Here is a 115,343-nt window from a genome sequence, read left to right as displayed (position 1 = left end):
GCGCGACAAGGGCCTGTTGCTGTCGGACATCTGCGCGTCCGGTGACGGCAGGCTCCTCGTTCTGGAGCGGGGCTTCGACAAGAGCGTCGGCAATATCATCCGGGTCTATCTCGCCGACCCGCGCGAAGCGGACGACATCACCCACGTCGAGAACCTGTCCGGCCAGGACGACGTTTCCCTGATGAACAAGACCCTGCTGGTCGACATGGTCAACTGCCCGCCGCTCGGAGCCACGAACAAGCAGTCGCAGGCCAACCCCCTGCTCGGCAACATCGAGGGCATGACGATCACCGGGACCACCCCGGACGGTCGTTTGAAGGTCCTCATGGTCACTGACGACAACCAGAGCGACATGCAGACCACCCGACTGTACGGGTTGACCATACGGTTGCCCGAGCTCTGAGTCCCATGCGCCTGGTCCGGGAGCCGGCGTGCGGAGGCGGATGAGATGGCATCGGGCACGGGCCCGGCGCGGAATGGTGCTGCTTGCCGGCGCCCCGGTAGCCGCCCCCGACGAACTCGCCGTTCGGGGACAGGGCACGGCGTGACTCTCGCAGCCGCCACCCTTCATTCGCAAGCAGGGTCAGACACGGGAAAATCGCTGCCGCTCGATGAGGATCTGCCGCACAAGAGGTGCCGCCTCGCCGTGATCGACGGGCCGCACATGGACCCCGGCCATGAGGAGGCGTCCGCCGGGTGGCGTGGGTGCCCCACGGCGCCCGGCGGACGCGAGCGACGTCACTCCACGAAGTCGCCCGGGCCGACGACCCGCCACTGGCGGGTGTGCGGGTCCTCGATCGAGGTGTAGGGGGCCTGGAAGACCAGCACCTGCTCGGTGGAGCGCTTGATGGTCCACAGCTCAGGGGTCCTGCCGGAGCGGTCCCAGGCGATGGCCTGGCCCTCGACGTCGGGCAGCTTGACGGTCGCCACCCAGCGCAGGTCCGAGCCCTCGGACGGGACGTCCATCACGTAGGCCTCGTCGTAGTCGTGGCCGGTGATCCACAGCCGGCCGTCGGGGCCCCACGAACCTCCGGAGTTGCTCATCGGCCGGATCTTGTCCAGGAGTTCCTGCGGCAGCGTCCAGGCCTCCACGACCCGGAACCGGTCGTCGAGTTTGACGATCTGCGTGTTGTCGGTACCGCCGTACGGCTCCGTCGAGCCCGCCGGGGGCTTGTCGTAGTTGGCGAAGGCCGCCCACCACGCCCCGTCGTGCCGGTCCAGCCAGGTCAGCGAGCCGCGGTCGATGCCGAAGCCGAAGGTGTCGATGTGCTTCATCGTCCGGGTGTCGAACACCTCGACGGAGCTCTTCTCGGGCGTGGTGTTGTAGTTCGAGGTCGCCGCGTACAGCTTGTCGCCGACCACGGTGGCGCTGTCCATGTGGATGATCGGGCCGTCGGCGTCGCCGACGAACTGCAGGAGAGGTTTGCCGGTCGCCTTGTCGTGCTTGGTGATGGTCTGGTTGTTGACGGCGTAGAAGTACTTCCGGTCGACGGCCACACCCTGCCGCGCGTCGAAGGCGGCGAAGGTGTGCCGGAGTTCGGCCGTGTACTCCGTGGGGGCCGCCTTCGCGACCGCCGCCTTCGCGACCGCCGCCTTCGCGACCGCCGGGGTCGAGGCCTCGGCGGATCCGAGGCCCGTGGCCGCCATGAGTGCCGCCGCCGCAAGGCAGGCTGCCGCGGCTGAAGCGATCTTGGTCCGTACGCGCATGGTTCCCCTCGGTGTATCCGGTGACAGGGCAGGGTTCGACCCTGACGCGGCCGAAGATCGTCCACGCGAACTCCGGGGGAGCGGAGGGTGAAGGGCAGACCGCCGACCGCTGCGCGCCGCCCGGCTTCTCCGCGTCCGCGACCGCCCGCGCACGGGGGCCGCTGTCGGTGCCGGGTGGGAGACTTCCCGGCATGATCGAACCGAATCCCAAGGCGGACCTCCTCCGGTACCTGCAGGACGCGCGGGACACCCTGCTGTGGAAGATGGACGGGCTGTCGGAGTACGACGTCCGCCGCCCCCTCACGCCCACGGGGACGAACCTGCTGGGGCTGGTCAAGCACGCCGCCGGTGTGGAGCTGGGCTACCTGGGCGACACCTTCGGGCGGCCGTTCTTCGGTGCGGAGCGGCCCTCCTGGTACCGGGAGGACGCGGAGGCCAACGCGGACATGTGGGCCACGGCCGACGAGACGCGCGAGGAGATCACCGGACTGTACCGCCGGGCCTGGGAGCACGCGGACAGCACGATCGAGGCGCTGCCGCTCGACGCGGTCGGCCACGTCCCGTGGTGGCCGGAGGACCGCCGGGCGACGACCCTCAGCCACGTCCTGGTGCGCGTGATCGCGGACACCCAGCGGCACGCCGGCCACGCCGACATCCTCCGCGAGCTCATCGACGGCAGCGTCGGCTTCCTGCAGGGCAACGACAACATCCCCTCGGACGACCGGGCCTGGTGGGAGGAGTACCGCGGCCGGCTCGAGCGCGTGGCACGCGAGGCCGGCAACTGACGTGAGCGTACCGGCCGGTGTGCTCACTACCCTGGCGGGATGACGATGCACAAGATCGGCCCCGTGAGTGTCGACGCCATGATCGAGGACCTCAGGACGCTCGTCGAGGTCGAGTCCCCCTCGCGTGACGTCGACGCCCTGACGGTATCGGCCAAGGCCGTCGCCGGCGTCATCGAAAGGCGCCTCGGCGGCCAGGCCGTCTGCGTCGAGAGCCCCGGCGGGCCGCACGTCCGCTGGTCTTCCGGGGGCGACCCCAAGGTGCTGATCCTGGGACACCACGACACGGTGTTCCCGCTCGGCACCCTCGCACGGCGCCCGTTCACCGTCGCCGGCGGCCACGCCACCGGCCCCGGCGTCTTCGACATGCTGGGCGGTCTCGTGCAGGCCGTCCACGGTGTGGCGCTCCTGGAGGACCGGTCGGGCGTCGAGATCCTGGTGACCTGCGACGAGGAGGTCGGCTCCCCCCACTCCCGGGCCCTCATCGAGGAGCGGGCCCTCGCCTGCGGCGCCGTGCTCGTCTTCGAGGGCGCGGCCGAGGGCGGGGCGCTGAAGACGGGCCGCAAGGGCTGCGGCACGTTCGAGGTCACCGTCACCGGCCGCGCCTCGCACGCGGGACTGGAGCCCGAGGCCGGGGTCAACGCCCTCGTCGAGGCCGCGCACCAGGTGCTGGCCGTCGCGGCGCTCAGCCGGCCCGAGGCCGGTACGACCGTCACCCCGACCGTGGCGTCGGCGGGGACCGTCGACAACGTGGTGCCCGCGCAGGCGACCGTCGTCGCCGACGTACGGGTCGAGACGGCCGAGGAGAAGGAACGTGTCGAAGCCGGCTTCGCCGCTCTGACCCCGCACCTGGAGGGTGCCGCCATCTCGGTCCGCGGCGGCGTCCGGCGGCCCCCGATGCCGGAGTCGGCGTCCGCCGCGCTCTTCGCCCTGGCGCAGCGGTTGCTGCCCGGCATCGAGGGCAGGGCCGTCGGCGGCGGAAGCGACGGCAACCACACCGCCGCGCTGGGAGTGCCGACCCTCGACGGTCTCGGAGCGGTCGGGGGCGGGGCGCACGCCGACCACGAGTACGTGGTCGTCGACGCCATGGCCGAACGGGCGACCCTCGTCGCGGGCCTGGTGCACGCCATCCGGGACGCGTAGCCGCGGTGCACACCCCGTCGCCGCCGGTGTCACGGACACGGGAGCTGCCCGGTCATGCAGGTAGCTGACGACCGCCGTGCGCACCGGCGCACCGGGGCGGATCGACACCACTGCGGGAGGGAATCGCGATGCGGACGGTGGACCTCGGCGGCCAGGGACTACGCGTGCCGGTGCAGGGCCTGGGTGCGATGGGGATGAGCGTGGACTACGGGGCGGGGGACGAGCGGGAGTCCGTGATCACGCTCAACCGCGCGGTCGACCTGGGCGTCACGTTCATCGACACGGCCGAGTCCTACGGCCCCTTCGAGAACGAGAGGCTGATCGCCCGCGCCCTCGGACACCGCCGGGACGAGGTCGTCCTGTCGACGAAGTTCGGCCTCGACTTCGCCGACGACGGCACGCCCGGTCCCCTCGACGGCCGGCCGGAGCACGTCCGCCGGGCCGTGGAGCGCTCGCTGCGCCACCTGGGCACGGACGTGATCGACCTCTACTTCATGCACCGGGTCGATCCCGGGACGCCGGTCGAGGACACCATCGGCGCGATGGCGGAACTGGTCACCGCGGGCAAGGTCCGCTACATCGGGCTCTCCGAGGTCTCCTCGGAGACCATCCGCCGGGCCCATGCGGTCCACCCCCTCACCGCGGTCCAGTCGGAGATGTCGCTGTTCACCCAGGACCTGCTGGACAACGGCCGCAAGGCGACGATGGACGAACTGGGCATCGGCCTGGTCGCCTCCTCGCCCATGGGCCGCGGCTTCCTCAGCGGGGCCATCCGCAGCGTCGACGACCTGGCGCCGGACGACGCGCGGCGCGGGCTGCCCCGCTTCTCGCCGGAGAACATCGCCGCGAACCTCGTCCTGGTTGAGCGCGTACGGGAGATCGCCGACGCGCGCGGTGCGACACCGGGCCAGGTCGCGCTCGCCTGGGTCGACGCGCGGGGGGCCGTCGCCATCCCCGGTACGAAGCGGCGGAAGTACCTCGAGGAGAACGCCGCGGCGGCCGACCTCGTCCTGTCGCAGGACGAACGCGCCGCGCTCGCCGCCGCAGTCCCGGCCCGGGAGGTCAGCGGCGCGCGCTACACCGCGCGGGCGCTGGAGTCCACCGACCGCTGACCGGCCGAGCGCTGCGGCGGCGGCGGTCCCCGCGACCGGGGGACCGCCGCCGCGTCGGCTCCGAGCCCGGATCAGAGCGAGGCGAGCACCGCGAACGGGTCGGCCGCGCCGCCGTTGTCGACGGCGGCGATCCGCCGCCGCAGGGTGAACGCGGTGCCCGGCTCTATCGTCACCTCACGCTGGGTCATCGCCCAGATCCCGCAGGCGTACACGGTGAAGCCCGGCTCGTCGTAGAGCAGCCCGTACGTCTGACCGTCGGAGCCGGTCATGCCCACCCACGGGGCCGTCGGCTCGAAGTCGGCCGGGGCGGAGGCGGTCACGGTGCCGTGCCCGGCGACGCCGCTGCGCTGGCCGGCGCCGTCGTGGTCCAGCACGTCGCCCAGCCAGAAGGTGCGGGACTCCGTTCCCCGGTTGGTGAAGACGCTCTCGGCGGTCACCCAGGGCTCGCCGTCGCCGATCGCGAACGTCGTGACCACCTCGACGTCGGGGACCTGGGTGCTCGCCCCGGTGGCGCGCGCGGAGGCGACCGGGCCGCCCGCGGCGAGCACCTCCAGGGCGGTGGACCGCACGGTCAGCTGCTGCCAGGCGTTGCTCCCGCGCGGCCGCGCCGCCGAGGCGTACGGCAGGTTCATCCAGTCCAGCTGGTCCAGGTGGCCCACGGCCGCCAGGTCCAGCGGCTTGCCGAGGGTGACCCCGGACAGCTGCGGGTCCTGGGAGCCCGCGGAGACGGCCAGCGACAGCATGCCGTTGGACAGCGTGACGTCCGTGGCCGCCGCCTGCGACTGCGGCCCGGGCACCGGACGGCCGGTGCCGGCCCGTACGGCGGCACGCGTCAGAGCCACGTCGCCCCGGGTCTGCGCGCCCGCGCGCACGGTGGCCGTGGCGGTCGCCGGTTCGTAGCCGACACCGCCCACGGCGACCGCGTACTGTCCGGGCGGCGCGAAGGCCAGGTACTCGCCGGTGGTGTCGGTGGTGACGGCCGCGAAACGGGTGCCGTCCGCCGCCGTGACCGTCACCTGGACGTTGGCGAGCGGCTTGCCGGTGACCTTGTCGGTGATCCGGCCGACCAGTCCGTCGCCGGCGTCGATCCGCCGGGCCCCGGGGTGCCCGTCGCAGACCTCGAAGGCGGCGATGGTGAAGGCCGGGGAGGCCGCGTCGTCGCCCTTGAGGACGATGCGCAGGTCGGCGCGCCACCGGTCGCGGGTCACGTCGCACATCACGTACCCGCGGTAGGTGCCGTTGTAGAACTTCACGTGCGGGTTGGCGACGAGACCCGCCCGCACGTCGGCGTCCCAGCCGGCGCCCGAGGAGATCGACGTGCCGACGAACTCGGTGGCGACGACCGGCGCGTGCGGGTCGTCGAAGTCGGTCTTGAGGTCGTTGACCCAGTGGGTGTGCCAGTCGCCGCTGAGCACCACCGGGTTGGCGACGTCGCGGTCGGCGAGGAAGTCGAGGATACGGGCGCGGGCACCCGCGTACCCGTCCCACTGGTCGAGGTTGACGATCTTCCCCGGGCCGAGGTCGTAGTCGAAGGCGGCCATGATGGTCTGCTGGGCGATGACGTTCCACCGGGCCTTGGAGCGGTCCAGGTTGCCGAGCAGCCACTTCTCCTGCTCCGGGCCGGTCATCGTGCGCTCCGGGTTCCAGACCTCGGGGCCCGGTTCCTTGCGGCCGTCACCGTACGCCTGGTCGGTGCGGTACTGGCGGGTGTCGAGGACGCTGAACTCGGCGAGCTTCCCGAACCGCACCTGACGGTACATCAGCGCGTCCGGGCCGGTGGGCCGCTGCTCGGGCCGCAGCGGCAGGTGCTCGTAGTACGCCTGGTAGCCGTTGGCGCGGCGCTCCAGGAAGGGACGGCCGTCACCGGCGCCACCCGGCACGTCGGCCGCGTAGTTGTTCTGGACCTCGTGGTCGTCCCAGGTGGCGAAGAACGGGAACCGGGCGTGGGCCGCCCGCAGTTCGGGCGAGGTCTTGTACAGGGCGTGCAGGCGGCGGAACTCGGTGAGGCCGCCGTCGGTCGTCTCGTAGATGTAGTCGCCGAGGTGGAGGACGAAGTCGAGGTCCTGCTCCGCCAGGTCGCGGTAGGCGGGGTAGGCGCCGCCCGTCCACGACTGGCACGACACGAACGCGAACCGCAGCCGGTCGGCCTTCGCCCCGGGCGACGGCATGGTCCGGGTGCGGCCGGTGCGGCTTCGGACCTCGCCGTACTGGAAGCGGTACCAGTACCAGCGGTCGGGGGCGAGGTCGTCCACGACGACGTGCACGGTGTGCGCGGACTCGGGCAGCGCCGTCACGGCGCCGCTCGCGACGACCTTCCGGAAGGACTCGTCCTTCGCGACCTCCCACCGCACCTCGACGGGCGTCGCGGGCATGCCGCCGGTCTCCGCGTCGAGCGGGTCGGGCACCAGGCGGGTCCACAGCACGACGCTGTGGTGGTCCGGGTCACCGGAGGCGACGCCGAGGGAGAAGGGCGCGGGGTCCAGTTCCGCGGCGCGCGCGGAGAGCGCCTGGGTCAACTGGCCCGCGGCCAGGACCCCGAAGGTGCCCCCCGCGAGGGCGAGGAAACGGCGGCGGTCGAGGGTGCGCAGTGCAGGGCTGGTGGTCACGTCCCAAGATCGTGCAGCAGCCGTACGGCCGGACGGGTGTCGCTGCGGGGAAGGGACGGTGTCCAGTACGTGTCGGGCGCGTTCGGTGCCGGGCCGTCGGCGTCGTTTGACGGGCGGGGTGGTCGCGGGGAGCCTGGGAGAGCCGCCCGGCCGGCTTGCGTCGGTGCGCCCCCGCGCGGTGGCCGGCGACGGCGTTGCTACCGTGGCGGCGTGCCACTCCTGGGACCGGCTGACCCACTGCCCGACCGACCACGGCGGGTGCTCGTCGCCGGCACGTCCGGCGCGGGCAAGACGACGCTCGCCGCCCGTGTCGCCGCCGCGCTGCGGGTGCCGCACGTGGAGATCGACGCGCTCTTCCACGGCCCCGGCTGGACCAGGCGCCCCTCGTTCGAGGCCGACGTCCACCGCTTCAGCGCCGAGCCCGGCTGGGTGACCGAGTGGCAGTACGGCTCGGTGCGCGCCCACCTCGCCGCCCGCGCCGACGTGCTGCTCTGGCTGGACCTCCCCCGGCGCCGCGTCATGCGCCAGGTGATCCGGCGCACCCTGGTACGTCGCCTTCGCCGGCAGCGGCTGTGGAACGGCAACGTCGAGCCGCCCCTGTGGACGATCCTCACCGACCCCGAGCACATCGTCCGCTGGGCGTGGAACACCCACGGCGAGACGGCCGCGCGGGTGACGCGACTGCTGGACGACCGGCCGGAGTTGACCGTGGTGCGCATCCGGAGCCGGGTCGAGGCGGCCCGCTGGGCGGACGGGCCGCTGCGGGACTCCGTCGTCACGCGGCCGTAGGACTGTCACCGAGCCGTGGTCGGGGGGTCACGGTTCATCTCAACTCGTAGCCTGAGCACCCCAGTTGGCGCACCATGGCATGTGCACGCGGCAAGCGGCGGTCGCCGGTCGCCAAGACGGTGCGAAGAGTGCGAAGGGGTGGGTGGGAGTGGGCTTACGCAGACCGGTGCTGCTGGCGGCGGCAGGGGCGCTGCTGCTGGCGGGGTGCACGAGTGAGGGGACACCGGACGAGGGCGCCAAGTCGCCGTCGGGGGCGAGCCCGAACGGGCGGGGCAGCGCGAGTCCGGCCCCCTCGGCGTCGGCGGTGAACGACCCGTACACGCTGGCCGAGAGCGCGGCACCCAAGACCCGGGCGCAGGCGGCCGACTTCGTCCGGGGGCTGACCGTGCGGCCGGACTACTTCGGCTCCGGATACCGCAAGCGTGAGCCGTACGAGACCGGGCCGGCGACCTGGACGGTGCTGGGCGAGGACTGCGTGTGGCGGCGCGAACCGCTCGCGGGCAGCGTCCTGGCCAGCCTGACCCGCTCCTTCGTCCGGCCGGACACCGACGGCAACGACGGCAAGGGCGCGGTCTACGTGTCCCTGACGGTCACCGTGCACAGCTCGGTGGTCGGCGCGCGCCGGGACATGGCGGTGTCGCTGGAGGAACCCCTGCGCTGCCCCAAGCAGCAGCTGAACGCCACGGAGTGGGTGCAGGGCATGGCCTCGCGGGGCGACCCGTACGACGAGCAGCGGAACGCCACGTCCGACGACGACCTCATCGAGTTCGGCGAGTACGTGGTGGACGGCGACGGGGAACCCCGCCGCTTCGACTGGTTCAAGCACCGGCTCGGCCCGGTGACGGTGGCGGCGACCGTGCGGCACGCAGCCGGCGCCGATGAGGCCGAGAAGTCGAAGGTCACACAGGCCGCGCTGGCCGGGGTCACGTACGTCACCGCCGACATCGACCGGCTCGGCGCCGTGCAGGCGAAGGAGGCCGGCGTGTCCGGCGACGAAGCGGAGGGTGCGGGCGATGAGTGAGCCGATGCGTCCGACCGACCCGGCGTCCGTCGGGGGCTTCCGGCTGCTGCGACGGCTCGGCGCCGGCGGCATGGGCGTGGTGTACCTGGGGCGCTCCGAGGCGGGCGCGCTGGCCGCGGTGAAGGTGATCCGGGCGGAGAGCGCCACCGACGACGAGTTCCGCGCCCGGTTCGCGCGGGAGGCGCAGCTCGCGGCGCGCGTGGAGAGCCCCTGGGTGGTCCCCGTGCTCGGTGCCGACGCCGCGGCGCACGAGCCGTGGCTCGCCACCGCGTTTGTGCCCGGCCCCTCGCTCGGCGAGGCGGTGACCGAGCACGGCCCCCTGCCGCCGTCGGCGCTACGGGTCCTCGGGGCCCTGCTGGGCGAGGCCCTGGCCGCCGTGCACGAGGCCGGGCTGGTCCACCGCGACGTCAAGCCGGGCAACGTGCTGCTGGCCGTCAACGGCCCCCGGCTGATCGACTTCGGCATCGCACGCGCCGCGGACGACACCGCGCTCACGGCCTCGGGCCTGGTGATCGGCACCCCCGGATTCCTCTCGCCCGAACAGGCCCGCGGAGAGCAAGCCGGCCCCGCCGGTGATGTGTTCGCCCTGGGCTGCGTGCTCGCGTACGCCGCCACCGGCCGCCCGCCGTTCGGCACCGGCACCCCCGACGCCCTGCTCTACCGGACCGTCCACGACGAGCCCGACCTCGACGGGGTCACCGGCGAGCTGCGCGAGGTCCTCGACGCCTGCTTGGCCAAGGACCCGCAGGCCCGGCCCACCCCGCAGGAGCTGCGGCGGCGGCTCTCCGAGGACGGCCCCGGGGACGCCGCCCCGGAAGGCGCCGTCCCCGAGGGCGCCATCGCGTCGCCCCCGGCCTGGCTGCCGGACGCGGTGGCCCGCACGGTCGCCGCACGCTCCGCCGAGAGCCTCGCCCTGCCGGCCGTCGAACCCACCGTGGTGGACGAGCCCGGCGACACCCCGTCGGCGCCCCGGCAGCGGCTCACGTCCCGGCGGCGGCTGCTGGCCGTCGGAGGGGCGCTGCTGCTGGCGGGCGGCGGCTCGGGGGCGGCGCTGTGGGCGGCGGGACGCGACGACCCCGAACAGAAGACGGCCGCCGCCGCCGAGCCCTCGTACGTGCTCGGGGTACAGGTCACCCGCGGCGGGCCGGACGCTGCCCTGGCCACCACCTGCGAACGGGCCGCGCGGCTGGCCGTGGCCGAGCACAACGCGAACCCCAAGCGCGCGTTCTCCGTCCGCGTGCGCGTCCGCGACGACGGCGGGACCGTCGACCGGGCCGTCGCGGTCGCCCACGACTTCGCCGCCGACCGCGACGTGGTCGCCGTGCTCGGCCCGACCGGCGAGGTGACCCTGCGGGCCGCCTCGCGGGTCTACGCGGCCGCGAAGCTGACGCACGTCTCCAGCACCACCGGGCAGAACGACTACTACGTCTCGTCCCCGGACGTCACCTTCCAGACCGGCGCGCCCCACCAGGCAGAGGGCACCGCGATCGCGCTGAGCGCCTTCGTGACCGGCAAGCTGGGCCGTGCCGGGGTGGTCATCGACCGGTCCGGCGGGTCCGTCATGCACGACCAGGGCGGCGTGCTGGTGACCCAGTGGCGCGACACCCTCGGCGGGGAGGTCGTGCCACGCGTCGTCGCGGAGGGCTCGGGCGACGGCCCGGCCGCGGTCCGTGACCTGCTCTCCCGGGACCTCGACGACTTCGTCTACCTGGGCCCCCTGGAGGCGACCGTCGACGCGGCCCGGCAACTGGCCCGGGCGGGCTTCACCGGCCGGCGGTGGATGTCCCACCTGCTCTACGGCTCGGACTTGCCGCGCCTGGCGGGTGCCGCCGGCGAAGGCTGGTACGCCGTGACGCCCGCCGTCGACCCGGCGGCACTCGGGACCGAGGAGGCCGAGCGCTTCACCGCCGCCTGGCGGGACCGCTACGGGAGCACCCCGGAACCGTACGCCACCGAGGCGTACGACAGCGCCCGGATGCTGCTGCAGGAGTTTGCCCGCACCGTGCCCTCCGGAGGGGGGCGGCCCGCCCGGCCCGCGCTCGCCCAGCGGCTCGCCAAGGCGAGCTACCAGGGTGTCGCGCGCACGTACACCTTCAACGAGTACCACCAGTACGCCACCACGACGCAGAACATGGGCGGCGAGACGTACGTGCACCAGGTGCGCGACGGACGCTTCCAGCAGATCGGGCCGATCTTGCCGAAGCAGGAGAACCAGTAGGGCCATGGACCAGCTGCTGCCCGCCGACCCGGCGTGGATCGGCGGGCACCGACTCGTGGCGCGGCTCGGGGCCGGCGGAATGGGTGTCGTCTACCTGGCGCGCTCACCGCACGGCGCCTGGGTCGCGCTGAAGGTGATCCGCGCCGAATACGCGGAGGACCCCGGCTTCCTCGCCCGGTTCCGCCGCGAGACGGAGCTGGCGACCCGTCTGTCGAGCCGCTGGACGGTGCCCGTGCTCACGGCGGACGCGGACGCCCGCTCGCCCTGGCTGGCCACCGCCTACGTGCCCGGCCTGCCCCTCAACGAGGCCCTCGCCCAGCACGGGCCGTGGCCGCCCGCGCAGGTCCGCACCCTGGCGGCCGCGCTGGCCGCGGCCCTGGACGACGTGCACGGCGCCGGTCTGGTCCACCGCGACGTGAAACCGGCCAACGTGCTGCTCGCCGCCGACGGGCCGCGCCTGATCGACTTCGGCATCGCCCGGGCCGTCGGCGCGACCGCGCTCACCACGGACGGAACCGTCATCGGCTCACCCGGCTACCTGTCCCCGGAACAGGCCCGCGGCAGGGCCGTAGGACCCGCGAGCGACGTGTTCTCACTGGGCTGCGTGCTCGCCCACACGGCCACCGGCAGGGCCCCGTTCGGCACCGGGGGAGCCGCCGCGGTGCTCTTCAGGACCGTGCACGAGGAACCCGACCTGACCGGCCTGCCCGGCGAACTCGACGCATCCCTGCGGGCCTGCCTCGCCAAGGACGCCGGTGGACGCCCCACGGTGGCGGAACTGCGCGGCCTGTTCGGCGCGTTCGACCCGCGGTCGTGGCTGCCCGGCGGACTGCCGGCGATGGTCGCCGACCGCGCCGGTCGCGTCCTCGACCTGCCGGTGCCGGAACCGACGGAGCTGTCCGCCGCCGGCCCCGACCCGCATCCGCCGTCCGCCGCGTCCCCGGAGGCGGGGACCTCCCGGCGGCGGCTGCTCACCGCCTCCGCCGCGCTCGGCGTCGGCGCGATCGGCGGCGGCACCGCCTGGTGGCAGTGGGGCCGGTCCCGCGGGGCGGGCGGGACCGGCAAGCGCACGCTGCCGACCCGGGTCATCGGCGTCCTCGGCGACCGCTCGGCCGCGGCCGTCCTGGCCCAGGAACGCGGAGCGGGCATCGCGGTCGCCGAGCACAACGCCCGTCCCGACCGGCCCTTCGACCTCGCGCTGCGCACCGCCGACGACCGGGGCACCGCGGCCGGTTCCGCCGCCGCTGCCGCCCGGCTCGCCGCCGACCCCGACGTGCACGCCGTCATCGCGGCGGGCACCAACCGGGCCGTGCCCGCGGCCGTACCGGTCTGCACCGAGGCCGGCGTCTGCCTGCTGGTGACCCGCGCCGACACCGAGGAGCTCAACGTCGTCCACACGACCACCGCCCTCGTGCTGCGCCCCACCCGCACCGCCGGACCCGGCGCCGTGGTGCGCTACCTCAACCGCGTCGTCCGGCCCTCGCGCACGGTCGTCGTCCACGACCTCGCCGACGAGGAGGAGGGCCTGCCCACCGTCCAGATCGTCACCGTCCACGGCAAGCTCGACGGCACCGTCGACGTCCTGGAAGTGGCCGCAGGCAAGGGCTTCACCGCCGCCGCTGACACCATCGCCGCCCGCCCCGACGACGCCGTCCTCTTCGCCGGTGTCACCCCCGCCCGCGCCGCCGCCTGCGCCAAGGCCCTGCGCGCCGCCGGTCACCGCGGCGTCCGGGTCGCCGACGAGAACGTGCTGTCCGCGTCCTTCCTCCGCGAAGCCGAGGGCTGGTGGATCGGCACGGCCTACGACGACGCCTCCGCGGACCCCCGGACCCGCGCGTTCGCCACCGCGTACCGCACCCGCCACCGCAGCGACCCGGGGCCCTGGGCCGCCGAGGCCTACGACGCCGTCCGCTTCGCCGCACACGGCCTCGCCGCCCGGACCGGCGACGACCGCGAGTCGCTGCGCGGGGAACTCCTGCGCGCCCCCTGGCAGGGCATCACCCGCCGCCTCAGCTACGAGAGCCAGTCCCAGTTCCTGGAGACCGGCCAGGACGGCGGATGGTTCCTCTACCACGTGGAGGACGGCCGGGCCCGCTTCGTCTGCCGCCACGACGACATCGGCAAGAACACGTGAGGGCCGGCGTCCGGCACCCCCGGCCGTCCTGGCCGTTCCCTTGTGCCGGGCCGTCAGCGCGCGGTGCCGTCACCCCGGATGCCGGGGCGGTAGCCGAGACAGCGGGAGGCCTCCTCGGCGGCCTCGACGACGCAGGGGGCGAGCCGGCCCACGTTGGCCGGGGTAAGCCGCTGCGTCGGCGCGCCGATGCCCAGGGCGGCCGCCAGCTCGCCGGTGCTGCCGAAGACCGGGGCACTGATGGACGCGGCACCGATGTCGCGTTCCTCGAATGAGGCGGAGAAGCCGTTGCGGCGGATCTCCTCCAACTGGTCGTCCAGGAGGTCGATGTCCACCACGGTGCGCGGGGTGTGCCGGGTGAGGCCGTGGCCGACCGCGTCCCGGCGGGCGGTGGGGTCGAAGGCCATGAAGACCTTCCCGGCCGAGCCCGCGTGCAGGGACATCACCATGCCCACCGCGAACATCCGCATCACCACGTGGTGGGCCTCGGCCAGCGACACCACGGTGCGGTGGGCGCCGTCGCGGACGTAGAGGCAGGCGGTCTCCCCGGTCCTGTCCCGCAGCCGCCGCAGGGCGGGCCGGGTCAGCCGCACCATGTCCAGGCCGAAGGTCCCCGGCGCCGCCCACTGCACGAAGTGCAGGCCGATGCGGTAGGTGTCCCCGTCACGGTCGAGGAAGCCCTCCCGCAGCAGGTTGTGCACCAGGCGCTGGCAGGTGCTCGCCGGCAGGCCGGTGGCCCGGGTGATCTCCTGGAGGTTGAGCTCGGGGCGCTCGATGGTGAAGCACTCCAGGATTTGGCGGATCTTCTGCAGGACCAGCAGCGGCGCGGTCCCCGCCTTCCCGCCCATGCGCATCACCGCGTCCTTCCGGTCCTGGCCAGGCCCTTCCCGTACGAGGACTCACCGTACGTCAGCCGGCTTTACCCGGGTGCGCAGCGGCACGGGCGCGGCCGGCAGCGCGGACAGCGCGGAGTCGAGCCGGTGCCCGAGCAGCACCCGCAACTCCTCGCGCAGCGCGGTGAGACGGCGGACGTCGACCCCGGTGGCGATGCCCGCGTGGTGGCAGAGGTTGACCAGGTCGTCCGTCCCCAGGTTCCCCGCGGCGCCGGGGGCGAACGGGCAGCCGCCGATGCCGCCGAGCGCCGCGTCGAAGCGCCGTACGCCCAGCCGCAGCGCCTCCCAGACGTTGGCGGACGCCATCCCGTACGTGTTGTGCAGGTGCAGGCCGAGGGGGAGTTCGGGCAGCGCGTCGCGGACGGCGGTGACGGTGCGCCGGATGTGCCAGGGGCTGGCCGCGCCGATGGTGTCGGCGAGATGCAGCACGCGGATGCCGAACCCGTCGAGCCGCCGGGCCAGTTCCACCACGGTGCGTGGGTCCGTCTCCCCGTCGAAGGGACAGAGGAAGGCGGTCGCGATGGTGGCCTCCAGCCGCACCCGGTAGGCCTGCAGCACCTCCACCGCGGGCAGCAGGCGTTCCAGCGCCTGCTCGCGCGGCACCCCGGCGTTGGCGCGGCTGTGGCCGTCGCTCGCCGAGACGGTGAGCCGTACGTCGCGCGCCCCGGCCGCGATCGCCCGGCGCGCGCCGCGCTCGTTGAACACCAGGGTGTGCAGCAGCGCGGACTCCCCGGGCCGCAGCCGGGCCACCAGCCGGTCGGTGCCGGCCATCTGCGGAACCTTCTCCGGGTTGACGAAGGAACCGATCTCCAGCGAGGGCAGCCCGGCCTCCAGCAGCCCGTAGGCCAGCCGCAGCTTGTCGACGAGGGGGAGCACGGCGGGCTCGTTCTGCAGCCCGTCGCGGAGCAGCACATCGGTGATCACCACCTGGTCGGGCGTGGCCGTCATCTCACACCACCCCCCGCGCGCGCAGTTCGGCGCGGCGGTCCGCCCCGATGCCCAGTTCGGCGAGGACGGCGTCGGTGTGCTCGCCCAGGTCCGGGCCGAGCCAGCGCGTGCCGCCGGGTGCCTCGGCCAGCTTCGGGACGACGCCGGGGAAGGCCACGTCCTGGTGCCATCCGGGGGCGATGGCCACGCGGTGCCGTTCGAGCATGCCGCGCGCCGCGAAGTGCGGGTCCTTGGCGATCTCGGCCGCGGTGTAGATCGGGCCGGACGGGATCTCGCCCTCCTCCAGCCGCTGCAGGACCTCCTCGTACGGCAGCCGACCGGTCCAGGCCGATATCGCGGCGTCCAGTTCGGCGGCGTGCCGCACGCGGCCCGCGTTGTCGGCCAGGCGCGGGTCGTCGGCCAGTTCGGGCCTGCCGATGACGACCGCCAGGCGCTTGAAGACCGCGTCGCCGTTGCCGCTGATCACCACGGACATGCCGTCCCGGCACTCGTACGTGTTGGACGGCGCGGCGCCGGGCAGGGCGCCGCCGGCACGTTCGCGTTCGACGCCGAAGGCGTCGTGGTCGGGGGTCAGGGACTCCATCAGGGAGTACACCGCCTCGTACAGGGCGACGTCCACGACCTCCCCGCGCCCGGTCGCGGCGCGGCGGTGGAGCGCGGCCAGGGCGCCGACGACGGCGTACAGACCGGCCACGGAGTCGGCGAGGCTGATGCCCACCCGGGTCGGGGGGCGGTCGGGGTCGCCGGTGAGGTGGCGCAGTCCGCCGACGGCCTCCGCCACGCCGCCGAAGCCGGGGCGGTCGCGGTAGGGCCCGGTCTGGCCGTACCCGGAGATGCGGACCAGGATCACCGACGGGTTGACCTCCCGCATGCGCTCGGGGCCGAGGTCCCAGCGTTCGAGCGTGCCCGGGCGGAAGTTCTCCAGCACCACGTCGGCGCGGGCGATCAGGGCCAGGGCCACCTCGCGGCCCTCCGGGCGCCGCAGGTCGAGCGTGACGGAGCGCTTGCTGCGGTTCATCGCGCGGAAGAGCAGGGAGGTGTCGCCCTCGTGCAGCCGCCAGCGGCGCAGCTCGTCCCCGACGCGCGGCCGTTCGACCTTGACGACGTCGGCGCCGAAGTCCGCCATGAGACGGCCGGCGGACGGGGCGGCGATGAAATTGCCCAGCTCCAGGACGCGCAGCCCCGTGAGAGGACCGGACGGCGCCTCGCTGTCCTGTTCGAAGGGTTCGGGCATCTGCCATCACCTCGCAGACCCATATCGTGATGTCCATTTCCATAATGTGGGTCAAGGGAGCTCGCGTCAATAAGTCCGATATGTACCTCTCAATGGGTGAGACGTGCTCTTTCCTGCACGGAATCGGGTGTCCGAAGCATGCAAGTGCATGTGCCGGACCGGGGGAGTACCCTCATGATGAGTCGCCGTCTCACTCAGAGCCGGTCATGGACGAGCCCGCTTCCGCACCACGATGGGGCGCCTGCCCGAACTCGCCTCCCCGGCGCCGTGTGTGCAAGGGAGCGCGGATGTCCGAAGTCCCGGTACTGGCCAACACCGCCGTCGCGATGGCCGGCATCGTCGTACTGATCGTCCGCTTCCGCGTGAACCCGGTGATCTCCCTGGTGGTGGGGTCGCTCTACCTGGGCCTCGCGACCGGTCTGGGGGTGGCCCGGACCATCAGGACCATCACCACCGGCTTCGGCGACATCATGGCGGAGGTCGGCCTGCTGATCGCCTTCGGCGTCCTCATGGGCGCGGTCCTTCAGGAGATGGGCGCCGTCGAGCAGCTCGTCGACCGCCTGCTCCGCGTCTTCGGCCCCCGGCGGCTCCCACACTCCATGGCCCTCACCATCGGCACCCTGCTGCAGGCCATCTACCTGGACGTACTCCTGGTCATCTGCGCACCGCTCGCCCGTACCGCCTCCCGCAAGATCGGCCCGCTCGGCTCGGCCCGCATGGGCGCCGCACTGGCGATCGGCCTCGAGAGCGGCATCGTCCTCATGGTGCCCGGCGTCGGAGCGCTGGCCCTGGCCGCGCTGCTCCACGTGCCCCTGGGCACGATGCTGCTGTGGGGCCTGGTGCTGATCGTCCCCACGGTCCTCGTCTCGGTGACGATCATGTCCTTCCTGTTCCGGCGCGGGCTGTGGAACAGCGCCACCGACGAAGACGCCGCCCTCGCCCCCGGAACGGCCGCCCCCGCGGCACCGCAACCGGAGCCGGGGCCGGAGACGGAGACGACTCGCAAGGCCGACGCGGCGCGGGTCCACCCCGTCCCGGCCGTCGCCGTGGTCGGCGGAGCCCCCGCGCCGGGACGTGCCCGGCCCGGGACCGGCCGCCCCCTGCGGCACCGCCCCGCGCCGGGGCTGCGGACCACGCCCGTGGGGGCTGCGCTCCCGGGCGGCGAGGGGAAGGGCCCGCGGCTGCTCGTACGGTTCGCCCCGCTGGTGACCGCCCTGTTGATGATCGGCGGCGGCGCGGTGGCCCAGGCCACCCACACCCGCAACCCGGTGCTGTCCTTCGTCTCCAGTCCCGTGGTGGCACTGCTCACCGGACTCGTCGGCACGCTGCTCGTCGCGCGGTTCACCGTGGGCCGCGAACGGGTGGAAGGCGCCCTGGTCCGCGGCTTCAAGGACAGCGGCCAGATCCTCATCCTGACCGCGGTGGGCGGCTCGCTCGCCGCCGTCGTGGGGGCGTCCGGTCTCGGCGGCATCCTGCGCGGCTCCTTCACCACCGGCGGGCACGTCGCACCGCTGCTGCTGGTCTGGGCCGTCGCCGCCGCACTCCACCTCGCCGTCGGCTCCGTCACCATCTCCGCGATCACCACGGCCGGCATCCTCGCCCCGATCGCCCCCGGCCTCGGTCTCGACCCGGTGTTGGTGGCGCTGGCCATAGGCGCGGGCTCGCTGTTCGCGGTGCACGTCACGAGCAACACCTTCTGGCTGCTGCAGTCCCTGATGGGCCAGACCACCCGCGGCACGCTCAAGAGCTGCACGCTCGGTGTCTCCGTGGCCTCGGTCGTCGCCCTCCTGCTGCTCCTGCCGTTGTCGATGTTCGTGTGAATCGTGCCGCGCCTCTCGTGGCCGGTCACGGAAGGGGCGTTCAGGGCGTCAGGCCTGCCAGGACGGTGCGGGCGGCGGCGCGGAACTCCTCGTCGTTGCGGATGATGTCGATCTGAACGCCGGATCCCACGATGCGGTGCTCCCCGTCGGCGAGCCGGCGTATCCGGTCGAGCTGGGCGGGCGTGAACGCGGTGGGGCCGAGGGCGGCCAGGGTCTTCAGCGCGGCGAGCGCGGAGTTGAGATACGCGCCCGGCTCGAGCGAGGGGAGGACACGGTCGACGAGTTCCGTGAGCGGGACGCCGGCCGGGCGGTCGCTGCCGGGGTACAGGGCCGCCAGCGCACTCACGGCGGCCGCGGCCGTGTCCGGGCGGTCGAGCATCGCCACCAAGCGTGGCTCGGCCGGCCGCGTGGCGGGCCCGACGAGGGCGGCGACCTCTGCTGCCCGCTCGGCGACCCGGTCGCCCCAGGGCTGCTCGGTCCAGCTCAGGCCCTCCAGGACGACGGGCAGCACGGCCTCCTGATCACCCGTCAGTTCCCAGGTCACGGTGGCCGCCGTCAGCGCCGCCTCGACCGAGGGGACCGTGGAACGGTTCTCCACCGGTTCGGCCAGCAGCGTCCGGAGACGGGGCAGCAGCGGACGCGCTTGTTCGCCGAGCGACGCGACGGCACCGACGCAATGGTCGCGTCTGCCGTTCGGCTCGTCGAGGGCCGGCTCCAGCACGGCGAGCAGGGCGGCGGCGTCGCCGGTCAAGGAGTGGAGCGCGGCGGCTGCCGCCTGACGGTCCGACGGGGATCCGGTCCCGGTGCGGGCACGCAGCGCGGCGATCACGTCCGGGTCGCGCCCGGCGTCGGCGACGGCGGCGAGCGCCCTGCTGACCGCGAACGGGTGATGCGGGAGGGCGTCGACCAGTTCGGGCAGTGCGGCGCGAGCCGACGGTCCCCAACCCACCAGGAGACCCGCGAGGTGGACCGGCTCGTTGACGGTGGCGAGGCCGCCCGCCACCGGTGACTGCCGTGGGCCGGACGTCGCGGCGCCGGCGGTCCGGGCCGCGAGCCGGGCCCGGACGGCGTCGAGCAGCGCCGAGGTGCACGGTAGCGGGGCCGGAGGCTTCAGCGTGGTGCGGCGGAAGGCCGCTTCGAGGGCCCGTGGCCGGTCCTCGAAGTGCCGGGCGAGGAGGTTCGCCGCCTCGGGGGCACCCAGCCACACCAGGGCGGCCAGGGCCCGGTCGGCGTGCTCGCCAGCCCCTTCGGCGTGCCGGACCAGCGGGGCCACGGCCTGGGGCGCGGGTACGGACCAGTCGCGTATCGCGTCGATGACGGCGCCCGCGGTGTCCGGGTGGTCGAGCAGCGGCAGCATCGCGGGCAGCAGCCGTGCCGGGGCGGTACGGGAACGCAGCGCGAGGCACTCCGCCGCCCAGGTCGCCTCCGCGGCGGACTCCTTGGGGTCGGCACCGGCGCGTACGGCCTCGACCGCGCGGTCGAGCGCCGAGACGGCGACGTCGATCGCCGCCTCGACGTCGCCCCGCCCGTGCAGTCCGATGACCAGGGACTCCAGCGCTTCCCGTTCCCACTGGCCGCCCACGGTGTGCGGCTCCAGCGGCGACAACTCCGCGACGGCGGCGGCCGCGTCGCCGCCCCACGGCTGACCGGTGTCCACGATCGCCAGCAGAGCCGCCACCCGCTCCTGAGGGGACTCCGTCGCCCGCAGCGCGGCCGCACACAGCTCCTGCGCCGCGCCCCGGTCGACGGCGGCACACGCGGTCAGCACGTCCGCCCGCACCGTCGGATCGGTCTCCGTCTCCCAACGCCGCCGCAATTCCACCCGCGCGTCCGGCCCGGCCTCCGGCCCGCACTGGGCGACCGCCCAGGCCGCGCACTGCCGCACCTCGGGGTCGGCGTCCGACAACAGGGGCAGCAGCAGCGGAAGTTGCGCGACGACCGCCGCACGCGCGGCGCCCGGCCGCTGCGGATCGTGCTCGTCCGTGCTCTCGGCGATGGCGCCCACCATGCCCAGCAGCTCCCCGCGGCGCACCCCCGCCACCGCGAGACGCGCCAGGAAAGGCACGGCCGCGACCGTCGCCCGGTACACCGTGCCCTGGTGCACGAGGCTGCCCCACAGCTCCTGCTCGGCCTCCTCCGCCGTCTCCTGATCCGGGGAGGTCAACGCCCGCAGCAGGGCGGGGACATCACCGGCGGGACCGTAGGCATGGTGCAGCTCCGCCCAGGCGACGCGGTCCAGTTCGGCGAACACGGTGTCGAGATCCATACGCGGATCGTGTCACGGGGGTACGACAACGCAGTGCCCGGGCGGGAGGTCATCGCCTCCCGTCCGGGCCCGCAGGTCCCCGGCCGTCTACGCGCGCGCCGCGGCGACGCTGCGCCCGCGCTCGGTCTCCGGGAAGCGGCCGAGCATGGCCCGCAGTTCGCCGCTGTCGACGTTGGCGCCGAAGGGCTCGGTGCCCGGTTCCAGGCGGACGCCCTCGGCGAGGGGGCCGGCCACGACGGGCTCAAAGCCGAGCGCGTCCACCAGGCCGGCGACCTCGGCGAGGTCGTCGGGGTCGTCGCCGGCGATGGCGATCGCCTTGCGGCCGGGCGTCTTGGCGGGCCGGGCCCCGTCCTCCAGGTCGTGGTAGCCCATGTGGTTGAACGCCTTCACCACCCGAGAATCCGGCAGGAACGCCTGGACGGTCTCGCTCGAGGACGTACGCGGATCGGTGAGGTCGTCGCGTATGCCGTCGACCTCCCACCAGTAGTTCATCGCGTCGATCACGAGCTTGCCGCGCAGCGCCTCGGCCGGGACGGTGCGGTACTTGCCCAGGGGGAGGGCGAGGACCGCGAGGTCGGCCCGGGCCGCGGCCTCGGCGGCGGTGACCGCGACCGCGCCCGGGGTGAGGACCTCCACCGTGAGCGCGATGGCGGCGGGGTCGCCCGAGCCCGCGATCAGCACGCGGTGGCCCGCGGCCAGGGCCAGCCGGGCCAGCACGGTCCCGACCTTGCCCGCGCCCAGGATGCCGATCGTGCGCACGCCCTCGGTGTTCATCTTGTGGTCTCCGTTCCTTCGGTTCCGTTCCGGCGTCCGCGTCGGCGTCGGTGTCGGTGTCGGCGTCAGTCCGCGAGGATGTCGCGGACCATGGGGATCACCTTCGTGCCGAAGAGCTCGACGGCACGCATGCGGGCGCCGACCGGCTGGGGGCCCACGGTGTAGATCAGGTCGAACCGGCCGACGCCGAGGTCGCCGACGGCCTGGGCGATCTTGCGGGCGACCGTGTCGGGCGACCCGATGTAGAGGGAGCCGTGCTCGATCTCCGCGTCGTACTCCTCGCGGCGGACGGGGGCCCAGCCGCGCAGCTTGCCGATGCGGTCGCGCATCACCTTGTAGCCCGGCCAGAACCCCTCCCGGGCCTCCTCGTCGGTGTCCGCGACGAAACCGGGGGAGTGCATCCCCACCGGGTGGGCGGTCGTCCCGAACTGGTCGGCGGCGCGGCGGTACAGGTCGATGTAGGGCGCGAAGCGCGTGGGGGAGCCGCCGATGATGGCGAGCATGAGCGGGAGGCCGTAGCGCGCGGTGCGGACGACGGACTGGGGCGAGCCGCCCACGCCGACCCAGGTCTTCAGCCGGCCGGACTCGGTCTTGGGGAAGACGTCGGCGTCCTTCAGCGGCGCCCGCGTGGTGCCGCTCCAGGTCACCGGCTTCTCGTCGAGGAGCTTCGCGAAGAGCTCGATCTTCTCCTCGAAGAGCACGTCGTAGTCGCTGAGGTCGTACCCGAACAGCGGGAAGGACTCGGTGAAGGAGCCGCGGCCCAGGATCACCTCGGCCCGCCCCCGCGAGAGGGCGTCGACGGTCGCGAAGCGCTGGAAGACCCGGACGGGGTCGTCGGAGCTGAGCACGGTCACGCCGGAGGCGAGCCTGATCCGCTCGGTGCGCGTGGCGATGCCGGCGAGCACGGTCTCGGGGGTCGACACGGAGTACTCGGGGCGGTGGTGCTCGCCGAGCGCGATGACGTCGACGCCGATCTGGTCCGCCAGGACGGCCTCGTCGAGTACCTGCCGGATCGCCGCGGCGTGGGAGACGGGGGCACCGGTGTCGTCCACCGGCACGTCGCCGAACGTGTCGAGGCCGAATTCGAGGTCAGACATCAGAGGGTTCCTTCGTGAGCAGTTCACGCACCATCGGGGCCACTTCCCGGCCCAGGAGCTCGATGGTGCGGGCGCGGGCCTGGCGGGGCAGGTGCATGATGTCGTACTTGAGGTCGAAGCGGTCCAGGTGGAGGTCGCGGGCGACCCGGGCGATCTTGCGGGCGACCGTCTCGGGGGAGCCGACGAACAGCGCGCCGTCGACGAGTTCCGCCCGGTAGCGCTCGTAGCTGGGCTTGTAGAAGCCACGCTCCTCGGAGATCGCGGCCACGACCGGCTCCCAGTACCGCCACCAGGTCTCGATCGCCTCCTCGTCGGTGTCGGCGACCAGGCCCAGGGAGTGCTGCCCGATGGGCTGGGCGGGGTGCCCGTACTGCTGGAGCGCCCGCTGGTAGAGGTCGACGTGACCGGCGAAGCGCTGCGGGCGGCCCCCGATGATCGCCAGCATCAGCGGCAGGCCGTACCGGGCGGCACGGATCGTGGAGTTGGGGCTGCCGCCCACGCCGATCCAGGTGGGGATGCCGCCCTTGCGCATGCGCGGGCGCAGGTGCTGGTCGGTCAGCGGGGACCGGACGGTGCCGGACCAGGTGACCGTCTCCTCCTGCTGCAGGCGCATGAACAGTTCGAGCTTCTCGTCGAAGAGCCGGTCGTAGTCGGCCATGTCGTGGCCGAACAGGGCGAAGGACTCGGTGACCGAGGCCCGGCCGAGGACGAGTTGGGCGCGGCCGTCCGACACCGCGTCCAGGGTGGAGAACGCGTGGTAGAGCCGCACGGGGTCGTTGGTGCTGAGCACGGTCACCGAGGTGCCGAGCTTGATTCGCTCGGTGGCGGTGGCCATCGCGGAGAGCAGGACGGGGGTGGCGGTGTCCATGTGCCCGGCCCGGTAGTGCTCGCCGACGCTGAAGACGTCGAGTCCCGCGGCGTCGGCGAGCGCGGCCTCCTCGACGAGCAGCCGGACGGTCTCGGCGTCGCCGAGCACGCGGCCGTCGTCCGTCGCGATCTCTCCGAACGAGTTCAGACCCAGTTCGAAGGCAGTGGGCGTCATGGTCCCCTCCTCCCGCCTCCGGAACGGTTCCACGTCCGGCGGCCAAGTGATTGACGCGTCAAGCATGCATCGATATGATTGACGTGTCAAATAGAGGGGCGGTCATGGGACGCGGACACGGGCCTCTGCCCACCACGGAAGAACTCGGGATCTGGCGTGACTTCATCGAGACGACGGAGCGGCTCCGCTCCCACCTGGCGTCGCGCCTGCAGGGCGACTCGGGGCTGTCCCCCGGGGACTACGGCGTCCTGCTCGCGCTGCGCGAGGCGGAGGGCCACCGCCTGCGCTCCTCCGAGCTCGCGGCGGCGATCGGCTGGGAACGCAGCCGCCTGTCGCACCACCTCGGACGCATGGAGCGGCGCGGGCTGATCCGGCGTGTGGAGTGCACCACCGACAACCGGGGCGCCGAGGTGCTCCTCACCGACGAGGGGGCCCAGGCCTTCCGGTGGGCCACGCTGCCGCACCTCGGCGCCGTCCGGGAGATGTTCGTCGACTCCCTCACGGCGGAGCAGATGGCCGCCGCGGGTGAGATCGCCCAGGCCCTGCGCGCCCGACTGGACGCCGCTTCCGGGCCTTCCTGAGGCCGCCGGGGCCGGTCGGGGGCCAGTCAGGGGCCGGTCAGGGCCGGGCGTAACGGTCGCTGATGACGCCGCGCAGACCCGCGGCATTCCGCAGGCCCTGCCCCCGCGCTGCCTCGTCCTCCCAGGCCGCCATGTCGGGGAGGGTGGGGATGCAGACGAGTTCGCCGAGGTCCAGGCCGACCAGTGCGGCGCGAACGAAGTCGTCGGCGTCGACGAACGACTCCTGCGGGAACAGGGCGGAGTCCACACCGGAGGCCTCGAAGAACTCGGTGCGCACGGGACCCGGCAGCACGACCTGCACGCGGATGCCGCTGCCCTCGACCTCGCGTTGCAGGGCCCGCGAGAAGTGCAGGTCGTAGGCCTTGCTGGCGGCGTAGGCGGTGCCACCGGGCGGGGCGTGGAACGCGCCGATCGATGACACGTTGATCAGCGTGCCCGAGCCGTGCCGGTCGAAGGCGAGCAGCGCCGCCCGGGACAGCCGGGTCAGCGCGAGCACGTTCACCGCGACGAGACGGTCCAGGTCCGCGGGCGCGGCCTCGCGCAGCGGTCCGAGGGCTCCGAGGCCGGCCGCGTTGACGACCACGGCGAGGCCGTCGTGGTCGAGGACGGCCCGCTCCACACGGGCGAGGCCGCCGGGGTCGGCCAGGTCGGCGGCGAGCACGGTCGCCTCGAGACCGGTCTCCCGCCGGACGGACTCGGCGAGCGCGGCCAGCCGGTCCGCGCGGCGGGCGACGAGGATCGGCGCATAGCCGCGCCGGGCCAGCTGCTCGGCGTAGCAACGCCCGATCCCCGAGGACGCGCCGGTGATCAGTGCGGCGTGGGTGGGGTCTGCCTGGTCGCGGGTCATGGGCACCTTCCGGGGGCGGACCGGACCCGTCCCGTCGCGCGGACCCGGTCCACCCATCGTCGCGGCCCGGGCCGCGCTCCGCCGCACGGGCGGCGGACGCGTCGCGGCCGCCCACGGGACCTCACGCCTCGGGCGACGACCGCCAGACCCAGTTGCGGCGCTCGTACGCCACCTGGAAGCCGAGCCGGAGCATGTTGTGCAGCGAGGAGTTGTGGGTGCCCGGTGCCTCGGCGCCGGTCTCGGCGACCAGCACACCGCAGCCGAGCTCCCGTGCCCTCCTGGCCCGTGCGGCGAGCAGGGCGGTCTGTCCGCCGCGCTTGCGGGCGTGCGGCAGCACCGCACCGGCGAACATCTGGGCCGCGTCACCGTGGACGTGCATCGTGCCCGTGCCGACGATCTCCCCGTCCAGCCAGGCCGCGAACGGATGCCACCCGGGCCGGCTCGCCGAGGCGGCGGTCATGTGCGCGTAGTGCTCCTCGGGCATGCCGAACGCACGGGTCACCACCGCACCCCACTCCTGGGCGTGCTCCGGCTCCAGCGGGGCCACCCGGATCCCGGCGGCGGGCGGTTCCAGCGCTTCGGCGCGCGCCACGGCCTCATCGACCGGGCAGACGAGCTTCACCCAGGACGATCCCGCGGTGATGCCCTCGCGGCCGCGGATGTCGTCCCAGTCCTCGGGCAGGAACGCGGGCGCGATCTGGAGGACGGCCTGCGCGGTCCCCTCCGAGCGGTAGAAGTCGCACACCTCGTGGATCACCTCCGCCGTGACCGGGGTGGTGACGCCGAACCCGAGGGCCTTGCTCCAGTAGTGGGTGGGGTCGTTGCGCATCGACAGCACGACACCGCCACCGATCCGCGCGGCGTTCATCCCGAGCGCGGCCCGTACGGACCCGGGCGCCTCCGTCTCGAACCGGTACATCGCCTCGGCCTCGGACCGCTCCGCGATCGTCGGGGGGACCACTGCGTTCATGGGAGGCCTGGCTCTCTCGTCTGGTGCACGTCGCTCGCGGGCCGGAACACGACCCCTGACGGGGAGGGGTCGCGCGGATCATATATCGACAAAATGACGCACGGGATTCCCGTCACGGCGCCCGTGCCACCGTGGTGCCCCTGCCGGACGAATTCCTCGACAGTCGCCAACACCACGAGGCGGCCGGCGTGCTCGCCCGGATCGGACCGCCGACCGCCCGTGCGCTGCCGCGCCTGCGGACCATGCTGGCCTCGAGGAGCTGACCCGCACGCGCCGCAGCGGCCGGTTCGCAAGCGTCGAGAACGACGAGGAGTTGCAGCGGACGTGCCGCGCCCTCCTCGCACGTCTCTCCCGAACCCCCGGGAACCGGCCTCAGTGCGGCGGGACGAGCGTCACCCCATGTGGTGCGCGTGTTCCCCGCCGGACGACGCCTTCGCGCCGTTCTTCCCGGACTTCGCCGCGCCCTCGGGGTGGTCCGGGTGGTGCGGTTCGTAGCCCGGGATCGTGCCGTCGGGCTTGGCGACCAGGAAAAGACCGGCCATCCCCATGTCGGAGTGGCTCTGGACGTGGCAGTGGTACATCCACGCGCCGGCGCCGACGTGTTCGCCCGCGATGATCTGGAAGCCGAAGGAGTCCGCCGGCCCGGTGATCTTGTTGTCGATCACCCGGCTGGGGTCGTCGGGTCCGGTCAGCAGTCCCGTCCTGTTGTCGGCCCAGCGGTGACCGTGCATGTGGAACGTGTGGTAATACTCGCCGTGCGTGATCATGACGATCTCGACACGATCGCCCACCGTCGCCTCGAAGTTCGGGGTGTCGGCGCCGGACCTGTTGTTGATCGTCATGTCGTTGAAGACGATCGTGAACTGCTTGTCCGGCAGGATGTCGCCCTTCCTGCGCACGACGACCGGCCCGTAGAGCCCCTTGCGGATCCCGCCGGTTCCGTGGTCGGTGCCCACGACGTGGTCGTGGTAGTGCCAGTAGCCCGCGCTGCCCGGCCGCCACGTGCCGTCCTTGCGCCGGCCCGGAGCGTGGGTGCGCCAGGTGTACGTCCGCGTGCCGCCCGGCTCGACGTGGCTGCGGGTCATCCGGGTGCCGTCGTTGGCGATGTCGTAGTCCATGCCGTGGACGTGGAGGCTGGCGTCCACGTCCGAGGCGTTCTCGAACTCGATGTGCAGGGTGTCGCCCTCGACCAGCTCGATCAGCGGGCCGGGCACGGTGGCCCTGCCCTTCTCCAGGCCGTACCCCATCTGGCCGTTCGGCAACGTCTCGGCGTAGAGCTTGAGGTGGCGCACCTGGCCGCCGGCCGGTGCGGTGGGCGGTGCGGGCTCCGCGGAGGAAGCCGTGGGGACGGAGGCCACCGCCAGCGAGGCCGTGCCGGTGGCGGCGACCACGCCACCGGCCAGCAGTCGCCGGTTGAAACTCCTTCTGTCCAAAGCCATACCGGTCTCTCCAGTGCCGTGAGGAGACGGTCGGGGCGCGAGGGTCCCCGGGGACGGCCACACGGTAGACCAGTGATCTCCGTTTATCCACACTCAGGACAAAGTTGGTGAGATTCCGTCCATAGCTATTGGCGGACCGTCAAAAGCCGTCTAGCTTCAGGCGCTGTTGCTGTGACCTACGAGGGTGGGTGAACGATGCAGAGCGCACCACATCACCGGTCGAGATCCCGGCGAGGCGCGGCCGCGGTCCTGGTGACCGGGACCTTGGCGGCATCCCTGCTGGGCGGTGCCACCGCCTCGGCCAGACCGTATCCGGAGCCGGCGCCGACAACGTTATCCTTGCCGTCCCCACCGGGCGGCAAAAACGTCAAGGTCCTGGTGTTCCACGCCTCGGCCACCGAGGAGTCCCCGACCGTCGACTCGGGCATCGAGGCGATCGAGGCGATCGGCCTGTCCGGGCCCGCGGCCCAGCGCTACAAGACCGTCGCCACGGACGACGCCTCGGTCTTCACCAACGCCAAGCGCCTGGGCACCTTCAACGCGGTCGTCTTCCTGACCGGGGGCGGCGACGTGCTCGACCCCGAGCAGGAGGCCGGCCTGGAGGCCTACATGGAGGCCGGCGGCGGCTTCCTCGGCATCCACGACGCGGCGCGAACCGAACCGTACTCCGACTGGTTCGCCGGCCTGATCGGCGCCCGGCCCGCGGCCACCAACCCGGCCGCCGTCCAGCGCGCCGTCGTCGAGATCCCCGACCGGATCAATCCGGCCACGAAGGACCTGCCGCTGGAGTGGAAGCGGCCCGACAAGTGGCTCAACTGGGCGGGCAACCCGACCGGCAAGGTGCACACCGTCGCCAAGGTCAGGGAGAGCAGCTACAAGCCGGGAACCGGCGCCAACGGCGTCGACCACCCCGTCTCCTGGTGCCGTGACTACGACGGCGGCCGGTCCTTCTACACCGGGATGGGCGGTACGGCGGAGTCGTTCGCCGAGACCGACTTCCGCGACCACCTGCGCGGCGCCCTGCAGTGGACCACCCGGCTCTCACGCGCCGACTGCAAGGCGACGATCGACGCCAACTACAGCGCGGTGAAGGTCACCCAGCCCAACCAGCCCGGACAGCAGGACCAGATCGGCGAACCGCACGGCATGGTCGTCGCCCCCGACGGACGGGTGCTGTACATCGGCCGCGGCGGCGGCGCCAACGGCGCCCCGGTGGTGACCGACTGGAACAGCCCCGACATGGGCAAGGGCCTCGGCCAGGTCCACGTCTACGACCCGGCGACGAAGAAGGTGACCCTCGCGGGCGCCCTGACCGTCTTCGGCAACAAGGGCGGCGGCGACGAACTCACCAAGGTCGAGGAAGGGCTGCTCGGCATCGAGCTCGACCCCGCCTTCGAGACCAACGGCTGGGTGTACCTCCACTACACCCCGCACTCCGGCCTCGACCGCGACAAGCACGTCGCGGAGCGGCGCGTCTCCCGCTTCACGCTGGACCTCGCCACCGACAAGCTGGACCTCGCCTCCGAGAAGGTCCTGCTCAAGTGGCCCGTCCAGGTACACAGCTGCTGCCACGCCGGCGGCGGGATGGCCTGGGACTCCAAGGGCAACCTGTACATCGCCACCGGCGACAACAACTCGTCCGGGTTCAGCGACGGTTACTCCGGCAACAACCCGCAGCCCAACTTCAAGGGCCTGTCCTTCGCCGACGCCCGCCGCACCGCCGGCAACACCAACAACCTCAACGGCAAGATCCTGCGCATCCACCCGGAGCCGGACGGCACCTACACCCTGCCCGAGGGCAACCTCTTCACCGGCGAGGAGCAGGACGAGGGCGGCGGCAAGACCCGCGGCGAGATCTACGTCATGGGCGTGCGCAACCCGGCGCGGATCTCCGTCGACAAGAAGACCGACGTCCTCTACGCGGGCTGGGTCGGCCCCGACGCGGGCGCCCCGAGCACGACCTGGGGACCGGCGAAGTACGACACGTTCGCCGCGATCACCAAGGCGGGCAACCACGGCTGGCCGTTCTGCATGGGCAACAAGCAGCCCTACCGGGACCGCAACCTGCCGGACCCGGGCAAGCCGCTGGGCTGGTACGACTGCGACGCCCCCAAGAACGAGTCGCCGAACAACGACGGCCTGGTGAACCTCCCGCCCGTCACCGGCAACACCATCTGGTACTCCCCGCAGGGCGGCGCCCCCGACTTCCCCCGGGACGCGAATGGGGTCCCCAGCTACAAGAACGAGGAGGCCACCTACCTCCTGCCGTGGCTCAAGGGCGGCGGCCAGGCCACCATGGACGGCCCGGTCTACCGCTACGACGCCACGACCGCGGGCGCCGGCGCGTGGCCGCAGTACTGGGACGGCAAGTGGTTCGTCGGTGACTTCTACGACGCGGACAACCCGCGCCACGCGGTGCTGACCGACCCCAAGACCGTCGGCAAGGGCGGGCTGCCCGTCACCGCCGAGTCGCTGAAGAAGATCATCCCGGTCGGCCAGGGCGGCATCCGCAACCTCATGGACTGGAAGTTCGCCCCGGACGGCTCGCTCTACGTCCTCGACTACGGGCGCGGCTTCTTCACCTCCGACTCCCAGTCCGCGCTGTGGCGCGTGACGTACAAGGGCGGCGAGGCGACCCCCGCCGCCGCGGACCTGGCCAGGAAGGCGGCACAGTGAGACACCGACCTCTACGCCCGCTGGCGGCCCTGCTGGGCGCGCTGCTGATGGTGCTGGGGCTCACCTCCACCGTCGCGTACGGGCGCACCGACGACCGTGCGGCGGCCGGCGGGACCACGGCCGCCGCCCAGGTGCTCACCTGGACGGCGAGCTCGCGCACCGACCAGTACGCGAGCTTCCCGACCACGGCGGTGGCCGGGCCGACGACGCTCGTCTTCGAGAACAGCGCGGCGACCGGCAACGACATCGGCATGCCGCACACGCTCACCTTCGACGTGTCGGACCCCGAGTACAACCACGACGTCCCGGTCAACATCCTCGCCAACCCCAATGACGACACCGGCGGCCGGCACACCGTCGACGTCACCCTCACGCCCGGGCGCTACCGCTTCTTCTGCAGCATCCCCGGCCACGGCCAGATGCAGGGCATCCTCACGGTGACCGAGCCCGGCGGCGAGGACACCACCGCGCCCACCACGGCGGCCGAGGTCACGGGTCAGAAGAACGCCGACGGCGCGTACGTCGGCTCCGCCACGGTCACCGTCAGCGCGACCGACGACGGATCCGGTGTGAGGACGGTGGAGTACGCGCTCGGCCAGGACGGCCCCTGGCAGCCGTACACCGCGCCGCTGGTCGTCGACCAGGTCGGCGCCCACGCCGTCCGCTACCGCGCCACCGACCAGGCGGGCAACGTCGCGGCCGAGAAGTCCGTCGCCTTCGACGTGGTCGCGCCGCCGACCGACGACACCACCGCGCCGGAGACCTCGGCGACCGTGAGCGGCGAGAAGGACGCCGACGGCAACTACCTGACGATGGCCACGGTCACCGTCACCGCCTCCGACACCGGGTCGGGCGTCAACACGATCGAGTACGCGGTCGGGGCCGCCGGCGCCTGGCAGCCGTACACCGCGCCGGTGATGGTGCACCAGGTCGGCTCGCACACCGTCCGCTACCGCGCCGCCGACAAGGCGGGCAACGCGTCGGCCGAGAAGTCCGTCGCGTTCACCGTCGTGGCGCCGCCCACCCAGGACACCACCGCGCCGGAGACCTCGGCGACCGTGAGCGGCACCAAGAACTCGGGCGGCGCGTACATCACCAGCGCCAAGGTCACCGTCACCGCCACCGACGCGGGCTCCGGGGTGGACCGGATCGAGTACTCCCTCGACGGCGGCCCGTACCTCGTGTACTCCGCCCCCGTCATCGTCGACCGGATCGGCTCCCACACGCTCGCCTACCGCGCCACGGACAAGGCGGGCAACACGGCCACGGCGCGCGAGGTGACCTTCACCATCGCGCAGGGCGGCGGCGTCCCGGCGCCCAACTGCCCCGAGTACGACGAGCGGCTGACCGTCATCGTCGGCACCGTGGACTCGGGTGTGCCCAACCGGCTCACCCGCAGCCGCTGCACCATCAACGAGCTGATCGAGGACGAGAAGGACTGGTCCTCGCACGCCCTGTTCCTCAAGCACGTCGACGGCGTGCTCGACCGGCTGCTCGCCGACAACGTCATCGACCAGCGCGAGTTCAACAAGATCACCAAGGCCGCCAAGCAGTCGAAGATCGGCAAGCCCGGTCAGACGCAGGGCTACCGCGACCTGTTCGACGGCACCGAGGCCTCCCTGGCGAAGTGGGAGCAGGTCGGCGGCGGCCGCTTCACCCTCTCCGGCGACGGCGCCATCACCAGCAGCACGACCGTCCCCGGCATGGGCATGCTGTGGTTCCCGGAGCGGAAGTACGGCGACTTCTCGCTCAAGCTCCAGTTCCGCGACGACGCCCCGGGCACCGGCAACGCCAACGGCGGTGTCTTCATCCGCTTCCCGGACGTCCACGACCACCCCGAGGAGCCCCGCCCCGAGTGGGTCGCCATCAACTACGGGCACGAGATCCAGATCCTCGACCGCCCCGACGGCGACATGTACAAGACCGGCTCCGTTTACGGCTTCGACCGCGTGGGCCTCGGCGGCGCCGGCGTGACCCCGAAGGGCACCTGGAACGACTACGAGATCCGCGCCGAGGGCCAGCACTTCACGGTCCTGCGCAACGGCGTCGTCATCAACGAGTTCGACAACGTCGGCGGCCAGGTCTTCACCCCGCCCCGCGCCGGGGACCCGGGCACCGACGGCCGGCGCTACGCCACCGGCTACATCGGCCTCCAGGTCCACAGCACGACGGACGTGATCTCCTACCGGGACATCCGCATCAAGCAGCTGTGATCCGGCATCCCTGACCGCCGCTTACCGGGCCCTCCCCGCATCCGCGGGGAGGGCCCACCGCGTCACCCGGTACCCGGTCCCGGGACCGGTCCTCATCTGGGCACGACACCGCCCCGAGCGATAGAACCGTGCCATGCCGAGCTTCGAGGTCACACCGATAGGAACGGTCCGGAACGACCGGACTGACGTCCAGCACACGGACAACTGGGGTGCCGTCCGCAGCACGATCACCATCGACGAGCGCTTCGGCGAGGCGTGCCTGCAGGGTCTGGAGGGCTTCTCCCACGTGGAGGTCCTCTTCGTCTTCGACCGGTTCCCGGAGAGCGACGACCACCGCGAACCCCGCCCCTACCGCGGCCGCGCCGACCTCCCGCCCGTCGGTGTCTTCGCCGGCCGCGGCCCCCGCAGGCCGAACCGCATCGGGGTGACGTGCTGCGCCATCGAATCGGTCCACGGCCGCGAACTGACGGTGGTGGGCCTCGACGCGGTCTCGGGCACCCCGGTCATCGACCTGAAGCCGACGATGGTGGAGTTCCGTGCGGTGGACGTCAGGCAGCCGGAATGGGTCAGCGACCTGATGTCGGAGTACTTCCAGCCGTAGACGGCGCGACGAGGTCGTGGGCGAGGGTGTCCAGGACCCAGGCGAGTTCATGGCGGCTGAGCGGACCGGCCGGCAGGGCCCGTACGCCGTGGGCGGCGCCGAGGAGGGCGCCGGTGACGGCGGCGACGGACGCGCCGTCCGGCGCGGCGGCGGCGGCGAAGTGCAGTGCGTCGGCGATCTGGTGCCGGTGGGGGAAGGAAGCGGCGCAGTAGAGGGCGCCGCGCAGCGCTGAGGGAGCGGTCGCGTCCGGGGCGAGGGCGGCGAGCCGTCGCGGGTCGGCCGGGTTCTCGGTGGCCTGCCGGTATGCCGTGTGGAGGTGGCCGGGATCACCGGAGTCTCCGAGGGCGTCCAGGCCGGCTCGCAGGGCGATGTGGAGTTGCGACTGCTCGGCGAACAGGGGTTCCTGGGCCTCCGCGGTGCCGGTCAGGCAGTGGTGGAGCAGCACGGTCGCGTGGGCCGCCGCGGAGTGGGCGGCGATCTCGCGTGCCCAGGTGGCCGCTTGGGCCGGGCCGTGCGTGGCGCCGGTGACGGCGACGGGGAGGACGGCGGGGAGGACGGCGGCGAGGAAGTCCGGCTCCTTGACGCGCGGTGCGGCCAGTGCGGGGACGCGCGCGAGCCAGCCGTCGGGCTGGTGGCCGCCTGCCCCCTGGAGGGCGGCCCGTCGGCCGTGGGCGCGCTTCACCGCCGACGGGAGATGACCGGTGCCGTGCCGGGCTCCGGTCCGTGCGCGGATGATGCCCTCGACGGTGAAGCAGGCCAGTTGGGTGCCGACGCCGGCCCTCAGCGGGCCGCGGTCCGGCAGTGTGCCTTGGGCGGAGTCCAGCGTGTCGCCCAGGGCCAGGCCGAGCAGCAGCCCGCGCACACGGGACGGTGCGTACCCCGGCAGCGGCGGCCGCTCGCTGTCGTGCTCCGGCTGCTCCTCGGGGTCGGTGGTGTCGATGCCGGCGGCGGCGTCCTCCTCCGGGGAGGCGACGCGCGCCGCCTGTACGGCCGTCGCGGGGGCGTCCGTGTCGTATGCGGCGGCCGGGGCGGGTGCCGCGGTCAGTGCCCGTACGGCGTCGCGCAGTTCGGGGTGGGCCGGCATCGTGTACGACCCGCCGGGCGTGCCGCCGGCGAGATGGCTGTAGACCGCGGCGACGGCGGCGGTCCGGCTCTGCCCGGCCGACGAGTGGAGCAGGACCTTCTTGCCCGCGCGGCGCAGCCGCAGCACCTGCCGGGCGGCCTGGTCCAGCACAAAGGCGAGGTTGGCGTTGTCTCCCGGGCGGTCCCGCAGCCACACCCGTATGTGCTCCACGTCGGCGCCGGGCAGCACGGGCGCCGTTCCCGTGCGGCACAGCGACACCACGGCGTCGACCGGGACCGGCTCGGCGCCCTGGGCCAGGTCGCCCAGCACCACACCGGGGTCGTGCGGGTGGGCGACGGCGAGGCCGGTGGGGGAGTGGGACGGCAGCGGCATGCGCGGTGCCGAGGGCCAGCCGTCATCGTCGTCGGCCCCGTCCCGGGCGGTGAGGACCGTGAGCCGCACCAGGTCGGGCCCCCTCAGGCCGGGCCAGCCGTGGACGGCCCGCTGCCAGTCCAGGGGGATGCCGGAGCAGCCCCAGCGCGCGCCGAGCAGAGCGCCGGCGATCGGCGCGACGGTGTCGGTGTCGTGGCCGGCCCGTACCGCCGCCGCCAGCGCCGCCCGCAGGTGTCCCGCGGGGAAACGGCCCTTTCCGGGGTCGAGTTCGGGTACGGGGGTGCGGGTGATCGCCGACCAGGCCGCCTGGAGCGCCCGGACGACCCAGCCGTTGTCGGCGAAGTGCCCGGGCGGCGCGGCTTCCGCCTCGTCCAGCCGCTTTGCCCACGTGTCCCGCCGTACGGCCGGGAGGAGGTCGAGCCCGGCCCGCACACCGTCGAAGGTGCCGTGCAGCACGGCGGTGCGGATGCCGGAGCACCACAGGACGCAGGCGTCTGCGCACTCGGGGTCCGGGTGGGTGAGCGCGCTGACCGCGGTGGCGGCCTCGGCCATCGCGGCGGCGTCCCCGAGGTGCGCGAGCGCCACGATCCCGGTGCGCATCAGCGAGCCGTTCCCCGCGGTGAGCCGGTGCCCGGCGGCGTACCGGCGGGCGGCCTCCCGCAGCGCCTCCGCCGGGCTTCGGGGCAGCCGTTCGGCTGCGCCCAGCACGGAACGGGTCTGGGCTCCGACGTCGCTGGCCCCGCCGTCCAACCAGTGCCGGAAGCCCGCGGCGATCGCGTCCAGGGCCTCGGGGCTGCGCAGGTCCGCCCCGGTCGCCGCGACCTGGGCGACGCACACTTGCATCTGGGTGTCGTCGGAGTACTCCCCGGGCCGGTACGGCCCGAGACCGCCGCCGATCATGCCCGGCTGCTGGTCCTCGCGCAGGGTCGCCTTGAACTCGTACGGCACCCCCAGCGCGTCACCGACGGCCGCCCCGAGCAGCACCCCGGCCGCGCGGTCGATGCCCCGGGCGTCGAGGCGGGGGCTGGGTGTGCGGGTCATGGCGGGTCAGCCTGGCACGTCGGCCTCCGCGTCCTCAAGGCGACGCCGTGGGGGCGTGCAGGAGCGTCCGATCCGACGGGTCGTCAGCTAGCGTGGAAGCGTGATCAAGCAAGCCACCGGGGAGCGCCGCGCGCGGAGCGCGTACGTCGCGGCGTCGGGCGTGTTCGCGGTCGGCATGGCGGGCACCACGCTGCCGACACCGCTGTACGGGCTCTACCGGGAACAGATCGGCTTCTCCGAACTGGTCGTCACGGTGGTCTTCGCGGTCTACGCGATCGGAGTGATCGCCGCGTTGCTGGTCGCCGGGGACTTCTCGGACGTCCTCGGCCGGCGCCCGGTGCTGTTCGCCGCGCTGGGCCTGTCGCTGCTGAGCGCGGTGTGCTTCCTCTTCGAGAGCGGCCTGCCGCTGCTGTTCGCGGGGCGGCTGCTGTCGGGGTTCTCGGCCGGTCTGCTCAGCGGCGCCGCGACGGCCGCGGTGCTCGAACTGGCGCCCCCGGACCGGCGCGCACGCGCGGGACTCGCGGCCACCGCCGCCAACATGGGCGGCCTCGGCTGCGGGCCGCTGCTGTCGGGGGTCCTGGCGCAGTACGCGCCGTGGCCCCTCCGGCTGCCCTTCCTGGTGCACATCGTCCTGCTGCTGGCGGCCTACGCCGTCGCGCGTGCCCTGCCCGAGACGGTGGCGGTGCGCAGCCCGCGTCCCCCGCTGCGCCCTCAGGGCATGGTCGTCCCGCCACCGACGCGGGCGGCGTTCGTCCCCGCCGGGCTGGCGGCGTTCGCCGGTTTCTCCATGCTCGGCCTGTTCACGGCGGTGGCGCCGAGCTTCCTCGCCATGACGCTGGGGGAGCACAACCTGGCCGTCGACGGCCTGGTCGTCTTCTCCGTGTTCTGCGCGTCCACCGCCGGGCAGATGCTGATGGGCCGTCTGGGCGTACGGCGCGCGCTGCCGGCCGGATGCCTGGCGCTCACGGCCGGCATGGCCGTGGTCGCGGCCTCGCTGGTGGTGGAGTCCCTACCGGTACTGGTGGTGGGGGCCCTGGTCGGCGGCCTCGGGCAGGGGATGTCGTTCCGCGCGGGCCTGACCGGCGTGAGCGCGGTGGCCCCCGACGAGCACCGCGGCGCGACGATCTCGGCCTTCTTCGTCGCCGCCTACGTCGGCATCTCCGTACCGGTGGTCGGGGTCGGCGCGCTCAGCCTCGCGCTCGGACTGCGGGACGCGGGCGTGGTCTTCGCGCTGTACGTGATCGTGGTGTCCGCCGCCGTCGGCGTCTTCCTGCTGCGCCGGCCGCTGCGTACGCAGTGACGTGACGCAGGCCGCGCAGCGCGTGTGCGGCACCGGTACCCCGCCCCGCACCGGCACCTGACACCGCGCTTCGCCCCGAGCGCCGCTCCACGACACGGCGCCTCAACTGACATGCGCTGCCTCTCTGTTCGAGGCTGTCAAGATCTGTTCGAAATCTCAGGGATGTGATCGTATTCGCCCAGGAAAACGCAAGGAGGAACAGTGCTGTTCACCACGGCCCGAAGAACGGGCTTGGCGGCTCTGGGCACCGCCACCGCCGTACTCGTCACTCTCCTGAGCCCCGCGTCGGCGGGGGCGGCCGTGTCCGCCGCACCGCCGGAAGGGCCGCCGGCCCACGGCGGGGGTCAGGTGAAGACCGTGACCCTCATCACCGGGGACAAGGTCGTCGTCACCCCGGGGACCGGCGGCGGGCGGGACTCGCTGAGCGTCGAGCGCCGTCCCGGGGCCGCTGGTTCGGTGCGCATCGTCACCGAGGCGGGCGACACCTACGTCTACCCGGACGACGCGCTCGCGTACGTGGCAGCGGACCGCCTCGACAAGCGCCTCTTCAACGTCACCGGGCTGATCGCGCAGGGCTACGACGACGCGCACGCGCCGCGGCTGCCCCTGATCATCACCGGCGGGAACCACGCCGCCCTCCGCCGCGGCGGCACCGCCCTGCGCGGTGCGCAGTCCCGCCGCGACCTGCCCTCCGTCGGCGGCGCCGCCATCGCGGCCGACCGGTCGGAAGCGGCCGACGCCTGGGCCGCGCTCACCGCGGGCGGCACCGGCCCCTCCGGGCAGGACACCAGCGGGTCCCGCCGGGCCGGCGCGGCCCCGTCGTTCACCGGCGGCATCGACAAGATCTGGCTGGACGGCAGGACGAAGGCGACGCTCGCCGACACCACGGCCCAGATCGGCGCGCCGCAGGTCTGGGAGTCGGGGGACACCGGCTCCGGCGTCAAGGTCGCGGTGCTGGACACCGGCGCCGACACCGGGCACCCGGACCTGAAGGACCGGATCGTCAGCACCCGCAGTTTCGTTCCCGACCAGGACGTGCCGGACGGCAGCGGCCACGGGACCCACGTCGCCTCCACCGTCGCCGGCACCGGCGCGGCGTCGGACGGCAAGGAGAAGGGTGTGGCTCCCGGCGCCGACCTGGTGGTCGGCAAGGTGCTCGGCAACCGCGGCGAGGGACAGGAGTCCTGGGTCATCGGCGGCATGGAGTGGGCCGCGCGCACGGAGCACGCCAGGGTCGTCAACATGAGCCTGGGCAGCGCCGAGCCCAGCGACGGAACGGACCTGATGAGCCGGAGCCTGAACGCTCTGAGCGCCGAGACGGGCACGCTGTTCGTCGTCGCCGCCGGCAACAGCGGCCGGGGGTCCACGCCGTACACCATCGGTTCCCCGGCCGCCGCCGACGCCGCGCTGACGGTGGGCGCGGTCGGCCCCTCCGACGACCTCGCGTTCTTCTCCAGCGTCGGACCGCGCGTCGGCGACGAGGGCGTCAAGCCCGACCTGACGGCCCCGGGCGTGGACGTCCTGGCCGCCCGGTCGCAGTACGCGAGTGGGGGAGAGGGCCCCTACACCACGATGAGCGGGACCTCGATGGCCTCCCCGCACGTCGCGGGCGCCGCCGTCCTGCTGGCGCAGCGGCATCCCGACTGGCCGGGCAGCCGGTTGAAGGACGCCCTGATGAGCACCAGCAAGGCGACGCCGTACCTGACCGCGTACCAGGGCGGTTCGGGACGTGTCGACGTCGCGGCCGCGGTCCGTGCCCGGGTGACGGCGACCGGTTCGGTCTTCCGCTTCCTCCGGTGGCCGAACGGCGGCACCGGCCCCGTCACGCAGGAGATCACGTACACCAACTCCGGGGACGAGCCGCTGACGTTGCGCCTCGCGGTGGAGGCGGGCGCCCCCGACGACGGCGTGTTCTCCCTCTCCGCCGACCAGGTCACCGTGCCGGCCCACGGCAGCACCGCGGTGGAGGTCGGCGCCGACCCGTCCGGCCTCGCACGGGGCGACCACACCGCCCAGGTCGTCGCCCGCGACGCCACCGGTGCGGCGGTCGCCCACACGGTCGCCGGCGTCGGTCTCGAGCCGGAGCGGTACGACCTCTCGATCACCATGAAGGACCGCGCGGGCGAGCCGATGAGCGGCTGGATCCACCTCAAGGGCGCCCTCAGCAGGTCCACCACCGCCTACGAGATCCCCGCGAGCGGGGAGCTGACCCTGCGTCTGCCCGCCGACACCTACACGGTGGTGTCGTACGCGGACGTCGTGGGCACCCACGGCCCCAGTTCCCGGGGCATCGCCCTGCTGAGCGCCCCTGAGGTGGACCTGACCGCGGACCGGCAGGTCGTCCTGGACGCCTCCAAGGCGCACCAGGTGCGGGCCGTCACACCGAAGCCCACCACGCTGGTGAACACCCGGCTGGACTTCTTCCGCTCCTTCACCTCCACCGAACCCAGCCCCGGTGACTACGGCGCGGTCAGGGAGAACGTGATCGTCGGCCCGGGCTACGACAGCGTCTGGGCCCAGCCGACCGGCGCCAAGGTACGGCACGGCAGCTTCGTGTTCGCCACCCGCCTGCGGGCCCAGCAGACACCGCTCGACCTGTCCTACGACGGCGGCAGGATCGACGACGCGCTCGCCCAGGAGGGGAGCGCCGACCTGCCCGACGGCACGTCGACGCCGGACGCGGTGTTCGCCGGCGCCGGTTCACCGGAGGAGTTCGCCAAGGTGCGAGCCCGCGGCAGGGTCGCCGTGGTCCGCCACAGCGCCGAGGTCGAGCCCTCGGCGCAGGTGTCGGCCGCGAAGGCGGCGGGCGCGAGAGCGCTGCTCGTGGTCAACGACGGGGTGGGGCGGCTGGCCGCCTGGTACGGCTCGCCGGACTACACCACCGTCTCGGACGTGCCCGTGGTGTCGGTGACCAAGGACGAGGGCGAGGCACTGATCGCGAGGATCGCCTCGGCGCGCGAGCACCGGGTCGGACTCCGGGTGGCGGCCCATCCGTCCCCCTCGTACCTGTACGACCTGGTCAAATACCATGCGGGCGCCGTGCCCTCGGACGTGGCCTACCGCGCTGACCCGGACCGCCTGGCGCGCGTCGACGTCGACTTCGCCCAGCCGCAGGACAAGCAGGCCTTGGAGCGCAGGACGGACTACCCGGCGTACGAGTGGGCCACGGGGTACTCCTTCGGACTCGAGCCCATGGCTCCCGGACGGCGTACCGACTGGGTGACCGCGGGCGAGGACGCCACATGGCAGCAGACCGCGTCGGTCAGCGGCTGGGTGGGCGCGACGAACAGTCCCACGTCCTACCGGCCGGACAGCGTCCAGCAGGAGCGGTGGCTCGGACCGGTCCTGCGGCCGCGCATGTCCGACGGCGACTCCCAGGTGCGGGACGACACCTCCCTCTCGCTGGTCGTCCCGGGCTGGAGCGACTCGGGCGCCCCGCACACGGGCTCCGCGGGAACCGAGACGATGACCGCCCGCACCTCACTGCTCCAGGGCGGCACCACGCTGCTGACGACCGACAGCGCCTACGTCAACGCCTTCGACCTGCCGGCCGAGTCGTTGCCGTACCGCCTCGTCGTCGACACCGCGGGTGATCCGGCGCAGAGCCCGTACTCGTCGAAGACCCACACGCAGTGGGACTTCGTCTCGGGCAAGGCGCAGTCCGGGATCGTGCCGCTGGTCCAACTCGACTACGGCACGGAACTCGACGCCGCGGGCAGAGCACGCCGCACACAGGAGGTCTCCCTCATCCCCTCGGTGCTCGGCACGTCCGCGAAGGACGCGGTGTCCTCGGTCCGGCTCGAGGTCTCCTACGACGACGGAGCGTCCTGGCACCGCCAGGACCTGAAGCTCCGTCAGGGATCCTGGCGGGCCACCCTGCACGCCCCCTCCTCGGCCGCGTTCGTGTCGCTGCGCACCAGCGCCACGGCACGCGCCGAGGGATCGGTCGCGCAGACCGTCATCCGGGCCTTCGGCCTGAAGTGACGCCCGGGGGCCGGTGCCGCGCACACGCCGCGGCACCGGCCCCGCCGGGCCCCGCCGCGTGGGGGGCCGTCGCGGCCGTCGCGGCGCTGCTCGTCATCGGCCTCGGCCTCACCGGGAGCCACCACGGCGGCATCATCGGCGCGCTGCTGGCCGCCATGCTGTTGGGGCTGCCCCACGGTTGGGGAAGGGCCCTGTCCTGGAGCGACATACGCCTGCGCACCACGTGGATCGCCGCCGTCGTTACCCCCTCCGCCCTCGGCGCGTACGCCGTGACCCTTCCCGTGGTGCGCAGCAGGACCGGCGACCCCCGCAGGGGCGGCCGTCACCGCTGAGGTGCCCCACGAGGGAGGCATGACCTTTGACGGGCGATATCTGGATGTTTATTATCCAGATATGCGAACGGGTAAGGGCGTCGAGTGGGCGGTGCACACACTGCTCAACCTCGCGTGGCTCGGGGACGGCGAGCCGGTCCCGACCGCGCAGCTGGCCGCCGGTCACGATCTGTCGGCGTCCTACCTGAACAAGCAGCTCCAGCAGCTCGTCAGGGCGGGGCTGCTGGAATCCGTGCCGGGTGCTCGGGGCGGCTTCCGGCTGGCCCGCCCGCTGGAGGCGGTGTCGATGCTGGACGTGGTCCTCGCCGTAGAGGGGGACGACCCCCTGTTCCGCTGCGCCGAGATCCGCCGCTGCGGCACGATCGGCGAGCGGGTGCCGGCGGGCGGTTTCCGCCGCCCCTGCGCGGTGAACAGCGCCATGGGGCGGGCCGAGCTGGCCTGGCGGAAGGCGCTGGCCGAGCAGAGTCTCGCCGACGTGCGGGCGGAGGCCGAAGCGCACGCTCCCGCGGTGGGGTCGTACGTACGCGGAGGGCTCGGGCGCGACTGAGCCCGCTTCCCGTACCGGGCGCCCCTCGCTCCCGAGGAACTTCATTCAGGATGAAAAACATCTCGATTTTGCCGGATGTGGGGGCGAAGGAGGTCACGCCAGCATGAGTCTCACGCGTATGCCCAGGTCGCCCGAGGTGCTCGAGGCCGAGTGGGAGACGCACCGGCCCGCCGTCTTCGGGGTGGCGTACCGTCTGCTGGGAAGCGTGGCCGACGCCGAGGACATCACCCAGGACGTGTGGCTGCGGGCGGCCGGAGCGGATCTGCGCGGCATCGGCGATCTGCGGGCCTGGCTGGTCACGGTCGCCGCCCGACGGTCGTACGACGTCCTGAAGTCCGCGCGCGCCCGCCGGGAGACCTATGTGGGGCCGTGGCTGCCCGCGCCGTTGCTGACGGGTCCTGACGCGTCGGAGGCGGTGCTCGTCGACGAGTCCGTCGGGTCGGCGATGCTGCTCGTCATGGAGGAACTGAGCCCGCCGGAGCGTGTGGCCTTCATCCTCCACGACGTCTTCGGCCTCGAGTTCGGCCGGATCGCGGACGTGCTGGACGCCTCCGCACCGGCCGCCCGCCAGCTCGCCTCGCGGGCGCGGCGCAAGGTGGTCAAGGCCAGGCAGTCGACGCCGCAGGCGTCCCGGGCGGAGCGGGAACGGCTGCTCGCCGCGTTCCGCGCCGCGTACGAGGCCGGGGACATGGCCGGGCTGGTGCGGCTCCTCCACCCGGAGGCCGTGTACGTCACGGACGGCGGCGGCGAGGTCTTCACGGCACGCAAGCTGGTCCACGGCGGCACGCGCATCGCGAAGCTGATGGTGGGGGTGTGGCTCCGGTGGCGTCCGGACCGCGTCGACCTCGTCGAGGTCGGCGGCGAACCCGCGCTCCTGCACCGCCGCGCAGGCCGCGTCTTCTCCGTCGACACGGTGGAGATCGAGGACGGCCTGATCACCGCCTACCGCAGGGTCCTCAACCCGGCGAAGATCGCACACGTCTGACCCGTCCCACCGGACGGAACGCCGCCGTGCGTGACGGCGGACCTTCGACAAGGCTTACCCGGCAGACGACACCCGGAGGGACATCCATGACCGAGCAGCAGCGCGTCAACATCGGAAAGCAGCACCCGGATAACTACCAGGCGCTCCTCGCCCTGTCCACGGCGGTGGAGGGGAGCGCCGCCGCGGCAGGCCTCGACCCGCTCCTGGTCGAACTGCTGAAGATCCGCACGTCCCAGATCAACGGCTGTGCGTTCTGCCTGCGGATGCACACGCGCGACGCCCTGAAGAAGGGCGAGAACCCGGACCGGATCGCCGTGCTGCCCGCGTGGGAGGAAGCCGGCTACTTCTCCGGGACCGACCGCGCCGCCCTGCGCCTGACGGAGGCGATCACCCGCGTGCCGGAGGGGCACGCGAGCGACGCGGACTACGAAGCGGCCGCGGCCGTGCTCACCGCCGACCAGGTCTCGGCGGTCGCCTGGCTGGCGACGCTGATGAACGCGTTCAACCGCGTCGCGATCACCAGCCGCTACCGGGTCGCCGGCTGAGCCGCCGGCCGGCGTCCCGGGCGGGGCCGGCCGGTCCGGACGTACGGTTGAGCCATGAGCGCTACACCGGACGACGGTGCTGCTCAGGCGTACGCGAGCACCGCTGCCGACGCCGCCGGGCCGACGTGCCGGGCGGAACTGGACCGGCTGCTGGAGCTCGCCGCGCGGGACACCGGCGCCCACGCGGGCGCGCTGTTCCTGCTGAGCCCCGAGGGACGGTCGCTGCGGCTCGAAGCGACCATGGGGATGCCGGCGGAGTACCTCGCACCCTGGTTCGGGGTGGCCCTGTCCGCCCACGTCCCGGTGTCCGACGCGGCGCGCGAGAGGCGGCTGGTGTGGCTCAGCAAGCCCCAGGAACTCGCCCGTCGTTACCCCCGCACGGCGATCGCCCTGCCGTACCACTTCGCGGTGGCCGCGGCACCGGTCCTCGACGGCTCCGAGGCATGGGGGGCGCTCCTGCTGTTCTGGCCCTGCTGCGACGCCGCCGAGCTCGCCGGACCCAGCCACGAGCGGGTCGGCGCCGCCTGCCGGCGCCTGGGGCGGTTCCTGCGGGACGCCGCGGACGCCGGGCACCCGGTCACTCCCGCGGCGTCCCCGCGGACCCTGTCCCAGCCGCCCGCGCAGAAGTGGGAGCCGTCCGAGGCACAGGCCGCGGCACACTTCGCCGAACGCCTGCCGGGAGGCAGCTGCACCCTCGACCTCGAGGGCAGATTCACCTACCTGAACGCCACCGCGGCCCGTCTGCTGGGCGGGACCGTCCCCGGTCTCCTCGGCAGACGCCCCTGGCAGGCCCTGTCCTGGTCCACCGATCCCGCCTTCGAGGACCGCTTCCGGGCGGCCGTGGTCAGCCGGCAGCCGGAATCCTTCACGGCGACGGTCCCGCCGGACCGGCGGCTCGCCTTCGAGCTCTACCCCGACGCCTCCGGGGTGAGCGTCCGCATCGTGCGCTACGGTCCCGACCGCGTCCGGAACGCGACGCGCCCCGGCACGCCGGCGCCCCGCGGCGCGCCGATCGCCCTGGGCGAGCTCTACCAGGTGCTGCACCTGGCCGCCGCCCTCTCCGAGGCCGTCGGCGTGGGCGACGTGGTCGACCTCGTCGCGGACGAGATGCTGCCGACCTTCCACGCCCGGACCCTGGCCCTGGCCCTGTTCTCGCCCGTGGACGGCGCCCTGCGGTTCGTCGGCTGCCGGGGCTACAACCCCTGTCCCGCGGAGATGTTCACCGGCGCGGCGCTCACCTCCCCGGCCGCGCTCGGGACCCTCGCCGAAGGCGCGCCGGCCTTCTTCGCCACCTTCGAGGAGATGCTCGGCGCCTATCCGCGCGCCCCCCGCCGTGAGGGCCTGGACGCCTGGGCCTACCTGCCGCTGATCGCCTCCGGCCGGCCCGTGGGCCTGTGCGTCCTCGCCTTCGACCGGCCCCACCACTTCTCCGGCAACCAGCGGACCGTGCTGACCGCACTCGCGGGGCTGATCGCCCAGGCGCTGGAGCGTGCCCGCCTCTACGACACCGTCAAGGAGCTCGCGGAGACCCTGCAGGCGGCCATGCTCCCCGACTCGCTGCCGGACATCCCCGGACTCGACGTCGCCGCCCGCTACCTGCCCAGCGTCCGGGGCATGGACATCGGCGGCGACTTCTACGACCTGGTCCGGGTCGACGACACCACCGCGGCCGCGGTCATCGGCGACGTCCAGGGCCACCACGTCAGGGCGGCGGCCCTCATGGGCCGGATCCGGCCCGCCATCCGCTCCCAGGCCTTCGCCGGGGCCGCACCGGCGCAGGCCCTCCGCCAGGCCAACCGCCAGTTGTTCGACCTGAACCCCGGCCGCTTCGTCAGCTGCCTCTACGCCCGGCTCGACCTCGCGCGACGCCGGGCCCTCCTGGCCACCGCCGGCCATCCACCGCCGGTGCTGCGCCACCCGGACGGGCACACGGAGGTCCTCACCGTTCCGCCGGGGGTGCTGCTCGGCATCGACCCCGAGGCGGACTACCCCACCACCGAGATCCCCCTGGAGCCCGGCACCGTCCTCGCCCTGTACACCGACGGACTCGTCGAGACCCCCGGGGTCGACATCGACGACGCCATGGCCGGGCTCGCCGCCCGCCTCGCCCGCACCGCCCCCCAGCCCATGGACCGGCTCGCCACGGACCTGATCGACCACGCGCGCCGGACCGCCCCCCGCACCGACGACATCGCGCTGCTGCTCATCAGGTCCGTCGCCTCCGCGTAACACATGGGCCACACGTGTTGGGTGACGGAGCGTCAGCGGCCGGGGAACCGCTGCGTGACCTCCTGGAGCACCCAGCCGTTGCCGTCCGGGTCGCTGAAGGTGGCGAAGGAACCGTACGAGGCACCGTCCGGGTGCCGGCCCGCAGACCGTCCCTGCCCCGCGAGGTCGTGCGTGACCTCTCCGCCGCCGTGACCGTGGAAGACGAGACCTCCGGCGTCGTGGAATACCTCGCTCACCTCGACGCCGCGCCCGATGAGTTCCGCACGCGCCTTCTCGACATCGGGGACGACCAGGTACATGCCCTGCGCGGAGCCCGGCGCCGCGGAGGTGAGCCCCTTGCCGAACATGATGGAGCACTCGGAGCCGGGCGGCGTGAGGTGCACCGCGCGCCACTCGTCACCGGCGGCCTTGTCGACGTCCGGGCGGAAACCGGCCGCCTCGTAGAAGGCCTTGGCCCGGTCGACGTCCGAGACGGGCAGCACGACAAGTTCGAGCTTCAGGTTCATGGGATGGTGTCCTTCACTTCGCGGCAGGGGGGCGGGTCCGTCAGGAACGCCGACGGCGTCGTCGGCCCCCGCTCCCGGTTCGTCATCAGGGATACGAGGCGGCCCCCACCGGTGTGACGGCTCCGTCGGGCGCGACGTGCTGAGCGCGGCGTCCGGCTGAGCAGTAGCGTGGAAGGGGGCCCTGAGCTGCCGATGTCCACGGCGCGCTTCTCCATCGTGAGGTCAGTGACCATGCCGAACAACGACACCAGCGGGCCGGAACAGGGCCGCTCCGGGGCTGCCGCGGACCAGGTCCCCTGGGAATCGTGCATCACCACGCTGCTGGAACAGGAACCGCCCTTCGTCCCCGAACACCCCCAGGCGATGACGCTGCTCGTGCAGTATCCGCCCGGCTATCCGGGGATCCCCCCGCACCGGCACACCGGTCCCGCGTTCGGCTACGTCATCGAAGGCGAGATGCTCTTCGAGCTGGAGGGCGAGCCCGAGCGCGTCGTGCGGGCAGGCGAGTCGTTCTGGGAGCCCGGCGGCGACGTCATCCACTACCAGGACGGCAACAACCAGGACGGCCAACCGCTCCGGTTCGTCGTGGTGATGCTCTGCGAGAAGGGCAAGCCCATGCTCACGTTCGTCGACGACCGGGAACTGGCCGGCCGCCGGGACCGCCGCGCACCGCGACCGTCCTGACGCACGGGGGCAGGGCATCCGGGAGGGCGGCGCGCAACGCCCGGAGTGCCGTGGCCGTCCGGCGTTCGACCCTCCCGGTGGAGCAGTTCAGCAGTGCCGCCGTCTCCTCGACGCCGAGGCCCTCCAGGTAGCGCAGCGCGATCACGGCCCGCTGCCGTGCCGGCAGGTGCCGCAGCGCCAGGCGCAGCAGTCACGGCCCGCAATGGGCCACGAACTCCTCGAACTCCGTCCAGCTACTCTCCTCGGGCGGTGGGCCCGTCCTCGGTTTCACGCCAGGGAGACGAGACGGCCGGCAGGGTTGTGACGGCTCCGTCGAGCTGTCACACCCGTACGGGCCACCTCGTCTCCCTGACGAGGCCCGGGAAGACACCCGCCTCGCGGACCACTCCCACACGCCCTCGAACTTCGACGAGGTTGCTGCGTGCGTCCGCGTTGTGTGGTCTTGTACGAGAGGGAGGATGCCGTATGGACGTGGCCAGCGACGCGGTGCCGATCGCGGTGCTGCTCGACGAGCGCCGGCATCTGCTGGATGTCGCCCACCGGATGTCGGGCAGCCGCAGCGATGCGGAGAGCGTGATCGACGAGACCTATCGCCGGTGGTACGCGCTGTCCGACGCGGAGCGCGCGGCCATCACGTCGCCCCGTGCCTGGCTGTCGACGACCGCGGGCGGCATCTGCTTGGGCGACCCGGTCACGCCCGACGGGCACCGCGGCCCCCGGCACCACGGCCCGGAGGCGGGGTACGAGGAACTCACCGCCATCGCGCGTCGCCGGCTGCAGGCACAGCGCTCCGGTCCGTCGGCCCCGCTGGAGCACGACGCGGCCGTCCGCGCCGTCGGGGAAGCCTGCGCGGCGGGCGACGCCGGGCTGCTGGCGTCCGCGCTGTCACCCGATGCCATCGCCGTCTTCGACGGCGGCGGCAAGGTCCGGACACTGGTCCGATCCGTGCACGGCGGCGAGCAGGTCACCCGCAGCCTGCTGACGCTGCTGGGCCCCCACCCGCGCACCACCCTGACCGCCCAATCCGTGAACAGCCGTACCGGACTCGTGGTGCGCTGCGACCACACCGTGGCCGCGGTCATCAGCCTCGACGTCACCGACCGCCGCGTGGCACACGTCTGGGCCGTGCTCAACCCGGAGAAGCTGCGCCGGTGGAACCAGCACCCGGAGCGAGGTCCGGGCGCCTGATCTGTCACGTAGGTGCGGGCCGTGTCGTCTCCCTGACGGGAACGTGATCGCGACGATGCGCCACCGCCCCCGGGCGCCCCTCCTGCAGTGCGGCGCCACCGACACGTGCAGACAGAATGGAATTCAAGCGTGACGACGATGCTCGACCGCTATTTCGAGATCGTGGACTCCGCCGACGGCGGCCACTCCCACCTGGACGACCTCAGGGACGTCTTCGCCGAGGACGTGGTGCTGATGCACAGCGGGGACATGGTCCAGGGCCGCGAGCCGGCCGTCGACCTCCACCGGACGCTGGCTGCCGAGTGGAAGGAGTCCACGCACCAGTGGACGGCTTCCGTGGCGGCCGACGGCTCCATCACGGGCACGTGGAGCCAGGCCGGACTGGACCTCCAGGGCAACGGTCGCTCCGGCAGCGGACGGGTCTCGGTCTCCCTGGACCCGGACGGGCGGGTCTCCCGGCTCCACCGGACGCTGACCGCCGGGTCGGACCGCGCCCGCGTGCTCATAGCCAAGCACCTGGAGGTCTGGATGACTCCGGACCCGGCCGGGCGGGCCGAGGCGATGGAGGGCATCTACACCGAGGACATCACGATCATGGAGCCCGACCAGGTCATCGTGGGACGGGACGCCATCAACGCGTACATCACCGCCGTGCAGCGCCAGGCGCCGCCGCTGAGCGGCCTCATCACGGGTCACTCCCAGAACCGGGAATTCATCCACTGGGCCTGGGACTTCGGCTTCCCGGGCGGCAAGTCGGCACTGGGATCGGAGATCCTCCAGCTCGACGGGGACCTGATCGAGAAGGTCGTCATCTTCAGCGCCGACATGGACGTCGTCACCGAGGGCATGCGGTAGCGGCGGTCCGGCACCAGCCCGTGGAAGGTTCCGCGCACGCAGGGTGCGGGCGTGCGCGGAGCCGGCAGTCCCGTCCGGCCCGTCCGACCCGCCCGCACGGCGACGGGTGCCGGCTCTCCTGGCGGACACGGCCTGCCCCCGTGGGTCTGCGCACCGTGACCGGCGCCGTGGATGCCGTAGTGCCCCTTGGGGCGTATGGTCCGTTTATGGGACCAGAGCGGTGTTGGGGCCGCGGGGCTCTGCGGCACGGACGGACGGCTCGGCGGGTCCGGTACCGCCGATGGCCTGCCCGCGCGTCCCGGCACGACGGCGACGGGGGCGAACGCGGTGACCCGGCATGACGTGAAACCGTTGACAGGCGGCATGCGGCGCTTCGCCGGCCTGTTCGAGGGTCTCGTCCGGGACACCGACACCGCGGTGGGCATGCTCTACGTGCTCGCGCCGGGGGAGCGGATGCTGGACCTGGTGGCGTTGTCCGGCACGTCCCGGCGGATCGCCGCCCCCTGGGCGCGGATCGCCCTGGACGACGCGGCGCCGGTGGCGCAGGCCGTGCGGGAGCGGTCGCTGGTGTGGGTGGGGAACTCCAAGGAGCTGGCGGAACGCTTTCCCCGGGTCGCACTGGTGGCGCCCTACGAGATCATGCTGGCGGCGGCGCCGATCATGGACGGCGACGTGATGTGGGGCGGCGTGTGCCTGCTGTGGCCTATCTGGCACGCGCCGGTCCTGAGCCCCGGGGAGCGGGACACGATCGGCATCTTCTGCGGCAGGTCGGGGCGGCTGCTGAGGCACTACTCGGACCGGGGCCACCCCGTCCTGGCGGGCGCGGACGCGCTGATCCTGCGGGCGGTGCGGTGTCGGGAGCCCGGCCGGGCCGAGGCGCTGGCGGCGTACGACTTCGCCGAACGGCTGCCGACCGGGTGCTGTTCGCTGGACATGGAGGGCCGGGTCAGGTTCCTCAACGCGGCGGCGGCCGACCTGCTGGGCGTCGGTGCGGCGGACCTGAAGGGCTCACGCCCGTGGGAACGGCTGTTCTGGCTGGACGGCCCGGCGTTCGAGGACGCGTACCGTGCCGCCGTCATCACCAAGCAGCCCACCTCGTTCACCGCCCTGCGCCCACCGGACCAGTGGCTGTCCTTCCGGCTCCACCCGGGACCCACCGGGATCAGCGTCGGCATCGCCGGCTCACCGCGGGAGCAGATGGACGCGGCGGAGGAGCCCGTGGTCCCTGCCGGCGTCCGTGGGCCGGTCGGCGCGTCGGCCATGTACCAGTTGATGTACCTGGCCGCGAGGCTCACCGAGGCGGTGGGCGTGCAGGACGTGGTCGACCAGGTCGCCGACCAGCTCATCCCGGCGTTCGAGGCCCAGGGCCTGGTCGTGCTCCTCGCCGAGGGCGGGCGCCTGCGCCTGGCCGGCTACCGCGGCTACACCGACGAGTTCATGGCCCGCGTCGACGGAACGCCCCTGACCTCCGGCATCGTCACCGCCCAGGCCCTCACCCGCGCCACCCCGCTGTTCTTCTCCAGCTTCGCCGAACTGCACCGCGCCCACCCGGAGGCCCTGCGCTTCCGGCACAGGGACGCCTGGGCCTTCCTGCCGTTGATCACCTCGGGCCGCCCCGTCGGGCTCCTCGTCCTGTCCTACGACAGGCCCCGGCCCTTCCCGCAGTCCGAGCGCACCGTCCTCGTCGCACTGGCCGGGCTCATCGCACAGGCCATGGACCGCGCCCACCTCTACGACACCAAGCACCAACTCGCCCGCACCCTGCAGGCCGGCCTGCTGCCCAAGGAACTGCCCCGGGTACCCGGTCTCGACGTCGCCGCCCGCTACCTGCCGGCCGGCCACGGGAGCGACATCGGCGGTGACTTCTACGACCTCATCCACTGCGGACCCCACTGCGCGGCCGTCACCATCGGCGACGTCCAGGGCCACAACCTGCAGGCCGCCGCCCTGATGGGGCAGGTCCGCATCGCCGTCCACGCCTACGCCACCGCCCACTCCTCCCCCGGCGACCTGCTGGCCCGGACCAACCGCCTGCTGTCCGACCTGGACCCGGGTCTGTTCACCAGCTGCCTGTTCGCCCACATCGACCTGCGGCGGCACGTCGCCCGGCTGGCCACCGCCGGTCACCCCCCGCCCCTGATCCGCCATCCCGACGGCCGCGCGGGGATCCTCGGCCTCACGCCGGGCCTGCTGCTGGGCATCGCACCGGACGGCGACTACCCCACCACGGAGATCCCCCTGCCCCCGGGCACGATGCTGGCGATGTACACCGACGGCCTCGTCGAATCCCCTGGCGTCGACGCCGAATTGGCCGCGGCCGACCTGGTGCGGCACCTGGTGGCGGCGGCCGACCAGGGCGTGGACGCCGTCGCGGACAGTCTCCTCGAACACGCCCTGCGGACCGCCCCCGGTACGGACGACACGGCACTGCTGATCGTCGCCCCCTCACCGGCGAACGGAGGATAGTCCCATGACCCCTTGGCGAAGCGGGAGGACACGCGGCACGGGGAGGGCGGGGCGATGACGGCCGCCGACTCCCGCGCGTACGACGCGGTCGTCGTCGGCGGCGGCCACAACGGCCTGGTGGCGGCCCTGTACCTGGCGCGGGCGGGGTGGTCGGTGGCCGTGCTGGAGCGCAACGCCGCCGTGGGCGGTGCGATCGCCGGTGGCGAGGTGACGCTGCCCGGGTTCGTGCACGACCTGTACTCCACCAACCAGAACCTCTTCCTCGGCTCCCGGGCGTACGCCGACTTCGGCGCCGAACTGGCGCACCACGGGCTGCGGTTCCGCACCACGGACCGCCCCTACGCCAACGTCTTCCCCGAGGGCCGCAGCGTCCGGGTGTACGGCGACTACGCGCGCACGATGGAGGAGCTCGCGGCCCACGACGCCGGGGACGCCGACGGCTTCGCCGGCCTGTACCGCGAGTACCAGCGGTTCGCGCCGTACCTGTTCGCGCTCTACGGATCCGCGTTGCCGTCGCGGTCGGCGGCACGCCAGGTGCTGAGCCTGCTGCGCCACCACGGCGTGCGGGGCGCGGGCGACCTCGCGCACACGCTGCTCATGAGCACCCGGGAGCTGGGCGAGGTCTGGTTCGCCACACGCGAGGCGCAGGCGATGGCAGCCTGCTGGGGCATGCACCTGGACTTCGCCCCCGACGTGTCCGGAGGGGCGATGTTCCCCCTCCTGGAACTCTTCGCGGACATGGAGAACGGCATGTCGGTCGTCGAGGGCGGCGCGCAGCGGCTGCCGCAGGCGCTCGCCGCCGTACTCGCCGACCACGGCGGCGAGGTCCGCACCGGTGTGGAGGTCGAGCGCGTGCTGTGCCGTGACGGACGTGCCGTCGGCGCGCGCACGGCGGACGGCGGCACGATCACCGCGCGGCGCGCGGTGATCGCCAACACCGCTCCAACCGCGCTGTACCGGCACCTGCTGGAACCGGAGGAGGTGCCGGAGCAGGTGCGCCGTACGGCGGACCGCTTCCTGTACGGCCCGGGCACGCTGATGCTGCACCTCGCGCTCGACGGCCCGCTGCCGTGGGCGGCGGGGGAGGAGCTGGCCGGTTTCGGGTACGTCCATGTGGCGCCGTACGTCGACGACCTGGCGCGCACCTACACCGAGTCCCAGGCGGGGCTGCTGCCCGCGGACCCGCTGCTGATCGTCGGGCAGACCTCGGCCGTGGATCCGACACGCGCCCCCGCGGGCCGCCACGTGGTGTGGATCCAGGTCCGGACGATGCCCACCCGCATCCGTGGTGACGCGGCGGGCACGATCGGGCAGACCCACTGGCCGGACGTCGCCGAGGCGATGACGGACCGGGTACTGGCCAAGCTGGAGCGCTACGCGCCCGGCACCCGGGCGCGGATCGCCCACGTCACCGCGTACACCCCGCAGGACCTGGAAGCGGCCGATCCCAACCTGGTGGGCGGGGACAGCACCGGGGGCAGCCACCACCTGGCGCAGAACTTCCTGTTCCGGCCGATGCCCGGGCACGGCGGCTACCGCACGGCGGTCCCCGGCCTGTACCTGACCGGTGCCGCGACCTGGCCGGGCGCGGGGAACAACGCCACGTCGGGCCTGCTCGCCGCCCGTCGGGTACTGAAGGACGCCCGGCGGCGGAGGGGACACCGCCGGGCCCGGGCGGGTTCAGCGGTGCCCGCGCCGTAGCGGCCGGCAGCCGCATTCCTCGGCCTGCGGTGTGCTCAGGGCGCTGTGGAGGCCGTGCAGAGCGGCGTCCAGGCGGTCGGGCGCCGGAAGGCGGGGCAGGTCGAGGGGCGGGGGCGGGGTGACGGTGGCGGCCGAGGTGGCGAGGGTGTCGAAGGCACGCCGGACGCGGGCGGCGTCGTCGGGGCCGGGCCGCGCCTTCGGGGGCAGCGGGCGGGTGGTGGAGATGGCCAGGTAGCCGAGTTGCTGGGTGGCGGCGATCGCGGGCCAGAGCCGGGCGAGTTCGCAGGGGGCGGGGCGGTCGCCGGCGGCGCTGTCGGCGACCGCCCGGAGGTTGATCAGGTCGGTGCGCAGACGGTGCCGGGCCGTGGCGGCGGCGCTGTGCCCGGCGGCGTCGCCGGCGGTGAGGTTCAGGTGCCAGGCCGTGCCTTCCGCACGGATGACCTGGGCGAGGGCGCTCGGGAGCCGGACGGTCGAGGTGCGCCGCCAGAGCGTGAGTCCCGCGGCCACGCCGACGGCACAGCCGCACACGGTGTCGAGGAGGCGGGCGGTCACGAGGTGGCTCACGGGCAGCGCCGGCTGCGCGGCCTCGGTCAGGAACAGCGACAGGGGGGTGATGAAGGCGACGCCGAGGGCGTAGTTGTGGGCCAGGACGGCTTCCGCGGCGAACTGGGCCAGCATCACTGCCGCCACCAGCGCGGGCGGGCCGGGGTGGAAGGCCAGGACGGCGCCGCCGAGCAGGACCCCGGCGGCGGTGCCGGTGCCGCGTTGCAGACCGCGCCGGATCACGGTGGTGACGTTGGCGCCCTGCAGGACGACGATGGCGGCGCCGGAGGCCCAGTAGGGCTGCGCGAGTCCGCACGCGTGGGCGAGCCAGCCGGCGATGACGGCGCCCGATCCGACGCGCAGCGCGGCGGGCAGGACCAGCGAGTGCCGTTTCCTGGCCGAGGCGAGCAGCCGTGTGGCGCTGGACGGTTCGAGGAGTTCCCCCTCGTCGTCCGGCGGCGCCCCCGACGCGGCATCGCGTACCGCCCGGTCGACCTCGCCGCGCACGACGCGACGCGCGGCCGGCTCCCCGCCGGGCCCGTGGGCCGGGGGTGGCAGGGGCGTACGCCGGTGGCGGAGGCAGTCGGCGGTGCGGCGCAGCGCCCCGGCGAGGTCGTCGGGGAGCGGCGCAGGGGATGCGGCGGCGGCGCGGACGGCGGCGGCGAACACGTGGTGGGCCTGCCGCACGGCCGGTCGCAGCCGTGCCCGGCCGGTCGCCCGGCCCAGGGGCTGGGGTGGGGCCGCGACGGCGTACCAGGCGCTGCGCAGTGCGATGGCCGCCTGGTGCTGGGCGGCGTCCTGGCGGGGGCCGCCGATCGCGTCGAGGTAGGCGGCGAGCTGGTCGTAGGCGTCGGCGACCGCCCTGGTCTCCGGCCCGTGGCGGTCGATCAGGCATCCCGACATCGAGACCAGCCAGGCGCAGGCGGCACCGGCCACGGTCAGCGTGACCCGCTGCCCGATCGCCGCCGCGTCGACGGGCAGAGGGGTGGACATGGCGCAGGCGAGGGCGAAGAGGTAGCCACCCGGTGGCCCGATCCGCAGCGCGTCGCAGACGTAGGTGGCGACCGCGCCGACGAGGCCGATCACGACGGGCGCGAGCCAGATCCTGCCCCCGGCCAGCGACCCGGCGGCGACGGACAGCACGAAGCCCGCCCCCACCCCGGCCAGGAGCACCGCCCGCCTGCCGTAGGGCTCCTTCGCACCGTAGACGGCGGTGAAGGCACCCATGGTGGCGGTCAGCCCCCACGGCAGGTGGCCCGTGGCGGCCCCGGCGGTCAGGGGGATGCCCATGCTCACCGCGGCGCGCAGCCCGGCGGCGTACCGGTAGCCGGGCCCGCCGCCGGAGCGCAGGGCCTCGTGCAGGAGGCCACCGGCACGGCGAGCTGGGAAGTGGGGCAACCTCATGGCCTCCGAACGTCCGGACGGCGATGGAACCCGTGCCCCGCCCGCGCCGTGGGACGAGTCCTACCAGAGCGCCCGGCGTGTCCCGGGGAGGGAGCCGCCCGGCGCGTCCGGCTGCGGCGGGCCGCCCGTGGGGCGGCACGCGGGCGGGGTCTACGGCGGCGACGGGCGGGGCTACACCGGCGATGGTCCCGAGGATCTCCGCGTCGGTCAGTTCGCGCGGGACGTCGTGCTCCTTGGGTCCCTCGGCGGTGTACGTGACGCCGGGCGCCTGTACGGCGGAGGGCGCGACCGGGACCAGGCCCGTCAGGTCCCGGTGGCCGATCCGTCCGGCGTGCATGATCTGGGCGAAGATCGTGCCGCCCGCCGCGTGCACGGCGTCGGTCAGGGTGCGCCAGGCGGCCACCTGCTCGTCGCTGTGCAGGCCGGGGGTCGCGAGGTAGCCCTGGCCGACCCGGCTGGGCTGGGTGCCCTCGGTGGTGATCAGCGCGGCCGCCCCGGCCCGCTGCACGTAGTAGTCGACCATGGCGTCGGTGGCCAGTCCGCCCTCGACGGTCGCGCGGTTGCGCGTCATGGGCGACATGAAGATCCGGTGGGGGACCCGGGTTTCCCCGACGGTGATGGGCTCGAACGGTGCGGTCATCTCAGGTCTGTCCTTGTCCGGTGGAGAATGCGCCACCCCTGAGGGATAGGGGCTATCCATTAGAAAGCGGCTGGCCATGGGAAAGCTAACAGAGCCCACTCCTGTCGGCAAGCCGCTATCCATTGGTAAGCTTGCTGGTATGAGCAGCTACGAGCCCGACTTCTGCCCCCGGTACCACCTGGCCGTCGAGATGATCGGCCGCCGGTGGGCAGGGGTGATCCTGCGTGAGCTGCTCCGGGGCGCGACGCACTTCCGCCAGATCAGCGACGCCATCCCCGACATCACCGACAAGCTGCTCTCGGACCGCCTCAAGCGCTTCGAGCAGGAAGGCGTCATCGAACGCCACGTACTCCCGACGACCCCGGTGACCATCGAGTACCGCCTCACCGACAAGGGCCGCGCGCTGGAGGAGGTCGTCCGGGAGATCTCGAAGTGGGCCGAGTCCTGGCTTCCCCCGCAGGGCGAGGAGGCTCCCTCCGGCGAGGAGATCCGGCTGACGGCGTGACGCGCCGCGGCGCACACCGTGCGCCGCGCCCCGTCGCCGCTACCGCTCCAGTGCCTGGCCCCCGACGCCGCCCGTGACGGCGGCACGCAGCGGGACGCCGCGGAAGGCCTGGATGAGGACGATCACGGCGCCGGCCGTGATGCACTGATCGGCGAGGTTGAAGATCCCGGAATCGCCGATCTGGATGAAGTCCAGCACGGCTCCCCGGCCGAACCCGGGGGTGCGGAAGACGCGGTCGGCGAGGTTCCCGCCGGCACCCGCGAAGATCAGCCCGAGGCCGACCGCCCAGCCCGTGGAGCGTACGGAGCCGGCGACCCGCGCGATGGCCACGAGCGCGACGACCGCCACGAGGGTGAAGAGCAGGGTCGCGCGGGGAGCGAAGGAGCCGGCCGCCCCGGAGTTCCGGAAGGCGGTGAAGGTCACCGTGCCACCCAGGGCGTGCCGGGGTTCGTGGCCCTCGACGACCACCGCGGCGATCGCCTTCGTGACCTGGTCCACGGCGAATCCGGCCGCCGCAACCGTCCACAGCAGATACGCCCGCCGCACCGCCCACCTCCTGATCGCTGGTGACTGCACCGAGCGTACGCGCAGCCTCCGGTGGCGCGGCGGGCGCCCGGAGCGAGGTTCGGTATCACTCGATACGGTCTCGAACGAGTAGATGGCTGGTAATGTGCGTACATGACTGCCGACGCCCCTCGTGGAACCAGCGCCCCGCGTGCGACCGACCGACCCGGGGACACCTCCCCGTTCGCCCTGGGGCTGCTGCTGCGCCGCGCGCACTGGCGCGCGGGCGCGGTGATGGGGGAGGCGCTCCGGCCGCTCGGCATCGAGGTGCGGCATTTCGCCGTGCTGATGGTGCTGGTCGACCGCGGACCCACGGTGCAGCGGGACCTGGCCGCGGCGACCGGGTCGGACAAGGCGGGGATCATGCGGGTCGTGGACGACCTGGAGCGCAAGGGGCTCGCCGTGCGCAAATCCGTTCCGGGGGACAGGAGGGTGCGGGCGGTGGAGATCACGCCCGCGGGCGTCGAGCTGTTCGACGCGGCCCACGTGGCGGCGGTGCCCCTGGCCGAGCATCTGGTCGCCGAACTGGGTCCCGGTGAGACCGAGCGGTTGAAGGACCTGCTGACCCGGTTCGCCTATCCCGACGGCGGCGAGGCGTAAGCCTGCCGTAGCGAAGACCGTCCAGCCGCGTGGTGCGCCCGCCACGCGGCTTTCGTCGTTCACCCGCGGATGGCGCCGGCGCCGGCCGGCGAGACATCTTAACCATTAGTCGCACATAAGACGGTATTAAGTGATACCGTCGTAGATGTAACGAAAATGGTCCGGGTGGCCCCCAGGGATGCCCGGTGGGCGCGGGAGCGCCCGCCGTCCTGACCGCATCCGCGGGGCCGCCGGGTACAGGCCCGCTCAACCCCTCCGATGCGGTGCCTTGGCGAAAAGAGGTGGATCATGAGGACTGCTCGTGGCGGGAAACCGCAGTCCACGTCGGCGGCCCTGGCTGCCCTTCCCCGTCCCGTGGCCGCGGCGGTGGGCGCCGGCGGCGTGTTCGGAGCGGCACACGTCGGTGCGGCATACGCGCTGGAAGAGCGCGGATTCGTCCCCGACATGATCGTCGGAACCTCGGTGGGCGCGCTGCTGGGGGCGATCGCGGCCGCCCACCCCGACGGCTCGGCGGCATGGCTGGACAGTGTGTGGACCCAGTTGCGCCGCCGTGAGGTGTACCCGCTCGGGTACCCCCCCTCACGGGCCAGCGTCTTCGCCGATCGCGGTCTGCGCCGGCTGATCTCGCGGTCGGGGCTGCCGTCCCGGATCGAGGAACTTCCCATCCCGTTCACCGCGGTCGCCATGGACCTGGACACCGGCGCCCCCGCGCTGCTCGACCACGGCGACCTGGAGTCCGCCCTGCTGGCCAGCGCGGCCGTCCCCGGCATCCTGCCCCCGGTCGATCGCGAGCACAGGACGCTCGTCGACGGCGGGGTGATCGCCTACCTCCCCGTACTGGCGGCCCTGCAGGCGGGAGCGGCCAGCGTCGTGGCGCTGTCGACCGGGCCCGAGAGCTCGCCGCCGGTCCCGGCCGCCCGGCGGCGAGCGGCCGGTGCGGTCGCAGCCAGGGCCGGACTGCTGCTGATGCGCCATCAGATCGAGCGCGACCTGCACGAGGTGTCCCGGCACATCCCGACCGTCGTACTGCCGACCGGCGTCGAGACCTGGCCCGCGCCCTGGGACTTCGGCCACTCCGAGCGGCTGATCAGCACCGCGCACCGCACCGCGGCGGACTTCCTCGACGGGCTCAGCCTCAGTGGACCGGGCCTGTACCGGACCGACGTCCCTCCGCCGGCGCCGGCCGGACCGGCCGGGGCAATTCCTCGCGTACCAGGGGGCCTTCTGTGAGCACCATCGCGTTCCTCAACGTCGCCATGCACGGCCGGGTCAGCCCGACACTGCCCGTGGTCGCCGAGCTCGTCCGGCGCGGCCACCGCGTCACCTACCACACCTCGGCCGCGTTCCGTGAGGAGATCGAGGCCGCCGGCGCCGAGGTGTACCTCTACCCCGGCGGCGACCAGCCGCTCCCCGATCCGCCGACACCGGTCACGTTGCTGGAGGGGCTCGCCCGCAGTGCCGTCGGCCTGCTGCCCGCGGTGCTCGCCGAACTGCGCCGCATCCGCCCGCACCTGATCGTCCACGACAACGCCTGCCTGTGGGGCGCGGTCGCCGCCCGTGAACTCGGCGTGCCCGCCGCCTCGTCGTTCACCACCTTCGCGTTCAACCGGGACGTGCCGAGCCCCACCCGCGGCTCCTGGGACCTGCTGACCGCCGCCGCGGCCCGCCCACGCAGCGTCCGGGGCTACCTGCGGTCGCGCCAGGACCTGCGCCACCACTACGACACCCACGGACTGCCCCCGATCGACCTGGGCAACATCCGCCAGCCGCTCAACCTCGTCTTCACCTCACGGGCGTTCCAGCCCCAGGCCGAACGCTTCGACGGGACCTACCGGTTCGTCGGCCCCAGCATCGGCGCCCGCCCGGCCGACCCCACCTTCCCCACCGGCCGGCTGCGGGACCCCGTGGTGTACGCGTCGCTGGGCACGGTGTTCAACGCCGACCCGCACCTGCTGCGCACCCTCGCCACCGCGCTGGCGACAGTGGGTGGCACCGCCGTCGTCTCCACCGGACGCACCGACCCCTCCGCGCTGGGCCCGTTGCCGCCCAACGTGCTCGTCCGTCCCTTCGTCCCGCAACCCGAGGTGCTGGCCCGCGCCGCGCTGTTCGTCACCCACGGCGGAATGAACAGCGTCAACGAGGCCCTGTACGCCGGGGTTCCCATGCTCGTGGTCCCGCAGGGCGCCGACCAGCCGATGGTGGCCCGTCGCGTCGAGGAACTTGGCGCCGGATTGTCGATCCCCACCCGCGAGGTCACCGAGAACGCGGTGCGTGCCCGGGCGGGACGCCTCGTCCAGGACCCCCGCTTCAGGGCTGCCGCGGCCGCCCTGCGGACCGCCCAGCGGGCGGCCGGCGGACACCTGGGTGCGGCCGACGCACTCGAGCGGTACCTGCGGGCCGCGGGTTCCGCCGACCGGTCACCGGTCCACGCCCACGTGCGGGGGCGAGGCTGACCCATGTCGCTCGCCGCCGTGATCCTGCTGGCCTTCGCCGGGGTGTCCAAAGCCGCCGGGCGCATCCTGCCCCTGGCCGTACGCCGGCCGGGCATGCCGCGCACCCTCGTGGCGGGCTCATTGATCGGCGGTGGCCTCATCGAAGCCGCCGTGCTCGCGGTGTGGCCGCTGAGCGCGGCCACGCTGGCCGAACTGGCACTGTCCGCTCCACCGCCGGGCGCCGGACCGGTGTGGACGCCGGGCCTGGCGGCCCCGCTGCTGCTCGCCGGCGTCCTCGCGTTCCCCTGGCTCGGGCCCATGTTCCACCTGCTGCTCTTCGTCGGGGTCGGGGCCGGGCTGGCCGGCCGGCTCGCCACGGCCACCGGCCTGGGCTGGTGGGCCGCCACCGGTTGCGTGGCCCTCGCGGGGGCCGGGCTGGGTGTGACGGTCGAGGCCGTCCGACGCCTGGTCGTGCGGATCAGCACGACCGAACCGCTGGAGGCGAAGACATGAACGGGTACCTGATGTGGGCGTTCGCGGTCGGCACGGCGCTGATCGCCGAAGCGCTGCTGGCCCGTTACGAGGTGCTGGCCTACGGTGCGCACTGGCGTGCCCCCGTCACCGAACTCCCGGACGGCGTTCCCTACGCACGCGGGGCGGCTCCCGACGGCCACCCCGACGCGTACCTCGTCTACCTGGACGGCATCGGCAAACGCCGCGTCCGCGACACCCGCGACGGCGGCCGGCTCGTCGCGGCCCTCATCGCCAGGGCGCCGGAACTGCGGGTACTGGGCCAGGTCCAGCCCTACTCGCCCCTCGCGGAGCCCCTTGCCGAGCGGCCGGTCTGGGCGTGGCTGCGCCGCCGCGTCGCACTGCTGCTGTTCCTGCACAACGTCGTGCAGATTTTTGTCGCCGCCGACCACCGCTACCGCCCCCTGTACAACCGGGCCGTCGGCCGCCAGATCGCCACCCAGCTCCGGCTCGCCGGCTACCCTGCCGGCAGCGGCACCCCCGTGGTGCTGCTCAGCTACAGCGGCGGGGCCCAGGTCGCCACCGGCGCGGTCGACGAGCTGCACGCCCAACTGCACGCGCCGCTTCTGCTGATCACGCTGGGCGGGTTCCACAACGGCGCCAACGACCTCACCCACGCCGAGCACCTGCACCGGCTGACGAGCGCGAGCGACCGCATCGAACGGCTCGGCACCTGGATCTTCCCCCAGCGTTGGCCGCTGGTCCGCGGCAGTGGCTGGAACCGGGCCCGCCGTGCCGGAAAGATCAGCGTGCACCGGCTCGACCCGGCCACGCACGTCGGACCGCTCGGCTACATCAGCCCCACCGCACGGTCGTCCGAAGGCCGCAGTCACCTCGACCGCACCGCCGACACCGTGATCGCGGCCGTGCGCGCCCACCATGTGGCGGAACCATGAGCGACGGCGCCGGCCGCCGTGCCCGGAGGAGCAGCACCAGGACCAGGATCCTCACGGCCGCGCTCGAACTCTTCGCCGCCAAGGGGTACTCGGGCACCACGTTGCGCGCGATCGCCGGGCGCGCCGACGTGGACCCCGCGATGATCCGCTACTTCTTCGACGGCAAGGACGCCCTCTTCCGGGACGCGGTGTCCTCCCGCATCGACCTGTCCACCCTCTTCGACGGGCCCACGGCCGAGGAGGCGAAGGCCGCTCCCATGAGCCGGGGCGAGCGGATGGCCCGGACGTTCCTCCCCGTCTGGGAGGACGAGTCGACCCGCCCGGCACTGGTCGCGGTGTACCGGACCGGCATGTCGGACGGGCCGATCGCCAGGACGCTCCGCGACCGTGTCCAAGCGGCCCTCGCCTCGTGCCTGGGCCGGATCGCCCCGGAGGAGACCGAGCGGTCACCGATGTTCGCGTCCTTGGTGTCCGCCCAACTGACCGGCCTGGTCATGCTGCGCTACGTCTTCCCGGCGGAACCGCTGGCCTCACTGGACGTCGAGGAGCTGACGAAGCTGCTCGCCCTCGCCGTCGACGTTCCCGAGGCCCGGCAGCATGGGGTGTCGGCGCGTCACGAGCGCGGAACGAGTTATTCCTGCCGATAGCAGGTGCTCGCGACGTACACCCGGGCTATCACAAACCGCGTTCACCGAGATCCGGCAATTCTCCAGACGCCTCGCCCCGCCCTTCGGGCAATGGCGGCCGAATTTTCCGTTGCCCAAAGGGAAATGTCCGCTCCCGCGGGACGCCGACCCCCGAGGCGTGTTTTCCCGGCACCTTGACGGGCGACCTGACTTCTTATGGGATTGGCGCCTCTGTCCTGGAACGACGTGAAGGGATGCTCGTGAGAACCAGATCCTTATCGATCGCTGCAGTCGGTGCCCTCATCCTGTGCGGTGCGGCCGTCGCACCCATGGCCCAGGCCCGCGACGCGGGCACGGCCGCCGCCGGAGCGGACACCGTCAAGGTGTACCGCGCGGAAGTGACGAAGAGCCAGATCCCGTTGCTGCTCCAGGCCGGCCAGGACGCGCAGGAGCTGAGCGAGCGGCCGCCGGCGCAGGGCACGGCCTCGGTCGAGGTGTACCTCACCGGCGATCAGGCGGAGGAACTGCGGCGCGAGGGCGTGCGGCTCACCGAGCACACGCTCGGCGCCAAGGCCGAGGCGCGGGTGCAGAACGCGGCCGACAAGGTGTTCCGCCCCTACAGCGGCAAGGGCGGCATCAAGGAGGAGATCCTCGCCACCAACCGCGCGAACCCCGGGCTGACGAAGGTCGTCTCGATCGGCAAGACCACGCGCGGGCAGGACATCCTCGCCCTCAAACTCACCAAGGACGCCGCGAAGTCCAAGGACGGCTCGAAGCCCTCCGTGCTGTACATGTCCAACCAGCACGCACGCGAGTGGATCACGCCGGAGATGACCCGCCGGCTGATGCACCACTACCTGGACAACTACCGCACCGACAAGCGGATCAAGAAGCTCGTCGACTCCACCGAGCTGTGGTTCCTGATATCCGCGAACCCCGACGGCTACGACTACACCTTCCAGAGCGACGACACCCGCCTGTGGCGCAAGAACCTGCGGGACAACAACGGCGACGGCGTCATATCCGCGGGCGACGGCGTCGACCTGAACCGCAACTTCGCCTACAAGTGGGGCTACGACAACGAGGGTTCGTCCCCGAACCCGGCCAGCGAGACCTACCGCGGCGCCGGCCCGAACTCCGAGCCGGAGACGCGGGCGCTGGACGCGTTCCAGAAGCGCATCGACTTCAGGTACGGCATCAACTACCACTCCGCCGCCGAGCTGCTGCTCTACGGGGTCGGCTGGCAGGTGGCCACGGACACCCCCGACGACGTCCTGTACAAGTCACTGGCCGGCACGCCGGACAACTCCGCCATCCCCGGCTACCACCCGCAGGTGTCGTCCGAGCTGTACACCACCAACGGCGAGGCCGACGGACACGCGTCCAACGTGAACGGCCTGGCGATGTACACGCCCGAGATGTCGACGTGCCAGACCGCGTCCGACATCGACCCGGACGACCAGTGGGTGGCCTCCGACTGCCAGTCGGGGTTCAACTTCCCCGACGACGAGAAGCTGATCGAGCAGGAGTTCAAGAAGAACGTCCCGTTCGCGCTCTCCGTGGCCGAGACGGCCTCCCACCCCGACGTCCCCTCCTCCTCCGTGGGCCTGGACGCCGCCGACTTCACCCCGGGGTCCTTCACCACCTCCTACGCGCGCGGCCACGACCAGGAGGTCTCGGTGGTCGCCCGGAAGTCACTGCGCGACAGGGAGCTCAACTACCGCGTCAACGGCGGCCGCACGAAGGACGAAGCGCTGCGCTCCTGGCGGGGCGGCGAGACCTACGGCGGTGAGGACAACCTCTACTTCGACGAGTACCGCGCGAAGGTCCGCGACGGGGACGTCGGCGACAAGGTCGAGGTGTGGTTCACCGCCCGGACCAAGAGCGGCAAGAAGGTCTCCAGCGAGCACTTCACCTACACCGTGGCCGCCCGTCCCTCGGCCGACACCCTCGTCGTCGCCGAGGAGGGCGCACCCGCCACGCAGACCACGGCGTACGTCGACGCCCTGAAGGCGAACGGCCACCGCGCGGCCGTGTGGGACGTCGCCACCCAAGGCGCGCCCGACGCGCTCGGGGTCCTCTCGCACTTCCGCACCGTCGTGCACTACACGGGCGCGGCCCTGCCGGGCAATCCCACCCAGCTCGAACTGCGCGCCTACCTCAACGAGGGCGGCAAGCTGATCGAGGCGGGCGAGCGGGCGGGCGGCAACGTGGCCCTGGCCGACGGCACCCCCTCGAACGACTTCAGCCAGTACTACCTGGGCGCGTACTCGCGTACGTCGACCACCGGGGCCACCGGCTTCGGCGGCACGGGCGTGCTGGCCGGCTTCACCGGTCCGCTCGGCGCCGCCACCGGCAACCCGCTGGACACGGCGGGCACCTACCGGGTGACCTCCGACTGGCTGGCGCCCGCCACGTTCCCGCAGTTCGCGAGCAAGGGAGCCGGCCGTTACACCGGGTCCGTCGGCTCGGACGCGCCCTACGCGGGCTCGTACATGGCGGCCGCCGTCCACACCGACGACGCCTACAACCGGCTCACCCGGACGATCGACCTCACCGGCGTGAGCGCGGCCGACTCGCCCACCCTCCGCTCCCGCCTCCTGTGGAGCACCGAGCCCGGCTACGACAACGCGATCCTGGAGGTCCACACCGTCGGCGCCGACGACTGGACCACCCTCCCCGAGGCGGGCGGCGCCACCAGCACCACCGTGCCCACCGAGTGCGAGGCCGGGTTCTACATCGGCGAGCACCCGTGGCTGACGCACTACCTGACCCCGGGCGCGGACGGCTGCAAGGCGACCGGCACCTCGGGCGCCTGGAACAGCTTCACGGGCGCGTCCCAGGGCTGGCAGCCGGTGAACTTCGACCTGAGCGCCTACGCGGGCAAGAAGGTCGAGGTCTCACTCAGCTACGTCACCGACCCGGGCTCCGGCGGCCAGGGCGTCCAGGCCGACGAGACCTCGCTGGTCATCGGCGGCGCGGTCACCGAGACCGAGGGCTTCGAGACCTCCCTCGGCCCCTGGACCGTCACCGGCCCGCCCGCGGGCAGCCCGCCCGCCCAGCGGGACTGGGTGCGCACCGGCCCGCTGACGCAGGGTGCCGTCACCACGGACGACACCGTGCTGCTGGGCTTCGGCCTCGAGCACGTCACCTCGGCGTCCGACCGCGCGGCACTGGTCCGTCAGGCCCTCAAGGCACTCCGCCGATGACGCCCCGGCGTCCTCCACGACGGAGCGCGGCGGACGCCGGTCGGTGAACCAGGCGGCCCGTACCCCCTGCGGGTACGGGCCGCCTTTTGCTTCGGCGGCACGCGGTGCGGGAGATATCCATGGCCGAGCCATTGCACGGCAATTCGGAAGCAAAAAGCGAACGCTTAGTAAGTGGCTTCTGCACGTGCGTCGCCTGGGATTCACGGCCCGCGACCCGAACGCGCCACCGCTTGCCGCCGTTCGGGCTGGTCACCCCGGGTTCGGGAGTCGTCGGTGGGCCTGGCAGGATGAGGAACCCGGCTGGCGCGAATCCGGAAATTCCTTCTGTATGCGCGTGAGCAGGGATAGGTTCATCGAAAAGTAGTGAGGGAAGTCTTGTGAGGAATCGAGTCCAGCGACTGGCGCTCCCGCTCTCCGCGACCTTGACGGCGGTCGTGGTCGCCGGCTGCGGTACGGGAGGGTCGGACGGCGAGGCCTCCGGGAAGTCCGTCACGATGGGGATCACCGACAAGGTGACGGCCGTTGATCCGGCCGCCGGTTACGACGTCGGCTCCTGGATCGTGTTCAACAACGTCTTCCAGTCGCTGCTCAGCTTCCCCAAGGGCGCCACCAAGCCCGATCCCGAGGCGGCCGAGAGCTGCAAGTTCACCGACCCGGTCAGCAAGACGTTCGACTGCACGCTGCGGCAGGGTCTGAAGTTCAGCAACGGTGAGGCGCTGACGTCGGAGGACGTGAAGTTCTCCTTCGAGCGCACCATCAAGATCAATGACGAGAACGGTCCGGCGGTGCTGCTGGACGCGATCAAGACGATCGACACGCCCTCGCCGGAGCGGGTGGTGTTCCACCTGAAGTACTCCGACGCGACGTTCCCGATGAAGATCGCCTCGGGTGCGGGCTCGATCGTGGACCACACGCAGTACCCGGCGGACAAGCTGCGCACGGACGGCAAGGCGACGGGTTCGGGCCCGTACAAGCTGGACTCCTACGAGGCCGGCAAGCAGGCGGTGTTCTCGGTCAACGGGGACTACCAGGGCACGGCGGAGATCCGTAACTCCGGCATGACGATGAAGTTCTTCGGTGACGAGCCGGCGTTGAAGGAGGCGGTGGAGGACGGGTCGGTGGACCTGGCCTACCGTGGTCTGGACTCCGCCGACATCGCCTCGCTGCAGCGTAGTTCGATAGCCGGCGACACCGGGATCCAGGTCGTGGAGGGCACCGGCGCCGAGGTCCAGCACCTGGTGTTCAACCTCAAGGACCCGGTGGTGGGCGACAAGGCCGTGCGGCGCGCGGTGGCCTATCTGATCGACCGCAAGGCGTTCATCCGGGACGTCTACCAGCGCACCGCGACCCCGTTGTACTCGATCGTGCCAGCCGGTATCACCGGTCACAACACCGCGTTCTTCGACCGCTACGGCGAGGGTGGCGACCGGGCCGGGGCGCAGGCGGCGCTGGCGCAGGCGGGGATCACGAGCAAGGTGTCCTTCACGCTGTGGGCGACGCCGGTGCGGTTCGGGCCGGGTACCGTGGCGGAGCTGAAGGCGATCGCCAAGCAGCTCAACGACAGCGGGCTGTTCGACGTGGACGTCAAGAGCGCCGACGCCGACCAGTACGCCAAGGATATCGAGGCCGGCAAGTACGCCGTGTACGTGCGTGGCTGGGTGCCGGACTACCCGGACCCGGACAACTTCACCGCCCCGTTCTTCGGTGACGGCAACGTGCTGTCCAACAACTACGTCAACAAGAAGATCACCGGCGAGCTCATCCCGCGCACCGCCGCCGAGGACGGCCGCGCCGCGACCAGCGCCGACTTCGAGGAACTGCAGGGCGAGGTGGCCGACGACGTCCCGATCATCCCGCTGTGGCAGGGCAAGCAGTACGTGGTGTCCAAGGACAACATCAACGGCCTGGAGTGGACCCTCGACCCGTCCACCATCTTCCGCTTCTGGGAGATCCAGAAGGGTGTGACCCAGTAGCCGACGCGAGGACGGGCGTCGGCCGACGGGGACGGTGAAGGGCTCACGCGGCTCTCGCATCGCGACCACGACGATGCCCCGGCCGCGGCGGCCGCGCCCTCTTGCGGCCGCCGCGTCCGTGCCGCCGTGTCGGCGGACATCCTCGCGGCCCCGGCCCTGGGCGGGGCCGAACGGTGACGACGCTCGGCACGCCTTGCTGCACACGCATAGACTCTTGCTCATGACGCAAGACGATGGTGATCTGGACAGACTGGTGCGCAAGCGCATCCGCGCCCTGCGCGTGGCCCAGGGCTGGTCCCTGGAGGACCTGGCCGCGCGCGCCAACGTCAGTCAGTCCACGCTCTCCCGCATCGAGAACGGGCAGCGGCGCCTGGCACTGGACCAGCTCGTCACCCTTGCCCGCGCCCTGGACACCTCCCTGGACCAGCTGGTGGAGACCGCGTCGGACGACGTCGTCTCCCACCCGACGATCGACCGGGCGCGCGGGCAGATGCGCTGGCCGATCAAGGCGGAACCCGGCATGACCGTCATCCGGCAGCGCATGACGAACCCGCCGCCCGACCATCCCTCGGGCATGCGCGCCCACCCCGGCCGTGAATGGCTCGTCGTCCTGTCCGGCACCGCGGTCCTGCTCCTGGGCAACCGGCGCCTGCGGATCGAGACCAACCAGGCGGCGGAGTTCCCCACGATGCTCCCGCACGCCATCGGCGCCGAGGGCGGGCCCTGCGAGATCCTGGGCATCTTCGACCGCGACGCCCGCCGCGGCCACCAGCGCGGCGAGGCGACGGGGAAGGCGTCACCGTGACGGTTTGCGCCTGCCGCAGCGCGGCAGGGCATCGCCTTGCGCATTCCGGAAGCCGCCGGGCCGCCCGCGGACGGCCCGCTTAGCGTGGGCGCCATGAATCACCCCCGCCCGCACGCAGCGGACCATGCCGCGCCCCACGTCCACGAGCACGATCACGATCACGACACTGCCGTTCAGGCGGAGATCCTCGACCTGGACGCGGCAGTGCTCGCCGAACACAACGCGTCCATCACGGCCTGGCTGCCCGTCGAGAACAGCCCCCGCCGCATCGTGGACCTGGGCTGCGGGACGGGAGCGGGAACCCTCGCCCTCCTTCGGCGCTTCCCCGCGGCACAGGTGACGGCCGTCGACTCCTCGGCCCCGCACCTGCGCCGCCTGCAGGCGAAGGCAGCCGCAGCCGGAGTGGTCGACCGCGTGCGCCTGGTCGAGGCCGACCTCGACGCGGCGGCCTGGCCCGACCTCGGCACCCCGGAACTGGTGTGGGCCTCGGCCTCCCTGCACCACATGACCGAGCCCGACCAGACCCTGCGCCAGGTCCACGACCTGCTCGCCCCGGGCGGACTGTTCGCCGTCGTCGAGCTGGCCGGCTTCCCCCGCTTCCTGCCCGGGGACGCCCCGCAGGACGCCCCGGGCCTGGAGGAGCGCTGCCATGCCGCACTCGACCACCACCACGCCGAGCACATCCCCCACCGCGGCGCCGACTGGGGGACCAAGCTGACGAAGGCCGGCTTCACCATCGAGGGCGAACGGACCCTGACCATCGACGTCGCCCCGCCCCCCACCGACACCGTCCGCCGCTACGCACTCAGCAGCCTGCGCCGCATGCGCACCACCGTCGCCTCCGCCCTGACGGCGGACGACCTCACCGCCCTCGACCGGCTGCTCGACGCAGAAGGCCCCGACGGCATCCCGCGCCGCACCGACGTGGGCGTCCGCACCGAGCGCACGGTCTGGGCCGCCCGCCGGGCGTGACCCACCGCCTCTGAACACCGTCACCAGTGCTGCCGCGGTCCGGCGGTACCCAAGCGGTACAGGTGCCACGGTGCCGGGCACTGCACGGACGGGCAAAGGCCCGTGCACGACGGGGCAAGGGGCCCGGCCGTACTCCTCCCTACGGTCGAGTTGTCCCGTCACGAGTGGGACGCCAATGCGCGGTTCTCGCGGATCCGTCGGCTCCCGGCCCGCGCAAGACCGCGAGGGAGTGACGCTGATGACCGACGTCGAACAGTTCGAGGAGCGGCGGGACGAGGGTAAACCGCTGCGGTACCTGGCCGTCGCGAGCGTCGTGGCATGGATCCTCGCGGTGTGCGCGGTATGTGTGATCCTGCCGCTGTACTCCCACCCGAGCCTCGCGTGCGGCCTCGCGCCGCTGATCACCGCGGGGACCGCGGCGATGGTGCTCGGACGCGTGAAGGACCGCTACCGCTGCCGGGCGGCGCGGGCGCACGCCGTGTCCGACACCGTCCGGCGGGTCCTGCTGCGGCCGCTCCCCGGGCGCATCGGCGCGCTGGGGCTCGCCTCCATCTACCGTCCCTGCGGGGGCCGGGGACAGGTCGGCGGTGACCTGTACGCGGTCGCGCGCGCGGGCGAGGCGACCCGCCTGATCATCGGTGACGTGTGCGGCAAGGGCCTGCCCACGTTCGAGGACGTCGCGGCCGTGCTCGGTGCCTTCCGGGAGTGGGCGCCGCGCGCCGCGACCCTGGCGGAGCTGTCGGCGCGGCTGGAGGAGAGCTTCCTGTTCCACCTGGCCGACAGCGACGACCTCTCACGCGAGAAGGACGAACGTTTCGTGACGGCGCTTCTGCTGGAGGTGCGGGACGGCGAGCCGTTCGCCCGCATGGTCAACCACGGCCATCCGCCGCCCATACGGGCCCGCCGGGGGAGCGTCGCGCTGGTGGCGGGCTGCCCGGCTCCCCCTTTGGGCCTGTACGGTCTGCGGGACTGCGGAGCCATGGAGGAACGCTTCGAACTGTGCCCCGGGGACACGCTGTTGCTCTACACCGACGGGCTCATGGAGGCCCGCGACGCCGCCGGGCGGTGCTACCCGCTGCTGGAACGCGCCACGACGTGGCGGTGGATCCGCGAGGGCACACCGGGCCACGTGTGCCTGCCGGATGTGCTGGGGGAGATCCTCGAGGATGTCGTCGAGCACTCAGGCGCGCTTCCCGAGGACGACCTGGCGATGGTCGCCCTGACCCGTGTCGAGGAACCGGGGGCGGCTGTGCTGTCCAGGTCGGCCGGTGAGGCCTGGCGCGAGGACGCGGAGCAGTGGCGGCACGGTTGATCACCTGCCGGGGTGCCGGGGGAGGAGGCCGGTGGCCTGCACAGGTGCAGGGGTGCCGGCCACCGGCCCGGTACGACTCGCGGAGGTTCCGGGGAACGCCCAGGGGAGCCGTTTGACCCGGAGGGCAGCCACACCCATAGGGGCGTTTGACCCATGCAGGGGACACGGACCGGTTGTCACAGTGGCGGGGCAGAGAGGACGGCTGGGCTCTCTGCCCCGCCACTGTGACAGCCGGTCCTGGAAACCGGTTCATCAGCGCTGCCTGGAGGCGGCCGCACCCGCCCGCGGCCTCGCGATGCCCTTCCGCATGGCTCCGGGCCGGTCGGTCGTCCCTTTCAGCGCGTGCACGGGGGAATCGTCCGGGCGGCGAGTGATGCCACATACCCGCAATGGGTGCGAATGGTTCGCTGCTCGTTCATTTCGCAGAAAAAGGCGCGCTTTAGCGTCTCGGGGACTTCACACCGATCCGCAGGGGAACGGTGCACGGAAAGGCGCAGTACATGGAGACGACAAGAGGGTCCACCGGGCCGGACCGTGGGCCCGAGGGCCTTACCCGCCGAAGGTTCGTGGTCATAGCGGGTACCGCCGTCGCGGCGGTCGGCGTCGGTGCGGGCACCGCCGAGGCGGTCACCGGATCCGCCCTCGAGCCGAACGGCAAGGTCAAGGCGGTGGGCGGGAGCTCCGTGCTCAACCGGGCCAAGGCACCCAGGGGCAAGTGGCTCGCGGGTGACACCCACGTCCACGACGACCACTCGTCGGACGGCAGCGGGCCCCGGCAGACCTCGCACCAGACCCTGCCCGGGAACCTTCCCGTCGGCGACCAGATCGCCCAGGGCGAGAAGGCCGGCCTCGACTTCATGCCCCTGACCGACCACCGGACGTACGACCAGGTCTGGGACCCCCAGTGGAAGTCGTCCAAACTGCTGTTGCTCCCGGGTGAGGAGGCGAACGGCTCGCCCCACGCCATCGTGCTGGGCAACGTGGACGTGATCGTGGACGGCGCCAACCCGTCCGGTTCCGCGGCCTTCCGCCACGTACAGCAGTCGGTCTGGGACGTGCACGCGCAAGGGGCGGTGTGGTCGCAGGCGCACCCCGACGACGGTGAGTACACGCCGGCGACAGGCCCGAACGCCAACGCCAGCGTCCAGGGCGCGGACCTCGTCGAGGTGCTCAACGTGTCCACCGGGCCGGACGAGCAGGTCGAGTACGCGGAGAACCGCTGGAACGCGGGTTTCCGCTTCGGGGTGGCGGCGGCGAGCGACTGCCATTTCCGCGAGCTGTGGGACATCGACGCCCCCGGGACGCCCACCACCCACGTCTTCGCGGCGAAGCGTTCGGTCCTGGGCATCCTCGACGGGTTCCGCAGCGGCCGTACGACGGTCGCGCAGAACACCGCGGGGCCCTTCCTGACCATCGAGGCCGACGTCGACGGTGACGGCGTGTTCGAGGCGATCGGCGGCGACGAGGTGGTCGTGGCCGACCGCAAGCTGCCCAAGAAGGCCACGCTGCGTGTGAACGTCAGGGGCGGCAAGGGGACCACCGTCCACGTCTACGCGGCTCCCGGTCGTTCGGCGGGCCCCATCGCGAGCTACCGGCCGCAGCGGGCCAACGAGAGCTACGAGCTGCCGCTCGTGCTGAAGGGCACCGACCACGGCTGGTACCGGGCCGAGGCCCGGTCCCCCGGCAGCACCTCCGGTTCCGACGCCGACCCGAACCTGCCCGACCAGCTCCGCGGTGCCACCTCGCCCGTCTTCGTCTCCGTCGGTGCTCCGGCCGACCCCCGGCCCGAGATCGCGCTGCCGGCCGCCGACACCGCCGACGACAAGGCGGCGTTCGTCACCGGCGACCCGGGCGCGTTCACCGGCTTCTCCGATGTCGCGGTCGTGGGCGACGTCACGCACGTCGTGGCGGAGGTGCACGAGAACCAGGCGAGCAAGGTGGTCTACCGCCGGCTCAACGGCAAGGGCAGGATCACCGAGTCCGTCACCCTGTCCGGCCGTTCGGCGACCGCGCGGTTCCCGCGGATCGTCGCGACATCCCATGACGTGTGGGTGGCCTGGCAGGACGAGCAGGGCAAGGAGCAGCCGCACCGTCCGGCGATCCTCCTGGCGCACAGCGCCGACGGCGGCGGCTCCTTCAAGGCCCCGACCAAGATCAGCAAGGGCAAGGGGCGTGCCGTCCACCCGGCACTGGCACTGGTCGACGACAAGCATCCGCTGGTCGCCTGGTCCGACAACGGCGAAGGCGCGTTCGACGTGTACGCGCAGATCGTCGGCCTCGACAAGGCCGCGGTGAACATCTCCGCGGCGGGCAAGGCGACCAGTCCGGGCGTGCCCGGCGATGCGCGCTCGCCGCGCTACCCCGCCTCGCTGTTCCCGGTCGTCGCCGTCCACGACGGCAAGCACGCCGTGATCAGCTGGCAGGACGACCGCTACGACCCGGACCCGTTGTGGACCGGTCACACCCCGCCCGCGGGCCAGCCGGCCGCCGGCGGTACGGACCCGGACAACTGGCAGGTCCTGGCGTCGGTACGCAGGGCGCCGGGCCGCGGCTGGAGCGCTCCGGTCCAGGTCAGCAGGGTCAGTGACCGCTCGGACAGGCACCCGGGCCTGACCGTGGACCGGGACGGAACGTTCGTCGCGATCTGGGAGAGCGGTGCGCTCCAGAGCTCCGGCTCCAACCTCCAGCTCCGGGCCGGCCGGTCCACCGACGGCGGCACGACCTGGACGGCGTTCGAGAACGTCGCCCTCGACACCGAAGCGATGAGCCAGCGGGCCAAGCTCGGCGTGGACCCTGACGGCACGGTCCGCGCGGTCTGGTACGACTCCCGCTCGACCGACTGGCGCTGGAAGGTCTTCACCGCCACCCTCGACCGCGAGAAGGGCTGGTCCGGCGCCACCCAGGTGAGCCATCAGGGCAACAGCACCTGGCCCGCCCTGCACCGTGGCGTCGTGGTGTTCACCAGCGACCGCGGCGCGACACGTACACAGCGCGACGAGACGCAGCAGATCTTCCGGGCGAAGCTGGTCTGAACCGTCGACATCCGGTCCGCCCAGTACCACCCTCCCCACGCGCCTCGGGTTTGCCGTACGGCCGGAGGCGCGCCGGGGGAGGGGGTGCTGCGGCAGGGCAATTCCGCGGATCAATTGGCCCCGCGCGATGCGGCGAGTAGTGTTGACAGCGTTCCAGAAGTCCGCTTCGCGGATTTGTTCCGCGGAATGTCCGGGATATCGTTTCCCATCCGGCGGTCACTCCACGCGGCGGATTCGGCCCCGCCGTCGTCAGTCGTCATCGGGCAGCGACAACGCCATGATCTGGGAAATACTGGTCCTGGGTTTCGTACTCAGTCTCGACAATTTCCGAGTGTCGATCGCGCTCGGCACCGTCCCGTTCGGTCTGAAGCGCGCGGTCCAGGTCGCGCTGACCTTCGGACTGTGGGACGCGGTCATGCCCCTGGTCGGGCTGTTGATCGGTCGCCAGATCGGGGAATCCGTCGGGGACGTCGCCGACTTGGTGGGTGCGGCCGCTCTGGGTGGGTACGGTCTCTACCTCGTCATCTCGGCCCTTCGGAACCCCGAGCCGAACGAGTTGGACCATCCGTGGGCGCTGTTCGGCATCCCGCTGACGCTGAGCCTGGACAACCTGTTCGCCGGGGCGAGCCTGGGGATTCTCGGGCTCTCGCCGTGGTTTTCGGCCGCCGTCTTCGGAATCATGACGGCGGTGATGTCGCTGGTCGGGCTGCAGTTGGGGCGGGCCGCGGCGCGTCTCATCCGGATCCGTTCGGACCTGCTGAGCGGGGTCACCTTGATCATCGCCGCTGCCGCGCTGCCGTTGTGGTTCGGCGGCTAGCCGCCCGCTCCGCCCGGGATGCGGTCCGGCCGGCGAACCCGGTGCGGTCGGGGGACCAGCGGTGGATCGCCGGACCGCGAGCCGGCGTTGGCGGCCGCCACCGCCCGGGTGACCAGATGGTGGTCGGGCGACAGGTGGCAGACCGGGTCGGTGCGGGCCGCATCGCCGGTGAGCAGGAACGCCTGGCAACGGCACCCGCCGAAGTCCACCTCCCGGCGGAAGCAGCTCCGGCAGGGCTCGGGCATCCAGTCGGTCCCCCGGAACGCGGTCATCACCGGGGACTCGGCCCAGATCCACGCCAGCGAGTGCTCCCGCACGCCGGTCCTCGGCAATGGCAGGGTCTGGGCGGCCGGGCAGGGCAGGACGTCGCCGTTCGGCGTCACGGTCAGCTGCCGGGACGCCCAGCCGCCCATGCAGGGCTTGGGGTAGCGGCTGTAGTAGTCGGAGATGACGTAGATGACGTCCATGCGGTCCCGCAACCGCTCACGGGCGGCCCGCACGACGACTTCGGCCGCCTCGAGCTGGGCCCGGCTGGGCAGCAGCGCGGCACGGTTCCGCCAGGCCCAGCCGTAGTACTGGGTGTTGGCCAGCTCCAGCCGGTCGGCGCCCACCTCCTCGGCCAGGTCGAGCACGTCGGCGACACGGTCGATGTTGTGCCGGTGCAGCACCACGTTCATGGTCAGGGGCCAGCCCAGCTCCTTGACCACGTGCATCGCCTCGAGCTTGCGCCGGAAGGACGGGATGCCGGCGATCCGGTCGGACGCGGCCGCTTCGGCGGCCTGGATGCTGATCTGCACGTGGTCCAGGCCGGCGGCCCGCAGTTGCTCGGCCCTCGGACGCGAGAGCCCGAGGGCGCTGGTCACGAGGTTGGTGTAGAGGCCCAGGTGATGGGCGGCCGCCGTGATCTCCACCAGGTCGCGCCGCAGCAGAGGTTCCCCGCCGGACAGGTGGCACTGCAGAACCCCCAGGTCGCCCGCCTCGGCCAGCACCCGCCGCCACTCGTCCGTGGCCAGCTCGTCCTGGTAACCGGCCATGTTCAGCGGGTTGGAGCAGTAAGGGCAGGCCAGCGGGCAGCGGTAGGTGAGTTCGGCGAGCAACCCGAACGGGCTATCCATCGGTGAGCTCCATCCAGCGCCGGGCGACGAGCCGGGTCAGGAACCGCCGCACCTCGTCCCCCGGGACGGTCTGGTAGCGGGCGCCCAGCTCGGTCACGATCTCGGCCACGGTGTGCCGCCCGTCGCACAGCTCGAGGATCGCCGCGCCGCTGCCGTTCAGGACCACCACCGTCTCGGGGTGCAGCAGTACCTGACGCTGCCTGGTCCGGCAGAAGCTGAGCCGGACATGACGCGCCAACCGGGGCCGGTCCGAGCCGCACACCTCGACGCCGGGCCCGGTCCTGGTCCTGCTCCGGGTCGCTCCGGGAGGGGTCGGGTCCATGGCGGTCACTCCGGGTAGGCCTGGTCGATGGCGTCCATGAGACTCCACAGGACGTCGCACTTGAACGAGAGCGCGTCGACGGCGCGCGCCTGAGACTCGGCGGAGAGGCAGTGCGACGTGACCACCTGGAGGGCGTGCTCGCAGTCGCGGGGAGCCTGCTCCAGGCGGGTGCGGAAGTAGGCGAGGCCGTCGGGGTCGATCCACGGGTACCAGCGCTCGAATGCGGCCAGGCGCGCGGCCATCAGGTCGGGTGCGAACAGTTCCGTGAGCGAGGACGACACCGCCTCCACCCACGGGCGGGTCCGGGCGAAGTTCACGTAGGCGTCGACGGAGAACCGCACCCCTGGTACCAGGTGCCGGTGGTCCCAGACCTCCTCGCGGGTCAGCCCGGTGGCCTCGCCCAGGCGCAGCCACGCCTCGATGCCGCCCTCGCCGGCGGCGGTGCCGTCGTGGTCGGTGATCCGTCGGATCCAGCGGCGGCGGACGTCGAGGTCGGGGCAGTTGGAAAGGATCGCGGCGTCCTTGCGGGGGATGTTCTCCTGGTAGTAGAAGCGGTTGGCCACCCAGCCGCGGATCTGCCGATGGCTCAGCCGGCCGGCGTTCATCCGGACGTGGAAGGGGTGTTGGTCGTGGTACCGCCGCGAGTGGGCCCGCAACGCCTCGACGAAGCCGTCGGCGCCGGTTCTCGTGATGGTCGTCGTCACGGTTCTACACCTGGACCTCGAGGCCGTCCGTGGCCACCTCTATGCCGCTTTCCCGCAAGATGTGCCGCTCGGGCGAGTCCTCCAGAAGGATCGGGTTGGTGTTGTTGACGTGCACGAAGATCGTCCGCCCCGCGGCCAGCGACGGGAGCTGGGCCAGGCTGCCGTCCGTGCCGTCGATGGGCAGGTGGCCCATCTCCCGGGCCGTCTTGCCGGCCAGTCCGAGCCGTACGAGCTCGTCGTCGCGCCAGCAGGTCCCGTCGAACAGCAGGCATCCGCAGCCCTCGAGCTCCGTGCACAGCGCCGGCGTCAGCGACTGCACGGCCGGCAGGTAGACCAGCGTCCCCCCGCCGCGCTCGTCGGTCAGCCGGTAGCCCACGACGCGGCCGTGGTCCGCTTCGGCTCCGAACCGGGCGCGTTTGGCGGTGGGTACGTCGAACGCGCGGCAGGACAGCCCGTCCGCCAGAGCCAGGTCGGTGCCGGGGATCACCGCCCGCCACTCGACGGTGCAGTAGTGCTGGAGCGTGCTCAGGATTCCCGAGCCGTCACACAGGGTCTTGTGCGCCGCCGGTGTGGCGTACACCCGCAGGGCACGGGCCTCGCGCAACAGGAGCAGGCCCAGGGTGTGGTCCAGCTCGGCGTCGGTGAGCAGCACCGCTTCCAGCGGCGTCGTACGGTCGCCCTGCGGGTGCAGGCCAGGGAAGGCCTCGAACTGGACGCGGAGGTCCGGTGAGGCGTTGACGAGGAACCACCGGCAGCGGTCGGCGCTGACGGCGATCGAGGACTGGGTGCGCGGGGGGCCGGCCCCCGCGCGGACCGCGGCGCACACCGTGCAGCCGCAATTCCACTGCGGGGACCCGCCCCCCGCCGCCGAGCCCAGCACTCGCAGCAACACGCCGGCACTCCGTTCGTCGAATGTCCGGGTCCGTTGTCGGCCCGGCCGCCTGTCGGCGTCCCGAGCCGTCGGGGCGCCGGAACCGGTCCGGCATGCCCCACGTCCGCTAGTCCTCCAGCCGGGCGACGTACATGGTCACTTCGGCCGCGACCGCGATCTCCTCGAACTCGGGCGTCTCCCACACAGCGAGCTGGGATTCCATGGACTCACCTCCTCTCCGGCCGGATACGGCGCGCTCCGTCGCGCGCTACGACCATTCCGGGAGGGCGAAGGTGATCAGGGCGCTTCCGTGCCCCGCGCCGAGCATGCCGGGGAGGAACCCCTCGGCCCACCCGCCCCAACCGACCGGTACGGCGATGTACTGCCTGTCGTCGACCATGTAGGTGGTCGGGCTGCTGTGGTGGCCGCTCCCGCACTGGAACTGCCACAGCCCCTGCCCGGTGCGGGCGTCGAGCGCGTTGAACTCGCCGGACGGCTCACCGGCGAACACCAGGTCACCCCCGGTGGCCAGCACCGAGGCGCACATCGGCAGTTCGTTGCGCCAGCGCCACTTCTCCTCGCCGTCGGCGTCGAACGCGCTGACGGACCCCGCCATGTCCTCGATGTCCACCTGAACGCCCGCGCCCCAGTACGGGATGCTCTCCTTGAACTCCCGGCGCCGTCGGGTGGCCGTGGCACCCGTGTCCTGGACGGGGACGTAGAACAGCTCGGACTTCGGACTGTAGGCCGCGTGGGTCCATTCCTTGGCGCCGGCCGGACCGGGGTAGAAGTGGACGGGTTCTCCCTCCTTGTCCGGGTACAGCTTGGCCGTCACCCGGCCGTCCCTCGTGATGGCCCCCCACGTGATGCGGTCCACGAAGGGGGTGATGCCGACCCTCGCCCCGTTGGTGCGGTCGAGGACGAAGAAGTAGCCGTTCTTGTCGAAGTGCCCGAGCAGTTTGCGCCCGCCCCGCTCGAACAGGATGCACTCGGCGATGCTGTCGTAGTCCCACAGGTCGTGCGGGGTGCACTGGTAGTGCCAGCGGATCTGACCGCTGTCGACGTCGACGGCGATGACGCAGTCGGTGAAGAGGTTGTCGCCCTCGCGGACACCTCCGTCGAAGTCGGGGGCCGGATTGCCGGTGCCGACGTACAGCAGGTTCGTCTCCGGGTCGAACGTGCCGGTGACCCAGCAGTTCGCCCCGCCGCGCGCCCAGGCCTCGCCCTCGGCGGGCCAGGTGTCCGAGCCCGGCTCCCCGGGCTTGGGCACCGTGTAGCAGCGCCACTGGTGCTCGCCGGTGTCGAGGTCGAACGCGTCGAGGTGGCCGCGTACGCCGAACTCGCCGCCGGAACTGCCGACGACGACCATGTTCTTCACGATCAGCGGGGCGAGTGTGGCGCTCTCCCCGGCCCGTACGTCACCGTAGGTCTTGTCCCAGACCCGCTTTCCGGTGGTGGCGTCGAGTGCGATCAGACGGGCGTTCGGCGTGACGGAGAAGACCTTCCCCTGGGCCACGGCGACCCCGCGGTTCACGTTCCCGCAGCACAAGGACACGTCGAAGGGGACCGCGTGCTTGTACCGCCAGATCTCCACACCGGTCTTCGCGTCGAGGGCCCAGACCCAGCCGTCCCAGCCGGACAGGAACATGATCCCGTCGACGACGATCGGAGCGGCCTCGAACGAGTACGTCGACGCGCCCGCGATCAGTCCGGTCGTGCCGGCCTGGAAGACCCATGCGGGGACGACGCGCTTGACGCTCTCCGTGTTGATCTGGTCCAGCGGGCTGTACCGCTGCCCGTTGTAGGCGCCGTAGTAGGTGAGCCAGTTGTGCGGCTCCTGGCGGGCGTTGAGTAGGCGCTCGTAATCGACGCCGGCCACCACCGGCGGCGCGACCTCCCCGCCCGCGACCTTGCCGCTCAGCAACCCCTGGTCGACGGCCTCACCCGCATCCACGTAGTCGAGGGACATCTCCTCCTCCTTCCTACGGCCGCGGTTGCTCGGGGCGGTCGAGGCGAGCCTCCGGCGGAGCCTCCCCCAGGACGACGATGGCCCCGGTCAACCCCCGGCCCTCGTCGTTGCCCGTGGGCGAGCAGTACCAGTAGTAGCCCGGTCCGTCGAGGTTGAGGGTCGCCCGTCCGCGCGAATGGTTCACCAGCCAGATGAACTTCCGGTCGCCATTGCTCGGCAGGAGCGCGCAGTGCGTGTTCAGGTCGTCATTGATGAGCTCGAGCTCGATATCGCCTCCATGGGGCATGACCAGAATCGATGGATCCCAGATCAGCTCATCCGGGTGGATCCGAATGGTGGCCTGCATGGTGCCGTCCGGTTTCTCGGCGGCATACCCGATGCTCCCGGTTCCCAGCACTTGACCCAGCGCTGCTTTGTTCTGTTCGGCCAACCCGATCTTGTCCAGCAGGTCGGATCGCTCCTGCATGGTCGTCATCGGGGCTTCACTCTCCTCATGCCGAATCGCTGTGTCCACTTCCGCCGGCGGCGGTGCTTCGCGGCCGGTCACACACCTTCCTTCGAAAATGTTCTCCGAATTGACGTGGAATTCGGCGCGGGTGGATTGAATTGCACCGAAAAGCGGACAATTTGCTACCCAATAAGCACGCTACGCCGTATGGATCACACCGACAAGGGTGAGCGCGAATGCGGGCCGGCTTATGCCGTTCGCCCGCGACCGGCTACCGTTCGTCCCCCATGTGCCACCGTTGGGAGGATCACGCGAGGTCGTACCGGTCGAGGCTCATGACCTTGTCCCATGCGGCGATGAAGTCCTTCACGAACTTCTCCCGTGCGTCGTCGCTCGCGTAGACCTCCGCGACGGCACGCAGCTCGGAGTCCGAGCCGAAGACGAGGTCGACGCGGCTGCCGGTCCACTTGACCTCGCCGGTGGCCCGGTCGCGGCCCACGAAGGTCTCGGCGGTCGCGGACGCCGGCTCCCACTCCGTGCGCATGTCGAGCAGGTTCACGAAGAAGTCGTTGGTCAGCGACCCGGGCTGCGAGGTGAAGACGCCCAGCGGCGATTGACGGTGGTTGGCGCCCAGCACCCGCAGGCCACCTACCAGGACGGTCATCTCGGGCGTGCTCAGGTCCAGCAGGTTCGCGCGGTCGACCAGCAGGTGCTCCGACGGCAGCCGGTCGCCCTTGCCGCGGTAGTTGCGGAACCCGTCCGCGGTCGGCTCGAGGGGGGCGAAGGACTCCACATCGGTCCACTCCTGCGTGGCGTCCGTGCGTCCCGGAAGGAAGGGGACGTGTACGTCGTGGCCGGCCGTCCCGGCGGCCCGCTCGACGGCGGCGGCCCCGCCGAGCACGATGAGGTCGGCCAGCGAGATCTTCTTGTCCCCGGCTTGGGAGCCGTTGAAGGACTCCTGGATCCCCTCCAGGGTGCGCAGCACCTGTGCCAGCGTGTCGGGCTCGTTGACCTCCCACCCCCGTTGCGGCTCGAGGCGGATGCGCGCGCCGTTCGCCCCGCCGCGCCTGTCGCTGACGCGGAATGTCGATGCCGACGCCCACGCGGTCGAGACGAGCTGGGAGACCGACAGCCCGCAGGTGAGGAGCCGGCTCTTGAGCGCGGCGATGTCCGCCGCCCCGACGAGCTCGTGGTCCACGGCGGGGACCGGATCCTGCCAGGGCAGCGTCTCCCGGGGGACCAGCGGTCCGAGGTAGCGCTGGACCGGTCCCATGTCGAGGTGCGTCAGCTTGAACCAGGCCCGCGCGAACGCGTCCGCCAGCTGGTCCGGGTTGTCCAGGAAGCGCCGTGAGATCGGCTCGTAGACCGGGTCCGACCGAAGCGCCAGGTCCGTCGTCAGCATGGTCGGGGCGTGCGTCGTCGACGGGTCGTGGGCGTCCGGGACCGTGCCGGCCCCGCCGCCGTCCCGCGGGACCCACTGCCACAGACCGGCGGGGCTCAGCTCCAGGTCCCACTCGTAGCCGAACAGGGTTTCGAAGAAGCTGTTGTCCCACGTCGTGGGGGTGGGCGTCCACGTACCGTCGAGCCCGCTGGAGATGGTGTCCGTGCCCATTCCGGTGCGGTAGCTGCTCTTCCATCCCAGGCCCTGTTCCTCGAGCGGGGCGCCCTCGGGCTCGGGGCCGAGGTGGGCGTCCGGGGCGGCCGCGCCGTGGGTCTTGCCGAACGTGTGGCCGCCCGCGATCAACGCGACGGTCTCCTCTTCGTTCATCCCCATGCGCCGGAAGGTCTCGCGGATGTCCCGTGCAGAGGTGAGCGGGTCCGGGACGGTGTTCGGCCCTTCCGGGTTGACGTAGATGAGGCCCATCTGGTCGGCGGCCAGGGGGCTCTGCAGCTCCCGGACGCCGCCATGGCGTTCGTCGCCGAGCCAGGCGTGCTCGGGACCCCAGTAGACGTCCTCGTCGGGCTCCCACACCTCCGCCCGGCCGCCGGCGAAGCCGAAGGTCGTGAAACCCATCGTCTCCAGGGCGCGGTTGCCCGCGAAGACCATCAGGTCGGCCCAGGAGATCTTGCGGCCGTACTTCCTCTTCACCGGCCAGAGCAGCCGGCGCGCCTTGTCGAGGTTGCGATTGTCCGGCCAGCTGTTCAGCGGTGCGAACCGCTGCATGCCGGCGCCCGCGCCACCGCGGCCGTCGTGGATGCGGTAGGTCCCGGCGCAGTGCCACACCATCCTGATCACGAGCGGCCCGTAGTGGCCGAAGTCGGCCGGCCACCACTCCTGCGACGTGGTCAGCGCGTCGTCGACGTCGCGCGCCAGGGCGTCGAGGTCCAGCGCGCGGAACGCCGCGGCGTAGTCGAAGTCCTCGCCCATGGGATCGGCCTCGGCGGGGTGTTTCCGCAGGACCCTCAGGTCGAGCCGGTTCGGCCACCAGTCGCGGTTGCTCGCGCCTGCGATCGGCCGGCCGCGGTGCCCGGTGACGGAGACGCCGAGGCCGCCCGCGTTGCCGGCGTCCGTCCCGCCGGCAACGGCGTCCGGGATGTCGGACACGGGGATCTCCTTCCGGATCAGAGGGTGCGTCGTGGTTCAGATGTTCAGCGCGCGACGCACGGCCGGCGTGTTCCGCCGGGACACCGGCACCATCTCGTTCGTCCGGTCGTCCATGACCAGGGACAGCTCGCCCTTGAGTCCGCGCTCGACCTCCCGGATGCGGCTCAGATTGACCACGTAGCGGCGGTGCACCCGCAGGAAACCGACATCCGCCAGATCACTGTCGAGCTGGTCCAGGCTCAGCGAGGCGGCTCGCAATCGACCCTGATCGGTGGAGAGCCACACGTCGTTTCCGTGCGATTCGGCGAAGGAGACTTCCGGCAGTCGCAGCAGCACCATCCGGTTGTCGCGCGTCGCGACCACTCGGCGTGGCGGCACCCGAGGATGCGAGGACCCCTCCCCCCGGGGCAGCCGCGCCCCGTCGGAAAGCCCGAACAGAACCAGGTTCCCGATCAGGTGCCCGGAGGAGAAGACGGGTCGGATGGTGATCGTCGTCGGCTCGTCGGTCAGGTGGGCGAAGATCTGCGTCGAGCCGACCCAGTCGGGATCGTGGGCCCCTTGCCTGCTGGCATACCGGGCGGCCGCGATGAATTCCGGTAGACCGGGGTTCCATCGCAGGGTGGGGTCGATCGCCGGGGTGTACGCAGGGACGCCCAGGAGCACGCTCGCCATGTCGTCGGCGATCACCACCTTGCCCGCGGTGTCCACGGCGGCGAGCGCCGCACCGGACGTCCCCCTGGCCTGGGTGTAGGCCGCGACCAACTCCGCGCCGCTGTCCCGGGCGCGCCTCTTGAGCGGGTACCGGGTCATGGTGACCGCGCTCGCCAGCCAGCTTTCGGCGGCCGCGGGAAGCCCGCTGCGCCAGAAGGAGACGTTCAGGACCGCGATCGGTTCCCTGGTCACCACGTCACGCACCGCGATGCCCGCGCACACCCAGTCGTGGAACGCCTGGCACCAGTGCTCCGCGCCCCTGATCGGCACCGGGCCGTGCGCCTCGAGCGCCGTGCCCATGCCGTTCGTGCCGACCGCGCACTCGGACCAGCAGAACGAGGGCGCCAGATTGCAGTCGTCGGCCCGGGCAAGCGTGGCGCGGTCGCCCCACGCGGCCAGGATCCGGCCGGTGGCGTCGGCGACGGTGACGAGCCCACCGAGGTTGCCCACTTCATGTGTCACGGCGGCGGCGCGAAAGCCCAGCTCGGCGAAGACCACGTCGTGCTCGGGCGTGTGGTCGGGCTTCGCGACGGCCACCGGAGCCTTCGTGAGATGGGGATCGACTCGGTACTGCTCCCGGCAGCGCTGCCAGGAGATCGCCACCAGGGGCCGGATACCGGGGACGTGATCCTCGCCCTGCACGAACCGTTCCCACGCCGCGAGCACGGGGCCGCCGCCGAGGTTCGGCGAGTTGGGCTCAAGCCGATGTGTGCTTCTCATGGTTCAGAACCGCCCTTGGTCCATCCCCAATGCCCGGCGGGTGCCCGCGGTCCGGGCCGGTCACCGTCCGTGGCGGCCGGGCCTGTGTCGGACCGCCTACCGCGTCGCGGGTCTCCCTGCTCGTTCCGGGCTGTGTCACAGACCTCCATTGCCCACCCTAGTACCGTCGACGGGCTGCGCAGGCCCCGTGGGCACTAGCTCATGGGGCGGCGGTAGATGCCGTGCCACCAGGTGCGTGCCAGTTCGCGGGCGAACGCGGGGTCGCCGGCGGGCTCGCCGGTGGTGACCTGGTCGGTCAGGGCGCGTTCGCCGCCGGTGACGATGATCCGGGTGGCGCTGACGGGGTCGAGGTCGGCAGGGGTGCGGCCGGCCTCCTGTTCGTCGCGGAGGATCTTGATGGTCCAGTCGGTGAACTGGTGGAGTTCGGCGGTGAAGTAGTCGCGCACGGCCGTGTCGTAGGTGGCGACCTCGGCGAGAGCCCGCCGGACGGCGGCGTGCCGGCGGTAGACCTTGATGACGTGCAGGAAGGCCTCCTCGAGGCCTTCGACGCCGGCCGAGGGCTGCCAGGCCGAGGTGAGGTCGAAGGACGAGGCCATGAGCCGGCCGGCCAGGCGCAGCAGCAGGTCGACCTTGTCGCGGAAGTGGCTGTAGAAGGTCGAGCGGGCGACCCCGGCCTCGGTGCAGATCTGCTGCACGCCCAGTTCGGTGAAGTTCGCGCCGCCTGCCAGCAGGCGCTGGGTGGCGTCCAGGACGTCCCCCTCGGCCGAGGTGGGGCGGCCGACCTTGGCGGTGCGGCGTCGGGTGATCGAGGGCATGTCCTGATCCTGGGGTCGTCGCGGGCCGGAGGCCCGGCAGCGAACGTCACATTACACCGCGTCCGGACATCGTGTAGCGTAATTTCCGGACGCGATGTCCGGATGCAGCGACCGGAAAGGCTGGGGGGCGCCCCGGTCGCCTGCGCGAGCAAGCATGTGTGCGATGAGGAGTGAGTGGTGAAATATCGTCTGCTGGGACGCACTGGGGTCTGGGTCTCCGAGATCTCCCTGGGCGCGATGACGTTCGGCGGCAAGGACCACCCGGTGTACGGCCCCCATGGGGCACTGGGGCAGCAGGACGTGGACCGGGTGGTCGGCGCGGCGCTGGACGCCGGGATCAACTTCCTGGACACCGCGGACGTCTACGCCGACGGGGAGAGCGAGGAACTGCTGGGCCGGGCGGTCGGGCGGCGCCGGCGGGATGTCGTGCTGGCGACCAAGCTCCTCGCTCCGGTCGGGCCGGGGCCCAACGACCAGGGCCTGTCGCGTCTGCACGTGATGCGGGCCCTGGAGGACAGCCTGCGCCGGCTGGGGACCGACTACATCGACCTCTACCAGATCCACAACTACGACCATGTGACGCCGCTGGAGGAGACGCTGAGCGCCCTCGACGACGCGGTACGCCAGGGCAAGGTCCGCTACATCGGCTGCTCCAACCTGGCCGCCTGGCAGATCAGCAAGGCGCTGGGCATCTCCGCACTGCACGACCGGGCGGCGTTCGTCGCCAACCAGACGCACTACTCCCTGGTGGCCCGCGATGCCGAGCGTGACCTGGTGCCCCAGGCCGAGGACTCGGGGCTGGGCCTGACGGTGTGGCAGCCGTTGGCCGGCGGATTCCTGACCGGCAAGTTCGACCGCGGCGGGGTGACCACGGAACCGGACTCCCGCCGGGCCCGGAACGGCTTCGACTTCGTACCGTTCGACGAGGAGCGGGGCTTCGCCGTGCTCGACGTGGTCCGGGGCGTCGCCGCGCGGCACGAGGTCGGCCCGGCCCGGGTGGCCCTGGCCTGGCTGCTGGCGCAGCGCGCCGTCACCAGCGTGATCGTCGGCGTCCGCACGGTGGAGCAACTCGCGGACAACGTCGCCGCCGTCGGCCTGACGCTGACCGAGCAGGATCTCGCCGAGCTCGACGAGGCCAGCCGGCCGCCGCTCGCCTACCCGAACTGGATCCAGCAGTGGTTCGCCCCGACCCGGATCCCGGCGGGCAACCTGGCCTGACCGTCCGCCGCCTCGGCACCGGCCGCGCGTCCCGGTGCCCCGGTTCGCCGGAGCCGGGCGCCGCTCCCTGGGCGTCTACGCACGAGTCCCGGCGTCGATCCGGTAGCCGACGCCGGGCACCGTGGCGATGATCCATGGTTCGCCGAGTCGTTTGCGCAGCGCGGAGACGGTGATGCGCACGGCGTTGGTGAGGGGGTCGGCGTTCTCGTCCCAGGCCCGTTCCAGTAGCTCTTCGGCGCTGACGACCCCGCCTTCGGCGGCGACGAGGACTTCCAGCACGGCGAATTGCTTGCGGGTGAGCGCGACGTAGCGTGCGTCGCGGAAGACCTCCCGGCGGAAGGGGTCGAGCCGCAGGCCCGCGATCTCGCGGACCGGGGGCCGGGCGTACGCGCGTCTGCGGTCGAGCGCCCTCAGCCGCAGGACGAGCTCCCGCAGCTCGAACGGTTTGGTGAGGTAGTCGTCGGCGCCGAGCCCGAACCCGGAAGCCTTGTCGTCGATCCGGTCGGCGGCGGTGAGCATGAGGATCGGGATGCCGCTGCCGGAGGCGACGATGCGCCGCGCGACCTCGTCGCCGGAGGGGCCGGGGATGTCGCGGTCGAGGACCGCGAGGTCGTAGGAGTGGACGCCGAGCAGTTCCAGGGCGGAGTCGCCGTCACCGGCGATGTCGGCGGCGATCGCCTCCAGCCGCAGACCGTCACGGACGGCTTCCGCCAGGTAGGGCTCGTCCTCCACGATCAGTACGCGCATGCCCGAAGCCTAAGCACCACGACGTATCGCCGACGTATGCGACGACGTGTGCCCACCGGACGCTCAGCCTGCCGGTGCCGGTGCCGGTGCCGGTGCCGGCGCGGGGCGAGGCTGCTCCGACGGCGCTTCCGTCGTGGTGCGCCACCAGCGGCGCGACGCCAGCGCGGCCAGCACGGCGCCGGCGGCGTTGACCAGGACGTCGTCCACGGAGGACACCCGGTCCAGCCGCAGGACGTACTGCGCGGTTTCGACCAGGACCGAGCAGCCCGCCCCGAGCGCCAGGATCCGCGGCACGGACGCCAGCGCCGCGAACCGCATCGGGGCGAAGAACCCCAGCGCCGCGAAGACCAGCAGGTTGCCGACGATGCCGAGGGGCCCCATCGTGACCAGGTCCCGCAGCGGTACCAGACTCACCCGGGCGGGGACGACGCCGGCACCGCCGCCCGGCATCATGGTCAGCCACAGGAACGGCACCGTCCCGTGGACCATGCCCACCTCGGCCAGCGACATCCGCCAGGCCGACGTGCCGCCGGCGGCACGCCGACCGTGCGCCAGAGCCCACACCACCAGCAAGGCCAAGGGCAGCGCGACCAACGTCATGAGCACCACACCGTTGAACGTGTCGAAGCAGCCGTGCCACCGCCCCGCCATGCACATCGGAGCGGACATCATGAGCGGCCGCCGCACGACGGACGCGGCGCCCGCCACGCCGAGGATCGCCAGGCCGAGGAGCACGGTCCTGCGCATGCGGCGGAGCGGTGCTGACGGGGATGCGTTGTCGTTCACGCCCCCATTGGAGACGCAGGGCCGTTGCGGTGGCGTATGCGCTTTTCGATACGCCCGCGATACACGGGGGGTCCGGCACATGTGCCGGACCCCCCGGTGGACCTGTCCGGGGACCGGGTCAGGAGCCGTGGTGGGACGGACGTCCCTTGGCGGTCACGTCATCCGCGTAGATCAGGGCGGTCTTGTGGCCGTACTGGACGGTGTACATCTTCTTGGCGCCGAAGACGACCTTCCCGCTGGAGGGGAAGAAGTCGTGCGTCAGGGCCGGGGCCGCCGTGGAGACGTAGGCCTGGCCCGCCGGGATGCCGTACATGCTCAGCGGAGCCTGCGTGGACGGCGAGAGACCGGCGGGGTACTCGGCGGCGTCCGGGTAGCTGGTGCCGTAGACCTTCACCGGGTCGGCCGCGGCGGGCCTGACGATCGTCACGTCGCGCGCGGGGATCGTGTTGACACCGCGCGGGTTGTGGAACCACACCTTGCTGCCGCTGAACCAGATCGCGGTCCAGTCGCCCTTCTTGCCGGCGACGACGAACTGCTGCCCCGCCTGGGCGGTGCTGCCCCGGTCGCTGATCCGGTTGGTACCGGGGGCACCGGGGTGGATCGACTGCTCGCCGAAGAGCGGGGCGTCCGCACGCGGTTCGGTGCGCACGTAGACGAAGTTCGACGCCTGGCGCACCGTGGTGCACTCCTGCGTGGCGTCGCTGCCGTCGTCCTCGGGGCACAGCTCCATGGTCTGCTTGTTACGGGCGAAGCCCGGGGCGATGGTCACGGCGGAGCCCACCGTGCCGACGCCGTGCCGGCCCGCGACCGGAGCGCCCATGACACTGTTGTGACGGTCGCGGTCTCCGGCATCGATCGTGTGATCGCGGGAGCAACCGATCCCGCCGGGCGCCGCCGTTCACGCCGTTGCGCCCCCACCGAAGCCTGTGGAAAACGGCTCACACGTGACAAGTACGTCTATAGGCTGACACCAAGTCACCTGGGTGGGGTGTGTGGGGAACGGGGCGGGAGGTACGCCGTGCGTGTGCTGTCGGGGCGGTACGAGTTGGTGGAGACCGTGGGCCGGGGCGGCATGGGCGAGGTCTGGCGCGGGATCGACCGTGAGCTCGGCCGTGCCGTGGCGGTCAAGGTGCTGCCCCCGGAGCTGACCCGGCACGAGGAGTTCCGGACCCGATTCCGCCGGGAGGCCCGTACGGTCGCCTCGCTCACCCACCGGGGGATCGCGGTGCTCCACGAGGTCGGTGAGGACACCGGCGGTGGGGAGGTCGTTCCGTACCTCGTCATGGAGTTCATCGAGGGGCGCACGCTCGCCGAGGTGCTGGGCGACGGTCCCCTCACGATGGAGCGCTCGGCGGCGATCATGCGGGATGCCGCCGACGCCCTGGCCCACAGCCATGCGCAGGGGCTGGTCCACCGCGACGTCAAACCGTCGAACGTGATGATCACGGCTGACGGCCAGGTCAAGATCCTCGACTTCGGCATCGCCAAGGTCGTCGCGGACACGGCGACCCGGCTGACCGCGACCGGGATGACCGTGGGCACGCCCGCCTACCTCTCGCCGGAGCAGATCCACGGCACGGCGGTGGACGCGCGCACCGACCAGTACTCGCTGGGTTGCCTGTTCTACGAGCTGCTCACCGGCCGGCCGCCCTTCACCGGCGACTCGCCGTTCGCGGTGATGAACCAGCACCTCGCCAAGGACCCGGTGCCGCCCTCGGCACTGCGCCCGCAACTGCCCGACGCCGTCGACTCCGTGGTGCTCCGGGCGCTGGCCAAGCAGCCCGAGCAGCGGTTCCTGGGCATGGGCGCCCTGCGCGACGCCCTGGGGAACCTGCACAGTGGTGGCAGCCTGGCGGGCACGGCCGGCGGCACCCGCCTCGCGGGGTCGCAGGAGCAGGTGGCGGTGCCGGCCGGGCCGCCCCCGGCAGCGCGTGTCGCGCAGCCGGCGCCGCCGGTGCCCCCTCAGCCCGCGTCGGCGCCGACGATCCCTCCGGTGGCGGGCACGGGTGCGGCGGCGCCCCCCGCCGCACCCGCACAGGGCGGGGTGAAGATCGGCTCCCTGTGGCGGGGCGAACGGCTGGCCCCCTTCGTGGCGACCTTGCTGGCGCTGCCCGTGGTGATCTCCACGTGGGACTCCTACGCCTACTCGAGCTCGGCCATGACGGCTCTGGTCGCCGCGTGGCTCACCGCGCTGATGCTGACCTGCCTGCGTCCCGGCCTTGCGGGGGCCTTCGCGGCGGTCGCACCGGCCACTTTGCTGTGGGTGCGCGACGACATGCCGGGCATCGTGATTCTCCTGCTGCTGGCCGTGGCGTGCGCGGTGGGGGTGTTCTACCGGTCGGGGACGGCCGCCCAGGTCCTGTCCTACGGCGCGATCCTGTGCGTCGGGCCGGTCATCGCGAACACGTCCGGCTACTACGGAGAGGGGGCGACCTTCCTGCTCCTGACGGCCGCGGCCTGCACCGCGCTCGCCGCCGTCCGGCACCCGCGCCGGCGCAGCGACAGCTGACCCCACACGCATCGGCAGCGGGTGTGGGGGAGGATGGGGCCCGGCCTGCCGGCGCGTGCCGGTGGGGACGTGTCGGGGCGGGCCCGGTGGAGCAGTTGAGAGGGGGACGGTGGAGATCGCCATGCAGTCCGGAGCGACGACGCGGCCCCGCAAGCCGTTGAGCCGGGAGCGGATTCTGGGTGCCGCGGTGGCGCTGGCCGATGACGGCGGGGTCGCGGCACTGAGCATGCGGAAGATCGCGGGGGCGCTCGGTGTGGTGCCGATGGCGCTGTACAAGCACGTGCAGAACAAGGACGAGTTGCTCGACGGCATGATCGATGCCGTGGTCGGCGAGATCGACCCGCCGGTCGCCGGGGCGGACTGGCAGCCCGCGGTGCGGGGGCGTGTGCTGTCCGCGCGCCGGATGCTGCTGCGTCATCCGTGGGCGTCCGGGGTGATCGAGGCCCGGATGAAGGCGCGGACGGCCCCGACGCCGGCGGTGCTGGCGTACCTGGACTCGATGATCGGGATCTTCAGGGCCGGGGGCTTCTCGCTGGACCTGGTCCATCATGCGATGCACGTCATGGGCAGCCGTGTCCTGGGCTTCTCGCAGGAGCTGTTCGAGGACAGCCCGGGCGGCGAGCCGGATCCGGACGCACCGCCACCCGAGGAGATGGCCGCGCGATACCCCCACGTCACCGAACTGGCCATGGCGGTCGCCCATGACGCGCAGTCCGTCGTCGGTGCCGGCTGCGACGACCAACTGGAGTTCGAGTTCGCCCTCGACCTGATGCTGGACGGCCTGGAGCGGCTCCGGAACCGGGCCTGACGCGGCGGCAGCGACACCACCCAGGCGACCTTCCCCTCCCACGCCTCTTGACGGGTGTACGCCGTACACCTACCGTGCGTGACAAGGGAGTTGAGTGGCGCACCGCCCGGGCGTACCGCTTCGGGCGATCGGCGACGAGGGGTTGGGGAGCTTCGATGAAAGCGATCGTCCAAAAGAGGTTCGGTCCGCCGGAAGTCCTGCGCCTGGAGGACGTCGACCGGCCCGAGGCGGGAGCCGGCGAGGTACTGGTGCGGGTGCGTGCGGCGGCCGTCAACCCGTACGACTGGCACATGATGCGCGGCGACCCGTATGTGGCGCGGCTCATGGGCGGCATGGGAGCGACCCGGCCGAAGGTACCGGTGGCGGGCATCGACGCGGCCGGGCACGTGGAGGCGGTCGGCGCGGGCGTGCAGGGCGTCACACCCGGTGACGAGGTGCTGGGCTTCTGCCCGGGCTCCTTCGCCGAGTACGCCCGCACCACCCCCGACCTGGTGGTCCCCAAACCCGCGGGGCTGACCTTCGAACAGGCGGCGGCGGTGCCGATGGGGGCGGTGACCGCGCTGCGCGGCATCCGCACCGTGGGCCGGGCGCAGGCCGGGCAGCGGGTGCTGGTCAACGGCGCCACCGGAGGCGTGGGCCACTTCGCCGTGCAGATCGCCGCGGCCCTGGACGCCGAGGTCACCGCGGTGTGCAGTCCCGGCAACGCCGACCTGGCGCGCTCCTTGGGCGCCGCGCACGTCGTCGACCACACCCGGCAGGACTTCACCGAGTCGGGCGCGCGCTACGACCTGATCCTGGACAACGTCGGCAACCACCCGCTGGGCCGGCTGCGCCGGACACTCACCCCGGAAGGCACCCTCGTGGCCAACGGCGGCGGATCGCCCGGCCGACTGTTCGGTGCGGTCGCCTCAACGCTGCGCCTGGTCGCGGCCAACGCGTTCGTCCGGCAGCGGCTGTGCGTCATCCTTCCGGCGACCCCGGCCGGGCCCACCCACGAGGACCTGCTCGCCGTCACCGCGCTGATGGAGGCGGGCCGGCTGGCCCCTGTGGTCGAGCGTACCTACCCGCTGGCGGAGGCTGCCGAGGGCATGCGCCACGTGGAGCGGGGCCATGCCCGCGGCAAGACCGTGATCACCGTCGGCCGTCAGGCGCCCCCGAGTGAAGGACCGGCAACCGCGAAATGAGTCCTCTGATCGACCGCGTCGCGATGGAGTCGGTTTTCGGCCCCGAAGAACTGGTGACTGTGGATGACGCGGCGCTCGCCGGCGTCGCTCACGAGCCGACCCGGGTCTTTCTGAGGGACGTGGGTCTTCCGGACCGGATCGGCTGGTTCGAGGCGGAGCAGCGGCTCATCGACGGGGACCTGCGCATCGGCGGCGAGGCCTGGCAGGCCGTCTCGGAGAAGTACCCGAGCTGCCCCTTCGACATGTCGTCGTGGCTGTCCCTCGGCGGGATCGGCATGGACGACGTCGTCGTCGACACCCGGGCCGGGGCCGTGTACTGCATTCCGGAGGACGGGCGCCCGCACCTGCTCAACAGCGCGGTGGACGTGCTGGCGTTCTTCCTCCACGCGCTGGAGGAGGAACGGCCGCACTACGACCCCGAGGCCGCCGCCGACGAGGGCGTCGACCCGGAGGGCGCGCGCGACAGGCTGCTGGCACGCATGCGTCGTGCCGATGCCGCGGCCATGGAGGACGAGGACTCGGCCTGGTACAGCGTGCTGCGGTACGTGCGGAACCTCATGCAGGACCAGCGCACCGGCCCCCACCTCTCGGCCGGCCCCGGGCTTCACCGCCCGGGGCCGGGAGGAGGAACGGCGAGTCGACGGCCGTCGACTACGGACGGGTGTAGGGCCGGGTCATGACCTCCATGTTGTGACCGTCCGGATCGGCGAAGTACGCGCCACGACCACCGAACAGGCGGTTGATCCGGCCGGGCTCGGTATGGCCGGGGTCGGCGTAGTAGGTGACCCCCACCGCTTCCAGGCGGGCGATCACTCCGTCGAACTGCTTCTCGGACACGAGGAACGCGTAGTGCTGCGACTGGATCGGCTCGTCGAGCTTCTCGTAGTAGTCGAGGGTGACGCCGTTGCCGAGATCGACGGGGAGGAACGGCCCGAAGGGCGCGGCGACCTTCAGGCCCAGCATCACGGCCAGGAACTCGGCCGACAACTGCCGGTCCCGGGCGTAGACAGCGGTGTGGTTCAACTGGGCAGGAGCCGCCGTCGGCTCGTTCGTGTACGGGTTCTGCTGCTTGTTCGGCATGGGTGACATCGGTCTCCGGGTCTCGAATTCGCTGGGAACAGGCACCGCGTGGGGCGCCGCGAGGAGACTCGGAAGGAGGGCGGGGCTCTTGCCCGCCTCGCGCTCACGCCAAGGCCGGCAACCCGACTCGTGCATGGCTCAAGGCCGACCCGGCAGTCACCCGATCGAAACTAGTGGCTGCCACGGGCCTGGGCAACACCTCCGAACACCTGCCGGAAGCCTGGTCAGCGGGTGGCGCTCTCGGCGGCCTGCCGGATGAGGCGGGCGACGGCCTCGGGCTGGGAGACCGACACCGCGTGGGAGGCGTCGAGCTCCACCGTGTGGGCCTTGGCGCGCTCGGACATGAAGTGCTGGGCCGCCGGCGGGATGTTGCGGTCCGCGGTGGCGACCAGGCTCCACGAGGGGACCGACCGCCATGCGGCCGCGGTGGCCTTCTCCTCCAGGGCCGCCGCGGCGACCGGGCGCTGGGTGGCGGCCATCAGGTCGGTCACGGACTGCGGCACGTCGGCGGCGAACTGGTCGTGGAAGCTGTCGGTCTTGATGTACAGGTCGGACCCGGTGCCGCCGTCGGCCAGCGGGAAGGGCACCGCGTGGAGGTTCGGGCCGAGGGTGCTCCCCGGGTAGGCGTTCGACAGCTCCAGGGCGCTCTCGCCCTTCTCGGGGATGAAGGCGGCGACGTACACCAGCGCCTTGACCTTCGGATCCCCGTCGGCGGCCTGGCTGATCACGGCGCCGCCGTAGGAATGCCCGGCGAGCACGACGGGTCCTTCGACGCTCTTCACCACGCTGGCGACGTACGCGGCGTCACCGGCCAGGCCCCGCAGCGGGTTGGCCGGCGCGAGGACCGGAAATCCCGCCTGGCGCAGGTGCTCGATGACGCCGTTCCAGCTGGAGGAGTCCGCGAACGCGCCGTGCACCAGGACGACCGTGGGCTTGTGCGGGGCGGGGCGGGCGGTGGTGTCGGTCATGGTGGTTCTTCTCCTTGGGCAGTGCGGGTCGTGTCCTTCGCCGGTGCGCCGCTGGGGTGCCGCCGACACCCAGAAACCTAGCGCCATATCGTCTCGTGCACAAGTTGTTTGCGGGCAAGGTAAATGAACGGTCGGAAAAGTCAAGGGACTTGTATATGCAGTTCGCCGATATATAGTCTGCGGGCATGGCTGAACGTTCCTTGCAGGAGCCGACGTTGCTCCTGCTCACCGCACTCGCCGATGCACCCAGGCACGGGTACGCGCTGATCGAGGAGGTCGCCGCGATTTCCGGCGGCCGGGTCCGTCTGCGGGCGGGCACCTTGTACGGGGCGCTGGACCGCCTGTTGGGGCAGGGGGTCGTCAGGGTCGACCGCGAGGAGATCGTCGAGGGCAGGCTGCGCCGGACCTACGCGCTCACCGACGCCGGGTACACCCTCCTTGCCGCGGAGGCGGACCGGATGCGCGCGACGGCGCACGAGGCCGCTCGCCGTATCGGGCTGGGCCGCCCAGGGCCGGTGCAAGGCGGAGCAAGCGCATGAGCGACCGTGAGATCGAGGCGGGGGAGCGCGCAGTGGGCAGACGGCACCCGGTGATCGGCCTGTATCCGGCCGCGTACCGTGGGCAGCACGGTGCGGAGATCGCGGCGACCCTCGAGGACGTCACCAGTGGCGTGGGCCGGTTGGAGGCGCTACGCGAGACGGCGGCCGTGGCAGGGCACGCGCTGCGGATGCGGACGGGCCTGGACTCGGCCCGTCCGGCGGGGCGGGTGCTGGCCGCGCTGATCCCCTGCATCGTCGCGGTGGCGGCCTCGCTGTCGGCGGCGCTGCTGGCGGTGTGGCCGCTCGATCCGCTGCCCTGGGACGGCGAGCGCACCTACACGCCGCTCGCCTATGCACCGTGGCCGGTCGTCCTGGGGTGCCTTCTCGCAGGCCGCTGGGCGTGGGCGCGGATCGCGGTCGGCGCGGCCCTGGCCGGCGCAGGACTGTCGGTCCCGGTCGCCTACTGGTCCGGCGGCCCGGCGGGACTGGCGCAGAACCTCCCGACCGTCATCGGCCTCGCGCTGGCCTCGGCGGCGGTCCTGGCCGCCCCGCCCGACCTTCCCCCGGCCGACGCACGCGCCCGTCGCGCGGGCGCGCTGATCGCACTGGCCCTCGGCGTGCCGATGGTCGTGGGATCGGTCACCGTCTTCCAGGCGCTGGCCGGCCCCGGGGTGACCGAGTCCGGGCGCGCGGACCCGATGCACCTGTTCACCCTCTTCGCGCCGCTCGTGCTGGCCTTCCCGGCGGCCTTCGGCCTGGCCCGCGTTCGCCACGGGGCCCTCTGCGCGGCGGTACTGGTCGTGGCCCCGCTGTTCGTCCTGCTGTACCCGTACGGGGTGGCGGCCGCCGTCCCCTACGCCTCCGGGATGCTGTGGGCGAAGACCGCGAGCCTGACCGGCGCGGCCGCCCTCGCCATCCGCCTCGGTCTGCGTTCCCGTGCGGCCCGGCAGAACCGCGGGACGACCTGAACCGGCGCCGGTCAAGCGCCGCGCGCACGGCGCGGTCTGACGGAGGGTGGGCATCGCGGTGCCTGCCCTCTCGAAGAGTTCCGGCGCCCGACCCGCACCAGCGCGGCGGGCCGGTCCGTGCTCGCAGCGTGGGATTGTCGGTGCGAGGCGCCCCTGAACTGCGGTTTCGTACCCTGGCAGCGCGGCCAGGGCTCCCGGTCGGGTACGCCCGAAGGTGAGGCCGGCGCTCCTGACGTCAGCGCGTGCCGCGGCCCGCCTGATGTGGACGGCCGCCCCCACACGGGAAGCGGCCGTACCCATTGATACAACCCTGTCTGCGCATCTTCAGGGTCGGTCCTGCCTGCGTATCGACCATACGAGCCGCCTTCGATACGTGCACGGCGTGTCAGCTTGCGTTCGGCTCGACGGGTGACGGCGTGCCAGGTCTGCCTACCGTAGCGGTCGGTTACATCGCGGCATGGACAGGCCCCGTGGACGGACGAAGCGGAGACACACGCGTCTGCAGTCGGCACCCAGGGGAAAGGGCCGGGCGATCGGCCTCCACCGACAGGCTAGGCGTTGATGCCCACGTTGCCCGGCACGAAAGTCGACACCGCCAGGAGCCCGTGCGAGCAGGGCGAGACGTCGATGGGGAGGTATGCCGTACGGGCGGCGATCGGAGCGCCCACGATGTATGCGGAGCCGGCACGGCAGACGTCGCTCACCCCCTCCGGCACACGTTGCCACGCGACGTTGAACGAGGCTTCACCCGAAGGCTGCACGAGAAGGCGGCGAGCGGGTTCGGTGTAGAAGGCGTCGCCGCCATCGTGCGTGATCCTGGTGGCGACGCGACTGCCATCCCTGCCTGCGACGGCAACGGAAGGGTAGCCCCGCAGCACGCATGGCCGGGTCGAGGTGTTGACGAGGACGATGAGATCCCGCTGATGTCCCGCGTCGACCTGGCTGTTGCCCAGATGGGCCTCCAGTTCCGTGCACGGCCCTGGTCCCGCGGAAAGGCGATTGTTCGCCCGCGCGGGAAAGTCGGACGTCATGGTGTCGACGGTGACGGTGATGGCGGACGCCGAACGAGAGGGGGCCGCAGCCCCGGTGCTGCGCGTGGCGGACGAGCAGCCCGGGAGGGCCGTCGCAGCGCAGACGGCACCCGTCGCCAGCAGCACGCCGGCGCGGCGGCCGGCAGGCCTGGTGAGGACCACGGGAAGCTCCCTTCCGGCAGGACGCCGGTCACTTGAGTTCGGGCGGCACCGACGGTGTCGGACCAACAGGTGATGTCCTGGGTCTTCCGGGCTAACGAACCGTGGTCGAAGAGATGACGGCGCCGACCGCCCGTGATGCGCCGCAGGGGTGACTTCTCACCGTCCCGCCGGGATTTGTCGGGTACGGTGCGGCAACGGCATCGGCCGACCGCATGCTCACCAATATTTCGCCCCTTACCTTGCGGGCGGTGAACGCGGCGGGCGCACGTGCTGTCTCGAACGACCGGCCTTCGCCCGGCCCGTCGCCGAGGGATGTCCGATCCCGCGGGCCTTCCGGATTCACAGGAACGTGCCCCTCGGCACTTCCGGCTGCCGAGCGGATCGGAAATGACGCCGACCAGCCGAGGACTGCGTCTTCCAAACGCATCAACAACCGTCACGCAACTCGCCAAGGTCACCTATCCCGATTGCGTGTAGGGTCACGTTGGTTGTTCGGGAAAGGAACAAGAAAAATGGCGCAGCGCGTGCAGACTCTCCTGGTCGATGACATCGACGGCGGTACCGCTCACGAGACGGTGAACTTCGGCCTCGACGGGCGTGAGTACGAGATCGACCTCAGCGACGACAATGCGGCTGCGTTGCGCGATGCGCTCGCTCCGTTCCAGAAGGCTGCCCGCAAGCAGTCGCGCAGCCGTGGCAGGGGAGTGCCGCAGCAGCGGACGCAGGTCGGCGCCGACAATGCTGCCGTGCGCGCCTGGGCGAAGTCGAACGGCGTGGAGATCAGCGACCGCGGCCGCATCTCGGAGAGCGTCCGCCGTCAGTTCGAGGCCGCGTCCAACGGCTGAGACCCGCACTGGCACGACGGCCCGGCCGGCAGGGATACACCTGCCGGCCGGACTGCGTTGCCCGCCTCACCGCAGTGGACGCCCCGGGGCCTCCTGCCGCCGCGCCGCCGAAGCTAAGCGCGGTGGTACTGGACGGGGGTGGTGACCTGCCCGCCCAGTGCCGTGGCCGCGTGGCGCGCCCAGTACGGGTCGCGCAGCAGCTCGCGGCCGAGGAGGACGGCGTCCACACCCCCGGAGCCGACGATGGCCTGCGCCTGGCCGGGCTCGGTGATCATGCCGACGGCGGCCACGGGCATGCCGGCCCCCTCGCGCACGCGTTGCGCGTAGGGCACCTGGTAGTCGGGGCCGACCGGGATGTTCACGTCGGGCACGTTCCCTCCGGTGGAGACGTCGAGGAGGTCGACGCCACGGGAGCGGAGCTCCTTGGCGAGGCGGACGGTCTCCTCCGCGGTCCACCCGTCGCGCGCGTCGTCGTTCTCCTGCAGCCAGTCGGTGGCGGAGACCCGGAAGAAGACCGGCAGGCCGGCAGGCCAGACCTCGCGGACGGCGTCGACGACCTCCAGGGCGAAGCGGGTGCGGCCGGCGAAGTCGCCGCCGTAGGCGTCGGTGCGGCGGTTGCTGTGCGGGGACAGGAACTGGTGGATCAGGTAGCCGTGTGCTCCGTGGACTTCGGCGACCTCGAAACCGGCGTCCAGGGCCCGCCGGGCGGCGTCGGCGAACGCCTCGACGACAGCGGCGATTTCCTCGGCCGAGAGCTCTTCGGGAGTCGTCGCGCCCTCCTTGAAGGCGGTCGCGCTCGGTGCGACGGGTGTCCAGCCGTGCTGGGTGTCGGGGGTGATGGGGGCGCCGCGGTCGACCCAGGTGCGTTCGGTGGAGGCCTTGCGGCCGGCGTGGGCGAGCTGGATGCCGGGCACGGTGCCCTGGGACGTCAGGAAGGCGGTGATCCGCCGGAAGGCCTCGACCTGGGTGTTGTTCCATATGCCGAGGTCGTACGGGCTGATGCGGCCCTCGGGGGTGACCGCGGTGGCCTCGGTGATGATCAGTCCGGTGCCGCCGGTGGCCCGGGCCGCCAGGTGCGTGAAGTGCCAGTCGTTCGGCACGCCCGCCTGCTCGCCGTCCGGCGCGGCGCTGTACTGGCACATCGCGGCCATCCAGATCCGGTTCGGAATGGTCAGCGACCGGAGGGTGAGGGGCTCGAAGAGCGTGCTCACGAAGGTGTCTCCTCAATGCGTGAGAACAGTGGGAAATGAGGTGCGGGAGGGGAAATCCACCAATGCCCTCCCCATGACGAATACGTGTGGGCGCCGCCATGGCGGCGCCCACACACGTTCGCGGTGGTGCTGCCGCGTCTTTCAGGCGAAGGACGTGAGGATCAGCGCGGAAAGCGCCGCGCGCGGCATGATTCGGCCGGCGTCGACGTATTCGGACACGGCGTGGGCGCCGTCTCCGACCGCGCCCAGTCCGTCCAGGACGGGGCTGCCCGCGGCTGCGGCGAGGTTGCCGTCGCTCGCGCCCCCGACACCCGCCTCGTCGAGCCGCTCGCCGAGCAGCCCGGCGCAGCGCCGTGCCAGTCCTGCCAGGGCGGCCACGTCGGCGGTGCGGGTGAAGACCGGCCGGTTCCAGCCGCCGGTGACGGTGACGGTGGTGCGGGGATCGTGGGGCCGCAGGCCGTCCAGGGCCGCGGTGATGCGCTGCGCCTCGGCCTGCGTGGAGACGCGGACGTCGAGGTCGGCGACCGCGTGGCCGGCGGTGACGTTGGGCCGGGTGCCGCCGGTGACGACGCCGACGTTGAGGCTTGTGCCGGCGTCGTGGTTCCGCAGACCGGCGAGATCCAGGATCTGGCGGGCCAGTTCGTCCACCGCGCTGGCTCCGCGCTCCGGGTCCAGACCGGCGTGCGCTTCCTCCCCGGTGACGGTGACGCGGAACAGGCCGACGCCCTTGCGTGCCGTCTTCAGGGCTCCGCCGGGGGCGGACGCCTCGAAGACCAGGGTGGCGCGGCTGTTCCGGGCCTCGTCGACGAGGACGTCCCGCGAGGCCCGGCTCCCGGTCTCCTCGTCACCGTTGAGGAGCAGGGTGACGGCCGGCCGGGGCAGGCCGAGGGCGTCCAGGGCCTTCAGCGCCCAGACGGCCTGGACGAGGCCGGCTTTCATGTCGAAGACGCCGGGCCCGGTGATGCGGTCACCGTCGACGTGGAAGGGGCGTGCCGCCAGGGTGCCCGCGGGCCAGACGGTGTCGTAGTGCGCGAGGAGCAGTACGGGGGCGCCCCCGGTGCCGGCGTGGCGGCGGATCAGGATGTCGCCCGCGTCCGGGCGGCGCAGGACTTCCTGTTCGCAGTCGGTCCCCAGGCGCTCGTCGAGCCACCGCCGCAGCCAGTCGAGGCACGCGCCGAGGAGGCCCTTGTCGTCGCTGGGGCTCTCCAGCCCGGTGTAGGCGGCCAGGTCCGCCACGATCTCCTCGTGCCGGCCGGCGAGCCACGACCGGATGCGCTCGGCGTCCTCGGGGCCGGCCGCGGGCAGGTGCGGCAGGTCCTGCACGGGGGGCCGGGTCGCGTCCGGACCTCTGGCGGCCAGGGGCCGCAGGGCTTCGAGCCGCTCCTCGGACATGGTGGCGGGGTCCCTCTCGAGCTCCTTCAGGCCGTCGACCACCGCGCGCAGCACCGGTGTGGGGATGCCGTGCCGGTCGGCCCGGGCGAACACGTCGGCGTAGTGCGTGGTCACCTCGACGGGACGGCCACGGACGGCCAGGTCGCGCCAGATGCCGCTGCGGTTCTTGGGCTGGGTGCGCAGCCACCGCGTCAGCCGGTCCGCCGCGGCGCGTCGCCGCTGCGGTGCCGCGCCGGCGCGGAAGGCGTCGGGGTCGAAGGCGTCGAAGGGTTCCAGGGTGACGCCGAGGGTGTCGGCGACCGCGAAGACCTCCGCGGCGACCGCGGCCATGACCGTGGTGTGCCGGTCGATCAGGTCCGCCATCGGCGCGTCGGCCAGCGCCGTGGCGGCCAGCATGGCGCCGAAGCCCGCTTTGGCCCAGAGGTAGCCGTCCACGTTGTCGCTGGCCACCGCGTCGGCACCCACCGAGAGGTGGGCCACCAGCTGGCGGACCCGCCCGGAGACCGGCCTGCCGCGCATCTCGCCCACGACGAGGGCGCCGGTGCCGCCGTCGCGCACCACGCCGGGTTCGGTGACGTCGGCGAAGACGTTGATGAAGGCGGCGATCGTCCGGTCCGGTCCCACCCGCTCGGCGATGCGATCCTCGTTGAACCCGTTCTGCAGGGAGGCGATCCATCCGTCCGGGCCGAGGCGCGGGGTGATCCAGTCGAGTGCCGTGTCGGTCGCCTGTGCCTTCACGGCCAGCAGCACGTGGTGCAGCGGGCCCTCGTACTCCTCCGGCAGCAGCGCTTCGACGTGCGCGACCTCGGGTTCCCTCCCGTCACGGGCCAGCGCGAGACCGTGCGCGCGGATGGCCTCGACGTGAGCACGATCGGTGTCGACGAGCCGGACGCGCTGTCCCGCCCGGACCAGGCGGTGGGCGAGGATGCCGCCGATGGCGCCGCCCCCGACCACGGTGTAGGTGCCGTCGGTCATGCGGTGCGTCCCTCCTGGATGCGGGGCAGGTGCAGGGTTCCCGCGCTGGAGCCGCCGTCCACCCGCAGGACCTCTCCGGTGATCCAGGAGGCCTCCGGGGTGCTGAGCCAGTAGACGGCCTCGGCGATGTCGGACGGGGTTCCCGCACGTCCGAGCGGGTTGACCGAGATGGCGGCGGCGTACTCCGCGGAGACGGGATTGACGCTGCTGCCGACCGGGACGAATCCCGGGCTGACGGCGTTGACGCGGATGCCCTCGGCACCGAGTTCCAGGGCGGCGGCGCGTGTGGCCATCTCCAGCGCGGCCTTCGACGTCGCGTAGGGGCCGCCGCCGAGGCGGGAACGCAGCGCCGATCCGGAAGAGATGTTGACGACGCAGCCCCCGGCCCCGTCCTGCCGTGCCTGCCTCGCGTACGCGGCGGTGGCCAGCACCGGCGCTCGCAGGTTCAGGTCGAACAAGCGGTCCCAGGTCCGCGCGGTGACGTCGGCCATGTCCAGGGAGGGGTAGACGCCGGCGGCGTTGACCAGGACGTCGATCGGACCTCCGGTCGCCCGGGCCCCTTCGATCAGGGCGCCGGCGGTGTCGGGCCGCGTGAGGTCCCCGGGAACGGGATGGGCCCCCAGCCCTGCGGCGGTGTCCTCCAGGGCGTCGCCCGGGAGGTCAGCGAGCGTCAGGCGGAAGCCTCCTTGCGCGAACCGCCGGGCGACCGCCTGCCCTATCCCGCCGGTGGCGCCGGTGATGACGGCGTGGGGCATCAGGCGAACTCCTTGTCCTTGGTCTCGGGCATGGTGAGGTAGACGACGAGGGAGACGAGCGAGGCGGCGGAGACGTAGAGCCACAACCAGCCGCCGTAGTGGTGGTCGTGCATCCAGGTGGTCACATAGGGAGCGGTGCCGCCGAAGAGGGCCACCGCCAGGGCGTACGGGAGGGCGATGCCGGTGGCGCGGATCTCGGGAGGGAACTGCTCGGCCATGATGACGGCGCAGTTGGCGGAGTAGCCGAGGATCAGCAGCATGCCGGTCAGCTGCACCAGGAACAGCCGGGTGAAGCTGGCGTCGAGGAAGTGGAGCAGGGGCCAGCTCAGCAGGATGAACCCGGCGGCGAATCCGGCCAGCGTGGGCTTGCGGCCGACGCGGTCGGACAGCCGGCCGACCAGGGGCAGCAAGGTGATGAAGACGGCCAGGCACAGGCTCTGCGAGAGCAGTGCCTTGCTCAGGGGTATGCCGGTGGTCAGGTTGGCGTACGTGGGGAGGTAGTTGACCCAGATGTAATAGGTCAGGGTGCCGGCGATGGTGATGCCGGCGACGCGCAGGGCCGCGCGGGGATGCTCGGTGACCATGATGCGCAGGGGGTTCGAGCGGGTGAGGCCCGCACTGTGGGCCCGCTGGAAGGAGTCGGTGTCCTCGACCGAGATCCTCAGCCACAGGCCGGCCAGTCCCAGCAGGCCGCCGACGGCGAAGGCCACCCGCCAGCCCCAGGAGTGCAGGGCCGCGTCGTCGAGCGTGGACGTCGTCACGGTGCCGAGCAGCGAGGCGATCAGTGCGCCACCGCCGACGGACACCTGCTGCCAGGAACCGGCGAACGCGCGTCCGCCCCGGACCCCGGATTCGACCAGGAACGCCGAGGAGGACCCGAACTCGCCTCCGGCGGAGAACCCCTGGACCAGCCGGGCCAGCAGGAGCACGAGGGGGGCGGCGACGCCGATGCTGTCGTACGACGGGGTCAGGGCGATGACGAACGACGCGCCCGCCATCAGTCCCACGGTCAGCGTCAGGCCCTTCTTGCGGCCGTTGCGGTCCGCGTAGACGCCGAGTGCCGCGGCGCCGACCGGGCGCATGACGAAGCCGACGGCGAAGATCGCCAGCGTGGACAGCAAGGCGACGTCGTCGGCGCCGGAGGGGAAGAACTCGGTGGAGATGATCTTCGCGAAGATCGCGTAGAGGGCCCAGTCGACCCACTCGATGGTGTTGCCGACGGCGCCCGCGGCGATGGCCTTCACCTGACGCGCGTTCAGGCGGGCCGCGGGCTCGGTGCCCGTGGGGGCGGTCCGGTCCTGCTGTGCGGTCATGCTCTGCTCTCCGTTCCGCGAGACGGGATGTCGTGGCGCACCGCTTCCGCCAGCTGTGCGTGGGTGGCGTACCAGACGCCGGGGTGGGCTGCGATGTGGTCGAGCAGTTCACGCAGGACGACCAGGCGCGAACGGTGGCCGATCACGTGGGGGTGCAGGGTGAGCTGGAAGACCCCGCCGTCCCGGTAGGCGGCGTCGAACTCGTCCGTCCAGATCTCCAGGACGTCGCGGGGACGGGTGTACGGCCGGACGGAGCCGTAGCGGTCCATCGTGAAATAGGGGGCGTCGTCGCGGATCCAGTCGACGGGGATCTCCACCAGCCCCGTGGGCTGCCCGGCTGCGAGGATCTCGTACGGCTCGTCGTCGGCCATCAACGAGGAGTCGTAGGTGAACCCCAGGCCGAGAAGGGTCTCCAGCGTGCTCGGGGAGAAGTCCCAGGAGGGGGTGCGGACACCGACCGGCCGCTGACCCGTCAGCCGGGTCAGCGTGTCCACGGACCTCTCGACCAGGGCGCGCTCGTCGGCTGCCGACAGAAGTGTGTTGCGTTCGTGGATCCAGCCGTGCACGGCCAGCTCATGGCCGGTCCGGGTGTAGGAACCGGCCTCCTCCGGGTGGAGCAGGGCGGACACGGCCGGCATGAAGAACGTCGCCGGCACGCCGTACTTCTCCAGCAGCGCCAGGATGCGGGGCGCGCCCACGCGAGCGCCGTACTCGCCCTGGGCGAGCCGGCCGGGGCTCGTCTCACCGTCACGCAGCGGGATCGTCTCGTGGTCGGGATCGAAGGACACGGCAACGGCGACGCGCGCCCCGCCGGGCCACTGGGCGGGGGTGAGGCGCCGTCCGGCACGCACCGCGTCGACGTGCCGGCGCCATTCGCTTTCGGGCCACCGCCAACTCGCCGAGGGCGGGGTGCTGTCCGTTTCGGGCATGGAGGTCTCCACTTCGTCGGGAACGACAGGAGGAAGAGATCCGCGAGGAGCGACGCCGCAGCGGCGTGCCCTGGCGGGGGAAGCGGCGGTCGGACCGCCGGGAGCCCGGACCCGAGCAGGTCAGGCCGGGATCGTCATCTTGGTCCAGGCGTGCTTGAGGGTGGCCAGATGCAGGGTGATCTCGGAGGCGACCAGCCCGGGCAGGGCGCCTGCGACCTCGGCCGTGTAGCGGAACACGTCGGTGCGGTGCGGCAGGACGACGTGCCCGACCAGGTTGAACCTGCCGGTGGCGGCGGACAGGAACTTCGTCCCGGCATGGCGGGCGAGCTGCCGTCCGGCCGCGTCGAGCCGGTCCGGCTCGACCGACAACCAGACCATGAACTCGGCCTCGAAGCCCAGCAGCGCCGGGTCGACCAGGGTGCGGAAGTACAGCACCCCCCGGTTGACCAGCCGTTCCAGGGCCCGGGACACACTGGACTCGCTGCGCCCCAACTGCCGTGCGAGCGTGCTCATCTGCAGCCGCCCGTCGAAGGACAGGGTCCCGGCGACCTCCCGCTCCAGATCGGAGAGCGCTTGTGGCGCCTCGTCCCACCCGGTGCGTTCGAAGGGCGCCGCCAGCGCTACGGGACGCAGCGCGTCGCGGGCCTGCGGGGGCAGCAGGCCCGTGTCCCAGTGGGCCGGAGAGGTGAAGCTGCGGATGGCGGCGACGCACTCCGTACCCGTGATCAGGTGGGCGCCCGGCAGATCGGTGTACAGCAGGCGCATCAACTGGTCGTTGTCCTGGGCGACGAAATCCACGATGAGGTCCGCCGCGCCGGTGACCACCGCCAGGAAACGCACCTCCGGGCACTCGGCCAGCAACCGCGCCAGTTCCAGACCCTTCCCCGGACGTGCCTGGACACGGACGAGCATGGACGAGCCGGACATGGTGCGGTCGAGTTCCAGCGTCGCCACGACGCGGACGAGCCCCCGCTCACGCAGGCTCTGGTACCGGCGCTGCACGGTGGTCTCGCTGGCGCCCGCCCAATGGGCGATCGCACTCCACGGGGCACGGCCGTTGAGCTGGAGCGCCGCGATGATGCGGCGGTCCATATCATCAACGATTGCGGGGTGGAGGCGATCAGGCATGCCGGAACATTAGGCCTGGGCCAAATGGCGGTCAACGCTGGAATCCTGCGCCATGGAGAAGACGCCGCTTCCGACGCTCCGCCCGCCTGGCGCCCGCGAACTGCATATGTGCAGGTCAATGGCCATATGGGAGTTCCCTGCGAGAGCGCAGGATACCTTCACGAAGTACTGCACTTTTCTTTCGTACCCGATTGCGGCACGCAGGCCGGAGATAGGGGGCGATGGCACGCTGCTTCTATTTCGGCACGCTGCTTCCAGCCGTTTCTCACCCGGCCCGATCGGCCTCTGTGTCCGGCAAGCCCCGCAATTCATCGCGGAGCCTGCTGATCCTCCGCTCACTCCGGACCACGCCGCGGCAAGTCACCGCGGGAAGCCGTCAAACGGACCGTTGGGCACCGTAGGTGCCGTGGTCCATCCGGAATCTCATCGCGTCGGTACCGATGGCTTCGATGTGTCCGATCAACACCGACTTCAGCGGCTCGGGAAGCTTCCGGCCGTGTGCGTTCGTCCACTCAAGTGAGCCGAACAGTTCGGCGGCACCGTCGAGCTGAGCCGGGTCCGGAGGGCGCACGGTGAGTGCGGCGAGCAGGATGTCGGCATCCTCGGCCAGCAGTTGGCGTAGCACCGCCATGTCGTACCACATGGAGCCGCCGGAGGACTCCCTGGACCGAATCCCCGCCCAGGCCAGTAGGACGCGAATCCGTTCGATCGCGTCGGGATAGTGACGGCGGGTATGCGTGACGAGCCGTTTCTCGGCCTCCCGCAGTCGGCCTGACCAGGCCAGAAGGTCGTCACCCGGTGCCTCGGCCACGTCCGCGGCGGCATGGGACAGCCCTGCCGGCGCGGCGTGTATCCACCGAATCCGGCGCTGCTCGGCCTTGTTCTCCTGGACGGCCAGTTCGGCCTGGACCCTTTGTGATCCGGTCAGGCCTCGCTCCGCCAGCCATGCGGTGAGTGCCGGTCCGTCCTGCAGGTCGGCGTCGCAATCACCGAGCCCTCGGAGACCGGTCTGGTGGTGAAGGGACCAGCGCGCGATCAGTCTGCCGCTTGGGTCGTGAATCAGGATCGTCGGCCAGCCGATGCACAGACACCGGTCGCCAGTCCCACCGTCGACGATGGACAGCACCTGGGCGAGGTCGGCGATCTCGCCACCGGTCACCACGAGTCGCGGAAGGTCGGCGGAGCCGGTCTGGTCGGGCGGTCCCTCGACGATCTCGACGCGAGCGGCGCGGGCCAGCACGGCCCGCAGCCGAGCCGTTGTGGGCGGGCCCTCGCCCGTACCCGGCGATCCCTGATGCGTCACGCCCGCGAGCATATCGGTGACGGCGCTAGTAGTGCTTGGTCAGGTCGGTATTGAGGTGGGTATGTCGCGGTGGCAAGTGGGGCAGGCGCCGGTCCAGGTAGCGAGGAGGATCTGCAGGTCACGGACGACCTGGTAGAGGCTTAGGCCGACGCCGCGTCTTTTGGGGCCCGCCCCAGTCGCTGCAGGGTGCAGAACGCATGGGCGACGGAGACGAGGGTGACGTGGTGGTGCCAGCCGTTCCAGGTCCGGCCCTCGAAGTGCGCCAGGCCCAGGGCCTGCTTCATCTCCCGGTAGTCGTGCTCGATGCGCCAGCGGAGCTTGGCGAGACGGACCAGGGTGGTCAACGCGGTGTCCTCGGGCAGGTCGGACAGCCAGAACTGGACCGGTTCCTTTTCACCCGCGGGCCACTCGGCCAGCAGCCAGCACGCCGGCAGCTCGACACCCTCGGTGGCCTGCCGGATCTCACGTCCGGCGGGCCGGATCCGCAAGACAACGAACCTTGAGTAGATCCGCTTGACGCCTGAACGGCCGGTGCCGGGCCGCGATCCCTCACGCCACTGCACCGGCCGTGCCGCCGTCCGGCCTGCCTCGATGACCAGTTCCTTCACCGAACGGGCAGGCTTGGGGTATTTCAGCCCCGGTGGCCGACCGGTCCCGCAGTACGCCTCGGTGACCGGTGCCGCATCGCCCGGCTGGGCCGACAGCGTGCTGGAGATTCCCACCACGTAGTGCATGCCCCGCGCGTTCAGGCCAAGCCGAAAAGCCGCGGCATCGCCGTATCCGGCGTCCGCGATCGCCAGCGGCACATCGATCCCCCACGAGCGGGTCTCATCGGCCATGTCCAGCGCCAGCTGCCACTTCTCGACATGGCCGACGTCCTCGGGGATGCCGCAGGCCGCGCGGCGTGCGACCTTGTCCGGGTCCGCCTTCGGCGAGGACGGATCCCAGGACGGGGGCAGGAACAGCCGCCAGTTCACGGCCGCCGAGGCATGGTCACGGGCCAGATGGAGCGAGACGCCCACCTGGCAGTTGGTGACCTTCCCGGCGGTACCGGTGTACTGCCGCGACACACACGCCGAGGCGTTTCCGTCCTTCAGGAAACCAGTGTCGTCAAAGACCAGCACAGTGGGCCGGATCACCGATTCCATCTTCCACGCCAGACGAGCCCGGATATGAGCCGGATCCCAAGGGCTGGTGGTGATGAAGTGGGCCAGCGCCTGCCGGTTGCCGTCCTCTCCCAGCCCGGCGGCCATCGGCTCGACCGACTTGCGTCGCACGTCAGTCATCAGACCACGCAGATACACCTGCCCCCACCGGCGCTGATCCTTGCGCGCGAACGGCTCGAACACCTCCGCCGCAAACGCCTCCAACCCACCACGCACCACAGCAACTTCGTCCGGAGTCACACCTTCCCAACGCCAGACCAGCCCAACAAGACACGCAACAACTCAGCCGACCTGACCAAGCACTACTAGGGGTTGAGCGCGTGACGACGAACGGCGCTGATCGGCTATTCGTCGCCGTGGACGAGCGCCGACCCCAGTCGTGTACGCCGGTAACGGATCTCGTGACGGTGTCGCGCCCCGACGACCAGCCCGCTGTCCCGCAGCACCTTCAGGTGTTCGGAGACCGTGGCGGGCGCCAGTTGGTGTCGTTGCGCCAGCCGTGTCGTCGACGCCGGCTCGTCGAGTGCGGTCAGCAAGGTGGCGCGGGTGCCCCCGATGAGTCGTGCCAGAGCGGTGCTCGGGGGGAGTTCACGCGTCGGCTGCCAGAGGTTGCCCAGGCCCCGGGCTCGGTAGGCGACCGTCGGCTGCCAGGGCGGCTGCGTGATCACGATCGCCTCGTCCCACTTGAACACGCTGGGCATGAGCAGCACGCCACGCCCGCCGAGCGCGACGTGTTCGTTGCCGCCGGGGTCGCGTACGAGGGTGTCGCCGGTCCAGTGCAATGTCCGGTCGAGATCGGCGAACAGGCCGTCCAGACCGCCTTCGGCCAGTCGCCGCGAGCGGTAGGCGATGTCGGCCTCCAGCGCAGCCCGCACCTGCGGCCACACCGGCTCGACGAGCGCCTGCCATGCCGCGCGCACCAGCTGTGTCAGGAGGCCGAGCACGTCGGCCGGGTCGCCGAGCAGCAGCCGTCCGAGTTCGCCGGCCCGGGCACCCGGGGTGTCGAGCAGTGACATCTCGATCTCGCGGCGCACGACGGAAGCGGGCGTGGCTGCCATCCGGGTGAGCTCGCCGTCGAAGTCCGGGGAGGAGGCGAGCGGGGGCAGGGAGAGGAAGTCCGGGGTGTAGCCGCGACGTGGCTGCAGCAGAGTGAGCGGCCGCAGGTCGACGGCGTGCAGACGGGGCAGGGCCTCCTTCAGCCACCGACGGTGATGCGGCCCGGGCCCGGGGCCCTGCGGTCCGGTCGCGACACGCACTGCGGCGAGGGTCTCGAAGACCGGTGAGTAGGCGAACCGGCAGCGGGCCAGGTCGGACGGCCCGAAGCCGAGACTGATGGCCACGCCCACCCCCCCGTGGGTTCCGTGTCCCGAGCGTCGTACGCCGGGGACGGTGATTCGGCCGGTACCGAATCACTGGTGGTGATCCTAACCGCCTGGCCAGGATTGATCACCTCGGCCGGGTCCGGTCGAACCCACCTGAGGAATCAGAGGAGTACGGCATGCACGACGTCACCGACCAAGCCGAGCCGGGCGGCCGGCACGCCGAGGTCAACCGCCGCGCGGCCGCGCTGTTCGCCGTCATCGACGACCACGAGGAGGCCGCGTTCCTCGCGCAGATCGACGCTCTCGCGGCCGAACTGCCCGAAGGAGATGCCGACGGCCTGTTCCACAGGGCCTGCGCCCGCGACTCCTGGGGCCACTCCGGTGCGGCCGTCCCGCTCTACCGCGAGGCGCTCGAACGCGGCGGTCTGACCGGCGAGAACCGCCGCCGCGCCGTGATCCAGATGTCCAGCTCCCTCCGCAACACGGGCGACGCGGCCGCGGGCCTGGCGATGCTGCAGGCCGAGCGCGCCCGCGGCTCGGACCACCTCGACGACGCTCTCGATGCCGTCACCGCGTTGTGCCTCGCCTCCCTCGGCCGCGAGCGCGAAGGGCTGTCCCTCGTCCTGATCGCCCTGGCCGAGCATCTGCCGCGGTACAACCGCTCCATGGCCAACTACGGAAAGGCTCTGATGGAGGACTGAGCCGGCACAGCGCCGACACCCGTACCGCGCCGCACCTCGGCGCGGAACCGGATCGCCGCCCGTCGCGTCGGAGCGACAGCCGACCACGGAAGGGCACGCCGATGCCAAGACCTCACGCACTCCTGCTCATCGCGGTATCAGCGCTCGCGCTCCCCGCGACCGCCTGCGGCTCCGAAACCGAAGCGGCCCCGGTGCCCCGATGGGCCGAGCCGGCGCGGTACTCCTTCACTCTGCTCTCCGAAGGCGGCGAGCGCGGTGGCCTGGGCAAGTACCGGATCACCGTGGCGGACGGGAAGGTGGCCGAGGCGGTCGGTCTCGACGAGCCGGCCCGGCGGACCGTCGCCGGTGAGCCGCAGAACGTGCGGACCCTGCGAGACCTCCTCACCGAACTCCGGCAGGCCCGGGCGGACAAGGCCGATGTCGCGGACGCGGTGTTCGCGCCCGACGGACACCCCACCGAGATCCACCTCGACTGGGAGACGAACTCCGTGGACGACGAGGCCGACTACCTGATCACCGAGTACCGCGTACACCCCTGAGAATTGGTGCTGGCACCCATGCGGATGCCACAGCCGCGTGCGACCATCGGGCGATGTTCCCCACCGTGCTGGTCGTCGACGATCACGCGGGTTTCCGCGCCGCCGTGCGCGGTCTCCTGGAGGCCGAGGACTTCGAGGTCGTCGGTGAGGCCGCCGACGCGACCGAGGCCGTCGCACGTACGCAACTGCTGAAGCCGTACCTGGTGCTGCTCGACATACGGCTGCCCGGCGAGGACGGGATCACCGTCGCCGCGCGGCTGGCGGAGCTCGCCGACCCTCCACTGGTCGTGCTCGTGTCGAGCCGGGACGCCGCCGCCTACGGACCCCGGCTGCGGGACGCCAAGGCGCTGGGATTCCCCGCCAGTGCGTCGCGCCTGGCGCCCTCCCTGGTTAACGACCGGACGGACGTCTTGCCGACCGCCCCGGACGGTCGTCAGCGGATGCCCGCCTCGGCCCGCGCGTAGAACGCGGCGAGTTCCTGGGGGTTCTTGGTGTAGACGTCGATCTTGCGCACCGTACCGTCCTCGACCTGGTGGATCTCCACCATGGTCAACGGGAACTCCTCACCGGTGGTGTGCGCCGTGAGCGTTCCGGTGAGCGTGCCGACGACGCCGGCCGGCCCCTCGTACACCTCGGCCGCGGTGATGGCGACGGCGGCGTAGCCCATCATCGCGCCGAGGACCGACTGCACGAACACCTCGCGGCCCTGGTGCACACCGCCGTACGGGAGCTGGTCCGGCTCGTCGACGATCACCTCAGGGGCGAGCCTTTCCAGGACGCCCGGCACATCGCCCCTGCTCAGCGCGGCGTACAGCCCCCGTACGACTCCTGCGGGGCTCTGCGTCACCGTCTCGGTCGGGTTGCTCATGATGTGTGTCCTTCCGGTCCTGTCCACCCCTGGGGGCGGGGCCCCGGGGGCTCGGGGCACACACCATGCAACGCCGGCCGGCGGGGGCGGGGGAGTCCTTGCCGTGAGGGGTACTGCCAGGGTCCCCCACGCTTCGCGTGGCCTGCCTAGGCTGTCCTCATGGACAACCGGGACGCCGTCAGCGCCTTCCTCCGCTCCAGACGCGACAAGATCACCCCCGAGCAGGCCGGTCTGCCGACGTACGGTCAGCGGAGGGTGCCCGGACTGCGCAGGGGCGAGGTGGCCGCGCTCGCCGGGGTGAGCGTCGAGTACTACACGCGCCTGGAACGCGGCAACTTCAAAGGTGTCTCCGACAGCGTGCTGGACGCCCTCGCCCAGGCGTTGCGGCTCGACGCCACCGAGCGCATGTACCTGTACGACCTCGCCCGTGCCGCGGGACCGGCGCCCGCGGCGCGGGTACGGGCGCGGGTACCGCAGCAGAGCCGGCCGGCGGTGCGGCCGAGCGTCGCGCGGATCGTCGAGGGGATGCCGCGGATGCCGGCGTACGTGATGAACAACCGCCTCGACACGCTGGCCGCCAACCCCTTGGGCCAGGCCCTGTACGCGGAGATGTACGCCGACCCGACCTGCGGAGCGAACGTCGCCCGGTTCGCGTTCTTCCATCCCGCGGCCAGGCGGTTCTACGGAGACTGGGAACGCATGGCCCGGTTCGCAGTCGGCGCGCTGCGTGTCGAGGCGGGAAAGCACCCCTACGACCGGGAACTGACGAACCTGGTCGGTGAACTGTCCACGCGCAGCGACGCCTTCCGCATGCTGTGGGGGTCCCACGACGTGCATGTCTTCCGCGACAGCACCAAGCGCCTCAACCATCCGCTCGTGGGCGACCTGGAACTCGATCAGGAGACCATGAGCCTGCCCGACGAAAGCGGCCTGAGCGTGGTCGTCTACAGCGCGCCCCCCGGGTCCGCCGCCGAGGACGCCTTGACGATCCTCGCCAACTGGTCCGCCACCGGAGCGGAGCGGGAGGCGGACCACACCGACGAGCGGCGCAAGGGTTAGCGATCCGCGGTGCGGCGCCGGCCCGCACCAATGCGCGGTGCGGGCCGGCGCCGCCGGGTGCCGGGCGACTGTCAGAAGCCGCAGTACTGGTTGGACCCGTTGTAGGGCAGCAGTGAGTCCTTCACCCATCCGGTGCGGTCGTCGTGCTGGTTGTAGAGGTAGGTCCACGTGCCGTTCTGGCCGGACGTCCAGCAGTAGTAGATCAGGACGTCCTGGTTGTCGGCCCAGCCGACGACCCCGCACGCCGTGCTGGAGCCGCTGCGCATGTTGGCGCTGACGCCCGGCGGCATGCGCACGTCCGTGCCGTCCGTGCCCCAGGCGCCCTGGCCGCAGGACGCGTTGGCCGTCGCCGGCCCCGCGGTGCTCACGACCAGGGCCGCCGGCACGGCGAGCACTCCCGCCGCCAGTGCCGCCCATTTCGCCTTGCGTGTCGATCGCATGCTTGATCCCCTCCCGTTGGCGCCGGCGTGGTTCCGGTGGAGGCGAACCCGCCGGCGGCGGCTGTCAGAAGCCGGACGGCGGTGCGACGTTCGTGCTGATCTTGCCGTAGGTCGAGTTGGAGCCGTAGGCGATCCTGATGAAGATGTTGGTGGCCCGGCCGCTGAAGGTCGCCGACTTCGGGGTGTAGACGCCGTTGCACTCGCTCGCCTGCGAGCTGGCCCCGGTGGGCGACAGGATCACGTTCGACTTGGCGCAGACGCCGTCGGTGAGGGCGTCGTACAGCTCGAACTTCACCGTCTGCCAGTAGGAGCCGTCGAAGATGTTCTTGCCCCAGGTGACGGAGCAGTTCCGCAGCCTGGCGTGGGTCGTGCCACCGGAGTCGTTGACCCACAGGGACGCGCAGGCCACGGTCGACGTGCGGTCTCCCGTGTCGGCGGCGGCGGTGGTCGGCGCGACGGCGGCGCCCGCGAGCGTCGAGCCCAGGGCTAAGGCGAAGGCGCCTGCGGCGCTGGTCAGCGACCTGCGCGACGGACGTACGGACATGGTTCCCCCTCGTTGGTGTGGTGCGTACGGCGGACCGCCACCGGCGCGGCGGTCCGGGCGGTCGGACGCGACCGCGGTGATCGCGTCACCGCGATTCGATTCTTTGTGCGAATCGACGTCAGTCTGTTCTATGGATCATGTCCACAACAAGCACCCGTGTACGACACATTGACGTAACGTCAGAAACGATCACCGTGTGCGGGATGCCGGCCGGTACCGCGCACTCCGTCAGGGGCGGCTCGGTGCCGGCTCCGGCTCTCGCAGGTGCGCTGCCGCGCGGCGGGGGAGCAGCAGCGGGGTCGCCAGCAGGAGCACGCCGGCCAGGCCGATGGCCGTACGCGCACCGAGCAGGCCTCCCAGCACGCCCCAGACGGCCGTCAGGAGCGCGGTCGAGACCTTGGTCGTCACCGCCCAGGCGGACAGCGTGCGGGCGACCCGGTCGGTCGCGGTCCGCTCGAGGCGGTAGGTGGCGTGGACGGGGTTGAAGATCCCGCAGCAGAAGATGAGCCCCAGCTCGACGCCCATCACCAGCAACAGCCCTCCGGTGCCCGGCCCCGGGAAGGCCAGGCCGACGGGCCAGAGCGCGCGCAGCGCCCCCGTGACGACCAGCACTTGGCGCTGTCCGAACCGGGTGACGAGCGGCCGGGCCAGCCGCGAACCGAGCAGCCCGCCGATCGAGGGCGCCGCGAAGGCGAGGCCGTACTCCCACGGTGCGAACCCGAGCCGGCCGAGCATCAGGACGGCGAGCAACGGCTGGACGGCCATCACCAGGCCGTTGAACAGCGCGGTGTTGAAGAACAGCGGACGCAGCGCCCGGTCAGCGAGGATGTACCGCCAGCCGTCGAGCAGGTCCCGGGTGCGCATGCGCGTGGCCTCCCGGCGCTCGGGCCGCGGCTCGTGCCCGCCCGTCGCGCGGATGCCCAGGGCCGAGAGCAGGTAGCTGACCGCGTCGGCCACCACCGTCGCCACCGGGCCGAGGAGCCCGATCGCCGCGCCGCCCAGCGGTGGCCCGATGATCGTGGTCGTCCATGCCGTGGACTCGAAGCGGGCGTTGGCGACGAGCAGGTCCTCGGCCGGCAGCAGGGTCTTCACGTACGCGCCGGAGGCGGCGCGGAAGGTGATGTCGGCCGCCGCGACGGCGACCGAGACCAGCAGGAGCTGGAGGAAGGTGAGGACATCGAGCGCGAACGCGGCGGGGATCGTCAGCAGCGCCGCGAACCGCACCAGGTCCATCGCGATCAGCACGTGCCGCTTGCGGCGGAACTCCACCCACGGGCCGAGCGGCACCGCGACGGCCGCGCCCACCGCGGACCCCACGGAGGCGAGCGCGGCGACCTCGGCCGGTCCGGCGTGCAGCACCTGGATGGCGATCAGGGGGAACGCGCCGAAGGCCAGCCACGTGCCGAGCGCGCTGGTCCCGTACGCTGCCCACAGCCACCCGAACCGCCGTCCCAGCCGGTGCCCGCTCCCCATGCCCGATGCCCCTCGCCACTCCAACCCTGCACAACCGATCCGCGATCGGAATCATCAAAGCGAGACCCACGGCCTGGGATCAAACAACCGCAGAGCCGTCGGCCACAACCAACGGTTGTGGCCTTAGAGTGTCGGCATGGACCTCGACGCCGTCCGCACCTTCGTCGCCGCCGCCGACGCGGGGCGGTTCCAGGAGGCCGCCGCCGAGCTGGCGGTCACCCAGCAGGCCGTCTCCAAGCGCATCGCCGCGCTGGAGCGCAGCCTCGGCGTGCGGCTGTTCACCCGCACGGCGCGCGGCGCCGAGCTCACCATCGACGGGCAGGCGTTCCTGCCCCACGCGCGCGAGCTGCTGCGCGTCGCCGAGCGCGCGGTCGCGTCGGTGCGCACCGGTCGCCGTCCGCTGCGCGTCGACATCATCGCCTCGCGTGGCGCGGCGTCGGGCCTGATGCGCGGCTTCCACCGCGCGCACCCCGAGATCGAGCTCGACGTGGTGATGCTGTTCGACATCGAGACGGCCGTCGCCGCCATCCGGTCCGGTGAGATCGACGCGTCCTTCCGCGCCGTCGCCGCGCCCGGCCGGCCCCTTCCCGAGGACATCGAGTCCGTCCGGGTGCTCGACGAGCCGCTCGAGCTCCTCACCGGCCCCGCCCACGCGCTGGCGGGCGCCCGGTCGGTGACCGTCGCCCAGCTCGCCGGGTACCGGATCTGGATGCCCGGCATCGTGCCCGGCACCGAGTGGGCCGCCTACTACGACGACCTCGTCGCCGAGTTCGGCCTCACCATCGAGGCGACCGGCCCCAACTTCGGCTCCGACGCGCTCCTCGACACCGTCGCCGACACCCCGGCCCTGGCCACCTTCATGGGCGGGGACACCCGCCTCGTCTGGCCCGCGGGCCACGGCCTGCGCCGCATCCCGGTGACCGACCCGACACCCGTCTACCCGCACTCGCTCCTGTGGCACCGCGACAACCCCCACCCGGCGCTGGCCACCCTCCGTGCCCACCTCGCCGCCGCCGTGGCCGGCCGCGACGCCGCCGGGACCTGGACGCCCGGCTGGGTGACCGCGCGCTGAACGCCGCCGCGTCCACGATCATCCCGGCAGGACTGCGGCGGCACGGGGCTCGCCCTACGTTGCCCTGCGCTCGCGGGCTTCCGGTTCCTCCGCGGCCCCGTGCGACGGAACACCGGCTCGTGTGAGCGGCGCGAGCCGCTGGACGGCGCTGTCCACGAGTTCCAGGTCCGCCTTGGTGTGGGCGATGGCGGCGTCGATGAGGAGGGCCACCAAAGGGTCGTCGGTGTGGCCGCGCCGCAGGCGGGTGAGACCGGCGAGTTCGGAGAGGTAGGTCTGGCGCTGGGTCTCCACCAGGGCGTGCACGGCGTCGGAGCCCAGTGAGGCGGCGCCGAACAGCTTGAGGAACAACTCGTCCCGGAAGCCGCCCGTGCGGACCCACGCCGTGGTCGCCCAGGAGTGCAACTCGTCCTGGCCCTGCGCGGTGAGGGTGTAGCGGGTCTTGTCGGGGCGGTCGCTCTGTGCCACCTGGGACCGGGTGACATGGCCGTCGCGCACCAG

General features: G+C 72.3%; 99 protein-coding genes and 1 pseudogene (2 of these 100 cut by a window edge). 52 read left to right on the top strand and 48 right to left on the bottom strand.

All coding sequences use genetic code 11. The annotated features are described in order from the left end of the window. Positions 1 to 403 carry the final stretch of an esterase-like activity of phytase family protein gene (locus OG937_03915; GenBank protein WUD70883.1) on the top strand. It extends 629 nt beyond the left edge of the window, so the window shows 403 of its 1,032 coding nt (coding positions 630–1,032); its start codon lies beyond the left edge, outside the window; it ends in the stop codon at positions 401 to 403. 335 nt (positions 404 to 738) lie between these two features. Here the strand turns inward: OG937_03915 and OG937_03910 are convergent, their stop codons facing one another. Continuing rightward, on the bottom strand, positions 739 to 1,707 hold the full coding sequence (locus OG937_03910; protein ID WUD70882.1) for a hypothetical protein: 969 nt from the start codon (positions 1,705 to 1,707) through the stop codon (positions 739 to 741). 191 nt (positions 1,708 to 1,898) lie between these two features. On the opposite strand from OG937_03910, the gene OG937_03905 reads away from it, so the two are divergent. The 3 genes from OG937_03905 (at position 1,899) to OG937_03895 (ending at position 4,744) form a co-directional block, all read left to right on the top strand. Next, positions 1,899 to 2,492 carry a DinB family protein gene (locus OG937_03905; GenBank protein ID WUD70881.1) on the top strand — a complete coding sequence of 198 codons (594 nt, stop codon included), beginning with the start codon at positions 1,899 to 1,901 and terminating at the stop codon, positions 2,490 to 2,492. Between the two features lie 39 nt (positions 2,493 to 2,531). Continuing rightward, positions 2,532 to 3,632: a M20 family metallopeptidase gene (locus OG937_03900; protein WUD70880.1), complete on the top strand. Its 1,101-nt coding sequence runs from the start codon at positions 2,532 to 2,534 to the stop codon at positions 3,630 to 3,632. A gap of 128 nt (positions 3,633 to 3,760) precedes the next feature. Beyond that, positions 3,761 to 4,744, top strand: a complete 984-nt coding sequence (locus tag OG937_03895; GenBank protein ID WUD70879.1) for an aldo/keto reductase — start codon at positions 3,761 to 3,763, stop codon at positions 4,742 to 4,744. Positions 4,745 to 4,815: 71 nt separating this feature from the next. Here OG937_03895 and OG937_03890 read toward each other — a convergent pair whose 3' ends face one another. Next, positions 4,816 to 7,350 carry an alkaline phosphatase D family protein gene (locus OG937_03890; GenBank protein ID WUD70878.1) on the bottom strand — a complete coding sequence of 845 codons (2,535 nt, stop codon included), beginning with the start codon at positions 7,348 to 7,350 and terminating at the stop codon, positions 4,816 to 4,818. A 210-nt stretch (positions 7,351 to 7,560) separates the two neighbouring features. On the opposite strand from OG937_03890, the gene OG937_03885 reads away from it, so the two are divergent. The 4 genes from OG937_03885 (at position 7,561) to OG937_03870 (ending at position 13,512) form a co-directional block, all read left to right on the top strand. Further along, positions 7,561 to 8,139 carry an adenylate kinase gene (locus OG937_03885; GenBank protein WUD70877.1) on the top strand — a complete coding sequence of 193 codons (579 nt, stop codon included), beginning with the start codon at positions 7,561 to 7,563 and terminating at the stop codon, positions 8,137 to 8,139. 148 nt (positions 8,140 to 8,287) lie between these two features. Then, positions 8,288 to 9,160 (top strand): hypothetical protein, encoded by an 873-nt coding sequence (locus OG937_03880; GenBank protein WUD70876.1) that lies wholly within the window; start codon positions 8,288 to 8,290, stop codon positions 9,158 to 9,160. Then, on the top strand, positions 9,153 to 11,378 hold the full coding sequence (locus OG937_03875; protein ID WUD70875.1) for a bifunctional serine/threonine-protein kinase/ABC transporter substrate-binding protein: 2,226 nt from the start codon (positions 9,153 to 9,155) through the stop codon (positions 11,376 to 11,378). Before OG937_03880 ends, OG937_03875 begins: the two co-directional genes overlap by 8 nt. Before the next feature lie 4 nt (positions 11,379 to 11,382). Then, complete coding sequence (locus tag OG937_03870; protein ID WUD70874.1) at positions 11,383 to 13,512, top strand: bifunctional serine/threonine-protein kinase/ABC transporter substrate-binding protein; 2,130 nt, start codon at positions 11,383 to 11,385, stop codon at positions 13,510 to 13,512. 53 nt (positions 13,513 to 13,565) lie between these two features. On the opposite strand, the gene OG937_03865 is transcribed toward OG937_03870, so the two are convergent. Genes OG937_03865 through OG937_03855 form a run of 3 tightly spaced genes read right to left on the bottom strand, consistent with a single transcriptional unit; the run spans position 13,566 to position 16,584 of the window. Further along, a complete protein-coding gene (locus tag OG937_03865) occupies positions 13,566 to 14,363 on the bottom strand; it encodes an IclR family transcriptional regulator (protein ID WUD70873.1) in 798 nt (265 codons plus the stop codon). Between the two features lie 45 nt (positions 14,364 to 14,408). Then, positions 14,409 to 15,350, bottom strand: a complete 942-nt coding sequence (locus OG937_03860) for a hydroxymethylglutaryl-CoA lyase (GenBank protein WUD70872.1) — start codon at positions 15,348 to 15,350, stop codon at positions 14,409 to 14,411. A 1-nt stretch (position 15,351) separates the two neighbouring features. Next, a complete protein-coding gene (locus OG937_03855) occupies positions 15,352 to 16,584 on the bottom strand; it encodes a CoA transferase (protein ID WUD70871.1) in 1,233 nt (410 codons plus the stop codon). 287 nt (positions 16,585 to 16,871) lie between these two features. Here OG937_03855 and OG937_03850 point away from each other — a divergent pair, with 287 nt between their 5' ends. Further along, positions 16,872 to 18,404: a GntP family permease gene (locus OG937_03850; protein WUD70870.1), complete on the top strand. Its 1,533-nt coding sequence runs from the start codon at positions 16,872 to 16,874 to the stop codon at positions 18,402 to 18,404. Between the two features lie 40 nt (positions 18,405 to 18,444). On the opposite strand, the gene OG937_03845 is transcribed toward OG937_03850, so the two are convergent. From OG937_03845 to OG937_03830, 4 genes are all read right to left on the bottom strand, one after another. Continuing rightward, on the bottom strand, positions 18,445 to 20,670 hold the full coding sequence (locus tag OG937_03845) for a HEAT repeat domain-containing protein (protein WUD70869.1): 2,226 nt from the start codon (positions 20,668 to 20,670) through the stop codon (positions 18,445 to 18,447). Positions 20,671 to 20,757: 87 nt separating this feature from the next. Then, positions 20,758 to 21,444, bottom strand: a complete 687-nt coding sequence (locus tag OG937_03840; GenBank protein WUD70868.1) for an NAD(P)-binding domain-containing protein — start codon at positions 21,442 to 21,444, stop codon at positions 20,758 to 20,760. Positions 21,445 to 21,509: 65 nt separating this feature from the next. Beyond that, positions 21,510 to 22,541, bottom strand: coding sequence for an LLM class flavin-dependent oxidoreductase (locus OG937_03835; GenBank protein WUD70867.1), 1,032 nt, complete (start codon positions 22,539 to 22,541; stop codon positions 21,510 to 21,512). After that, on the bottom strand, positions 22,534 to 23,583 hold the full coding sequence (locus tag OG937_03830) for an LLM class flavin-dependent oxidoreductase (GenBank protein WUD70866.1): 1,050 nt from the start codon (positions 23,581 to 23,583) through the stop codon (positions 22,534 to 22,536). Before OG937_03830 ends, OG937_03835 begins: the two co-directional genes overlap by 8 nt. A gap of 104 nt (positions 23,584 to 23,687) precedes the next feature. Here OG937_03830 and OG937_03825 point away from each other — a divergent pair, with 104 nt between their 5' ends. Beyond that, on the top strand, positions 23,688 to 24,164 hold the full coding sequence (locus OG937_03825; protein WUD70865.1) for a MarR family transcriptional regulator: 477 nt from the start codon (positions 23,688 to 23,690) through the stop codon (positions 24,162 to 24,164). A gap of 37 nt (positions 24,165 to 24,201) precedes the next feature. Here the strand turns inward: OG937_03825 and OG937_03820 are convergent, their stop codons facing one another. The 3 genes from OG937_03820 to OG937_03810 form a co-directional block, all read right to left on the bottom strand. Continuing rightward, complete coding sequence (locus tag OG937_03820) at positions 24,202 to 25,011, bottom strand: SDR family oxidoreductase (GenBank protein ID WUD70864.1); 810 nt, start codon at positions 25,009 to 25,011, stop codon at positions 24,202 to 24,204. A gap of 121 nt (positions 25,012 to 25,132) precedes the next feature. Further along, entirely contained in the window at positions 25,133 to 25,981 is an 849-nt protein-coding gene (locus OG937_03815; GenBank protein WUD70863.1) for a GNAT family N-acetyltransferase, read from the bottom strand. Between the two features lie 392 nt (positions 25,982 to 26,373). Then, the gene (locus OG937_03810) at positions 26,374 to 27,414 is read right to left on the bottom strand and encodes a multicopper oxidase domain-containing protein (protein WUD78623.1); all 1,041 of its coding nucleotides are present in this window, start codon (positions 27,412 to 27,414) and stop codon (positions 26,374 to 26,376) included. 201 nt (positions 27,415 to 27,615) lie between these two features. On the opposite strand from OG937_03810, the gene OG937_03805 reads away from it, so the two are divergent. The 3 genes from OG937_03805 to OG937_03795 all read left to right on the top strand — a co-directional run bounded on the left by OG937_03805 (position 27,616) and on the right by OG937_03795 (position 32,910). Then, a complete protein-coding gene (locus tag OG937_03805; GenBank protein ID WUD70862.1) occupies positions 27,616 to 30,096 on the top strand; it encodes a ThuA domain-containing protein in 2,481 nt (826 codons plus the stop codon). A 47-nt stretch (positions 30,097 to 30,143) separates the two neighbouring features. Beyond that, a complete protein-coding gene (locus tag OG937_03800) occupies positions 30,144 to 32,309 on the top strand; it encodes a DUF1080 domain-containing protein (GenBank protein WUD78622.1) in 2,166 nt (721 codons plus the stop codon). A gap of 133 nt (positions 32,310 to 32,442) precedes the next feature. Next, positions 32,443 to 32,910 carry an SAM-dependent methyltransferase gene (locus OG937_03795; protein WUD70861.1) on the top strand — a complete coding sequence of 156 codons (468 nt, stop codon included), beginning with the start codon at positions 32,443 to 32,445 and terminating at the stop codon, positions 32,908 to 32,910. Here OG937_03795 and OG937_03790 read toward each other — a convergent pair. Next, positions 32,876 to 35,407 carry an ADP-ribosylglycohydrolase family protein gene (locus OG937_03790; protein WUD70860.1) on the bottom strand — a complete coding sequence of 844 codons (2,532 nt, stop codon included), beginning with the start codon at positions 35,405 to 35,407 and terminating at the stop codon, positions 32,876 to 32,878. The two genes, OG937_03795 and OG937_03790, sit on opposite strands and share 35 nt — an antisense overlap. Before the next feature lie 175 nt (positions 35,408 to 35,582). Between OG937_03790 and OG937_03785 the strand changes: the two genes are divergently transcribed. The 7 genes from OG937_03785 (at position 35,583) to OG937_03755 (ending at position 45,329) form a co-directional block, all read left to right on the top strand. Further along, a complete protein-coding gene (locus tag OG937_03785) occupies positions 35,583 to 36,707 on the top strand; it encodes an MFS transporter (GenBank protein WUD78621.1) in 1,125 nt (374 codons plus the stop codon). A gap of 357 nt (positions 36,708 to 37,064) precedes the next feature. Beyond that, the gene (locus tag OG937_03780) at positions 37,065 to 40,691 is read left to right on the top strand and encodes a S8 family serine peptidase (GenBank protein ID WUD70859.1); all 3,627 of its coding nucleotides are present in this window, start codon (positions 37,065 to 37,067) and stop codon (positions 40,689 to 40,691) included. Then, positions 40,688 to 41,023, top strand: coding sequence for a hypothetical protein (locus tag OG937_03775; protein ID WUD70858.1), 336 nt, complete (start codon positions 40,688 to 40,690; stop codon positions 41,021 to 41,023). The genes OG937_03780 and OG937_03775 overlap by 4 nt, the downstream gene beginning before the upstream one ends. 61 nt (positions 41,024 to 41,084) lie before the next feature. Then, entirely contained in the window at positions 41,085 to 41,570 is a 486-nt protein-coding gene (locus OG937_03770; GenBank protein WUD70857.1) for an Rrf2 family transcriptional regulator, read from the top strand. Positions 41,571 to 41,673: 103 nt separating this feature from the next. Then, entirely contained in the window at positions 41,674 to 42,555 is an 882-nt protein-coding gene (sigJ, locus tag OG937_03765) for an RNA polymerase sigma factor SigJ (GenBank protein WUD70856.1), read from the top strand. Between the two features lie 86 nt (positions 42,556 to 42,641). Then, the gene (locus OG937_03760) at positions 42,642 to 43,100 is read left to right on the top strand and encodes a carboxymuconolactone decarboxylase family protein (GenBank protein ID WUD70855.1); all 459 of its coding nucleotides are present in this window, start codon (positions 42,642 to 42,644) and stop codon (positions 43,098 to 43,100) included. A gap of 54 nt (positions 43,101 to 43,154) precedes the next feature. Further along, entirely contained in the window at positions 43,155 to 45,329 is a 2,175-nt protein-coding gene (locus OG937_03755; GenBank protein ID WUD70854.1) for a SpoIIE family protein phosphatase, read from the top strand. Positions 45,330 to 45,361: 32 nt separating this feature from the next. On the opposite strand, the gene OG937_03750 is transcribed toward OG937_03755, so the two are convergent. Next, positions 45,362 to 45,835, bottom strand: a complete 474-nt coding sequence (locus OG937_03750) for a glyoxalase (protein ID WUD70853.1) — start codon at positions 45,833 to 45,835, stop codon at positions 45,362 to 45,364. Between the two features lie 231 nt (positions 45,836 to 46,066). On the opposite strand from OG937_03750, the gene OG937_03745 reads away from it, so the two are divergent. Continuing rightward, positions 46,067 to 46,519, top strand: coding sequence for a cupin domain-containing protein (locus OG937_03745; protein ID WUD78620.1), 453 nt, complete (start codon positions 46,067 to 46,069; stop codon positions 46,517 to 46,519). Here OG937_03745 and OG937_03740 read toward each other — a convergent pair. Then, entirely contained in the window at positions 46,455 to 46,694 is a 240-nt protein-coding gene (locus OG937_03740; GenBank protein WUD78619.1) for an ECF-type sigma factor, read from the bottom strand. The genes OG937_03745 and OG937_03740 overlap by 65 nt on opposite strands. 290 nt (positions 46,695 to 46,984) lie before the next feature. Here OG937_03740 and OG937_03735 point away from each other — a divergent pair, with 290 nt between their 5' ends. From OG937_03735 to OG937_03720, 4 genes are all read left to right on the top strand, one after another. Continuing rightward, a complete protein-coding gene (locus tag OG937_03735) occupies positions 46,985 to 47,707 on the top strand; it encodes an RNA polymerase subunit sigma (protein ID WUD70852.1) in 723 nt (240 codons plus the stop codon). A 129-nt stretch (positions 47,708 to 47,836) separates the two neighbouring features. Then, entirely contained in the window at positions 47,837 to 48,562 is a 726-nt protein-coding gene (locus tag OG937_03730) for a nuclear transport factor 2 family protein (GenBank protein ID WUD70851.1), read from the top strand. 342 nt (positions 48,563 to 48,904) lie between these two features. Continuing rightward, positions 48,905 to 51,028: a SpoIIE family protein phosphatase gene (locus OG937_03725; GenBank protein ID WUD70850.1), complete on the top strand. Its 2,124-nt coding sequence runs from the start codon at positions 48,905 to 48,907 to the stop codon at positions 51,026 to 51,028. Between the two features lie 12 nt (positions 51,029 to 51,040). Beyond that, on the top strand, positions 51,041 to 52,729 hold the full coding sequence (locus OG937_03720; protein WUD70849.1) for an NAD(P)/FAD-dependent oxidoreductase: 1,689 nt from the start codon (positions 51,041 to 51,043) through the stop codon (positions 52,727 to 52,729). Here OG937_03720 and OG937_03715 read toward each other — a convergent pair. Then, positions 52,709 to 54,676 carry an FUSC family protein gene (locus tag OG937_03715; GenBank protein WUD70848.1) on the bottom strand — a complete coding sequence of 656 codons (1,968 nt, stop codon included), beginning with the start codon at positions 54,674 to 54,676 and terminating at the stop codon, positions 52,709 to 52,711. The genes OG937_03720 and OG937_03715 overlap by 21 nt on opposite strands. Positions 54,677 to 54,854: 178 nt before the next feature. Continuing rightward, positions 54,855 to 55,316 (bottom strand): annotated as a pseudogene (locus tag OG937_03710) (alkene reductase). Between the two features lie 139 nt (positions 55,317 to 55,455). Between OG937_03710 and OG937_03705 the strand changes: the two are divergent. Then, positions 55,456 to 55,821, top strand: coding sequence for a helix-turn-helix transcriptional regulator (locus OG937_03705; GenBank protein ID WUD70847.1), 366 nt, complete (start codon positions 55,456 to 55,458; stop codon positions 55,819 to 55,821). A gap of 39 nt (positions 55,822 to 55,860) precedes the next feature. On the opposite strand, the gene OG937_03700 is transcribed toward OG937_03705, so the two are convergent. Next, positions 55,861 to 56,367, bottom strand: a complete 507-nt coding sequence (locus OG937_03700) for a signal peptidase II (GenBank protein WUD70846.1) — start codon at positions 56,365 to 56,367, stop codon at positions 55,861 to 55,863. Positions 56,368 to 56,499: 132 nt separating this feature from the next. On the opposite strand from OG937_03700, the gene OG937_03695 reads away from it, so the two are divergent. The 13 genes from OG937_03695 to OG937_03635 all read left to right on the top strand — a co-directional run bounded on the left by OG937_03695 (position 56,500) and on the right by OG937_03635 (position 73,590). Further along, positions 56,500 to 56,985, top strand: a complete 486-nt coding sequence (locus tag OG937_03695) for a MarR family winged helix-turn-helix transcriptional regulator (protein WUD70845.1) — start codon at positions 56,500 to 56,502, stop codon at positions 56,983 to 56,985. 288 nt (positions 56,986 to 57,273) lie between these two features. Beyond that, positions 57,274 to 58,215 (top strand): patatin-like phospholipase family protein, encoded by a 942-nt coding sequence (locus OG937_03690; GenBank protein WUD70844.1) that lies wholly within the window; start codon positions 57,274 to 57,276, stop codon positions 58,213 to 58,215. Next, the gene (locus OG937_03685; protein ID WUD70843.1) at positions 58,212 to 59,438 is read left to right on the top strand and encodes an oleandomycin glycosyltransferase; all 1,227 of its coding nucleotides are present in this window, start codon (positions 58,212 to 58,214) and stop codon (positions 59,436 to 59,438) included. Before OG937_03690 ends, OG937_03685 begins: the two co-directional genes overlap by 4 nt. A 3-nt stretch (positions 59,439 to 59,441) precedes the next feature. Then, positions 59,442 to 59,930 carry a hypothetical protein gene (locus OG937_03680; GenBank protein ID WUD70842.1) on the top strand — a complete coding sequence of 163 codons (489 nt, stop codon included), beginning with the start codon at positions 59,442 to 59,444 and terminating at the stop codon, positions 59,928 to 59,930. Beyond that, positions 59,927 to 60,844 (top strand): hypothetical protein, encoded by a 918-nt coding sequence (locus OG937_03675; GenBank protein ID WUD70841.1) that lies wholly within the window; start codon positions 59,927 to 59,929, stop codon positions 60,842 to 60,844. Before OG937_03680 ends, OG937_03675 begins: the two co-directional genes overlap by 4 nt. After that, positions 60,841 to 61,491, top strand: coding sequence for a TetR family transcriptional regulator (locus OG937_03670; protein WUD70840.1), 651 nt, complete (start codon positions 60,841 to 60,843; stop codon positions 61,489 to 61,491). The genes OG937_03675 and OG937_03670 overlap by 4 nt, the downstream gene beginning before the upstream one ends. A 239-nt stretch (positions 61,492 to 61,730) precedes the next feature. Next, positions 61,731 to 64,679: a M14 family zinc carboxypeptidase gene (locus tag OG937_03665; GenBank protein WUD70839.1), complete on the top strand. Its 2,949-nt coding sequence runs from the start codon at positions 61,731 to 61,733 to the stop codon at positions 64,677 to 64,679. A 377-nt stretch (positions 64,680 to 65,056) separates the two neighbouring features. Beyond that, positions 65,057 to 66,652: an ABC transporter substrate-binding protein gene (locus tag OG937_03660; GenBank protein ID WUD70838.1), complete on the top strand. Its 1,596-nt coding sequence runs from the start codon at positions 65,057 to 65,059 to the stop codon at positions 66,650 to 66,652. Positions 66,653 to 66,872: 220 nt separating this feature from the next. Next, entirely contained in the window at positions 66,873 to 67,457 is a 585-nt protein-coding gene (locus OG937_03655; GenBank protein ID WUD70837.1) for an XRE family transcriptional regulator, read from the top strand. 93 nt (positions 67,458 to 67,550) lie between these two features. Next, complete coding sequence (locus tag OG937_03650; GenBank protein ID WUD70836.1) at positions 67,551 to 68,429, top strand: class I SAM-dependent methyltransferase; 879 nt, start codon at positions 67,551 to 67,553, stop codon at positions 68,427 to 68,429. Between the two features lie 238 nt (positions 68,430 to 68,667). Beyond that, positions 68,668 to 69,741 carry a serine/threonine-protein phosphatase gene (locus OG937_03645; protein ID WUD70835.1) on the top strand — a complete coding sequence of 358 codons (1,074 nt, stop codon included), beginning with the start codon at positions 68,668 to 68,670 and terminating at the stop codon, positions 69,739 to 69,741. 566 nt (positions 69,742 to 70,307) lie between these two features. Beyond that, a complete protein-coding gene (locus OG937_03640; GenBank protein ID WUD70834.1) occupies positions 70,308 to 72,773 on the top strand; it encodes a CehA/McbA family metallohydrolase in 2,466 nt (821 codons plus the stop codon). 331 nt (positions 72,774 to 73,104) lie between these two features. Then, a complete protein-coding gene (locus tag OG937_03635; GenBank protein ID WUD70833.1) occupies positions 73,105 to 73,590 on the top strand; it encodes a manganese efflux pump MntP family protein in 486 nt (161 codons plus the stop codon). Here OG937_03635 and pqqE read toward each other — a convergent pair. The 10 genes from pqqE to OG937_03585 form a co-directional block, all read right to left on the bottom strand. After that, positions 73,587 to 74,705, bottom strand: a complete 1,119-nt coding sequence (pqqE, locus tag OG937_03630) for a pyrroloquinoline quinone biosynthesis protein PqqE (protein WUD70832.1) — start codon at positions 74,703 to 74,705, stop codon at positions 73,587 to 73,589. The two genes, OG937_03635 and pqqE, sit on opposite strands and share 4 nt — an antisense overlap. Next, positions 74,698 to 75,027: a pyrroloquinoline quinone biosynthesis peptide chaperone PqqD gene (gene pqqD, locus OG937_03625; GenBank protein ID WUD70831.1), complete on the bottom strand. Its 330-nt coding sequence runs from the start codon at positions 75,025 to 75,027 to the stop codon at positions 74,698 to 74,700. The genes pqqE and pqqD overlap by 8 nt, the downstream gene beginning before the upstream one ends. Before the next feature lie 5 nt (positions 75,028 to 75,032). Beyond that, positions 75,033 to 75,731, bottom strand: a complete 699-nt coding sequence (gene pqqC / locus OG937_03620) for a pyrroloquinoline-quinone synthase PqqC (GenBank protein ID WUD70830.1) — start codon at positions 75,729 to 75,731, stop codon at positions 75,033 to 75,035. 4 nt (positions 75,732 to 75,735) lie between these two features. Then, the gene (gene pqqB, locus OG937_03615; GenBank protein ID WUD70829.1) at positions 75,736 to 76,623 is read right to left on the bottom strand and encodes a pyrroloquinoline quinone biosynthesis protein PqqB; all 888 of its coding nucleotides are present in this window, start codon (positions 76,621 to 76,623) and stop codon (positions 75,736 to 75,738) included. Between the two features lie 106 nt (positions 76,624 to 76,729). Then, positions 76,730 to 76,825: a pyrroloquinoline quinone precursor peptide PqqA gene (pqqA, locus tag OG937_03610; protein WUD70828.1), complete on the bottom strand. Its 96-nt coding sequence runs from the start codon at positions 76,823 to 76,825 to the stop codon at positions 76,730 to 76,732. Between the two features lie 45 nt (positions 76,826 to 76,870). Then, the gene (locus OG937_03605) at positions 76,871 to 78,571 is read right to left on the bottom strand and encodes a PQQ-dependent dehydrogenase, methanol/ethanol family (GenBank protein ID WUD70827.1); all 1,701 of its coding nucleotides are present in this window, start codon (positions 78,569 to 78,571) and stop codon (positions 76,871 to 76,873) included. A gap of 13 nt (positions 78,572 to 78,584) precedes the next feature. Further along, entirely contained in the window at positions 78,585 to 79,118 is a 534-nt protein-coding gene (locus OG937_03600) for a copper oxidase (GenBank protein WUD70826.1), read from the bottom strand. 208 nt (positions 79,119 to 79,326) lie between these two features. Continuing rightward, complete coding sequence (gene katG, locus OG937_03595; protein ID WUD78618.1) at positions 79,327 to 81,471, bottom strand: catalase/peroxidase HPI; 2,145 nt, start codon at positions 81,469 to 81,471, stop codon at positions 79,327 to 79,329. Between the two features lie 129 nt (positions 81,472 to 81,600). After that, entirely contained in the window at positions 81,601 to 82,941 is a 1,341-nt protein-coding gene (locus OG937_03590; GenBank protein ID WUD70825.1) for a LytTR family transcriptional regulator DNA-binding domain-containing protein, read from the bottom strand. A 248-nt stretch (positions 82,942 to 83,189) separates the two neighbouring features. Then, positions 83,190 to 83,810 (bottom strand): TetR/AcrR family transcriptional regulator, encoded by a 621-nt coding sequence (locus OG937_03585; protein WUD70824.1) that lies wholly within the window; start codon positions 83,808 to 83,810, stop codon positions 83,190 to 83,192. Positions 83,811 to 83,987: 177 nt separating this feature from the next. Here OG937_03585 and OG937_03580 point away from each other — a divergent pair, with 177 nt between their 5' ends. Continuing rightward, entirely contained in the window at positions 83,988 to 85,028 is a 1,041-nt protein-coding gene (locus OG937_03580) for an aldo/keto reductase (GenBank protein WUD70823.1), read from the top strand. 75 nt (positions 85,029 to 85,103) lie between these two features. On the opposite strand, the gene OG937_03575 is transcribed toward OG937_03580, so the two are convergent. The 3 genes from OG937_03575 to OG937_03565 all read right to left on the bottom strand — a co-directional run bounded on the left by OG937_03575 (position 85,104) and on the right by OG937_03565 (position 87,381). Beyond that, entirely contained in the window at positions 85,104 to 85,775 is a 672-nt protein-coding gene (locus tag OG937_03575; protein WUD70822.1) for a response regulator transcription factor, read from the bottom strand. 63 nt (positions 85,776 to 85,838) lie between these two features. After that, a complete protein-coding gene (locus OG937_03570) occupies positions 85,839 to 86,561 on the bottom strand; it encodes a VanZ family protein (protein ID WUD70821.1) in 723 nt (240 codons plus the stop codon). A gap of 118 nt (positions 86,562 to 86,679) precedes the next feature. Beyond that, positions 86,680 to 87,381: a hypothetical protein gene (locus OG937_03565; GenBank protein ID WUD70820.1), complete on the bottom strand. Its 702-nt coding sequence runs from the start codon at positions 87,379 to 87,381 to the stop codon at positions 86,680 to 86,682. Positions 87,382 to 87,579: 198 nt separating this feature from the next. On the opposite strand from OG937_03565, the gene OG937_03560 reads away from it, so the two are divergent. The 4 genes from OG937_03560 (at position 87,580) to OG937_03545 (ending at position 91,742) form a co-directional block, all read left to right on the top strand. Next, positions 87,580 to 89,070, top strand: coding sequence for a serine/threonine protein kinase (locus tag OG937_03560; GenBank protein WUD70819.1), 1,491 nt, complete (start codon positions 87,580 to 87,582; stop codon positions 89,068 to 89,070). Between the two features lie 121 nt (positions 89,071 to 89,191). Beyond that, positions 89,192 to 89,878: a TetR/AcrR family transcriptional regulator gene (locus OG937_03555; GenBank protein ID WUD70818.1), complete on the top strand. Its 687-nt coding sequence runs from the start codon at positions 89,192 to 89,194 to the stop codon at positions 89,876 to 89,878. A 155-nt stretch (positions 89,879 to 90,033) separates the two neighbouring features. Continuing rightward, positions 90,034 to 91,062, top strand: a complete 1,029-nt coding sequence (locus OG937_03550) for an NAD(P)-dependent alcohol dehydrogenase (protein WUD70817.1) — start codon at positions 90,034 to 90,036, stop codon at positions 91,060 to 91,062. After that, complete coding sequence (locus tag OG937_03545) at positions 91,059 to 91,742, top strand: SUKH-4 family immunity protein (GenBank protein WUD70816.1); 684 nt, start codon at positions 91,059 to 91,061, stop codon at positions 91,740 to 91,742. Before OG937_03550 ends, OG937_03545 begins: the two co-directional genes overlap by 4 nt. Here the strand turns inward: OG937_03545 and OG937_03540 are convergent. Both OG937_03540 and OG937_03535 read right to left on the bottom strand, forming a co-directional pair. After that, positions 91,714 to 92,142 (bottom strand): VOC family protein, encoded by a 429-nt coding sequence (locus tag OG937_03540; GenBank protein ID WUD70815.1) that lies wholly within the window; start codon positions 92,140 to 92,142, stop codon positions 91,714 to 91,716. The genes OG937_03545 and OG937_03540 overlap by 29 nt on opposite strands. A 224-nt stretch (positions 92,143 to 92,366) precedes the next feature. Continuing rightward, complete coding sequence (locus tag OG937_03535) at positions 92,367 to 93,110, bottom strand: alpha/beta hydrolase (protein WUD70814.1); 744 nt, start codon at positions 93,108 to 93,110, stop codon at positions 92,367 to 92,369. A 185-nt stretch (positions 93,111 to 93,295) separates the two neighbouring features. On the opposite strand from OG937_03535, the gene OG937_03530 reads away from it, so the two are divergent. Together OG937_03530 and OG937_03525 are read left to right on the top strand one after the other, a co-directional pair. Further along, the gene (locus OG937_03530; protein ID WUD70813.1) at positions 93,296 to 93,649 is read left to right on the top strand and encodes a PadR family transcriptional regulator; all 354 of its coding nucleotides are present in this window, start codon (positions 93,296 to 93,298) and stop codon (positions 93,647 to 93,649) included. Then, a complete protein-coding gene (locus OG937_03525) occupies positions 93,646 to 94,617 on the top strand; it encodes a hypothetical protein (GenBank protein ID WUD70812.1) in 972 nt (323 codons plus the stop codon). The genes OG937_03530 and OG937_03525 overlap by 4 nt, the downstream gene beginning before the upstream one ends. 551 nt (positions 94,618 to 95,168) lie before the next feature. Here the strand turns inward: OG937_03525 and OG937_03520 are convergent. Then, positions 95,169 to 95,810, bottom strand: coding sequence for a DUF4232 domain-containing protein (locus OG937_03520; GenBank protein WUD70811.1), 642 nt, complete (start codon positions 95,808 to 95,810; stop codon positions 95,169 to 95,171). A 512-nt stretch (positions 95,811 to 96,322) separates the two neighbouring features. Here OG937_03520 and OG937_03515 point away from each other — a divergent pair. After that, entirely contained in the window at positions 96,323 to 96,655 is a 333-nt protein-coding gene (locus OG937_03515) for an Lsr2 family protein (protein WUD70810.1), read from the top strand. A 113-nt stretch (positions 96,656 to 96,768) separates the two neighbouring features. On the opposite strand, the gene OG937_03510 is transcribed toward OG937_03515, so the two are convergent. The 9 genes from OG937_03510 to OG937_03470 all read right to left on the bottom strand — a co-directional run bounded on the left by OG937_03510 (position 96,769) and on the right by OG937_03470 (position 108,167). Next, positions 96,769 to 97,866: an NADH:flavin oxidoreductase/NADH oxidase gene (locus tag OG937_03510; protein WUD70809.1), complete on the bottom strand. Its 1,098-nt coding sequence runs from the start codon at positions 97,864 to 97,866 to the stop codon at positions 96,769 to 96,771. A 141-nt stretch (positions 97,867 to 98,007) separates the two neighbouring features. Continuing rightward, entirely contained in the window at positions 98,008 to 100,233 is a 2,226-nt protein-coding gene (locus OG937_03505) for a 2-dehydropantoate 2-reductase (GenBank protein WUD70808.1), read from the bottom strand. Next, on the bottom strand, positions 100,230 to 100,988 hold the full coding sequence (locus OG937_03500; protein ID WUD70807.1) for an SDR family oxidoreductase: 759 nt from the start codon (positions 100,986 to 100,988) through the stop codon (positions 100,230 to 100,232). Before OG937_03500 ends, OG937_03505 begins: the two co-directional genes overlap by 4 nt. Continuing rightward, positions 100,988 to 102,301: an MFS transporter gene (locus OG937_03495; GenBank protein ID WUD70806.1), complete on the bottom strand. Its 1,314-nt coding sequence runs from the start codon at positions 102,299 to 102,301 to the stop codon at positions 100,988 to 100,990. Before OG937_03495 ends, OG937_03500 begins: the two co-directional genes overlap by 1 nt. Beyond that, positions 102,298 to 103,230, bottom strand: coding sequence for a polysaccharide deacetylase (locus OG937_03490; GenBank protein ID WUD70805.1), 933 nt, complete (start codon positions 103,228 to 103,230; stop codon positions 102,298 to 102,300). The genes OG937_03495 and OG937_03490 overlap by 4 nt, the downstream gene beginning before the upstream one ends. A gap of 120 nt (positions 103,231 to 103,350) precedes the next feature. Beyond that, the gene (locus OG937_03485) at positions 103,351 to 104,334 is read right to left on the bottom strand and encodes an Lrp/AsnC family transcriptional regulator (GenBank protein ID WUD78617.1); all 984 of its coding nucleotides are present in this window, start codon (positions 104,332 to 104,334) and stop codon (positions 103,351 to 103,353) included. Between the two features lie 400 nt (positions 104,335 to 104,734). Then, the gene (locus tag OG937_03480) at positions 104,735 to 105,661 is read right to left on the bottom strand and encodes a hypothetical protein (protein ID WUD70804.1); all 927 of its coding nucleotides are present in this window, start codon (positions 105,659 to 105,661) and stop codon (positions 104,735 to 104,737) included. Positions 105,662 to 105,801: 140 nt separating this feature from the next. Further along, a complete protein-coding gene (locus OG937_03475) occupies positions 105,802 to 107,067 on the bottom strand; it encodes an IS701 family transposase (protein WUD70803.1) in 1,266 nt (421 codons plus the stop codon). Between the two features lie 104 nt (positions 107,068 to 107,171). Further along, positions 107,172 to 108,167 carry a winged helix-turn-helix domain-containing protein gene (locus OG937_03470; GenBank protein WUD70802.1) on the bottom strand — a complete coding sequence of 332 codons (996 nt, stop codon included), beginning with the start codon at positions 108,165 to 108,167 and terminating at the stop codon, positions 107,172 to 107,174. A 158-nt stretch (positions 108,168 to 108,325) separates the two neighbouring features. Here OG937_03470 and OG937_03465 point away from each other — a divergent pair, with 158 nt between their 5' ends. The 3 genes from OG937_03465 to OG937_03455 all read left to right on the top strand — a co-directional run bounded on the left by OG937_03465 (position 108,326) and on the right by OG937_03455 (position 109,853). Continuing rightward, on the top strand, positions 108,326 to 108,850 hold the full coding sequence (locus tag OG937_03465) for a tetratricopeptide repeat protein (protein ID WUD70801.1): 525 nt from the start codon (positions 108,326 to 108,328) through the stop codon (positions 108,848 to 108,850). 101 nt (positions 108,851 to 108,951) lie between these two features. Then, positions 108,952 to 109,389 carry a DUF6174 domain-containing protein gene (locus OG937_03460; protein ID WUD70800.1) on the top strand — a complete coding sequence of 146 codons (438 nt, stop codon included), beginning with the start codon at positions 108,952 to 108,954 and terminating at the stop codon, positions 109,387 to 109,389. A 53-nt stretch (positions 109,390 to 109,442) separates the two neighbouring features. After that, positions 109,443 to 109,853: a response regulator transcription factor gene (locus tag OG937_03455; GenBank protein WUD70799.1), complete on the top strand. Its 411-nt coding sequence runs from the start codon at positions 109,443 to 109,445 to the stop codon at positions 109,851 to 109,853. Here OG937_03455 and OG937_03450 read toward each other — a convergent pair. Next, positions 109,823 to 110,257: a nuclear transport factor 2 family protein gene (locus OG937_03450; GenBank protein WUD70798.1), complete on the bottom strand. Its 435-nt coding sequence runs from the start codon at positions 110,255 to 110,257 to the stop codon at positions 109,823 to 109,825. The two genes, OG937_03455 and OG937_03450, sit on opposite strands and share 31 nt — an antisense overlap. 159 nt (positions 110,258 to 110,416) lie before the next feature. Here OG937_03450 and OG937_03445 point away from each other — a divergent pair, with 159 nt between their 5' ends. Continuing rightward, on the top strand, positions 110,417 to 111,316 hold the full coding sequence (locus tag OG937_03445; GenBank protein WUD70797.1) for a helix-turn-helix transcriptional regulator: 900 nt from the start codon (positions 110,417 to 110,419) through the stop codon (positions 111,314 to 111,316). A 71-nt stretch (positions 111,317 to 111,387) separates the two neighbouring features. Here OG937_03445 and OG937_03440 read toward each other — a convergent pair whose 3' ends face one another. The 3 genes from OG937_03440 to OG937_03430 all read right to left on the bottom strand — a co-directional run bounded on the left by OG937_03440 (position 111,388) and on the right by OG937_03430 (position 113,773). Beyond that, positions 111,388 to 111,756 (bottom strand): SH3 domain-containing protein, encoded by a 369-nt coding sequence (locus tag OG937_03440; protein ID WUD70796.1) that lies wholly within the window; start codon positions 111,754 to 111,756, stop codon positions 111,388 to 111,390. Positions 111,757 to 111,820: 64 nt separating this feature from the next. After that, on the bottom strand, positions 111,821 to 112,300 hold the full coding sequence (locus OG937_03435; GenBank protein ID WUD70795.1) for a hypothetical protein: 480 nt from the start codon (positions 112,298 to 112,300) through the stop codon (positions 111,821 to 111,823). Positions 112,301 to 112,528: 228 nt separating this feature from the next. After that, on the bottom strand, positions 112,529 to 113,773 hold the full coding sequence (locus OG937_03430; protein WUD70794.1) for an MFS transporter: 1,245 nt from the start codon (positions 113,771 to 113,773) through the stop codon (positions 112,529 to 112,531). A 136-nt stretch (positions 113,774 to 113,909) separates the two neighbouring features. Between OG937_03430 and OG937_03425 the strand changes: the two genes are divergently transcribed. Then, complete coding sequence (locus tag OG937_03425; protein WUD70793.1) at positions 113,910 to 114,845, top strand: LysR family transcriptional regulator; 936 nt, start codon at positions 113,910 to 113,912, stop codon at positions 114,843 to 114,845. A gap of 54 nt (positions 114,846 to 114,899) precedes the next feature. Here OG937_03425 and OG937_03420 read toward each other — a convergent pair whose 3' ends face one another. After that, positions 114,900 to 115,343, bottom strand: partial view of a PadR family transcriptional regulator gene (locus OG937_03420; protein WUD70792.1) — the 3' portion only. Its footprint extends 141 nt past the window's final position; 444 of the gene's 585 nt are visible here — the last part of the coding sequence; the start codon falls outside the window, past its right edge — the gene reads right to left on this strand; the stop codon is at positions 114,900 to 114,902.

This window comes from Streptomyces sp. NBC_00510, from assembly GCA_036013505.1.
Lineage (GTDB): Bacteria > Actinomycetota > Actinomycetes > Streptomycetales > Streptomycetaceae > Actinacidiphila.
This window is presented reverse-complemented; position numbering and strand designations above follow the sequence as displayed.

What these genes read in the sequence shown, in the direction of transcription:
- OG937_03910 (WUD70882.1), bottom strand. Translation starts at nt 1,707, where the DNA reads ATGCGCGTACGGACCAAGATCGCTTCAGCCGCGGCAGCCTGCCTTGCG.
- OG937_03905 (WUD70881.1), top strand. Translation starts at nt 1,899, where the DNA reads ATGATCGAACCGAATCCCAAGGCGGACCTCCTCCGGTACCTGCAGGAC.
- OG937_03900 (WUD70880.1), top strand. Translation starts at nt 2,532, where the DNA reads ATGACGATGCACAAGATCGGCCCCGTGAGTGTCGACGCCATGATCGAG.
- OG937_03895 (WUD70879.1), top strand. Translation starts at nt 3,761, where the DNA reads ATGCGGACGGTGGACCTCGGCGGCCAGGGACTACGCGTGCCGGTGCAG.
- OG937_03875 (WUD70875.1), top strand. Translation starts at nt 9,153, where the DNA reads ATGAGTGAGCCGATGCGTCCGACCGACCCGGCGTCCGTCGGGGGCTTC.
- OG937_03870 (WUD70874.1), top strand. Translation starts at nt 11,383, where the DNA reads ATGGACCAGCTGCTGCCCGCCGACCCGGCGTGGATCGGCGGGCACCGA.
- OG937_03865 (WUD70873.1), bottom strand. Translation starts at nt 14,363, where the DNA reads ATGCGCATGGGCGGGAAGGCGGGGACCGCGCCGCTGCTGGTCCTGCAG.
- OG937_03860 (WUD70872.1), bottom strand. Translation starts at nt 15,350, where the DNA reads ATGACGGCCACGCCCGACCAGGTGGTGATCACCGATGTGCTGCTCCGC.
- OG937_03855 (WUD70871.1), bottom strand. Translation starts at nt 16,584, where the DNA reads ATGCCCGAACCCTTCGAACAGGACAGCGAGGCGCCGTCCGGTCCTCTC.
- OG937_03850 (WUD70870.1), top strand. Translation starts at nt 16,872, where the DNA reads ATGTCCGAAGTCCCGGTACTGGCCAACACCGCCGTCGCGATGGCCGGC.
- OG937_03845 (WUD70869.1), bottom strand. Translation starts at nt 20,670, where the DNA reads ATGGATCTCGACACCGTGTTCGCCGAACTGGACCGCGTCGCCTGGGCG.
- OG937_03840 (WUD70868.1), bottom strand. Translation starts at nt 21,444, where the DNA reads ATGAACACCGAGGGCGTGCGCACGATCGGCATCCTGGGCGCGGGCAAG.
- OG937_03835 (WUD70867.1), bottom strand. Translation starts at nt 22,541, where the DNA reads ATGTCTGACCTCGAATTCGGCCTCGACACGTTCGGCGACGTGCCGGTG.
- OG937_03830 (WUD70866.1), bottom strand. Translation starts at nt 23,583, where the DNA reads ATGACGCCCACTGCCTTCGAACTGGGTCTGAACTCGTTCGGAGAGATC.
- OG937_03825 (WUD70865.1), top strand. Translation starts at nt 23,688, where the DNA reads ATGGGACGCGGACACGGGCCTCTGCCCACCACGGAAGAACTCGGGATC.
- OG937_03820 (WUD70864.1), bottom strand. Translation starts at nt 25,011, where the DNA reads ATGACCCGCGACCAGGCAGACCCCACCCACGCCGCACTGATCACCGGC.
- OG937_03815 (WUD70863.1), bottom strand. Translation starts at nt 25,981, where the DNA reads ATGAACGCAGTGGTCCCCCCGACGATCGCGGAGCGGTCCGAGGCCGAG.
- OG937_03805 (WUD70862.1), top strand. Translation starts at nt 27,616, where the DNA reads ATGCAGAGCGCACCACATCACCGGTCGAGATCCCGGCGAGGCGCGGCC.
- OG937_03800 (WUD78622.1), top strand. Translation starts at nt 30,144, where the DNA reads ATGGTGCTGGGGCTCACCTCCACCGTCGCGTACGGGCGCACCGACGAC.
- OG937_03795 (WUD70861.1), top strand. Translation starts at nt 32,443, where the DNA reads ATGCCGAGCTTCGAGGTCACACCGATAGGAACGGTCCGGAACGACCGG.
- OG937_03790 (WUD70860.1), bottom strand. Translation starts at nt 35,407, where the DNA reads ATGACCCGCACACCCAGCCCCCGCCTCGACGCCCGGGGCATCGACCGC.
- OG937_03785 (WUD78621.1), top strand. Translation starts at nt 35,583, where the DNA reads ATGGCGGGCACCACGCTGCCGACACCGCTGTACGGGCTCTACCGGGAA.
- OG937_03770 (WUD70857.1), top strand. Translation starts at nt 41,085, where the DNA reads ATGCGAACGGGTAAGGGCGTCGAGTGGGCGGTGCACACACTGCTCAAC.
- sigJ (WUD70856.1), top strand. Translation starts at nt 41,674, where the DNA reads ATGAGTCTCACGCGTATGCCCAGGTCGCCCGAGGTGCTCGAGGCCGAG.
- OG937_03760 (WUD70855.1), top strand. Translation starts at nt 42,642, where the DNA reads ATGACCGAGCAGCAGCGCGTCAACATCGGAAAGCAGCACCCGGATAAC.
- OG937_03755 (WUD70854.1), top strand. Translation starts at nt 43,155, where the DNA reads ATGAGCGCTACACCGGACGACGGTGCTGCTCAGGCGTACGCGAGCACC.
- OG937_03750 (WUD70853.1), bottom strand. Translation starts at nt 45,835, where the DNA reads ATGAACCTGAAGCTCGAACTTGTCGTGCTGCCCGTCTCGGACGTCGAC.
- OG937_03745 (WUD78620.1), top strand. Translation starts at nt 46,067, where the DNA reads ATGCCGAACAACGACACCAGCGGGCCGGAACAGGGCCGCTCCGGGGCT.
- OG937_03735 (WUD70852.1), top strand. Translation starts at nt 46,985, where the DNA reads ATGGACGTGGCCAGCGACGCGGTGCCGATCGCGGTGCTGCTCGACGAG.
- OG937_03715 (WUD70848.1), bottom strand. Translation starts at nt 54,676, where the DNA reads ATGAGGTTGCCCCACTTCCCAGCTCGCCGTGCCGGTGGCCTCCTGCAC.
- OG937_03705 (WUD70847.1), top strand. Translation starts at nt 55,456, where the DNA reads ATGAGCAGCTACGAGCCCGACTTCTGCCCCCGGTACCACCTGGCCGTC.
- OG937_03695 (WUD70845.1), top strand. Translation starts at nt 56,500, where the DNA reads ATGACTGCCGACGCCCCTCGTGGAACCAGCGCCCCGCGTGCGACCGAC.
- OG937_03690 (WUD70844.1), top strand. Translation starts at nt 57,274, where the DNA reads ATGAGGACTGCTCGTGGCGGGAAACCGCAGTCCACGTCGGCGGCCCTG.
- OG937_03680 (WUD70842.1), top strand. Translation starts at nt 59,442, where the DNA reads ATGTCGCTCGCCGCCGTGATCCTGCTGGCCTTCGCCGGGGTGTCCAAA.
- OG937_03675 (WUD70841.1), top strand. Translation starts at nt 59,927, where the DNA reads ATGAACGGGTACCTGATGTGGGCGTTCGCGGTCGGCACGGCGCTGATC.
- OG937_03670 (WUD70840.1), top strand. Translation starts at nt 60,841, where the DNA reads ATGAGCGACGGCGCCGGCCGCCGTGCCCGGAGGAGCAGCACCAGGACC.
- OG937_03655 (WUD70837.1), top strand. Translation starts at nt 66,873, where the DNA reads ATGACGCAAGACGATGGTGATCTGGACAGACTGGTGCGCAAGCGCATC.
- OG937_03650 (WUD70836.1), top strand. Translation starts at nt 67,551, where the DNA reads ATGAATCACCCCCGCCCGCACGCAGCGGACCATGCCGCGCCCCACGTC.
- OG937_03645 (WUD70835.1), top strand. Translation starts at nt 68,668, where the DNA reads ATGACCGACGTCGAACAGTTCGAGGAGCGGCGGGACGAGGGTAAACCG.
- pqqE (WUD70832.1), bottom strand. Translation starts at nt 74,705, where the DNA reads ATGGATAGCCCGTTCGGGTTGCTCGCCGAACTCACCTACCGCTGCCCG.
- pqqD (WUD70831.1), bottom strand. Translation starts at nt 75,027, where the DNA reads ATGGACCCGACCCCTCCCGGAGCGACCCGGAGCAGGACCAGGACCGGG.
- pqqA (WUD70828.1), bottom strand. Translation starts at nt 76,825, where the DNA reads ATGGAATCCCAGCTCGCTGTGTGGGAGACGCCCGAGTTCGAGGAGATC.
- OG937_03605 (WUD70827.1), bottom strand. Translation starts at nt 78,571, where the DNA reads ATGTCCCTCGACTACGTGGATGCGGGTGAGGCCGTCGACCAGGGGTTG.
- OG937_03585 (WUD70824.1), bottom strand. Translation starts at nt 83,810, where the DNA reads ATGCCCTCGATCACCCGACGCCGCACCGCCAAGGTCGGCCGCCCCACC.
- OG937_03575 (WUD70822.1), bottom strand. Translation starts at nt 85,775, where the DNA reads ATGCGCGTACTGATCGTGGAGGACGAGCCCTACCTGGCGGAAGCCGTC.
- OG937_03565 (WUD70820.1), bottom strand. Translation starts at nt 87,381, where the DNA reads ATGGGCGCTCCGGTCGCGGGCCGGCACGGCGTCGGCACGGTGGGCTCC.
- OG937_03555 (WUD70818.1), top strand. Translation starts at nt 89,192, where the DNA reads ATGCAGTCCGGAGCGACGACGCGGCCCCGCAAGCCGTTGAGCCGGGAG.
- OG937_03550 (WUD70817.1), top strand. Translation starts at nt 90,034, where the DNA reads ATGAAAGCGATCGTCCAAAAGAGGTTCGGTCCGCCGGAAGTCCTGCGC.
- OG937_03545 (WUD70816.1), top strand. Translation starts at nt 91,059, where the DNA reads ATGAGTCCTCTGATCGACCGCGTCGCGATGGAGTCGGTTTTCGGCCCC.
- OG937_03540 (WUD70815.1), bottom strand. Translation starts at nt 92,142, where the DNA reads ATGCCGAACAAGCAGCAGAACCCGTACACGAACGAGCCGACGGCGGCT.
- OG937_03535 (WUD70814.1), bottom strand. Translation starts at nt 93,110, where the DNA reads ATGACCGACACCACCGCCCGCCCCGCCCCGCACAAGCCCACGGTCGTC.
- OG937_03530 (WUD70813.1), top strand. Translation starts at nt 93,296, where the DNA reads ATGGCTGAACGTTCCTTGCAGGAGCCGACGTTGCTCCTGCTCACCGCA.
- OG937_03525 (WUD70812.1), top strand. Translation starts at nt 93,646, where the DNA reads ATGAGCGACCGTGAGATCGAGGCGGGGGAGCGCGCAGTGGGCAGACGG.
- OG937_03515 (WUD70810.1), top strand. Translation starts at nt 96,323, where the DNA reads ATGGCGCAGCGCGTGCAGACTCTCCTGGTCGATGACATCGACGGCGGT.
- OG937_03505 (WUD70808.1), bottom strand. Translation starts at nt 100,233, where the DNA reads ATGACCGACGGCACCTACACCGTGGTCGGGGGCGGCGCCATCGGCGGC.
- OG937_03500 (WUD70807.1), bottom strand. Translation starts at nt 100,988, where the DNA reads ATGCCCCACGCCGTCATCACCGGCGCCACCGGCGGGATAGGGCAGGCG.
- OG937_03495 (WUD70806.1), bottom strand. Translation starts at nt 102,301, where the DNA reads ATGACCGCACAGCAGGACCGGACCGCCCCCACGGGCACCGAGCCCGCG.
- OG937_03490 (WUD70805.1), bottom strand. Translation starts at nt 103,230, where the DNA reads ATGCCCGAAACGGACAGCACCCCGCCCTCGGCGAGTTGGCGGTGGCCC.
- OG937_03465 (WUD70801.1), top strand. Translation starts at nt 108,326, where the DNA reads ATGCACGACGTCACCGACCAAGCCGAGCCGGGCGGCCGGCACGCCGAG.
- OG937_03460 (WUD70800.1), top strand. Translation starts at nt 108,952, where the DNA reads ATGCCAAGACCTCACGCACTCCTGCTCATCGCGGTATCAGCGCTCGCG.
- OG937_03455 (WUD70799.1), top strand. Translation starts at nt 109,443, where the DNA reads ATGTTCCCCACCGTGCTGGTCGTCGACGATCACGCGGGTTTCCGCGCC.
- OG937_03450 (WUD70798.1), bottom strand. Translation starts at nt 110,257, where the DNA reads ATGAGCAACCCGACCGAGACGGTGACGCAGAGCCCCGCAGGAGTCGTA.
- OG937_03445 (WUD70797.1), top strand. Translation starts at nt 110,417, where the DNA reads ATGGACAACCGGGACGCCGTCAGCGCCTTCCTCCGCTCCAGACGCGAC.
- OG937_03440 (WUD70796.1), bottom strand. Translation starts at nt 111,756, where the DNA reads ATGCGATCGACACGCAAGGCGAAATGGGCGGCACTGGCGGCGGGAGTG.
- OG937_03435 (WUD70795.1), bottom strand. Translation starts at nt 112,300, where the DNA reads ATGTCCGTACGTCCGTCGCGCAGGTCGCTGACCAGCGCCGCAGGCGCC.
- OG937_03430 (WUD70794.1), bottom strand. Translation starts at nt 113,773, where the DNA reads ATGGGGAGCGGGCACCGGCTGGGACGGCGGTTCGGGTGGCTGTGGGCA.
- OG937_03425 (WUD70793.1), top strand. Translation starts at nt 113,910, where the DNA reads ATGGACCTCGACGCCGTCCGCACCTTCGTCGCCGCCGCCGACGCGGGG.